Origin of the sequence: Citrobacter freundii complex sp. CFNIH4, from assembly GCF_002934505.1 — a bacterium.
Classification (GTDB): domain Bacteria; phylum Pseudomonadota; class Gammaproteobacteria; order Enterobacterales; family Enterobacteriaceae; genus Citrobacter; species Citrobacter freundii.
In genome coordinates this window covers 4,694,222-4,809,564 of sequence record NZ_CP026231.1, presented here as the reverse complement: position 1 = coordinate 4,809,564, position 115,343 = coordinate 4,694,222, and the positions used below count along the sequence as shown (strand labels likewise).

Sequence of the window (115,343 nt, the reverse complement as noted above, 5' to 3'; positions counted from 1 at the left end):
GCTGACCGGCAACCTCGGTAAGCCAAGCGTGGGCGTTAACCCGGTTCGTGGTCAGAACAACGTTCAGGGTGCATGCGATATGGGCGCGCTGCCGGATACCTATCCGGGCTATCAGTACGTTAAGTTCCCGGAAAACCGCGAGAAATTCGCTAAAGCCTGGGGCGTGGAAAGTCTTCCTGCACATACCGGTTATCGCATCAGCGAACTGCCGCACCGTGCAGCGCATGGCGAAGTCCGCGCGGCGTACATCATGGGTGAAGATCCATTACAGACCGATGCTGAACTCTCCGCAGTGCGCAAAGGCTTTGAGGATCTGGAACTGGTCATCGTGCAGGATATCTTCATGACCAAAACCGCCGCTGCCGCAGACGTTATTTTACCGTCTACGTCATGGGGTGAGCATGAAGGCGTATTCTCCGCGGCTGACCGTGGCTTCCAGCGCTTCTTTAAAGCCGTTGAGCCGAAGTGGGATCTGAAAACGGACTGGCAGATTATCAGTGAAATCGCCACCCGTATGGGCTATCCGATGCACTACAACAACACCCAGGAAATCTGGGACGAGTTGCGTCATCTGTGCCCGGATTTCTACGGTGCCACTTACGAGAAAATGGGCGAACTGGGTTATATCCAGTGGCCTTGCCGCGACACCTCAGAAGCCGATCAGGGGACGTCTTATCTCTTTAAAGAGAAGTTCGACACCCCGAACGGCCTGGCGCAGTTCTTCACCTGCGACTGGGTAGCGCCAATCGACAAACTCACCCCAGAGTACCCAATGGTACTGTCTACGGTGCGTGAAGTCGGCCACTACTCTTGCCGTTCGATGACCGGTAACTGTGCGGCGCTGGCCGCGCTGGCGGATGAACCGGGCTATGCCCAGATCAACACCGCCGACGCAGAACGCCTGGGCATCCAGGACGAAGAACTGGTGTGGGTTAACTCGCGTAAAGGTCGGGTCATTACCCGTGCGGCAGTCAGCGATCGTCCAAACAAAGGCGCGATTTACATGACCTACCAGTGGTGGATTGGCGCATGTAATGAGCTGGTAACCGAGAACTTAAGCCCGATTACCAAAACGCCAGAGTATAAGTACTGTGCCGTTAACGTTGAACGCATTGCCGATCAGCGCGCTGCCGAGCAGTATGTTATTGATGAGTACAACAAGCTGAAAGCCAGTCTGCGCGAAAGCGCGATGGGTTAGTCCGTTTACGTACCTGTTCTGCAACAGCCTCCGCCCGGAGGCTGTTTTTTTATCCATACGATCTCTTTATACTGTTCATTCCGTACCCTAAATAAAACTCAAAATGAAACAACTCATTGCATTGATGTTCTTTATGACATTCTTTGCCCATGCCAGTGATACTGAGCCAGGAAGCCAGTACTTACAGGCCGCTGAGGCAGGGGACCGTCGCGCACAGTACTTTCTTGCCGATACCTGGTTCAGTTCGGGCGATTTGAGCAAAGCCGAGTATTGGGCGCAAAAAGCCGCCGACAATGGCGATGCCGACGCCTGCGCGCTCCTGGCGCAAATCAAAATTACGAATCCGGTCAGTCTGGATTACCCCCAAGCCAAAACGCTGGCGGAAAAGGCAGCCAAAGCGGGCAGTAAAGCGGGAGAACTGACCCTGGCGCGGATTCTGGTCAACACCCAGGCAGGACACACAGATTACCCCAAAGCCATTACCTTGCTGCAAAACGCCTCTGAAGATCTGGAAAATGACTCCGCCGTCGACGCGCAAATGCTGCTCGGGCTGATTTACGCCAACGGCGTGGGGATCCCCGCAGACGATGAAAAAGCGACGTGGTATTTCAAACGCAGCTCCGCCATCTCCCGCACCGGTTATTCCGAGTACTGGGCCGGAATGATGTTCTTAAACGGCGAGCAGGGTTTTATCGTGAAGAATAAACAGAAGGCGCTGCACTGGCTGAATCTGAGCTGTATGGAAGGGTTCGATACCGGCTGTGAAGAGTTTGAAAAGTTAACAAACGGGTAATGGTTTGCATTGCCGGATGGCGGCATAAACGCCTTATCCGGCCTACAGTTCACCGTCTTCCGTAGGCCGGATAAGCGCAGCGCCATCCGGCAATCTTTCATTAATTAATGATTAGCGGTCTTATCAAATTTACCCAGCATCTCGCGCTCGTAAGCCAGCGCCTTCTTGCGGTCAAATTTGTGCTCCCACTTGGCGATAACCAGCACCGCCAGCGCATTCCCCACCACATTCAGCGCGGTACGCGCCATGTCGAGGATACGGTCAACACCGGCAATAAACGCCAGGCCTTCCAGCGGGATCCCCACGCTGCCAAGCGTAGCCAGCAGTACCACGAAGGAGACGCCCGGCACGCCCGCAATCCCTTTCGAGGTCACCATCAACGTCAACACCAGCACGATTTCCTGCCACAGCGACAGGTCGATACCATACAGCTGCGCAATAAAGATCGCGGCAATACTCTGGTACAGCGTTGAACCATCAAGGTTAAATGAGTAGCCGGTCGGCACCACAAAGCTGGTGATTGAAGCCGGTGCGCCATAGGCTTCCATCTTCTCGATAATACGCGGCAGTACGCTCTCGGAACTGGCGGTAGAGTAAGCCAGAATCAGCTCATCTTTCAAAATGCGGATCAGGATCCAGATGCTCAGACCGCAGATACGCGCCACAATCCCCAGCACCACCAGCGCGAAGAACAGGATGGCAAAATGTACCAACAGCACCAGTTTCGCCAGCGGCCACAGTGAGGCAAAACCGAAGTTCGCGACGGTCACAGCAATCAGCGCAAAAACACCGACTGGCGCATAACGCATCACCATGTGGGTCACTTTAAACATGGTTTCTGAAATCGAGCGGAACACAGTCACCAGCGGCTCGCGGTGGGTTGCTGGTAGTGAAGACAAGCCTAAACCAAACAGCACCGAGAAGAAGATAATCGGCAACATATCGCCTTTCGCCATCGACGCGACGATATTAGTCGGCACCAGCGACACAATCGTGCCCATCAGGCCATGCGCGTGGCTCTGCACTTCTGCGGTGGTATTTTGATATTTCGAAATATCCACGGTCGCCAGTTGCGACATATCAATCCCGGAACCCGGCTGGAACACATTCGCCAGCGTGATGCCAAGAATAATTGCTACGGTGGTGATCACTTCGAAATAGAGAATGGTTTTGGCGCCAATACGGCCCAGCTGTTTTGCATCACCCACCCCGGCAATACCAACCACCAGCGTGGAGATAACAATCGGCACGACGATCATTTTGATCAGATGGATAAAGATATCGCCCGCCGGAGACAGCAGGTTGACCACCAGCCATTCGCGGCTGTCGCTATGGTAATGCAGGTAACTCCCTAGCAGAATGCCCAGCACCATGGCGATTAGAATCTGCCATGCCAGGCTGACTTTCAAATTTTTCATAACAACGGACTTCCTCGATGGAGCGCTATTCCACATGCGGTGTGTGGGAATAGTACATACTGAAAGGGTATGAATTGTGTTGCGTTCGTTTATGGAGTTTTTTAACGCTTATTATCATTATCATCTGCATGGCATTCCGCGCAACCCTCTAAGAACAGGGCTTTTGGCTGAATTTATGCATAAAAATGCAATTTTATCGCGGTATTGATGAATAACTTTTTGTTATAAAAGAATTTTAATATGTTCAAAAATGAAGAAGTCATAGCGTGAGTTTTTTTCGCTCACCTGTTCGTTTGCCTGTTTTTTAAACAGGCAAAATGATACAAATCACAAATAAAACAAATTTATTTTTGCCGATTCTGCAACAACTTCGCCATATTAATAGAGTCAACGAGCTGTGCCCGGTTCACCCTCGGCGAGTTTAAATCCATAACTTTTTGCCAAACTGAAATAGCCTGGGCGTAGTCTGCCTGCATAAACGCATCTGAGGCTAACAACATCAGCGCGGTGACCTCTGCCGGGTCCAGCGCCAAGGCCTTATCAATCATCTCGCGAGTGGGCGGCGCCATATGTTGTCCGGCCTGGTAATACAATACCGTTGCCATCGCTGAATAGATCTCAGCATTTTCACCGCCGACACGCAGCGCCTGCTCGTAGGCCAGCAGCGCATTATGATACGCGTTTTGCCAAAGATAGTACTCCCCGAGTTGCGCCCATTTCACGCCGTCCCGTGGATTGGCTCGAATCTGCGATTGCAGAAAAAGCAACTGTTTTTCCTGAATATTTTCATCAGAGAAAGCATGTAAAGGGTCCGCCAGTCGCGTCTGCTCCTGACGAACCGCCTGCCATTTTGGCGTCAACAGGTAGCCTCCAATGCAGGCCACAACCATCAGTACCACCGCAGCGGTCAGCCGCTTCACGGGCATTGGGCGTAACAGCGGCTCGCACTGGCTCATTATTCACCTTCCTCCGTATGCTGACGTCTTCTCACTCGCCAGACCACTACACCTACCAGCAACAACAACAGGCACGGCAACGCCCACAGCAGCAGCGTTTGCTCATTCAGCGGCGGATTATAACGAACGAAGTCACCGTAACGCTCGGTCATCCAGGTGGTTATCTCAGCTTCACTTTTCCCTTCCGCCACCATGCTATAAACCTGATGGCGCATACTGACCGCTACCGGCGCATTGGATTCCAGCAAATTTTGGTTTTGGCACTGTGGACAACGCAGTTGGCTGGCAATAGACAGCGCTTGTTCCTGCTGCTGCGGGTTGGCAAACGTCCATGTGTCCACAACCTGGGCATGCGTAGCGAAAGTAATGAAAAACAGGACGAGCGTTAAGAGTAATAACTTTCTGCCGGATGGCGCTGCGCTTATCCGGCCTACGGTTTGCGCACCTTGTAGGCCGGATAAGGCGTTTACGCCGCCATCCGGCAACGCTGTGATTAATTTACGCATCGCGTTTCCTTCCTCGCCATCCGCTCAGCAGCGCGCCAAAGACCATTAATAGTCCCCCACCCCAAATCCAGCGCACGCCGGTCTGCACGTACAAGCGCATGGCATAACGGTCTGGTCCGGTTTTTTCACCCATTACCGCATACCAGTCATGCATCAGGTTCCAGCGGATCCCCGGCTCCATCATCTGTTGACGACGCGCGGCATAGAAGCGCCTTTCAGGTTGCAGGCTGCCAATGCGTTTCTCATTGTGCCACAGCGTGATCTGCGCTTTTTCACTGGTGTAGTTACCTTTGGCTTCCAGGTCGAGACGCTCAAAACGGAATCTATGGTCACTCCCGTTTTTGCAACACCGATTTTGACGACAAGTTGGCTTGCTTGAATCTATCCGGCGTCTGAATGGGATTTTATTCCCGCGCCTCGATGAGTTCCGCGCCTGATGAACCTCCAGAAAATATACGGCTTCAATGAGCCTTTCCGTTTTACAGGTTCCTCAACAGGCCGGTGGGCCGTTAGTATCATCAATATCAGTATTCGCAAAACCAGATGAATGATTGTTTAAACTGGTGTATTTCTGCCTTTATGCTTCGTAAGTTTGCTGTCGCGCCGTCAGTGCCCAGGCTATTCTGGCCAGCTTGTTTGCCAGAGCACAGGTGACGACAAAGTTGCTTTTCCGACACAACAACTCCCTGACCCAGTCGGCCAACTTGCCAGACTGGTGTTCCAGTTTTTGTATGAATACCCTGGCACACTGAACCAACAAAGTTCGGATCTTTTTGTTGCCCCGCTTGCTAATCCCTAACAATGTCGTCCGACCTCCCGTGCTGTACTGTCGGGGTACCAGCCCTGTTGCCGCCGCAAAGTCACGGCTGCTGGCGTACTGCTTCCCGTCGCCAATCTCAGTTGAAATAGTACTGGCAGTCAGCGTTCCAACGCAGGGAATACTCAGCAAGCGCTGTCCAACCTCATCTTCGTCCAACTTTCGTTTCAACTGAGATTCCAGATCTTTAATCTGCTCAACAAGATAGTGATAATGCTGTTGTAATTTCAGCAGTAACTGGCTGAGATAAAGAGGCAAACTACTGTCCTCAAGAAGGGTACTCAGTCGACTAATAACGGCAGCACCTCGCGGAACGCTGATACCAAATTCCAGCAGAAAAGCATGCATCTGATTAGTTGTTTTCACCTTATCCTGAACCAGGGATTCACGGACACGATGCAGAGCTCGCATTGCCTGCTGAGATTCGGTTCTGGGCTGCACGAAACGCATAGATGGACGTGATGCTGCTTCACAGATAGCTTCAGCATCAACGAAGTCATTTTTGTTGCTTTTAACGAATGGGCGGACAAATTGCGGTGATATCAGCTTTGGAAAATGCCCTAACTCTGCCAGCTTGCGTGCCATAAAGTGAGAACCGCCACAGGCTTCCATCGCGATGGTTGTTGCCGGGCATGTCGCCAGAAATTCGATTAGCTTTGGTCGGGTGAATTTTTTACGGTAAACGGCCTTCCCACGATGATCCTGACAATGAATATGGAAAGAGTTCTTACCCAGATCGATACCAATAAGCGCAATGTTTTCCATGATGGTTCTCCGAATGAAAGCCTGTCCTCAGCATAGTACTGGGAAGGAGGGAGTGACCATCTCATTAAATGTAACCCGCCAGTTCAACCTGCTGCCCAGGGCTCAGGTTCAGGCTTATCTCCTGACGACTCCCGCTGGAAAAGACGATCCCCGCCGCAAACACCAGCACTCCGGCATGCGCCAGCAGTGCCGGAAGTTGGATGCGGAAAGACACTTTGCGGCTTCTGACCATTGCCAGCACAATAACCAGCAGCATCAGTAGGCCAAAGGGCAGCGTAGCGCGGTTAAAGTACGGTGCACCCACGGAAAGCCGCCCCCAGCCGAACAGCCCGTAAATCATCGGGTAGAGCGTGCCAATCAGCACAATCAGCAGCACCGCACTAAAGAGCAGCAGCGCAACCAGAATCAGCATCTCGCGTGACCAACCGCCAAAACGAGCATTCTGCCGGACTTGCTGGCCCCGCCAGGCGTACAGCCCGAGCGACGCCAGACTCAACACGGTAAACTGTAATGGCTCAATAGTAATGTCCGCCTGTGGCTCAATTCAGATGTCCGCGCTATGGTAAGCTTCACTGGTCCGTTTAAACTACCGGGAGGCATATCATGAGCGCAGAAAGCTCAGGAGTGTTTACTTTGAAAGAGATCAACCGGATCAAGATTATACAGGACGTCATTGAACGTCGCATCACAACGCGCCGTGCGGCCGAGCACCTCGGTATCAGCGACAGGCAATGCCGCAGACTTCTTGCCCGTTACCGTGAAGGCGGACCGCTTGGTATGGCCAGCAGACGATGTGGCATGCGTGGTAACCGCCAGTTGCCACCCGGGCTCGCAGATCAGGCTCTGGAACTGATCAAGACGCGTTATGCTGATTTCGGTCCGACTCTGGCGCGTGAAAAGCTCGAAGAACTCCACGGACTGTTTCTTGGCAAAGAAACTGTCCGGCGCATCATGGTGCGGGCTGGCTTATGGGTTCCCCGTAAACAACGTGCCGCAAGGATCCCTCAACCACGGTACCGGCGTCCGTGTACTGGTGAGCTGATACAAATAGATGGCTGTGATCACGACTGGTTTGAAGGCCGTGGCCCGGCCTGCACCGCGCTGGTCTATGTTGATGATGCAACCAGCAAACTGATGGAACTGTTGTTTGTTAAATCGGAGTCCACGTTTTCTTACTTCGAAGCCACGCGGCGCTATATCGATAAGCATGGTAAACCGCTGGCACTGTACAGCGATAAAGCCGGTGTTTTTCGTGTTAACAATAAACACGCCACAGGCGGAGACGGGCATACTCAGTTTGGGCGAGCCATGCATGAACTGAACATCCAGACTATCTGTGCAGAAACCAGTCCCGCCAAAGGGCGTGTAGAACGAGCTCACCTCACTTTACAGGATCGTCTGGTCAAAGAGCTGCGGTTACAGGGCATTTGTTCAATGGAGGCTGCAAATGACTTCGCTGAGGCCTATATGGCTGACTATAACCGCCGTTTTGGCAAAGTACCGCGACATGATTTTGACGTACACCGTGCTGTAGAACATGATGAGGACCTGGGGCTTATTTTCACTGTTCGTGAAAAACGTAAAGTCTCAAAATCGTTGACGATACAATATGATAAAATGTTGTACCTGATTGAAGACAGCGAACTGAGTCGCCGTGCAATAGGTAAATATATCGATGTGTATCACTATCCTGATGGCAGAAAAGAGCTGCGCCTGAACGGTACGCTACTTCCCTACTCTACCTACGACCGACTGTCAGAAATCGACCAGGGCGCGATTGTCGATAACAAGCGTCTTGGCCGAACCCTGGAGTTTATCAGTCTGGTGCAGAGCAAGCGGGATAACACGCGCTCTCAGTCAATTCCCGCTGGAGATGGCCCTTCCCGACGACGGCCAAAGCAGGAAGGGAAGAAATCCCAGCGCTCACTGGATAATGATGACATGCTCGAAGCACTCAAACAGCTTCAGTCACGTTCAGAGGACATTTTTGGTAAAAGAGCCCGCTGATGGTACTCACTGGCCGGACAGTGGTTGCTCACCAGTTGATATTGTCCGGCCAGACCCATGATGTATTATTCATTTCGTTCAGCATCTTTATGTCCTGCTTTTCACGGGCATACTTACCCCATAATGAATGAAAAGAACGAACAATACTGATTAACTGCTTTTTTCTTTGCTCCGGAGATAGGCTGATAAAATAGCAGCACCTGCTGTCAATATTATCCTCAATGAAATTAAAATCAGAGTCTGATGCATATTTTACTGTTAGCATAATATCATTCGACGTTGTTCTCTCAGACTCTGTTAATGCTGATTCTATCAGGTATTCAAAGGCATACATGACAGACAGCTGGTTTTTGTCTGTCTGAATATAACCCATTGAGTTTCTGAGTATTGAGGACTGTACCAGGACCAGAGGCCATAAAAGCTCAACACCATAAAGCTTATATGTATCATGTTGATCATACTGATGTTGCTCAACACGACGATTACCTTCCCGTGCTTTACGAATATCATAGGCAAGGGATAACATAAATCCGTCTTTAACTTTAATCAGTGGGCTTTCATCCACGATGTAATGAATGAGTTCATGTAATTCATTCAGGGCTTCTGAATCTCCCCACAGTATAAAACCTGCATTGTTCGGCGTTAACTCGTATCGAAGCATGGGCTCAATCATCCTGTTGTTTCAGTCGGAGGAAAGTCTATCAGTAAAGAGAATGAGAGATCAAAGTGGTCATTTTAATTGAGCTGGATAACGGACATTTCAATTGAGCCTTGACACTGTCATGACATTGCTCCACCCTATTTGTAACAAGAAACCACACTGAAAATGTTGTCTTTAATCAATTGTAAGTGCATGTAAAATACCACTTTAGAGTTAGTAACACCCTTTGATTGCTCCCTCTTTTGTCTAATTCAGATACAGATCACCTTTTCAACAATCCTTTAGATAACTACATGTTATCGCGAGATTTAGTCAATTTTGCTAGCTCCCTTCAAAATTCAGTTTGTCGCTAATTTGCACAATTCGTTTATTGCGTGATCTGCCGCGCAAATACTAAACAAAACTCTCAAAGCCCCTACATTTAACGTTTATGAGACATATTATTAACATCCTACAAGGAGAACAAAAGCCATGAGCCAAATACATAAACACGCTATTCCCGCAAACATTGCGGATCGTTGCCTGATAAATCCGGAGCAGTACGCAGAGAAATACCAGCAATCCGTTAACGAACCCGACACATTTTGGGGCGAACAGGGAAAAATTCTTGATTGGATCAAGCCGTACAGCCAGGTGAAGAACACTTCCTTCGCCCCAGGCAACGTGTCGATTAAATGGTACGAAGACGGCACCCTGAATCTGGCCGCAAACTGTCTTGACCGCCACCTGCAGGCAAACGGCGATCGTACCGCCATCATCTGGGAAGGCGATGACGCAACCCAAAGCAAAAACATTACCTATCGCGAGTTGCATCGCGATGTCTGCCGTTTCGCCAATACGCTACTGGATTTAGGCATTAAAAAAGGTGACGTGGTGGCCATTTATATGCCGATGGTGCCGGAAGCTGCGGTCGCCATGCTGGCCTGCGCCCGTATTGGCGCGGTGCATTCGGTCATCTTCGGTGGTTTCTCACCGGAAGCCGTCGCCGGACGTATTATCGACTCCAATTCACGCCTGGTGATCACCGCCGACGAAGGCGTACGCGCCGGGCGCGCTATCCCACTGAAAAAGAACGTGGATGATGCGCTGAAAAATCCAAATGTGAAAACCGTTGAACATGTGGTCGTTCTCAAACGTACCGGTGGAAAAACGGAATGGCAGGAAGGTCGCGACCTGTGGTGGTCCGATCTTATCGAGAAGGCCAGCTCAGAACACCAGCCGGAAGAGATGAACGCGGAAGATCCGCTGTTTATCCTGTATACCTCCGGCTCAACCGGCAAGCCGAAAGGCGTGCTGCACACTACCGGCGGGTATCTGGTCTACGCTGCAACCACCTTTAAGTATGTGTTTGATTACCATCAGGGCGATATCTATTGGTGTACCGCTGACGTAGGCTGGGTAACCGGGCACAGCTACCTGCTGTACGGTCCGCTGGCCTGCGGCGCAACCACGCTGATGTTCGAAGGCGTGCCAAACTGGCCTACCCCGGCGCGTATGTCGCAGGTTGTGGACAAGCATCAGGTCAATATTCTGTATACCGCACCGACCGCCATTCGCGCCCTGATGGCGGAAGGCGATAAAGCGATTGAAGGCACTGACCGTTCGTCGCTGCGTATCCTGGGTTCAGTTGGCGAGCCGATCAACCCGGAAGCATGGGAGTGGTACTGGAAGAAGATCGGCAACGAAAAATGCCCGGTCGTCGATACCTGGTGGCAGACTGAAACCGGTGGATTCATGATTACCCCGCTGCCCGGCGCCACCGAACTGAAAGCCGGTTCTGCAACCCGTCCATTCTTTGGCGTACAGCCTGCGATTGTCGATAACGAAGGTACTCCGCTGGAAGGCGCGACCGAAGGCAATCTGGTGATTACCGACTCGTGGCCGGGCCAGGCGAGAACGCTGTTTGGCGATCACGAACGCTTTGAGCAAACCTACTTCTCTACCTTCAAGAATATGTACTTCAGCGGCGACGGCGCGCGCCGTGACGAAGATGGCTATTACTGGATCACCGGACGTGTGGACGATGTGCTGAACGTCTCCGGCCACCGTCTGGGAACAGCTGAAATCGAATCGGCGCTGGTGTCGCATCCGAAGATTGCCGAAGCCGCGGTGGTAGGGATTCCACATAATATTAAAGGCCAGGCGATCTACGCTTACGTCACGCTGAATCACGGTGAAGAGCCGTCACCTGAGTTGTACGCCGAGGTTCGCAACTGGGTGCGTAAAGAAATTGGCCCGCTGGCAACGCCAGACGTGCTGCACTGGACCGACTCACTGCCGAAAACCCGCTCCGGCAAAATCATGCGCCGTATTCTGCGTAAAATCGCGGCGGGCGATACCAGCAATCTGGGCGATACCTCGACCCTCGCCGATCCTGGCGTCGTGGAGAAACTGCTCGAAGAGAAGCAGGCCATCGCGATGCCATCATAACCATAACTGTGAAATGCCCGATGGCGCGCAGCTTATCGGGCCTACAAATCCTATCCCTACCCCTCCCCTGACCGGGAGGGAAATATAAAAACCCTCCCCCAAAGGATTTCGCGTTGCAGGAAGGCGGCAAGCGAGCACATCCCCAGTAGCATAGTTCACTATGTGACTGGGGTGGGCGAGTGCGGCCAACGCACCTGCGGCGTGAAAGACGAAGGGGGCCTCTGGAGAACTCTGTGATGAATGACCAAATTTATCAGCGGATAGAAGACAGTGCGCGTTTCAGGGAGTTAGTAGAAAAACGGCAACGGTTTGCCACCATTCTGTCCATCATCATGCTGGCAGTTTATATCAGCTTTATTTTATTGATTGCCTTTGCGCCAGGCTGGCTGGGTACTCCGCTACACGCAGGAACCAGCGTCACCCGCGGTATTCCGATTGGGGTCGGAGTGATCCTCATCTCCTTCATCCTGACCGGGATCTACATCTGGCGGGCAAACGGTGAATTCGATCGCCTGAACAATGCGGTTCTGCACGAGGTTAAAGCATCATGAAGAGAGTCCTGACGGCGCTTGCCGCCACGCTGCCCTTCGCCGCAAACGCGGCGGATGCTATTAGCGGTGCAGTTCAACGCCAGCCAACCAACTGGCAGGCGATTGTTATGTTCCTGATTTTCGTCATCTTTACGCTCGGCATTACCTACTGGGCGTCTAAACGCGTACGTTCGCGTAATGACTACTACACCGCCGGCGGTAACATCACCGGTTTCCAGAACGGGCTGGCGATTGCGGGCGACTATATGTCGGCGGCATCGTTCCTTGGAATTTCCGCGCTGGTATTTACCTCCGGTTATGACGGGCTGATTTACTCACTCGGCTTCCTGGTCGGCTGGCCAATTATCCTGTTCCTGATTGCTGAGCGTTTGCGTAACCTCGGTCGTTACACCTTTGCTGACGTTGCTTCTTATCGTCTGAAACAGGGTCCAATCCGTATTCTGTCGGCCTGTGGTTCCCTGGTGGTGGTCGCGCTGTATCTGATCGCCCAGATGGTCGGCGCAGGTAAACTGATTGAGCTGCTGTTTGGTCTGAACTATCACATCGCCGTCGTACTGGTTGGCGTACTGATGATGATGTACGTTCTGTTTGGCGGCATGCTGGCAACCACCTGGGTACAGATCATTAAAGCTGTTCTGCTGCTGTTCGGCGCCAGCTTTATGGCCTTCATGGTAATGAAGCATGTCGGCTTCAGCTTCAACAACCTGTTCACCGAAGCGATGGCAGTACACCCGAAAGGCTCCGCGATTATGAGCCCGGGCGGTCTGGTAAAAGATCCGATATCCGCCCTGTCGTTAGGTCTTGGATTGATGTTCGGTACAGCAGGTTTGCCGCATATTCTGATGCGTTTCTTCACTGTCAGCGATGCCCGCGAAGCGCGTAAGAGCGTATTCTATGCCACCGGTTTTATGGGTTATTTCTACATCCTGACCTTTATCATCGGCTTTGGCGCGATCATGCTGGTAGGCGCTAATCCAGAGTACAAAGATGCTGCAGGCGCACTGATCGGTGGTAACAACATGGCGGCGGTTCACCTGGCGAATGCGGTGGGCGGTAACCTGTTCCTCGGCTTCATCTCTGCAGTGGCGTTTGCCACCATCCTGGCGGTGGTTGCCGGGCTGACGCTGGCGGGCGCTTCGGCAGTTTCTCACGACCTGTACGCCAACGTATTCCGCAAAGGCGCAACCGAACGTGAAGAGCTGAAGGTGTCAAAAATCACCGTACTGGTACTGGGTGTGATAGCCATCCTGCTCGGCGTGCTGTTTGAGAACCAGAACATCGCCTTCATGGTGGGTCTGGCGTTCGCCATCGCGGCCAGCTGCAACTTCCCGATCATCCTGCTTTCCATGTACTGGTCGCGTCTGACCACCCGTGGCGCAATGCTGGGTGGCTGGTTAGGTCTGTTAACAGCGGTAGTATTGATGATTCTCGGCCCAACCATTTGGGTCCAGATCCTCGGTCACGAAAAAGCCATTTTCCCGTATGAATATCCAGCGCTGTTCTCCATCAGCATAGCGTTCCTCGGGATCTGGTTCTTCTCTGCTACCGACAACTCAGAAGAAGGCAACCGCGAACGCGAGCAGTTCCGTGCTCAGTTCATCCGCTCCCAGACCGGGTACGGCGTAGAACAAGGTCGCGCGCACTAACATCCCTTCTCCTCCGGCTTTCGGGCCGGAGGATTACATCCTTTCTTAGAACATCAGCCTCGCGACCAGTGGCGCAACCAATACCATCACCACACCGGAAAGCATCATTACCAGACTGGCAACCACGCCCTCTTGCTGACCAAGCTCATAAGAGCGCGCCGTGCCTGCCCCGTGCGATGCGGCGCCAAATCCTGCGCCTTTCGCCATTCCTTCACGAATGGAAAGGCGTAAAAACAGCACATCGCCGACCGCCATGCCGAATACGCCGGTCACCACCACGAACAAGGCCACCAGGTCCGGCTGCCCGCCCAATGGCTCTGCCGCTGCCAGCGCAAATGGCGTGGTGACGGAACGCACCGCCAGACTGCGTTGGATCTCATCAGGCAACATAAACAGACGCGCCAGCCACACGGAACTGGTGACGGCCACCAGCGTTGCCGTTATCACGCCCGCCGTCAGCGACATCCAGTGACGCTTAATCACCGCAAGGTTGTCATACACCGGAACGGCAAAGGCGATGGTCGCCGGTCCTAACAACCACAGCAACCAGTGCGATTCACCAATATAGTTTTGCCAGGAGATATGGCCGAAGACTAGCATCAGCACCAGCAGGGCCGGGGTGAGAACTAATGGCATCAGCGGTAATTTACGAAAACGGCGATACAAACGCTTATTAGCAAAGTAGATACCCAGCGTAATCACCAGACACAACATGCTTAGCTGGAAATTACTCACGGTTTAGCCTGCTCATTTCATAGCGATACACTTTATCCACCACCCACGCCGTTGCGCCGAGCACCATCAGCGTACTGATCGCAATGACGGCAAATATACGCCAGCCATCAACCAGCAACAGCTGCGTGTAGTTCACAACGGCGACCACCGCCGGGACAAAAAACAGCAGCATTTCAGCCAGTAACCAGCGAGCACCTGCGCGAATCCAGTTCAGCGGGATAACCCGGCAGACAATTAACGCCAGCATCAGCACCATCCCTACCAGGTTGGCAGGAAGCGGCAGATGCAGCCAGGAGACAAGATATTGAGCAAATACAAAGAGACCTGCGTACAACAGAACCTGAACGGGGATCTGGAGTCGATGAATAACAGCAGGCGTCACGCGGCTTATCGCCACAGCCATGAGGGTATGTCCTTAAAAAATAGAGAGCGCCAGTATAGAGAGCCCCCGTCCAGGACTGAAATGAATTAAACTCATTGCAGGCATAGTCTTAAGGAATAATCATGGATATCAGAACGCTGCGATATTTTGTTGAGGTGGTTCGTCAGCAGAGCTTTACTCGCGCAGCGGAGAAGCTTTTTGTCACCCAGCCCACCATCAGCAAGATGTTGAAGAACCTTGAAGACGAGCTTAATTGCACATTGCTCATCCGCGACGGGCGGCGATTGTTGTTAACCGACACCGGACAGGTCGTTTTCGAACGCGGCCTGGCGATCCTCGCTGAGTTTCGCCAGCTTGAAGCCGAACTTAGCGACATTAATCACCTCAACAGGGGTGTGCTGCGCCTCGGTATCCCGCCGATGGTCGGTATGTTGATGGCCGGGCCTATCAGCCTGTTTCGCCAGCGCTATCCCGGCGTTGAGCTGAAGGTCTCTGAATTTGGCGGCTTAACCGTCCAGCAGGCGGTGATGAACGGCGATCTGGATGTCGCGATGACCGCGCTGCCGGTTGAAGAAGAGAGTGGTCTGGCGACCTTACCGCTTTTCAGTCATCCGCTCTGTGTGCTGGTCCCCCGCTCCGGTCAGTGGACAACATGCGAATCCATTTCCCCCGAGGCACTGGCGGAACATCCGCTACTGATCTACAACGAAGATTTCGCGTTGAGCCGCCAATTGCTTGAGCTGTTTAGCCAACACAACGTCAAGCCCCGCATCGCGGTGCGCAGCGGGCAGTGGGATTTTCTGGCTGCGATGGTACAAGCCGGAGTCGGGATTGCCATTTTACCGGAGCCGATTTGCCAGCGCCTGGATAAGCAAACATTGCGCTGGATCCCTCTGGAGAGTGATTTACGCTGGCAATTGGGCATGATTTGGCGCGAAGGCGTGTATCTGTCGCACAGCGCCCAGGCGTGGCTCAAATGCTGTGAAGGGTTTTGGCTACCGCAAGCGTCGTAAAATGCCGGATGCGGCGCAAACGCCTTATCCGGCCTACATCGGTTTTGTAGGCCTGATAAGCGTAGCGCATCAGGCACTCTCGTTTATTGGTTCTCGATCAACAGCGCTTCCAGCAAGTCCAGATCGTGCAGCAGCTTTTGCAGCGTTTCATTGCTGATTTCCCGCGTCGCGCGCAGATGATAAAGCTCCGCGCGTTCTGAACGCAACGCTGCCAGGCGGAAACGTCGCTCGAGGTTTTCTTCCTGCATCGAGCTTTCCACATCGTTGCGTCCGTCGGCGCGACGACGCAGGTTACCAATCACGCGGGAACTCACCTCGGTGAGTAACTGGTTATCGATGTTCTCTTCGGTGTCCGCGGCCAGTCGCTCCTCCATTTTCTGGATCGCGACAATCGCCACTTCTGCCGTAGCAGCGCGAGCAATACGTTCCTCTTTCTGCTGCTGCGAGTGGTCTGCCACTTCCAGATGTTGTAGCAGAATCGGCAACATCACCACGCCAACAAACAGCGAGAACAGAATCACGCCTGCGGCAAGGAAGATCAGCTCATATCGCGCCGGGAATCCGCTACCGTCCGGTAACAACAGTGGAATGGAGAGCACACCGGCGAGGGTAATTGCCCCGCGCACGCCCGCAAAAGAGGCAATCAGGATTTCACGCGTTGTCCAGGAGCCGAATTCCATTGGTTTTTTCTTCAGGAAGCGCAGACTGAATTTTTTCATCGTCCACAGCCAGCCAAAACGTACCAACATCAGCGCCACGTAAATCAGCACGATATCGGTAAACAGCATCCAGATTTCAACGTTCGGATCGACCTCTGCCGCCGCTAAGGAAGACTCCAGAATCCCCGGTAACTGTAGCCCTAACAGCAAGAAGACCATGCCGTTAAACACAAACTCCAGCATTGCCCAGGTACTGTTAGCACGTAAACGCATCGCCAGCGGTGCGCGGCGCATCACCCCGGAACGGGTGATCGTCATCCCGGCAGCGACCGCCGCGAGGATACCGGAAACGCCGATGTGTTCCGCAATCAGGTAAGACGCAAACGGCAGCAGGAACAGCAGGACGATTTGCGTTGCCGGCTCGTCACCGCCCCAGCGGCTGAGGAAGCGCAGGGAGCGCCCGTACAGCCAACTGACGACAAAACCAGCCAGGATGCCGCCAATCGCCACTTTGAAGAACTCAAGCGTTGCGCCACCAACGGTAAATACCATCGTCCCCATCGCCACGGCGACGGCAAACTTCAGAGAAACCAGACCGGAGGCGTCGTTCATCAACGCTTCGCCCTGCAGGATGCCCATAATTTTCTTCGGTATGCGCCCCTCCCCCACAATGCCGGAAAGGGCAACAGCATCGGTTGGCGAAAGGACGGCGGCCAGCGCAAAGGCTGGGATAAGCGGTATCCCCGGCACCAGCCAGTAAATCATAAATCCAATGCCGACCACCGTGACCAGCACCAGCGCCAGCGCAAGGCCGAAGATCTCTCGCCCATGCTCGAGAAACTCACGCGTTGGCGTCTTCCAGCCATCGGCAAAGAGCAGCGGCGGGATGAACAGCACCAAAAACAGCTCAGGATCGAATTCCACATGCAAACCAAACGTCGGCCACGCCAGCAAGGCGCCGATGGCGATCTGCATTAGGGGTAAAGGGAGTTGAAAGGGCAATACGCGAGTAAATACCCCCGACAGCGAGACCACAAGGGTCATGATGAGTATGGTGAAAAAGATTTCCATGCGTTCCCTGTTTGCGATGTTTCTTATGATTGGTGATGAGAGGCGTCGTGCCTCAATTCTATCTAATTGAGAGTAACGCAAAAGACAACGAGTGTGTTCTGAAAATAAAAACGGGCGGCCAAAGCCACCCGTTTTGAGGATCTTTATCGAATAAAAATCAGATAGCCCAGCCGCCCGCGTAGAAGGCCACCAGCGCGATAGCGATAACCACCGTGCCGATGTTCAGCTTGCGCCATTCGCCAGAGACTAGACGGCCAATCACCAGGGTAGCAAAGCCAATCATAATGCCGGTAACGATGTTACAGGTCAGCACGATAAATACGGCCGTTACCAGACCCGCCATTGCGTCAACAAAGTCAGCAAAGTCGATTTTCGCAACGTTGCTCAGCATCAACAGGCCCACATACATCAGCGCAGGCGCCGTTGCGTATACCGGTACAAGATACGAGAGCGGAGAGAGGAACAGGATCAGCAGGAACAGGACACCAACGGTGATCGCCGTCAGGCCAGTTTTACCGCCTGCCGCCGTACCCGCTGCGGACTCAATGTATACCGCCGCAGGAGCAGCGCCCACCAGACCAGAGAACACGCTGCTCAGGGAGTCGGTGGTCAGCGCTTTGCCGCCGTCGATAATCTGTCCGTCTTTATCCAGCAAATTCGCCTGACCGGCTACGGCACGGATGGTGCCGGTCGCATCGAAGACGGCGGTCATGACCAGCGCCAGCACGCTCGGCAGAACGATAGGATTCAGTGCGCCCATTATATCCAGGCTGCCGATCAGCGAGTTGCCGTTTTCGTCGCTCAGAGACGGCATGGCAAAAATACCGGAGAAATGCACGGCCGGGTCGAAAATCAGGCCAACAATGGAAATACCGATAATAGTCAGCAGGATGCCGCCCGGTACTTTCAGTTTTTCGAGGCCAATAATCACCGCCAGACCAACCAGCGACATAATCACCGGGAAGGTATCGAAGTCGCCCAGCGCAACCGGCAGACCGTCCAGCGGATTCTTAATCACCAGACCAACGCCGTTTGCCGCAATCAGCAGCAGGAACAGGCCGATACCGATTCCCGTACCGTGCGCAACGCCCTGCGGCAGATTGCGCAGGATCCAGCTACGAATACCCGTCGCGGAAATGATGGTAAACAGGACGCCCATCAGGAACACCGCGCCCAGCGCAACGGGCACGCTGATATGTTGTCCCAATACCAGGCTGAATGCGGTAAACGCCGTCAGAGAAATGGCGCAACCAATCGCCAGCGGCAGATTTGCCCACAGGCCCATCACAATAGAACCGACGCCCGCGACCAGGCAGGTTGCCACAAATACAGCGGCAGGCGGGAATCCGGCTTTACCCAGCATCCCTGGAACCACAATAACGGAGTAAACCATGGCGAGGAACGTCGTTAATCCGGCAACGACTTCCTGACGAACGGTACTGCCGCGAAGCGAAATTTTAAACCAGGCGTCGAGTGAACCGCCGGTACGCGCTGAAGGCGTAGACATAGAAAACATCCCCTGAGAGTTTATTTTTTCGTCATTATGCGTGCTGGACAATCCACTGCCTGCTAAACGTTTTCTCCATGTGCCAGGTTTGCGTCATTAGGGGTGTCGCAAAAAAGCAAACGTTTAGCTCCGCGCATAAAAAACGAGTGGTAAAAAAAAGCAAACGATTATCCAGCGATCATACGCCGGTTTTCAACTGAACTTTGCCGCTTTTTACTCATTTCTTCTTATAACGCACAATAAACAACCAGTCGATGCGCAAACGTTATCGTCAATGCGCAATCTGGTAACAAATTTCGCCAGATTGTCGCAACAATCGTTCTTATTTTTCGCGCAAACTCGCGCAAGAAAACCGGTGAAGATGCGGTAAATTTTTTGGCTAAAAAATCATCGTTTCACTGGCAAATGGAGGGAGGTAGCTTACACTTACATTATCAACACAGGCCGGAACCTCCCCTAATGTGCTCGACTGAGGGGTGTTGATGTCGGGGGAAACCCTCCCGTGAACCAGCGGGATAGAGTGAAAGACAAAGACCGGAACCAAACTAAAGCGCCCTCTGTGGCGCTTTAGTTTTATACCCGTCATACTTCACGTTGCAGGTGTGTTGGCTGCGTTTACTCACCCGAATCACTTAGTTTACTAAGCTCATCGGGATTCGTGCTCTTGCCGCCTTCCCACAACGCGAATTATTTAGGGTATATATCCGTCATATATTTAAACCAATCAATCATCTTCCAGCAGACGCGCCCCGGTTCCTTGCTCGCCCAACTGATCGCCTGGGTTACGCAACGGGCAATCGCTGCGCGACAAGCAGCCGCAACCAATACATCCATCCAGCTCATCACGTAGCGACACCAAAGTATGAATGCGTCGGTCCAGCTCTTCACGCCATTGCGAAGAGAGCTGTTTCCACTCTTTAGCGCTAAGTGAATGTCCTTCAGGTAATACGCCCAGCGCGTCGCCAATCGTTGCCAGCGGGATCCCAATACGTTGAGCAATCTTGATAATCGCCACGTAACGCAACACATCACGTTTGTAGCGACGCTGATTACCGCTGTTGCGCATGCTGCTGATTAACCCTTTGCTTTCATAGAAATGCAGGGTCGAAACTGCCACGCCGCTACGCTTTGCAACTTCACCTGGCGTGAGCAGCGCTTTTATCCGGGGTAATTTCTTTTCCATAAATCGCTTTACCTCAAGTTAACTTGAGGAATTATACTCGCCCACAGACAAAACGACGAATCGAATACTGAGAAAGAGGCAGCCCTATGTCCCATCAGCAGATTATTCAGACCCTTATTGAATGGATTGATGAACATATCGATCAGCCGCTGAACATTGAGGCGGTTGCGAAAAAATCAGGTTACTCGAAGTGGTATTTACAGAGAATGTTCCGCACGGTGACGCGCCAGACGCTGGGTGACTACATCCGCCAGCGACGACTTCTGCTGGCGGCGGTTGAACTGAGGACGACTGAGCGACCTATTTTCGATATCGCGATGGATCTTGGTTATGTATCGCAACAAACCTTTTCGCGCGTGTTTCGCCGCGAGTTTGATCGTACCCCCAGCGATTACCGCCACCGCCTGTAAGCTTATTGCCCGCTCTGCGTCAGTATGGCGGGCGACCGTTGTATCCAGTGCATGAACTCCTGCGACGGCAGCGCCTTCGCAAAATACCAGCCCTGACAATACTGTACGCCGCGTTCAAGCAGCCATTCGATTTGTTCCTTCGTTTCCACCCCTTCCGCAATCGTCTTCAGGTGTAAGCTTTGCGCCATCTCAATAATATGTTCGGCAATCAAGTGACTGGTGCTGTTAGTGGACAACGTGCTAATAAACGATTTGTCGATCTTCAGGATATCGACATTCAGCGCTGACAAATTATGCAGATTGGAATATCCCGTGCCAAAATCATCAAATGCCACTTCATAACCCGCCTTGCGGAACGCCTGGATTACTGGGGTCATTTTATGTACATCTATGAACCCCCGCTCCGTCACTTCGACTTTAATTTGCTGGGCCGCCACGGAGTACTCACGATTTTTGTCGTTAATCAGAGCAATCAATCGGGATGAATGAAAGTCAGAAGCGGAAAGGTTAATCGAGATATAAAGCTGAGGATGCGCCGAAAGAAAATACCCCAAATCGTTGAATACCTCTTCAACGACATAATCCGTGATCCGCTCAATCATTCCCTCTTTTTCAGCCAACGGAATAAACTCCGTCGGGCTCATCACCTCACCTTTACAACCCGGCCAGCGCAGCAGAGCTTCAGCACCAACACATTGTCCATTCTTAATATCAATGATCGGCTGGTAATGCAGGCAAAGCTGACGTTTTTTGATCGCGCGTTTTAGTAAGCGCCGGGGAGATAAGTATTCCTGGCGCGTGCGCCACCACATTAGCAGTATCAGGATGCTGCAGATAATCCCGAAGGGAATGGTTAACGCCGCCTCGTGATAGAAAATCTGACTTACGCGGTTGTCTGAGGTCGACACAATGATCGCAATTGGGCGTTTTTCTGAATGCACGATGGTGTAAAAGCGATCGTCTTGTTGAAAGGTCGAGGCTTCACCGCGTACGAGAGGCGCGAATTGCGCAACATTTGCCGCTTCGCTGGCAGAGAAAAACGTATCTGTTACTGTGTCATATACGCCCCAGGACAGATCCGGATCATCTGACATGACTTCGCTGTAGGATAATGGATTTATGACTGCGACGTAGTTCCCACGTTGCATGTACGTCATTCTGTAGCCAGCGAAAAAAGGGGTATCGCGGTAGTAATAGATGGCGATATCCGGCGTACGTTTATAGTCTGCGGTCGGCATAATATAGGTAACGGGTGGCACCATCGACGTAGAGCACAAAAAATGATCGCCCTGCGCATAAATTAGCTCGCTGATATATAAACGACCGCGAATAATATTCAGCATACTTTTCTGATGTGCCGGGGTACACATCTTACCCTGATACAACTGGGCCATATCACGCGCCAAATCGGCTTGCAGGATTACCAATTCTGTTTTATTTAACACCAGTTGAGCAAATGAGCGGAGTTGATTACGGGTTTCGGACATAGCCCGAATTTGAGCAAACCATAATGCCAGCACCACGGGGAGCAATACCACCATGAATGTTCCCAGCAACTTCAGCAGCTTGCGTCGCGCACTGTGATTCATGTCAGCCTTATGTCCCTGTTTTGTCTATGCCAGTACCTGTCACGGCAGGATGCTATAAACACCAGCTAGTTAACTTGCATGAATCTATCAGTATTAGCAACAGACGTCTCTATGTAAAAGTCTGATAATAGTTGATGATGATATTATTTTTCCGTAAGGCAAACTTAAAGTTACGCTTATTTCACAACGTTATTATCCCTAAAACGTAAATTTTTTATGAGCACTATCCTGGTTGCATTTAAGAAATTCATTAAATTTTTTTAACACAAAATTTAGGATAAATTAAACCGGTGGTCTAAATGCACCTTTAAGATTGATTATTTAGTGTCAAAAGCCTTTTTGAATATAACCACACATTGAGAGTGGTTATGATCCTGTAAAAATAACGTCCAGCACTGGTGAACAAACGAGCACTTGTGATATAGTTCACAAAAATCATGTAACAGAAACAATGTTTCATTCATGTTATTGCCCGTCGATAGCCAGAGTACTACACCCTCGGTGAACACCCCCGCGCTGTCCTGGGCATCCAGACTTTCTGAGGACGTTTTTCATGGCAACGATAACAACTGGCGTGGTTCTTCTGCGGTGGCAATTACTCAGTGCAGTGCTGATGTTTTTAGCCAGTACGCTCAATATCCGTTTTCGTAAATCAGATTATATTGGCCTGGCCGTCATTAGCAGCGGTTTGGGGCTGGTTTTTGCCTGCTGGTTTGCGACTGGATTGCTCGGCATAACCCTGGTGGATATGTCTACTATCTGGAAGAACATTGAAACCGTGATGGTCGAAGTGATGAGCCACACACCGCCAGAATGGCCGATGGTGTTGAACTGATAACAACAGTGTGTCCGACCAGAATATACCCGGTCGGACACGGTTTTAAGCAATAACGATTCTACTGACGTTCCGGTAACCGTTTACCACTCCATACGGAACCCTGCGTTCACCTGCCAGTTCATATCAATGTCGCCTCCAGCCGATCTTTCCAGGTCAACATACAGTCGGGAGTTATTGTTCTGAGTGAGGTGGATATTGGTACCAATACCGTAGTTAATCCACGAGTCACTTCCTCCCTCGCGAACCGTCATGGACGCGTCTTTACCCCACACAGTGACATCACGATCGCCGGCAAACTCATGCAGCAGATCCAGCTTCACATAAATGTCGCTGTCCGGGCGTTCTTCAAATCGATAACCTCCTCGCAATCCGACACGACCGATCACGCTATCGATATCATTCTGACGAACCCGTAGTCCGCTGCTGGTGGTATAACGAGCCTCATCCAACCGGGTATACACGAGCTGCGCTTGCGGTTCGATGAAAGAGGATTCTCCCAGACTAAACTCACGACCGTATTCTGCGCTGGCGCTAATTGACCACGTACTGCTATCCGCCACCCCCATATTGCCGTACACATTTCGGTAGTTAAAATCACTCTCATGGCGGCTATATTTCAGCACCAGATCCAGGTAGTCCTGTTTCTCCGGACGGTTCCATGCAGCATAAAGTGAACCACCGTAGCTCTTGTTATCACCCGTGCCATAAGTAAAGTCAGCGTTACCTCTCATGTAATGCGCCGCAATGCCTCGCGTCCAGACTGATTGTTCACCTTCTTCTTTATTGTCATAACCAAGTTGCCAGAAGCTGTACAGGTTTTTGAAGTAGCTGCCATTATCGCTTTCCATTTCGCCGCCTTTATAGCGTATCCACAGACCATTTTGCTGTTGGTTCTGGCGTAATTCTCCTAAACGCTTATTCAGGCTGTCGATTTCGAGACGGGCGGTGGCCGCCGCGTAGTTTAACCCAGCATTGGCAATTGCGGTGTTGCTACCCGCACTGGCTTTCGTTGAAACCCCCGTGATATACCAGTTTGTGCCATACTGGCTTACCGGATCGCCTTCCCGAATATCAGAACGCAGTAGCGGTTTATAGTCGTATACATACTCGTTAGTGATATCGATTTTATCGTACGCTGCGAACGTCACATTGCTGGCGGCATCGGCAACCCAGATATCTTCTTGCAGATTGCTGAGCTTATTAATATTTAACGCCTCAATGGCATGAGTTCCCCCCGTGCTACTCTTAACGACCTCGATAAAGTCGCTCCCATTACGCCGCTGCTCATCGGTTTTATTTGTATTTACATCAATCAGGAAAATACCGTTGTTGCCTTTCAGATCGTGAATCTTCACGGTTTCGTTGATACTCTGATTGGTATGCAGGTTAAAACCATGCAGGTTTATCGTCCCGCCGTCTTGCAAGGTAATGGCGCTGATCTGAGCGTCTTTGCCATCCGGGATCCAGTAAGCATTATTCATCAGCGTCAGATTCAAATCTCCCGCCCATTTACCGCTGGCAGTTTCCAGGAAGTTCGCTTCATGCCCATGCCAGAATGACTCTGCACCATTGAGAGTAATATTCATCTGGCTGGTATTAGCATATATTTTATCGCCGAAGTCGATATTTCCTAACAAATTAACCTTGTGCTCACCTGACTGATTAATATTTACGACACCACCATCTTTAGCACTAACTGCATCACTTTTTGATGAGCCATCAGGATAACCACTATTGTTCTCCAGCAGTTCTTTGAAATTACTGGCGTATGTATTAATGTAAACATCGCCACCGTTAGCTATAATAGTTGAACCTGCACCGCGCGCATAGACTCCATTATTTGCCAGCGTGGCGTCTTTCCCCTCGTTGCTGTGTTCAACCTCTGAACGAATGTACACATTACCGTTTACAGTGATATCCGCACCGCTTCCCGCATACAACGCAGTATTGTTATGTGTATACTTAGAGCCAATTAAGAAAGTGTTTTTCAGGCTAAAGTTATCGACGGTGACGTTGGTGTCCTGACCTTCGGCGGATAAGCCAAAAAAGGCCAGACCGGCGCGGTGTTCCTGTTGCGTAGTTCCGCTAATATTCACGTTGTAATTGCCAATTTGATAATCTCCCGCCTGGGCTTTGGTGATACTGCCAATCTTCACCTCAAGGCCATTACCTTCACCTCGCACAGGGTTATCAATATTTACCGTGATATCATAGCTTTTATCATCTGCAATCGTATCCTGAATGATGATCCCTTCCTGACCACCATTAACATCTATATAATTTAGTTCATAGTTTTTTGCACTCGCAAATCCGGCGCAAACCAACTGCGCTGCGGTAAATGATAGTGTAAAAGGTATTATTGCTTTCGGGTTTATCTTCCTGTGATACATAGTAAGCTCCATAACAAATAGTTTACCAACGCACTTATTAACACCCCACCAATAAAAAGCAGCCAATAATAAATATATTTTCATTAATGAAGAATTGATAAGCTAAAAGCATTATTTAAAGCCATGAATTAATTTGTCAATATTTACCACGCAGCAAATTACATTTTTTTCTTTAAATTAATTTAATATTGCTCTCCAAAAACTATCTCAAACTGAAAAAATCAAAAGTGCAATATAAATCCATTAGTTATTATCGTCATTTTTAATGTTATCATTCGGTAATACCTACATTGATTTTCATTCCCTGTAACAATCAATAAATATTATCGAATATTAGCGTAAATCATTTCGTATTAAATGAATAATAAAGCTGCGATGATAAACCAGAAAATACCGAATAATTAATTCTGAATAAGAGATGTAAAAAAACCCCGTCGCAACGGGGTTTTTTTACATTAGAACGTTAATGCGTTCAGCTATCTTAGAATGGCAGTTCACATAAAGTTATGCCAAAAGCCATTCAAGCTATTAAAAGTATTGCCTTTTATTGTAAAAAAAGCCAACTTTGTTAAGTTAAACTCAAATATTGTCAACGATTTGAGCAAGAACTATGGAGTGTTCGCCGCTGAGTGTAAAGATAGCATCTTGACACTTTCGGCGACAGCACCTAATCAACAAAACGCCAACTGGATCTTGGAATATCGAGTGGGCCATAATTATCTCCTGTGATTATGGAGGAGTACCTTGAGAGATAGCCTCCCGAGGGTAAGGTATTGCTGTTTAGGGCCAGCTACCGCTATAGCCAGCGAGCGCTGACAGTGAGTAAAGAGTATGACAGGGACCAAAAAGGATAAAACTCTGTAATTGCCCTTTTAAGGTGCAAAAGACAAGTTTTCCTAAACAAAGGATAGGATGAGAAGTATGATGATTCACTTATGAGTGGGTTAAACTATCCAAACATAAAGATCTAGGAAAAACTTTCACATGTGAAAGTTTTGCGGCTCAACTCCAAAGGAGCAAAAATGGGCAGAACACTGGAAGATATTATTGCAGAGCAACCTCAAAATCTCGTTGATTCTGCTAAGGAAATAGCTTCAAAACAGCTAATCCATATCCATTTAATCGAGTTACTAGAACGTATCGAGACTGATGCAGGCTGCCACATTGATAACTGCACAATCGATAGCCTACAGAGACTGAAGCAGCTTGTTGCATCAGCAGGAGGAAAACTTCGCCTTCATGTCGATCTACCGGATGGTTCAAATCACGGTTTTAAGCTGTGACCCTAGAACTTTCACATGTGAAAGTTAATACTACATTTAGTTTAGCTACCAGTCACATATAAGTCTGACACGGAAAGCTAGCCCCTAAAAGGGTGCACTCTGATTTATGTGAACACCCAGAATTTCACACGTCGAGCTCTGTTTTGTGTTCATAGTGGCTTCTTTATGAGCACCAAATTACACGCAAAATACGTAAGTCCTTAATAAATCCAACTGTTGTGTGCTAAAGGCATTCGGTTTAACAAATCACGGCGCTCTCGCCAATCAGGCAGTAATCTATCCATGTGCGCCTTAAATTGCTCATTATGATTACGCTCTAGCAGATGCACCAATTCATGTACCAATATGTACTCTAGACATTCGGGAGGCTTTTTCGCGAGCTCTAAATTTAGCCAAATGCGCTTTGCCTTAATATTGCAGCTACCCCATTTGGTTTTCATCTTTTTGACTCCCCAATCGACAGCTGTAACGCCGATCTTGTCCTCCCAAACAGGCAATAACTCAGCGATTCGCGCTTTAAGTGCATCTCGATAATATGAGTTCATTACCAGCGCCTTGTTCTCAAGCGTTGTTGCGGGATTGACATATAAATGCAATCGACCACGACCTAGCTTGATTTCATGCTTTCCGGAACGCTCAATAAGATTCAGACGATAACGCCTGCCCCACAGGTAATGACATTCACCGCTAACCATTTCTCGATCAGATTGGCGAGGTTGTTTGGCAAAATCACTCTGCTGTTTCTTGATCCAAGGAATGCGACTGATCACTGCCATACGGATTGCGGTTTCTGTCATAGATTCCGGAGCAGAAACGCGCACACGCCCATCAGGTGGCAACACGCTGATATGGAGGTTTTTAATTGCCTTACGATTTAACTGGATCGTAATAGAACCAACTTCTATTTTAGGCATTAATGGTACTCTTTTTGCGCTTTTGCCAATTTCATTACACTCTGAATATCAACCTCATAACCATCCGTTTCTTCTCTCACAGCATTGGCAATTTCTCGCTCCTTGAAACGATCCCCTACCCAGTCCGCTTTTTTGGTATAACGAATGGCACTATCTATTTTGGTAGCCAGTAGTTCATCTTGACCAAAATTATCGTAAAACGCACGTTTGGGATTAGAGTCCATCGATGGCGGATAGTTAGCCGCTGTCTGCTCTGGACGTACAACCTTACGAGATAGCTCGAGGATTTTTTCCAGATACTCTTGATATTCAATGGCTTTTTGGCGACGAAGCTCAATCAGCTCATCCAGTAACACCGACATTTGCTCGTAATACTTAGGGTTAACCGGGTTTTCATCGACGATGGTTTTACGCACGTTATTCTCGATTGTTTCTGCCATGGCTTCTTGGTTCTTACGAATACTTTTGGGTAAAACCTCCAAGGCATCAGCACCTTTTTCAACGATAAGCTCAATAAGCCCAAGCTCTTCAAAATCCATCAGTACTTCGCTGTCATCCGCACGAATATACATATCTAACAAATGGCGCATCGCAGGCTCAAAGCGTTTCATTTCTACCAAATCGCCACTGGCCAGTTTTACTTCGTCACGGACTTTTTCAAAATGAGCAACTTCTGTTCTTATCAAGTCTACATCTTGCGCAGAATAGCCTGCATCAGGCATTTCATTGGCGACATTGGCAAACGCACGCAGTAGTTTGGCAACGTTCTGATAAAGCGTTAAACGCAGCGCTTCTTTTTCAGTCAATTTATCTTGATTAAATCCAGACTCACCACAAAAATAATGAATGTAGTCTTCCGTATTGCGTGGCGCTTTTACTGGCTCACACAAGGCGCGCACCATTTCCAGCGCATTATCCAAATCGAGCTTGGCTTGCTCTAAACGATCTTTCAGCAGCCCTGCAACATCTTCCTTGTCATAACCATCAAATGCGCCTTGAGTGTAATCAGAAATCGCTTTATCCAACGAGCGGAACAAATCCTTGTAGTCGATGATATACCCGTATTCTTTATCATCGCCATCCAAACGGTTCACGCGGCAAATGGCCTGAAACAGATTGTGATCAGCCATCTGTTTGTCGATATACAAATAGGTAGCCGAAGGGGCGTCAAAGCCAGTAAGCAGCTTATCGACAACGATCAGTAAGCGCATTTGACCTGGGTCATCAATAAATTGCTTTTTAACTTTTTTTTCAAACTCTTCAACCCGGTTTGCAGCCTTGTCTTCCGTTTGCTCGAAGTAATCCGCAAGCATTTTGCGGTAAATATCGTATTTAAAGAGCTTTTCCGTTAAACCCTCACCCGTTTCTTCCCCTTTAATGCTTGCAGCAGTCGGCTGAAAACTGGTGACAATAGCCACCTTACCGGCTAAATCTGTTTGGCTGAACATTTCATAAGCTTTACAAGCTTGATAAACACTAGAGCAGACCAACATGGCATTGCCGTAGCCATCCATCAGGCGTGGCTTAGTGTCCATATCCAGCAAGATATCGTTCACAATTTGCTGCAAACGCGATTTACTGGACAGCACCTTTTGCATGGTGCCCCATTTCTGTTTCAACTGGGTTTTCGCTAATCGTGATAAGCCGCGTGTTTTGGCCTCAAACCATTCATCAACCTTTTTCTGCGAAGTGACATTTTGGTCAATGTCTCGTGCTTCATAGCGCAAGTCGAGCACCACCCCATCGGCCACAGCTTCATCAAACTTATAGGTGTGAATGTAAGGGCCAAATACCTCAACCGATTTTTTCTTGTCTTTCTTCATCAAGGGCGTGCCAGTGAAGCCGACAAACATAGCTTCTGGCAGGATTGATTTCATCGCCTCGTGCAACTTGCCCGATTGAGTACGGTGACACTCATCCACAAAAACAAACACATCACCTTTGGCTTTAAAGTCCGATGGTAGGGATTTCTTTAACTCGGCAATAAACTCATCCGTCGCGGTATCGTTTTCCGAATCAGACCGCCGACCAAATTTATGGACTAAAGAGCAAACCAACCAGGGGTTGGGCTGATTGAGTGTCGCCACCAAATCGGCACCGCTTTTGGTGCGATAAATATCTTCCTCAACACCGGTGAATACTTTTTCAATCTGCTCATCCAGCTCTGTACGATCGGTCACAATCAATACACGTGCGTCTTTGACATTCTCACGTATCCATTTGGCCAGCCATACCATAGTGAGGCTTTTGCCAGAACCTTGCGTATGCCAAATAATGCCGCCTTCACGCCTTGTGATATGGCGTTTTGCCGCTTCAATACCAAAGAACTGATTGTGACGACAGGTCTTTTTAATACCCGCATCGAAAACAATAAAATCATGGATAATTTGTAGCAAGCGCGCTTTGTTACACACGCGGCTCAGGTGGAAATCGAGTTTGTGCTCATAAGGATTGGTAAGGTCTTCCTTCCACTCAAGGTAGTGCTTTTCAGGCGTTTCAATGGTGCCGTAACGCAAGCCTTGGGTGTCGTTACCCGCCATCACTAATTGCATGGTGGTAAAGAAGTTGCGGATGAAGTCTTTCTTTTGGTTATCGAGATTCTGCCGAATACCTTCTGAAACCGACACCGACGAGCGCTTTAATTCGATAACGCCCAGCGCAATGCCGTTCACATAGAGCACAATGTCTGGGCGTTTTTTGTTTTCGCCTTTAATCGAGACCTCTTCAGCAATGGCAAAATCGTTCGCCTGTGGATTCTTCCAGTCAATCAACCATACCGTCTCATTAAGATGGCCAGCGCCTTCTTTGTCTTTCACGCCGTAGCGCAGCAGGCGGTAAACCTCTTTGTTGGCGTAATAGAGCTTTTTACCTTCGCCCAGCGCTGCTGCCGTATCCAATTGGCGAATAGCACGATTGATCAACGCCTCGCTGACACCGCGTTTATTTAGCCAATCAACCAGGATATCCACTTCAATATTTTTATTATTAGCGCGATCCTGCCAATCGCCTAAATAGCGATAACCTAAGTCAGTTTGAAAAAACTGAACGATACGATTTTGGGTAGCGCGCTCACGCTGACCTACGTTACTCATCCTAACCTCTAATCAATTCGAAGCTTGTTCCTCTTGACAGCCAAGCAACGATCAAGCAAATTTTACCCTTTAAAATCAATATTTTATTACTAATTTAATTGACTTCAACACCACTCAATCAAGCAGCGGTCAAGCAAAAATTCATTTTCTTCGCCTAGCGATATAACACCGTTTTTAAATGATCATCGGTTAATTCAAACTCTGGCTCTTTACCCGTGAGCGCTTTGGTTAGCGGAACAATTTTTGTTCTCACACCCATTCCTCGATAATCGACATAGCCATAATCACGCAAAACTTCCATGACGATGGTATTCCTTGGTGACCGCTGACCTGCCTTCATTTTTTCAACTGTCATTGAATTTGGCAAAGCACCAGGGCTAATCACTTCAAGGCGATTCGAGTATCCTGACACTTCAATCTCAACAAACCGAGTCCAATCGCGGTGAGCCAGTGAGTTAATCAATGCCTCCCTTACGGCTTCAAGGGGATAAAACCACTTTGTTTCCCGTCTCAGCCCTGCATCTACCTCACCAGACTCCTCAGATATAAAGGGTGTCATCGCTTCCATAAAGCGCTCAATAACGCCGCCATCGACCAGGCGTTTATCACCATTATCGAGATCCCAGCGACCAACCATTGGGCCATCTATAATGTCATCCAGCGCTGCTTGGTATTCCTTATCATCGCCAGTAAATGCCATCACTCTTAATCCAGCTTGCTTTAAGTAACGGCGCGGGCTTTTGCCAAACAGCACCAGTCCTGCAATGGTGCAGCAAATGTTACCTGCCGCCTCCGTTAAAAACCCAAGCCCGAGAAGCCTTGCCTGCCATTCTTCAGGAGACTTCGGTACATCTGGATCACGCAAGATATCCCGAACATAATTCATCAGCCGCGCATCATCCAGACAACTGATATCTGTACGAGGAACGGGCATGACTTCAGTGTGTAACATGCCACCCAATTCAAACAGCCTCATTTGCTGCTCTCTGGTCGCCAGTCTGGACGTTGTGCCTACACGAATGTAGATTTCTTCTTTCCCGCTGTGACGAACGACATAAGGCTTTGAGATACCAATAGGGAAGCTCACAACTGCCACGGTTTTGTCATCGTCTAACTTTACCTCTTCATAAAAAGGCAAAATCATAGGATGGATTTTGTTCTGAAAAACATTCATCACCCATTCTTCGAGATCGCCCCTTTGAATACCGCTGATTACCCCATCGTCTTCTACGCCAAGCAGTATTCTTCCGCCTTGGAAGTTGGCCATAGCCACCACTTCTTTTGCCAGTTGTTCAGGGCGAATATCGTCCCGCTTAAACTCCACGCCTGAGTTTTCACCATTGGCAATAATTTCTAATAATTCTGTCTTTAACATGCGTTTCTCCCAAGGGGCACAAGTGCTCAATTAAAACCGTATTTCTCACGGCGCTGATTGAACGCACTTTTACCACCTTCCAAAATATCGGCTGCCAGCTCTTGAACTTTGGGTACATCAATAGCCCCTTGCTGCTCTGACAAAATCATCCCTTTACTATCTTCAACACTCAACACACCGATCCATTCTGCATCACCGAATACGGGGATATTGGCATTATGTGTGGCAAACAGAAATTGGCGGCTTAGTTTTGCTCTGCGAAGCTCTGCGACAATACGTTCGGCAATAAATGCGTTATCCAAATTGTCTTCCGGTTGATCCAAAATCAAAGGGTCTTGATTGTCCAAAAGCAACAAATGCAAAACAGCGGTACACTGCTGCCCCGTCGATAAGTCATCAATAGGGCGAAATACTGCCTCTCGCTCGCCATGGGTCACATTCAGTTCAATGGCCATCGTATCGGGCAGTTGCAACTCTTCCAGCTCTAAGAGCTTTACTTCTGGCAAACGGGTTAAGGCGGTAATAACCGTACCTGTGACGCCAAAGTTCTGGGCTAATTCTGTTTCTCCCTGGCGAATGGTGGCAGCGAGATTACTGGGTGAAAAGTCGCCATCCAGCACCCAAGCCAAGCGCTTAGGCCCTACGCCCTCTAAACTGCATTCGCTAAGAAAATCAACAAACGCTTGGCGGTTCCCTTCCGGCTGCAAGGTAAGCCGAACCTTTTGTTCCAGCTTGCGCGTTAAGCGTTTCACTGATTTCAAAATACTGGTCGCTCTGGCGCTCGTATACTGATCCAACTCCAACAACAGCTTTTTGCGCTGGCCGTACAACTCGTCAATTTGCGCTTGGCGATGTTGTAACGTGGTTTGCTTGGGTCTGATCTGCTCAATTTGCTTCAGCAGCGTCTGATACTCTGCGCCAATTTGCCGTCCCGTTTTACCTTGGCTTGCCGGAATATCTTTAAAGGCTTTTTCTAAATTCTGCTCTTCAGTCTGCTGTTTTTCCAACAACGCTTGCTTAAGCGGTGCCAGCTGTGTATCCGCATTCAAAGCAAGCTGTTCCAGTTGCACTAGCGTTTGCTGTACACCTGCTTTTAAGGCGTCCAACACCAAGCGCTGCTGCCTAAATGAATCAGCATGCGGCAAGCCATCCAATGCGCTATCACTTAAAAAAACCGTATCGGGCAAGCTGTCTTTAAGGGCTTCAATGGCGTCTTTTACGCGAGTCACATCTTCATCGACACGCGCTTTTAACTGCTTTTCTTTTTCCAGCTTAGGAATAATTTTCAGCTTTTCTTCAATCCCTAAGGCTTGATACTGCTTAGCCTGATCCAATAGCTTAGGCAGGCGCTCTACCTCGGCTTCAACATCGTCTTTCTGGCTCAGTGCACGCTTGATGGATTCTCGATTTTCTTTCAGTTTTGCCAGCACCTTGGCAATATCGGCATCAAATTGCTCGTGTTCCCCTTCCAAAAAGCGCTCTATGAGCTGATTACGACTATGTTCATCGCGGGTCATTTCATAGATTTCATTTTGCCCGTAAAGCTCAATGCCCGGCAGCAGATCAGTGGGGTGGTAAGGTGAAACATTGCCTTGTTCATCCACCACCACAGGTTGATTACCATATTTTCGACTCACCGTGAATTTACGACCATGCAGCACGGCTGAGCGCAGCGTAATTTCAACCATCCCCCGCTCTTTGCCAAGGTTAGTATCAATCACACTCTTATGCTGTTTTAACGCGTTTTGCGTTTTAGGCTCTAACGCGAATGCGTAGCGAATACACTCCAACAAGGTTGATTTTCCCGTACCACGTCCACCAATAACGGCGTTAAGATGGTCAGACAACTCAATATCAACGCCGTCCAGATAGCCGCCAACAAAGCGAATACGTTCGATGGCAGAGGCATAGTTTTCCGGCTTATCGGAATTTAAACGAACCCTTGAGCCAGCATCCAAAAAAGCCTGTTTAAACGAGGCAAAACAAGGTTTGGTCATCTTGATTAAACAGGAAGCACCTGCTTCTTTTATTTTTTCAGGTGCCTCAACATCAGCTGCGTTAATCGCGGCCATCTCCCGTTCACGTTTATAGTTAGCGTCTTTGTTCAGGAAAACTTTTCGGTAAAAATCATTTTCAACGCCACGCAAATCTTCTATCGAACCCGGTATCTGCGCCGCTAGAAGACCTTGGTGTTGCCATACATGATTCATCTGACCAATTTTGAGCAAACCATTGTCATTGGTACAGTGTGCCGCGAAGATAAAGCCACCTTGCTGATTCACTTCATCAATCAACTGCTCTGCACTTAACCTCGAAGGGCGAACACCGTCCTGAGGATCCAATAGCCGCAAACTACCCAGAATTCGCTCAAGCTCTTGCGCCGATTTGCTTTCATCAAACAAACAGACAAAATGTATTTTTTCGCTTGAAGCAATCTCAAAGCCGGGAAAAACCACGATACCATGTTGATTAAACAAGGTTCGAATCGAGTCAACACCATCTACCGAGCCATGGTCAGCCAAACCGATAATCTCAATGCCCGCCTCCAGTGCAGCATTTAACAACCGCTGGTTATAGTCAGATTCAGACAGACTCTGTTGTTGGCCACGGTATTGAATATAACCCGCTGGATTAACCTGCAACGCACATTTAAAAAAGCGAGCTTTTTTATAACTTTGCTGTTGGTCAGCCATGTTGTGACTCCTTATTTAGCGGTTGCAGCAAGCGTGTCTTACCCGTCAGCAGCTCCTGCATCATGCCTTGTTTGATTTGGCGGGTTTTGCCAAGGCGTTGTTCCAGCGCCTGAATCTCTTCGTCCATATCGGACAGAATGGTGGCGATGGCGGTTTGTTCTTCTATACAAGGTGCTGAAAATTCAAAATTAACAAAATCCTTTTGATACAAGTGGGTAATAGTCGAGCCTGCGGTAATTCTGTTAATGAAATCGTCAAAAACTCTGGATGTAAGTACGTAGAACAAAAAGCGTTGCATCAAATTATTGTTTTTAGGCCTAACAACGAAAACACCACTATTCAACGTGGCAGGCCGACTGAGTGCAGTGACATAACCAACTTTACCAATAGTTCCATCCTTGGTTATTAATACATCATCATTTCTAAGCTGAATATTTTGATCTTGTTTATAACGCCATTCGCTTACATAGAAACATCTTTCCCATTTCACGGCACCCGAATCAAAATCAGTACCAGTTACTAGATAGATATCTCCTGTTGTTTGGTATTCTTTGGTCGTTAACGCTTGCCAACCAATACGAGCTTTTAAAACCGTATCGCGACCAATTGATATACGTTCCCAATCCTCCGGGATTTCCCCTAACTCACTTGGTTTGGTGCCTTTTGGCTTGCCATCTTCACGCAAAGCAAACTGCGGCAGGCGGGTGCGGCCGGTGAGCAGTTGTTGCATGGTGGCGGTTTTGATGGCCTGTTTTTTGGCGATCAGTTCTTCCAGCTCGCTGACTATCGCATCAACATCGGATAGCGCATTGGCGATGGCGGTTTGTTCTTTTTCATTAGGGAATGGAACAGCGATATTCTTTATCAAATCTGTATTGAGGTTAGGCTGCCCATTTCCTGTTGCGACCTGATCGTGTAGCTTCTTGGTCTGCGTGTTGAAGTAATAGACAAGAAACTCTCGGACTCCCATCTTTTGGTTAATAATTGCCGCAACACCATCGTTTGCGCAACATTTAATGCCAAGAATTTTTGCAACACCAAGGGTAGCACCGCTATTTGAAATTATTAGCGTGCCTTTCTCTAAAGTTCTACTTTGTAATGAACCAAGCTCAGTTAATTTTGAAATTGTTTCTGTAACATAAATCTCAGATGCAGGGATATTTGTAAGCGATGCTACCGTCAACCAAGGAATAAAATCCCCATTGAAGAACCTAGAATCTCCTGCCGGCCTTGGAGAGCCACCTCGAACTATGTCACCTATTTCACCGAGAGTAACGCATTTCCAATCCTCTGGAATCAACCCTACATCTGTCTGTTTATATCCAATAGGTATTGGATTCGAAGCCGCTTCGGCTAGGTATTTTGCACTGACTTCCGCTACTCCGCTCATAACACCCACTCCAGCCCCATGGCTTTTAAGTGACCTGCCACTTTATCACTCAGGTTTTCTACTGATTGGGTAAGGGCAGGCAATGGCTCGCTATAACGCTCTTCCAACTCTTTCACACGATTGGCCAGCTGCTGGGTAATGCGCTCGATTTCGGCGACAATATGGCTTTCAAGCGTTGCCAACCATTTGTCGTCCACAATCAGGGATTTAATCTCATCAATGCTGAGTTTGGGGTATTGCTTAAATACCGCTAAATCGAGCGCATCTTGCGCTTCTTTTAGGGCTTTTTTGGCATCGGCCTCGGCATCAAACAGTTTTTTGGCTTGTTTGAGTGCGGCTTTTTCATCCGGGTCGATGGATAGTTTTAAACGCGCCGTAACCGTGGCTTTGGTGACTTTGTCTTTATCGTTTAGCGCATCGTTTAGTAAGCCGTCTTCACCGCTGTTTTCCTCAAGGAAAGTTTCAAGCGCTTGGCTGGCGCTATCCAGCGCACTTTGCAGGCGATCCACTTGCGCTTGTACTTCGGCAAAAAAGCGCGCGACAATTAACGCAGGTGGAATGAGTTCGGCTTTGTATTTGGCTTTGCCAATCACTAAATCGGGTGCCTCTTTGAGCTTTTCACCTTTTTTAACGGCTAGCTCGCGCAGCACTTTGCCTGCTTGCCAGCCGTCTTGCACTAGCACATATACATCGTCTTGCATTGACTCTGCCCAGTAATCCATCAGGATCTGGTAGATGTCGTATTTGCTGAGTAACGCCACGTTCGCGTAACTATGCAATAAACTTTCACTGATTTCAAAAATAAGCGATTTGGGTTGATCGCCGATAGCGATTTCCCCTAACGCGATAGCTTCACTCCATGCATGAAAATGCTGCAAGCTTTCCGTCGCGAAAGTTTTAAACTCCGCATGATTCAGAATGGTACCTTTTACCTCGGAGGCTTTGACCAAGGCCTCACTATAGCCCTCACGCGCGGGCTTGAACAAAGTCGCTCGAATACTCGGGAAGATTTGCCAGTATCTCTCTAAGGCATCGATGTCTCGGTTTGGAATACCGCCTTGCAGATGAGCGCTTAAATCGTGCAAATCCTCCGGATCACTGGAGTCGATATAACGCGGAATATTCAGGTTGTAGTCGTTACCGGCGATTTCACTGAGCGGCACCATGCGCGAGTAGCGCGGCAGTTCTAGCTGCTTGGTAAATACATCGACGATTTTATGAATATCTTGGCTGCGCAGGCGGTTTTTGTTGCCGTCTTTCATGAAGCCTTTGCTGGCATCGACCATAAAAATCCCCTTCCTTGCCTGCGCGTGCTCTTTATCAATCACGATAATGCAAGCAGGAATGCCGGTGCCGTAAAACAGGTTCGCAGGTAAGCCAATAATGCCTTTGATGTAACCTTGCTTGATGAGGTTTTCACGAATACGTGCTTCGGCATTACCACGGAACAAAACGCCGTGAGGCAGAATGACCGCGCCTTTACCCGTGCTTTTTAGGCTTTTAATGATGTGCAGTAAAAAGGTGTAGTCGCCATTTTTCTCAGGTGGAATGCCCCAACTGAATCGGCCAAATTCATCGTCATTAGGATTGATGCCACTGGTCCAGTTTTTGTTGGAAAACGGCGGATTGGCCACGGCGAAATCAAAAGTCTTAAGTTGGCCGTTTGCTTCTTTCCATTGCGGGTCAGCAATGGTGTTGCCTTTCCAGATTTTGGCGGTGGCGTTGTTGTGCAGGATCATGTTCATACGCGCCAAGGCACTGGTGGCGTTGTCCATCTCCTGGCCAAAAATACTCAACCCACGGGGCGCTTCATCACTGGCTTTTAGCAATAGCGAGCCCGAGCCGCAGGTTGGGTCGTAGACGGTGGCATCTTGCGGAGTATTGCTATCAATACCAATCACTTTAGAAAGGATACGTGACACTTCCGACGGTGTATAAAACTGGCCTTTGGATTTACCGGATTCGGTTGCAAAGTGGCGCATCAAGTATTCGTAAGCATCACCCAACAAGTCATCGCCATCTGCACGGTTGGCAGAGAGATCTAGCCCTTCAAAGATACCAATCAGCTTAGACAGGCGGTCAATCATCTCTTTGCCTTTGCCAAGCTTGTCTTCATCGTTGAAGTCGGCAACATCGATGACGCCTTTGAGGTCATTTTCTTCGGCCAGCGCGCTGATGATTTTATTGATTTTATCGCCGATCTCTTTGTCGCCTTTCAGGGCAACCATATCGTCAAAGCTGGCACCTTGTGGCACTACAATCATGCCGTAAGGGTCACCTTTGTATTTGTCAGAGACATACTTCATAAACAGCATGGTCAGCACATAATCTTTGTACTGGCTTGCATCCATACCTCCACGCAGCTCATCGCAGCTGGCCCAAAGGGAGGAGTAAAGTTCAGTTTTCTTAATGGCCATGGTTATTCCTTGCAGTGCCGAGCAACAGCCCAACATGATTAAATTTGAGTCGTTATAGTTTGGTGGTATCAAGCCCGGCCGCTTTTAATCGCTGTGTCAGGTTACGCATTTTGCTAAATTCGGTACCGAAGCTACTTCGCAAGCCGACTCCTTCACAGAACTCTTTCGCTGTAATGTTCTTCAACTCGTCAGCATACTTGATCATTTGCAAGTGGAGCTCAGCGGTGTACTGGTTACGAGGTGCATCTAACAAGGCTTGTTTGATGTGTACGTAAATTTCGCATTCGTTCATTTTTTAGCCTATGGAATTGTGACTGCTATATAATTTAGCTAAATTATATAGCAAGTCATAGAATTGCAATTCCTTTTTACATCATGCCTTTAGATCCTCCCGGATGGCGGTATCGCTTTATCAAACAGCCGGAGAATCTGCGCGGTTTCAGTATTCGAGGGCAGCTCCCCTCCTTGTGACGGGACCTTATCAACACTAGCCATCTGCATGCCCTTCTGCCGCACATGGAAGGCGATTTGCTGCCAGCGGCGTAACCATTGAGCTTCTTTTCTCTTGTAGGCTTCTAGTTCCGCTTTGAGGCGATCCACCTCTACCTGAAGCTCTTCCGCCTCTTTCGTTGCCTGCGCTTTGGTTTTCACTAAGCCACCCGACAATGCTTGTTTGGCATTGTCATAAGCGGCTTTAATTTCAGATTTGGCTTGGAGTGACTGACGACTAAAGCCAAAACGTTCTTCTAGAACAGCCCAGGTGAGTTTTGCTCCAAGCTCGCCAAGTGCCCAGCGATCCAAATCAGCTACGATTGTATTGATGTCACTATCGGACATGCGCCTGAAGCGCTTAACCATGCTCTACCTCGTTTAAATATTGTTCGGGATCAAATTGCTCCACCCCGTTATCAGCCAGTTGCACAGCCAGCGTTTTGAGTTTTTTATCGTTATGAGCTATCCAATCAGCGCTCTTTTTGGGCTTGTTACTACTTAACTGTTTCTCAGCATTTTTTCGGGCCAATGCGGTAAGGGCATATTGGCGCTTCTGCTCGTCCAGCCTACCCTTATCATCCTTGACCCACACGTAGTCTTTACAATCTGCCGAACATTGTAAATGGCGCTCGCAGGGTGTTTGAGAAAAGTTGTGGACGCAGATACCTGTCCCGACATCATGCACAGCCTGAATGCGTGCTTTAAGAATGGCATCCTGTACTTCTACCGGAACTACTTTGAGTTGCTCAGCCAATAGACCACCGACCAAGCCTTTTTTGATATCTTCGCGGAGCATCAGTGCACGTTTTTCGCGGGATGTATGCTGATAGGCTTTGGTGTCCCTGGGATTGGTTCGCCCAAACCATTCAGTTTGCAGAAGATCACTTAACCCACCTTCATCAAGTAAAGTATTGAGCGTGTGGCGGAAGTGGTGACTGGTAAAATCTACCTCGATACTATTGCAAGCGTATTCAGCAGCAAGAGCAGGAAAATAACGGAGAAATGTGGTGAACATAGACTGGCTACAGCTTGTAGCTAACCAGTGAGCATAGCTTCCAGTTGAAAGTCCCAATGAGCGAATAAATAAAAGATCTTTCAGATAGTATTCTTTACCAAATTGATCAATATGGAATGCTCGTAGTAGTTTTTCAGAAAAGTCTCTAAAACAATACGCTTTGACAGCGTCCTTATTTGTGTAGCAAATAGGGTTATTAGGCTTTTTCCCTTGTTTGGTCACTCGCTCATGGTCCTGCCAAACAAGACCAATCTTTCGAATCCATCCAGTAGAACAAATGGTATTGCTGCTTATCCCCATTTTTAACAGGTCATCAATGTATAACTTTCTTTTCTCTGGAATTTTATTCAAAAAACGAATATCGGGGCCGCGAGAACGATGCATTTCCTCTGCGGTAATTCTCACCGAATCTGTTGCCACGCGTACCTCATCAAGTACATCTTTAACTATTGTTACGACCTCTGACGGCAAGTAGAGTTTTCTTTTAGGTGTAAATAGATCACCGAGACTAGCCTTTCGAGGGAAATATTCTATGAAGGCTTTTTGGTCTTCGTCTAACGTAACTTCTTGAAGCGGAAGTAATGAAATCTCACTAAAGCGGCGGCCAGTACAAGCAAGCAGAGTCAATATCAGGACATACAATCTGTATTTATGTTCTTTTGGAACCGTCAAATAGAGCTCACCGATAACCCGAAACACGGTAGGATCAACAAACTTCTCGGATTTGGTCTCCAGAACGTCAGGATCATCCAGCCTTTTATGATTCAGGCCTCCAGTATTCACTGGGCGCACCATCTTCGAATATTTGTATTGTAACATCACCCTGCACAAACCATTAGCATCACAGTGTGCAGCGAACTCTGCAACATGCTTGTGAAGGTTGTAGGCAGTGGTGTCACTGTAGTGTTTTGAAATTAATCCACACGCATCGTCTAGCGCTTCTGGCGTGAGTTTGGCCAGTTCCTGCCCCAGTTGGTTAGCTGCAAATGAGATATACCCAACAGCGGTAATGAAGTTACGCTGATTGGGTGTTGATTGATGTTTTCTGTGGAATCGAAGAATCAGTAATGCCTTGGCAACCTCCTCCCAGTCATGACGTAGAGGTTCTGAGCCAAGTTTAGGGGGAAGCGTAAAAGCAAACGACGCAGTTTTAGCGTTTTTACCCGTAAGCTTGACTAGGCGGCCAGCATTCACTTGCCACACAGGATTACCCCAAAAAACCGACTCAAACCCTTCTAGCTTCATTAGCTTAGCTTTATCGACCAAAGCCTGGGTATTTGCCTTTCTATCGCGCTCAAGACGATCAATGAAGGGGATAACCTTGGCCTTCCGATTGGAGCGACCATCAGACATTCTGGCCCCCTTCTTCACAAAGCTGAGCTACCTGTGCGACCGCAGCGATTACCTCATCAAGCTGTATACCCAATCGCGCATTCTCGTATTTTTTTAAACGCTCTTCACGGCCTGCCAGCAAACATTCCAAGACATGCTCATGAGCAGCATGACGATAAGGCTGAAATTTAGGGCACAAATAACATGAATAAGGAGGATCAAGGTGGCAGACACTAGACTCCCCACACACACCAATATCAGACTGATCATCCGGATTTTCCTCATCGACAAACGTCAGGTACTTGTCATCTCGCTCACCATTGATAGCGTCTTCATTACTATCAATAAGCTTACCTTTGAAGAAATTGAGGTACTTCGAGAATCCTTTTGCCATAGACTTATCGAGATGCTCAACAACTGCTCCCGCAACATCAAAATATACCCCTACATGCTGGGTATCCGTATGATCTAATATCCTGGCTAGCTCACGCCTGCTGATACCCTCTGTCGCCAGGCCTGTTGCCAAGGTGTATCGTAACCTCCTTGGTGTGACATACATTAATTCACCAGTAAGAGGGGAAATTATGTTATGACGTTTTGTAAAGGCTGTAATTAAACGAGATATATCCGCGCTTGTCATATTGAAAATATTCTCTGAATCTAGAGAAAGCATGGCAACGCGGTTACCGTTTGTTTTTATTAGAAGAGGTCGATTCTCTGGGGTAGAGAAGTCTGTACCTTTAAAGCTAAGAAGCACGAAGTTATTTTGCTCGACAAGATTTTCTAGAATTCTTCCGAAATGGGGATCTAAATATTCATCCATCAGGTCATCGCGAGGATTAACAAACCTCTTCTTAATACGCGGCATCCGAATTATATAACAAGGGTCTTCGTTCGATGGATCAAGCTTAACGAGATCCCCCTCCCTCAGATATGTCAGGTTTGCGGGGTTTCGGCCGAAAGCTAATGACAAAGCCATCACAGCCTTTTGCTGGAGATGCTCAAACTCTAGGCTCTTGTCCTCTTTTAGCGCAGCAATCAAAAGAGGGAGCTCTAGGGATTTATGTAATGGCCCCATATCGGGGTCGGACATCCTAACGGCCTCACCCTTTGGACCTCCAGGTATAACCATTGCTTCAAGTTCAGCGGCATACGCATCTGAAAATGTACTATCTGAAATGTTGTCAGCACACCAAATATACCACCGAATTGGCATATACATTGTCCAAAGCTTGTGCCGAGAGCGTTGAATATTGATAGAGTTTTCAAATAAATCAATAAGATGCTCTTTAGCACTTTCCGGTTGATTATCTTTCCGCCAATCCCTAAGAACTAGCCTCCATACATCACGAAAAACTTTGTATCCAGCGGATGTTGAAGTACGTCTAACTTGGTCAGACACATAGTGCTTCAACGCATTTCTCAGCTGTAAATTTGAGACTTTGCCAAAATCGAGTGTTGAGTGTTCACGAATCACTATGGGGAGCAACCATTTATCGCCTGATATATCAATTGTTTTCCCCTCTCGAGTAACCAGGATCTGCATCTCAGACCAAGGCTGTTCTACAGCTTGTGTTTTCGATAATTTCGCGTTCACTTTGACTACCTCTCGGACATCATATCTGCCTGATACCGCCTCAATGACTTAACCGCTTGCTCCTCCACTTCTTGGGCAATATAAATGTCTTGTGAATCTAAACTACTATCGCCACGCAGAAAGGCCAGCGCTTCTCGTCTGCGCTGCTCATCCATTCCTGAAGCTCTAAGAACCCTCTCAAGCCGGGATGAGAATGTGTGTCTAAGAGACTTGGCCGTTAAGTTTTCAGGAAGACGGTCAGCATATTGTGTTCGCAATAACTGAAAAAACTGTGTAATTGAGGATTGTGACAAGGGCGCCCCCTCATCACTCAAGATTAAATAGTCTGACTCATGGTTACTTTTGCTTTCAAGCACGTCACGCCAGGTAACAATGTACTCATTTAATGCAAAAGCAAACTGCCGACTCTCAATCGGAATAAGTCTACCATTACGCTTGATTTGAGGCCTCGGCCGCCTCACATCCATTGAGTCTGCTGGTCTACGCTCAATCTTTATCGCCGAAATCGCACCAACTTGAACATCTTCTACCCTAAGGCTAAGCAGTTCACCTGGCCTTAGACCACAAAATAACATTAACCCTACAGACACATAGTTTCTAAACTTTACAGCAGGATCTCGTCCAAATCCTTGCTTAGCATCGGGATGCAACACGGCAAGCAGGAAGTCAACCTCTACCTCATTTAGCCCCTTACGAAGGCTTTTCTTCATTGGTGTGGCAGACATAAAGCTGCCTTCCAACATTTTTAGAAAGAATGACTTTCGCTCTCTCAAACGTTCATAGTCTAGGGAAGACAAAGGCAACTGGCTTATCAATACGTCCATACACCAACTGATAAATTGTCTAATAGTCGTTAACCGTTGATTAAAGGTATTAGGCGCTACTAAATTTATACGTCCATTGGCCTGATCAATTCTTAACGCTTCGACCAAGCCACCTTTTAATTCTGCTTCGTTGAATGAATTCTGAGCCAGCAATTTCGCAGATAGGTCATAATTCGATTTATCCAGCCAGCGATAGAGCACTGATAGCTCTCTCAAATTCCGAACCAATGTATTTGTACTGAGGGAGCGTCTGGCAAGAATAAACTCATTAGGTAAGACAACTGGCATACCAGAATCATCCAGCATCATTGGTATCTGTTCGCCCGTTTCGTGTGTGACTAACTCTATTTTCATTGCACCACCCTTGTTGACAAAATAAGAGTAGCTACAAACTTTTATCTTCACAACTTTTAAAGTTATACGATTTTATAAAAACACAAAGTCACATAAAACGAAAAAGCCCTTCAAATGCTTACACACTTAAAGGGCTTAATTTTTCATTTTTATTCTGTAAAACCAATTAGTTAATTAGACTAATTTAAGAATTAGTTTAACAGTAATTACTTTATGTCATTCAGAACGGAATATCGTCGTCGAAATCCATCGGCGGTTCGTTAGACGGCGCTGCCGGAGCGGACTGCTGCAGACGAGACTGCGCGCCGCCGCTGAACTGATTGCCGCCCTGCGGCTGCTGAGGCTGACCCCAACCACCCTGCTGCTGGCCGCCACCTGCCGGAGCACCACCGCCCTGACGACCGCCCAGCATTTGCATGGTGCCGCCAACGTTAACAACAACCTCAGTGGTGTACTTTTCTACGCCGGACTGATCGGTCCATTTGCGGGTACGCAGCTGACCTTCGATATAGACCTGGGAACCTTTACGCAGATATTCACTGGCCACTTCCGCCAGTTTGCCAAACAGCACAACGCGGTGCCATTCAGTCTGCTCTTTCATTTCACCGGTCGCTTTATCACGCCAGGATTCGGAAGTAGCCAGCGTAATGTTGGCAACTGCGCCACCATTCGGCATATAGCGTACTTCCGGGTCCTGGCCCAGATTACCGACGAGAATCACCTTGTTTACGCCTCTGCTGGCCATGATCGTGTCTCCTGAAAAACGTTACTGAATAAGTGTAAGCGCGGGATTGTAGCATTTCCAATAGCGCTTTTACTACGTTGCGAAGTTGATTCCAGTAAACAACCCCCGCCAGACATTGTTGCACAGGAACATGCGTTTTGCATTCCAATACTGTATATCCATTCAGGTCAGGTTGTGTCATAATTAACCGTTTGTGATCGCCGGTAGCACCATGCAGCCAGGCAAAAAAGCGTTTAATCCGGGAAAGATGAATGGATAAGATCGAAGTTCGGGGCGCCCGCACCCATAATCTCAAAAACATCAACCTCGTCATCCCGCGCGACAAGCTGATTGTCGTCACCGGGCTTTCGGGCTCAGGCAAATCTTCGCTCGCTTTCGACACCTTATATGCCGAAGGGCAGCGTCGTTACGTTGAATCCCTTTCCGCGTACGCGCGTCAATTTCTGTCGCTGATGGAAAAACCGGACGTCGACCACATTGAGGGGCTCTCTCCTGCCATCTCAATTGAACAAAAATCGACGTCCCATAACCCGCGATCCACGGTAGGTACAATTACCGAAATTCACGACTATCTGCGTCTGCTGTTTGCCCGCGTTGGCGAGCCGCGCTGTCCGGATCACGACGTTCCCCTGGCAGCGCAGACCGTTAGCCAGATGGTGGACAACGTCCTGTCCCAGCCGGAAGGCAAACGTCTGATGCTGCTGGCACCGGTAATTAAGGAGCGTAAAGGCGAGCACACCAAAACGCTGGAAAACCTGGCGGGCCAGGGCTATATCCGCGCCCGTATCGACGGCGAAGTGTGTGACCTTTCCGATCCGCCCAAGCTTGAGCTGCAAAAGAAACACACTATTGAAGTGGTGATTGACCGCTTTAAGGTACGCGACGACCTCACTCAGCGACTGGCTGAATCCTTTGAAACCGCGCTGGAACTGTCCGGTGGTACGGCGGTGGTCGCCGATATGGACGACCCGAAAGCGGAAGAGCTTCTGTTCTCCGCCAACTTCGCCTGCCCTATCTGCGGCTATAGCATGCGCGAACTGGAACCCCGCCTGTTCTCGTTTAACAACCCAGCGGGCGCGTGTCCAACCTGTGACGGTCTCGGCGTGCAGCAGTATTTCGATCCTGACCGGGTGATTCAAAACCCGGAACTGTCGCTGGCCGGTGGTGCTATTCGTGGTTGGGATCGCCGTAACTTCTATTATTTCCAGATGCTTAAATCCCTGGCTGAGCACTATAAATTCGACGTTGAAGCCCCATGGGCCAGCCTGAGCCCTACCGTGCATAAAGTGGTGCTGTACGGTTCGGGTAAAGAAAATATCGAATTCAAATACATGAACGATCGCGGCGATACGTCCGTACGTCGTCACCCGTTTGAAGGTGTGCTGCACAATATGGAGCGCCGTTATAAAGAGACGGAATCCAGTGCGGTACGTGAAGAATTAGCCAAATTCATCAGTAACCGACCGTGCGCCAGCTGTGAAGGGACGCGTTTACGTCGCGAGGCCCGCCACGTATTTGTTGAAAATACGCCGCTGCCCGCGATTTCCGACATGAGCATCGGTCATGCAATGGATTTCTTCAACAATCTGAAGCTTGCGGGTCAGCGGGCGAAGATTGCTGAGAAAATTCTTAAAGAGATTGGCGATCGTCTGAAGTTCCTGGTCAACGTCGGCCTCAACTACCTGACGCTATCGCGGTCGGCGGAAACGCTATCCGGCGGTGAGGCCCAGCGTATTCGTCTGGCAAGCCAGATCGGCGCGGGTCTGGTTGGTGTAATGTACGTGCTGGATGAACCGTCTATCGGTTTGCATCAGCGCGATAACGAGCGTCTGCTGGGTACGCTTATCCACCTGCGTAATCTGGGTAATACCGTCATTGTAGTCGAGCACGATGAAGATGCGATTCGCGCCGCTGACCACGTTATCGATATCGGCCCCGGCGCGGGTGTTCACGGTGGTCAGGTCGTCGCCGAAGGGACGCTCGACGACATCATGGCAGTGCCTGAGTCGCTGACCGGCCAGTACATGAGCGGTAAGCGCAAGATTGAAGTGCCTAAACAGCGCGTTGCGGCTGACCCAGAGAAAGTGCTGAAGCTCACCGGCGCACGCGGCAACAACCTGAAAGATGTCACCCTGACGCTGCCGGTAGGTTTATTTACCTGCATTACCGGGGTTTCCGGTTCGGGTAAATCGACGCTGATTAACGATACGCTGTTCCCGATTGCGCAGACGGCGCTGAACGGTGCGACGCTGGCTGAACCTGCGCCGTATCGCGACGTTCAGGGCCTGGAACATTTCGACAAAGTGATCGACATTGACCAAAGCCCGATTGGCCGTACGCCGCGTTCTAACCCGGCAACTTACACCGGCGTGTTTACGCCAGTGCGCGAACTGTTTGCCGGCGTGCCGGAGTCACGTGCACGCGGTTACACCCCGGGGCGTTTCAGCTTTAACGTCCGCGGCGGACGCTGTGAAGCCTGTCAGGGCGACGGCGTGATCAAAGTCGAAATGCACTTCCTGCCGGATATCTACGTGCCGTGCGATCAATGTAAAGGCAAACGCTATAACCGCGAAACGCTGGAAATTAAGTACAAAGGCAAGACTATCCACGAAGTGTTGGATATGACGATTGAAGAAGCACGCGAGTTCTTCGATGCCGTTCCGGCGCTGGCGCGTAAGCTGCAAACACTAATGGACGTTGGCCTGACGTACATCCGACTGGGTCAGTCCGCTACCACACTCTCGGGCGGCGAGGCGCAGCGCGTGAAGCTGGCGCGCGAACTGTCAAAACGCGGTACTGGGCAAACGCTGTATATTCTCGATGAGCCGACCACCGGTCTGCATTTTGCGGATATTCAGCAACTGTTGGACGTGCTGCATCAGCTCCGGGATCAGGGCAACACCATCGTGGTGATTGAGCACAATCTGGACGTGATTAAGACCGCTGACTGGATTGTCGATCTCGGTCCGGAAGGTGGCAGCGGCGGCGGCGAAATTCTTGTCTCCGGCACACCAGAAACAGTCGCTGAGTGTGAAGCCTCACACACGGCACGTTTCCTCAAACCACTGTTGTAATTACGCAACACTTATCAGGCCCACAGAACAGGCGTAAAGCTTGTAGGCCTGATAAGGCGCTTGCGCCGCATCAGGCAACGGTTGTACCTGATGGCGCTACGCTTAACAAGACCGTTCAGGGCTGCGTCAGTATCCGCCGTTTATCAGCAGGCAGCGTGTTCACAGCCTGCTGATAAGAGGCGTCAACCAGATAATAAATCTGTGAATCCGGTAGCGAGCCGTCCAGATACACCGTACTCCAGTGCGCCTTATTGAGATGCCTGCTTGGCCGAACATCGCTATGCTGCTGGCGCAACAACTCTGCCAGTTCTGGGCTGGTTTTCAGAGACACCGCCGGGCGTTCTTCCACCTCTTTTACCATGGCAAAAAGCACATCTTCGACTTTGATTTGCGTGGCCTTCCAGTCACTGTGAACGCTCTGCTCCGCGCCCATTTTTGCCATGCAGTATTGCAGCAACTCCGAATTCGTCATCTTTATTCCCCTTACCAGCATATTGCCTAATGAGAACATCATTTATTCAGTGTGCAGCAAGTCCGCAAAAGGTAAAAGCCAGCAATGTAAATTTGTTTAAAAAAACAGCAACCCGCAGCCAGTGTCCTCAATATTCCGAGTTGACGATCACCTCTTCACCAAACGCACCGGCCTGTGGCAGCGGCTTATAAGTGGAGTTAGAGGCGCGCAAAATGCGAATACCACGAATGCCCACGTCGCGAGCGGCAGTGATGTCATTATCGGAGTCACCGTAAAACATGCGGATATTTTTATCCTGTAACCACTGCGTTTTGGTGTTCTGGCCCGGCTTATCGCCGGCAAAAATGACCGGATTCATATTGCCTGCCGGGATGTGAAAGTTATCAGACAACGTTTTCGACACCGTTTCAGTCTTCGTCTGGCTACGCCCGGTCACGAAAAAGATGCTGTCACCACGACGCACATGCATATCAATTAGCTGGCGCGCGACTTCTTTTGGAATACTGAACTCGTCCCAGCCGTTATTCATTTTTTCCCAGAAGGCCGGATTCTTCAGGTAATCCTCACTGTCCGGAGAATACGTTTTTTTACCACGCCAGAAGCCTGGGCTGGAAAAGAGGACAGTGTCATCGATATCAAACCCGACCGCCATCGGCGGACGTCCGGTCAGGCTGTTTTCAATTTGTGCCACGGAGACCCAGTGAATGGGAGCCTGCTCAGCGAGCTTTGCAACATTGGTGCCTGGATTGAGCTGAGAGGGAGAAGAAACGAGTGCCTGGGCTGGCTGATTTAGCGTGAACAATAAACAAACGGCACTCAGTGCCAACGTAAACTTGCGCATATTTTTCCCTAAGTAGTCAGTTAGTTATCATTTTTTTATTAACAACTGGTCAAAAAACTATCTGACCTTACCCCTTAGGGGGAGGGAAAGGAAGGATTTTCTCTGGTTTTGCTCTGGAAAAGGAGCACGATCACACAGGAAAACGTGCCTGATGGCACGACGCTTATCAGGCCTCCAAACGAAAATCTATATACCTTTGTAGGCCGGATAAGGCATTTACGCCGCCATCCGGCAACATTCAAAGCCGGTTACATGACGGCGGCAAATGCCTTTGCCACGCGCTGCACGTTACCGTGATTCAACCCAGCTACGCACATGCGACCGCTGGCGATCAGGTACACACCGAACTCATCGCGCAGGCGATCAACCTGGGCTGCGCTAAGCCCGGTATAGCTGAACATACCGCGCTGTTGCAACAGGTAGTCAAAGTTACGGCCCGGGATCTCTGCATTCAATACGTTAACCAGCTCCTGACGCATCGCCAGAATGCGGGTACGCATCTCTTCGACTTCTGCCAGCCAACTGGCTTTCAGTGCGTCATCACCCAGTACCGCGGCAACTACCTGCGCACCAAAGTTTGGCGGGCTGGAGTAGTTACGACGCACCGTCGCTTTTAGCTGCCCCAGAACGCGGCTGGCGGTATCAGCATCTTCACATACTACAGACAGTCCGCCGACACGCTCGCCGTACAAGGAGAAAATTTTCGAGAATGAGTTACTGACCAGAGCGGGCAATCCGGCGCTGGCAATGGCGCGAATCGCATAGGCGTCGTCTTCTATTCCACCACCGAAACCCTGGTAAGCAATGTCCAGGAACGGAATCAAATCGCGTGCTTTCAGGATCTCAATAACGCTATCCCACTGCGCAGGCGTTAAATCCGCACCCGTCGGGTTATGGCAGCACGGATGCAGCAGCACGATGCTGCGCGCCGGTAAGGTATTCAGCGTTGCCAGCAGGTCGTTGAAACGCACGCCGTTAGTCGTGTCGTCATACCATGGGTAAGTGCTTACTTCGAATCCAGCCCCCTCAAAAATCGCGATATGGTTTTCCCAGGTCGGATCGCTGACCCATACGCCAGAATCAGGGAAATAGCGTTTCAGGAAGTCTGCGCCAACCTTTAACGCACCGGAGCCGCCCAGCGTCTGAATAGTTGCGACGCGCTGCTGCTGGAGAACCGGATGATCTGCGCCAAACAGCAGCGGCGCAATAGTATGACGATACGTGTTCAGACCTTCCATCGGCAGATACAGCGAAGCACCATGCGGTTTGGCATTAAGTCGAGCTTCCGCTTCCGCCACCGCTTTAAGCTGAGGAATAATTCCGTCTTCGTTGTAATACAGGCCGATGCTGAGGTTCACTTTGTCGCTACGTGAATCTTCTTTGAAGCGCTCCATGAGCGATAAAATCGGGTCGCCGGCGTAGGCGTCAACTTTTTGAAACACGTGTGGTTCTCCAGGTTTACAGGCAAGGGTTAAGAACACAATAAACCGGAAGCGGGAGAAGATCGAGAGGATGTTGAGGGTAATATTGCCGGAAGGCGGCGTAACCGCCTGTCCAGCACATCATTCTGCTAATCAATATACTTCATCGCCACCCTTGAGGTCAGGCGCGTAATAAGTTCGTAAGCACTTACTTTCGTCATTTCAGCAATGCGTTCAACGGGCAGTCCCTCACCCCACAGAATCACCGAATCGCCGGCTTTATCCTGCGCTTCGGGGCCTAAATCGACGCAGATCATATCCATCGCAACGCGACCGACGATCGGCACTTCACGGCCATTGACCAGTACCGGCGTCCCAGACGGCGCCGCGCGCGGATAACCATCACCATAGCCCATTGCCACCACGCCCAGACGCGTGTCGCGCTCACTCAACCAGGTACCACCATAACCAACCGGCTCGCCCGCTTTGTGCTCACGCACCGCAATCAGGCTGGAGGTCAGCGACATCACCGGCTGGCAGCCAAAATCAGCACCGATGGAGTGGTTTTCCAGTGGCGACACACCATACAGAATCAGTCCCGGACGCGCCCAGTCGAAGTGAGACTGTGGCCACAGCAGAATACCGCCCGATGCGGCAATCGAACGCTGCCCAGGTTTGCCCTCGCAAAAGCTGTTGAAGATATCGAGCTGTTTTTCGGTCGCGCCGCATTCAGGTTCGTCTGCGCGCGCAAAATGGCTGACGATATTGACCGGCTGGCGCACATTTTCACATTGCGTTAGGCGCTGATAAAACGCCTCGGCCTGCTCAGGGCGTACGCCCAGGCGGTGCATACCGGTGTCGAGCTTCATCCAGACGGTAACGGGTTCAACCAGATTAGCTGCTTCCAGGGCTTCGAGTTGCTCCTGGTTATGGACGGCTGTATGCAGACGCTGCGCGGAAATAGTCGGCAGATCGGAGGCATCAAAAAATCCCTCCAGCAGCAGGATGGGCTGCGTGATCCCTCCCGCTCGCAACCGCAGGGCTTCTTCAAGACGAGCGACACCAAAAGCGTCCGCATCAGGGAGCGTTCGCGCGGTCTCTAACAGACCATGGCCGTAGGCGTTCGCTTTCACGACCGCAACCAGTTTACTGGCAGGAGCCAGTTCACGCAGACGTTGCAGGTTGTGTCGCAGAGCGCGGCGGTTAATGACTACAGTTGCCGCTTGCATTTGTATTCCTTAGAAATTACTCATCATCATATTGAGGACCGGCATAGTTGTCGAAGCGGGACCACTGTCCGTTAAACGTCAGGCGCACCGTACCGATCGGACCGTTACGCTGCTTACCAATAATAATTTCGGCGATGCCTTTTAAGTCACTGTTTTCGTGATAAACCTCATCACGATAGATAAACATGATTAAGTCGGCATCCTGTTCGATGGAGCCGGATTCACGCAGATCCGAGTTAACCGGACGCTTGTCGGCGCGTTGTTCCAGAGAGCGGTTAAGCTGCGACAGCGCCACCACCGGCACATGCAATTCTTTCGCTAACGCTTTCAGCGAGCGGGAGATTTCTGCAATTTCCAGCGTACGGTTGTCGGAGAGCGACGGCACGCGCATCAGCTGCAGGTAGTCGATCATGATAAGTCCGATACCACCATGTTCACGGGCGATACGACGGGCACGCGAGCGCACTTCCGTTGGCGTCAGGCCGGAGGAGTCATCAATATAGATGTTTCGTTTCTCCAGCAAAATACCCATTGTTCCGGAAATTCGTGCCCAGTCCTCATCATCCAGTTGACCGGTACGGATTTTGGTTTGGTCTACGCGTGAGAGCGAGGCCAGGGAACGCATCATGATCTGTTCCGAGGGCATTTCAAGACTAAAGATAAGAACCGGCTTATCCTGCAACATCGCTGCATTTTCGACGAGGTTCATCGCAAATGTTGTTTTACCCATCGACGGACGCGCGGCGACGATAATTAAGTCTGACGGCTGCAAACCCGCCGTCTTTTTATTGAGGTCGTCATAACCGGTGTTCACCCCGGTGACGCCGTCGTGCGGCTGCTGGAACAGCTGCTCGATACGCGCGACGGTGGCGTCGAGCACATCAGTAATATTTTTCGGCCCTTCGTCTTTATTTGCGCGGCTTTCCGCGATTTTAAAGACACGGGATTCAGCAAGGTCCAACAGATCTTCACTGGAACGGCCTTGCGGATCAAACCCGGCTTCCGCGATTTCGTTCGCAACCGAAATCATGTCACGAACAACGGCACGTTCGCGGACGATATCCGCATAAGCGCTAATATTCGCCGCACTTGGCGTATTTTTAGATAACTCAGCCAGGTAAGCAAAACCGCCGACGCTATCCAGTTGTCCCTGAACCTCCAGCGACTCTGCCAGTGTGATCAGATCGATGGGTTTCCCCATCTCCTGCAGGCGATGCATTTCCGTAAAGATATGCCGGTGCGGCCGGGTATAAAAATCTTCCGCCACCACACGCTCGGCGACATCGTCCCAGCGTTCGTTATCCAGCATTAAACCGCCCAACACCGACTGTTCCGCTTCAATCGAGTGCGGCGGTACTTTCAGCCCGGCGACCTGGGGATCGCGCTCACGAGCATCAGTCTGTTGTTTGTTGAAGGGTTTATTTCCTGCCATAGTGAATGGAGTTACCGAGATAATGATTGGGTCGAAAGATTACCACATTTCTTTTGGAGGAAGCATGGCAACACGTATTGAATTTCACAAGCATGGTGGCCCTGATGTACTCAAGACGGTGGAGTTTACACCCGTAGACCCAGCGGAAAACGAAATCCAGGTCGAGAACAAAGCTATTGGGATCAACTATATCGACACCTACATCCGCAGTGGTCTTTATCCGCCGCCATCTCTGCCCAGCGGCCTGGGTACCGAAGCTGCCGGCGTAGTCAGCAGAGTCGGCAGCAAAGTGACACACATTAAAGCTGGCGATCGCGTGGTGTACGCCCAGTCTGCCCTTGGTGCCTACAGCTCAGTGCATAACGTTCCGGCCGATAAAGCCGCCATCCTACCCAACGCAATCTCATTTGAACAAGCCGCAGCCTCATTCCTGAAAGGGTTAACCGTTTTTTATCTGCTGCGTAAAACCTATGAAATTCAGCCTGATGAGCCGTTTTTGTTCCATGCGGCTGCGGGCGGCGTCGGGATGATTGCCTGCCAGTGGGCAAAAGCATTGGGCGCGAAGCTGATTGGTACCGTCGGCAGTGCGCAAAAAGCGCAAATTGCGCTGCAGGCCGGCGCATGGCAGGTCATTAACTATCGTGAAGAAAGCATAGTTGAGCGAGTGAAAGAGATAACCGGCGGAAAAAAAGTACGGGTGGTGTATGACTCGGTGGGGAAAGATACCTGGGAAGCCTCGCTGGATTGTTTACAGCGCCGGGGACTAATGGTCAGCTTTGGTAATGCTTCCGGGCCGGTGACTGGCGTGAACTTAGGTATTCTGAACCAGAAAGGTTCGCTGTACGTGACCCGTCCTTCACTCCAGGGGTATATCACCAATCACCGCGAATTAACCGAAGCCAGCAATGAGCTATTCTCGCTAATTGCCAGCGGAGTAATCAAAGTGGATGTCGCGCCTGGTCAGACGTTCGCAGTGCACGATGCACAGCGTGCTCATGAAGTACTGGAAAGCCGGGCAACGCAGGGATCGAGCTTGCTAATCCCATAATGCTTCGACTTCCCCTAAATAATTCAAATTGCAGGAAGGCGGCAATTGAATGAATCCCCAGGAGCTTACTGGAGTAAGTGACTGGGGTGAATGAAAGCAGCCAACACACCTGCGGTTTGAATTATGACGGGGAAGTAAAGAATTAGGGCTTCCCGTGGGAAGCCCTTTCTTTTTTTAGTTCGGCTGTATGTAGGGTACAGCTCGATGAATTCGTTAACCTGGCAATAGTGACAGATTTGATAATCAATTCCTATTTGGTTCTAAAGGCAATGTTGCAGGTTGTGACGCACCACTCAATACCTTAGTAAAATCGACGGTTATTGCGCTGATACTGTGGGACTTTTGGCGCTTTTATCGCCTTGATAACCCACACCACGGCAACAGCCAGTAGCAGCCAGGGCAACAGTTTAATCATCAAGGCAAATAGTCCGCCCAGAAACATCACTGCGGTGGCTACGACCAATACAGCCAGAACGCCCAGCAAAGATACGCCGGTGACCATCAGCATGATAAAAAATCCAATCACAAAAAGTAGTTCCAGCATGGCTCTCTCCCGAAATGAAATTCTCTCCATTGCTTTACAAGAAACATGCCAAAAATAATGTATTGATTTATAAAGAAAACGCCCCGCGACAAAGCGCAGGGCGTGGTGAAATTAACTAACTTTTGGCGAAAACTTAACGCTTGTCAGCGACCAGCTTCAGCGCATGCTCCAGTACGTTAATATCTGCCCCGGCTTTATGCGCATTTTCGCTCAGATAGCGACGCCACTGACGAGCCCCAGGGATCCCCTGAAACAGCCCCAACATATGGCGCGTCACATGTCCCAAATAGGTCCCCTTACTCAGTTCACGCTCAATGTACGGGTACATGGCGCGCACCACGGCAACTGGATCGGCATCTTCGGTGGCAGCAGCAAAAATCTCACGGTCAACGGACGCCAGAATACCTGGGTTTTGGTAAGCTTCACGCCCCACCATCACGCCATCCATATGTTGCAGATGAATTTTTGCTTCTTCCAGCGATTTAATGCCGCCGTTGATCGACATCGTCAGATGCGGGAAATCACGCTTTAGCTGATAAACACGGTCATAATCCAGCGGTGGAATTTCGCGGTTTTCTTTCGGGCTTAACCCGGACAGCCAGGCCTTGCGGGCGTGAATGATAAACATCTCACATTCGCCGTTGCCAGATACCGTGTTGATGAAATCGCACAGGAATTCGTAACTGTCCTGGTCATCAATGCCGATACGCGTTTTCACCGTTACCGGAATCGACACCACGTCGCGCATTGCTTTGACGCAATCGGCGACCAGTTGCGCATTCCCCATCAGGCAAGCGCCAAACATGCCATTCTGCACGCGGTCGGAAGGACAACCCACGTTGAGATTGATTTCGTCATAACCCCGCTGTTCAGCGAGCTTCGCGCACTGCGCCAGCGCCGCAGGATCGCTCCCGCCCAGTTGCAATGCGACCGGATGCTCTTCTTCGCTATACGCCAGATAATCGCCTTTACCATGAATGATCGCGCCGGTGGTTACCATCTCCGTATAGAGCAACGTCTGGCTGGACAGTAAGCGCAAAAAGTAGCGGCAGTGTCTGTCCGTCCAGTCGAGCATCGGCGCGATAGAAAAACGATGAGCGGGAAAAGCGGTAGACTGAGATTCAGGCAGCATGGCGAATATTCAAGCATCCGGTTAAAAAAGGGGCGCTACTATAGCATAGACCGTTACGATAGTGAGCCACATCCTCGCGGCTCACTCCCTCTGCCCCTCAACAAACGCTATTTACGCCCCGGTTTTCCGTCGTGTGATCCGAAAAACTGCGGCGGATGGTCGACCCAGCGATCCTCGCGTGTAGCGGCATAGACCGGGTTAAGCGGATAATAAATGCGGTTATATTTTTTGTTCGCCTCACCCACGACTAATAGACGCACCTCTTCGCTGGTGTTATTGATAAAGGTATGGCACACGCCTGTACCTGCCGGGAAACCGACGCTGTCGCCCGGTTCTAGCTTCCATAAATACCCGTTAATCCAGGCCTCAGGATAACCTTCCAGCACATAGATAAACTCTTCCTCATCGCTTTCAGCGTGCGGGTACGACGTGCGCCGACCCGGCGGCAGGCGTTCATGATGAATGCCGAGTCGTCCTAACCCCAATTTGCGGGCAAGCGGCGCGCCAATAGCAAATAGCTCATCGCTGTCGGGATAAGTGGAGTCATCAGCCCCCTCAACCTCACGCCAGTGGCGAATACAATCGGGTCTTTTCATGGTTATTTTCCAGTATTGCGATGCGTCAGGTATAGCACACCGCGGTGGATCTCGGCGTTTTAAGCAGAACATGTTAAAGTAAGGGATTAACCTTCCACGCAAATCGAGGCGCCAAATGGACAAAACCACTACGCAAGAGTTATTGGCTCAAGCTGAAAAACTCTGTGCGCAACGCAACGTGCGGCTTACGCCACAGCGTCTCGAAGTGTTGCGCCTGATGAGCCTGCAGGAAGGGGCTATCAGCGCCTATGACCTGCTCGACCTGTTGCGGGAAACTGAGCCGCAGGCCAAGCCGCCAACCGTGTATCGTGCGCTCGATTTTCTGCTGGAACAAGGGTTTGTGCATAAGGTGGAATCCACCAACAGCTATGTCCTTTGCCATCTGTTCGATCAGCCAACCCACAGTTCCGCGATGTTCATTTGTGACCGCTGTGGTGTGGTAAAAGAAGAGTGCGCAGAAGGTGTGGAAGACATCATGCATACGCTGGCGGCCAAAATGGGCTTTGCTCTGCGACATAATGTTATTGAAGCACACGGGCTGTGTCCGGCCTGTGTAGAAGTTGAGTCATGCCGCCATCCTGGCGAGTGCCAGCATGACCATACGATTCAGGTGAAGAAGAAAGTGGGGCGCTAGGTTAGCGGGAGAGCGTACATCCTTGTACTCTCAGGAGGGAGGGGTTAATTACCAGCGGTAATCATTACGTTTTTCCCAATCGTTAACTTCTTTCTCCGCCTGATCTTTCGCGTAACCGTAACGCTCCTGGACTTTACCGACCAGTTGGTCACGTTTACCTTCAATGACCGTCATATCATCATCGGTCAGTTTGCCCCATTGCTCTTTCACTTTACCTTTAAACTGCTTCCAGTTGCCGCCGACTTCGTCTTTATTCATCATCAAGTCCTCATCGTTAGGTTGTGAATAGCGAGAGTGCCATGTCCAGACACATGCTGTTTTTGCTGGACGTGAGAATAAGTGTAGTCACTGATTCTGGGTTTTATTTATTATTCGGAATTTTTAACCATCCAGATTAGGCAAACCAGGTTCCATTACGCCAGTGACGCCGCCAGATAAAGGCCAGCGACAGCCCGCGCAACGCGAGGAAAACGGTTAACGCCAGCCACAAACCATGATTTCCCAGCCACGGCAACGTCAGGAGCGTTAAGGCGAATCCCACTGCGGCAACGGCCATACTGTTGCGCATTTCTGCAGCCCGCGTCGCGCCAATAAACATTCCGTCGAGCAGATAACACCAGACACCCACCAGCGGTAACACCACCTGCCAGAAGAGATAGCGATCGGCCAGTAGTTGGATTTGCGGCAGCGAGGTCAGTAGCGCAACAATCTGCTCGCCAAACAGGGCATAAACCAGCGAAAACAGAATAGCCACAATACCGGACTGCCGACAGGCCGCCCGCCAGACGTCCAGTAACTGGCTACCATCTCGCGCCCCATAGGCCTGGCCCGAATGCGCTTCTACGGCATAGGCAAATCCATCCAGCGCGTAGGCGGTAAAGGTTAGCAGGGTCATCAGAACGGCATTAACCGCAATAATATCGCCTCCCAGACGCGCACCCAGCACCGTGATAGCGCCAAAACAGAGCTGCAGCAGCAGCGAGCGCAACATGATGTCACGATTAAGCGCCAGCAAACGACGGAAGTTGCCACGCCACGCCTGCTTCAGCATTGCCAGCGATATTCCGCGCATATGCAGGACTTTGCGCACCATCATCAGGCCGATCAGTAAGGTGGCATATTCAGCAATCACCGTCGCCAGTGCCGCACCTTGCACGTTCATATGCAGGCCCATCACCAGCCATAAATCGAGCACAATGTTAAGAATATTGCCAACAATCAACAGGATAACCGGCGCACGCGCATACTGAACGCCAAGCAGCCAGCCGAGCAGCACCAGATTAGCCAGCGAGGCGGGTGCGCTGAGCCAGCGGATTTCAAGGAAACGCCGGGATTGTTCCAGTACCGCTTCACTTCCCCCGACAATATGCAGCGCGACATCGATAATCGGCGTACGAAACAGTGCGATAAGCAACCCCGCGCCCAGCGCCAGCATTAGCGGCTGCACCAGTGCGCGCGCCAGCGCCTGTGGATTTTTCGCACCAAATGCCTGGGCAGTAAGACCCGTGGTGCTCATGCGCAGGAAAAGCAGCAGCATAAAGAGAAAACTGGTTGCCGTAGCACCAACCGCAACACCGCCAAGATAGACCGGACTATCCAGATGACCAATCACCGCGGTGTCCACCAGTCCCAGCAGGGGAACGGTGATATTGGAGAAGATCATCGGTAAGGCGAGGTGCCAGAGTGCTTTATCAGAAGAGGTAAAGAAAGGCATACAGGAAAGCCTGATGAAAAGAAGTGAAAACTAACTGTGGCGCAGAATGCGCCACAGTATTAATACATGATTACAGCCATTCACCGTTACGAATGACACCTACCGCCAGCCCTTCAATGGTGAAGCTTTGCTCACGCAGGTCGACAACGATAGGTTTAAATTCGCTATTTTCTGGCAGAAGTTCAACCTTGTTTCCCTGCTTTTTCAGGCGTTTAACCGTAACTTCGTCATCAATACGGGCAACAACAACCTGACCGTTACGCACGTCCTGAGTTTTATGCACAGCGAGTAAATCACCGTCCATAATACCAATATCTTTCATAGACATACCGCTGACGCGCAGCAGAAAATCGGCGTTCGGTTTGAACAGTGAAGGATCGACCTGATAATGGCCTTCGATGTGCTGCTGCGCCAGAAGTGGCTCGCCTGCCGCCACACGACCGACAAGCGGTAATCCCTCTTCTTCTTCCTGCAGCAGTCTAATACCGCGCGATGCGCCGGAGACAATTTCCAGCACACCTTTACGCGCCAGCGCTTTCAGATGTTCTTCAGCGGCATTTGGGGAACGGAACCCCAAACGCTGCGCGATCTCCGCACGCGTCGGTGGCATACCTGTCTGGCTGATGTGATCTCTAATGAGATCAAACACCTCTTGCTGCCTGGCCGTTAACGCTTTCATTCCGCCCCCTGGGTGTATATACAGTTATGCTGTGAGTATATACAGCTAAAGGTGATTTTGGAACCGCAAACTGCACAAAAAGCAGGAGATTTATGAAGATGTGGAATCCTTATCGCAAATGCGACCACAACAGGATGCCCCAGGTAATCAGAGCGACAAAAATAGACAACAATACCGCCGCCGACCCCATATCTTTCGCCCGGCCGGAAAGTTCGTGATACTCAGAGCCTATACGATCAACTACCGCCTCAATCGCACTGTTGAGGATTTCAACGATCATCACCAGCATCACGGAACCAATCAACAGCACGCGAGTAATCGCATCGACGTCCAGCCAGCAGGCGATAGCTACGCCCAGCAGTACGGCAACGCTTTCCTGGCGGAATGCCGCCTCATTGATCCATGCGGCGCGAAAACCTTTCCAGGAATAGCCTGCAGCTTTGATAATTCGGGTGAATCCAGTGGTATTATTGGCCATCAAAAAGAACCTTTTTACATTATTAGCGTCAATGTCATTGTAACGTTACCCCGTTTGTTTCAGGGTGTGGCAAAGCAGCGCGAAGTATGACGGGATACCACAGAAATTCACTAAACTTTCTGATATCCTTGCAGCGCATTTGCATTATTAACCAGAGGCTTTACATCGTTTATGTCCGGCTGGCCACGAATTTACTACAAATTACTGAATTTACCATTAAGCGTCCTGGTAAAAAGCAAGTCTATTCCGGCAGAACCTGCCCCGGAATTGGGGCTCGATACGTCTCGTCCCATTATGTACGTCCTACCGTACAATTCAAAAGCAGACTTGCTGACGCTGCGTGCCCAATGTCTGGTGCACGATCTCCCCGATCCCCTGGAACCGCTGGAGATAGACGGGACTTTACTGCCGCGCTACGTGTTTATTCACGGCGGCCCGCGTGTGTTCACCTATTACACGCCAAAAGAAGAGTCCATCAAGCTGTTCCATAACTATCTCGACTTACATCGCAGCAATCCAGACCTGGATGTGCAGATGGTGCCGGTTTCGGTGATGTTTGGCCGTGCGCCAGGGCGTGAAAAAGGTGAAGTTAATCCGCCGTTACGTATGCTAAACGGCGTACAGAAATTCTTTGCGGTTTCATGGCTGGGTCGCGACAGTTTTGTCCGCTTCTCCCCGTCGGTCTCTCTGCGTCGTATGGCGGATGAACACGGTACGGATAAGATCATTGCCCAGAAGCTGGCACGCGTGGCGCGTATGCACTTTGCTCGCCAGCGTCTGGCCGCTGTCGGCCCGCGCCTCCCTGCCCGCCAGGATCTGTTTAATAAACTGTTAGCTTCAAAAGCGATCGCTCGCGCGGTAGAAGATGAAGCGCGCAGTAAAAAAATCTCCCACGAAAAAGCGCAGCAAAATGCCATTGCGCTGATGGAAGAGATTGCCGCCAACTTCTCCTACGAAATGATCCGTTTGACGGACCGTATCCTGGGCTTTACCTGGAACCGTCTGTATCAGGGGATTAACGTTCATAATGCGGAGCGTGTACGCCAGTTGGCGCACGATGGGCATGAAATCGTGTACGTTCCGTGCCACCGCAGCCATATGGACTATATGCTGCTGTCGTACGTTCTGTACCACCAGGGTCTGGTTCCGCCGCACATCGCAGCCGGTATCAACCTGAATTTCTGGCCAGCGGGTCCGATTTTCCGTCGTCTGGGCGCATTCTTTATTCGTCGTACCTTCAAGGGCAACAAGCTCTACTCCACCGTATTCCGTGAATACCTGGGCGAATTGTTCAGCCGCGGCTACTCGGTTGAGTACTTTGTCGAGGGTGGACGTTCACGTACTGGTCGTTTGCTCGACCCGAAAACCGGCACCCTGTCGATGACTATTCAGGCGATGCTGCGCGGCGGTACGCGTCCTATTACTCTCGTACCGATCTACATCGGTTACGAGCACGTAATGGAAGTGGGCACCTACGCAAAAGAGCTGCGTGGCGCGACGAAAGAGAAAGAAAGTCTGCCACAAATGCTGCGTGGCTTAAGCAAGCTGCGTAACCTGGGTCAGGGCTACGTCAACTTTGGTGAACCAATGCCATTGATGACTTACCTCAACCAGCATGTGCCAGAATGGCGTGAATCTATCGATCCTATCGAGTCTATCCGTCCGGCCTGGCTGACGCCGACGGTGAATAACATTGCCGCCGATCTGATGGTGCGCATTAACAACGCAGGCGCGGCCAACGCCATGAACCTGTGTTGTACCGCGCTGTTGGCTTCCCGCCAGCGCTCTCTGACCCGTGAACAGTTAACCGAGCAGCTCGACTGCTACCTGAGCCTGCTGCGCAACGTGCCGTACGCGGCGGACTCAACCGTTCCTGCGCAAAGTGCCAGTGAACTGATCGACCACGCCTTGCAGATGAACAAGTTTGAGGTCGAGAAAGACACCATCGGTGACATCATTATTCTGCCGCGCGAGCAGGCGGTCTTGATGACGTACTACCGCAATAACATTGCGCATATGCTGGTTCTGCCTTCGTTGATGGCAGCCATTGTGACTCAGCATCGTCGTATTTCACGCGTCGCGCTACAGCAGCATATTGATGCGTTGTACCCGATGCTGAAAGCCGAGTTGTTCCTGCGCTGGGAGCGCGATGAGCTTGCCGAGGTGATTGACGAACTGGCCAGCGAAATGCAGCGCCAGGGGCTGATTACTCTACAGGATGGCGAGCTGCATATTAATCCTGCCCGCTCCCGTACGCTGCAGCTGTTGGCTGCGGGTGCTCGCGAGACGTTGCAACGCTACGCCATCACCTTCTGGCTACTGAGCGCTAACCCGTCGATCAACCGTGGCACGCTGGAGAAAGAGAGCCGCACCGTGGCACAACGCCTCTCAGTGCTGCACGGCATTAACGCGCCGGAATTCTTCGATAAAGCGGTGTTCAGCTCTCTGGTGCTGACGCTGCGTGACGAGGGATTCATCAGCGATACCGGGGATGCCGAGCCGGAAGAGACGATGAAGATCTATCAGATGCTGGCCGAACTGGTGACGTCGGATGTCCGTCTGACCATCGAGAGTGCCACACAGGGCGAGTAAGCATTAAAAAACCGGTCGAAATGACCGGTTTTTATTTTGCAGGCTAAGCCAAACTCAAAAGTGCCAGTAGCTCATCGCCAGTCCTAAGAACAGTACCAGGCCTACATAGTTATTGTTCATAAACGCTTTAAAACAGGCATCACGCTCACGATTAACGATCAGCTTCTGCTGATACACAAACAGCGCACCCGCCACCAGCAGAGACCAGTAATAGCCCGGTCCCAGCCCGTTTAGCCAACCCACCAGTGCCATCAGCGTCAGTACGCCCACCTGCAGAATACCAATGATCAGCTTGTCGTTTTGACCGAACAAAATCGCGGTCGATTTAATGCCAATCTTCAGGTCATCATCCCGATCAACCATCGCATACTGTGTGTCATAGGCCACCGCCCAGAGAATGTTGGCGAGGAACATCAGCCAGCAGCTCAGTGGTACAGACTCGCTCACGGCGGCAAACGCCATCGGTATAGACCAGCCAAACGCCGCGCCCAGCACCACCTGCGGCAGATGCGTGTAGCGTTTCATGAAGGGATAGACCCACGCCAGCGCTAGCGCCGCAACGGACAACAAAATGGTCATCGTGTTGAGTGTCAAAACCAGCAGGAAGGCCAGCAACACCAATACGACGAACAGCGTTCGGGCTTCTTTTTCGGTGACGGCACCGCTCGGCAGCGGTCGATTCGCGGTGCGTTTAACGTGTCCGTCAAATTTCCTGTCGGCATAATCATTTACCACGCATCCAGCGGCGCGCATTAACCAAACGCCGGCGACAAATACCGCCAGGATCCACAGTTGCGGCATGCCTGGGGTCGCCACCCACAATGCCCATAGCGTTGGCCAGAGCAGCAGTAAGGCGCCGATCGGCTTATCCGTACGCATCAAGCGGTGAAACGCCAGCAGCTTATTCTGCGTCAGACTCCACTCCATCTTTATCTTCCTCTCAGTACAACGGCGATGCAGGCAGAAAAAGCTCGGTAAGCATCAGCGGCTTACCGCTCAGCCGTAGGCGGGAACGACGCCCCCATAGCGCTGCATCGCGGCCAATCTCAATAAAATCTCGGGTCAATGTCGATGACGTAAACAGGTAGCGTCCGAGCGGGGTTTTCCCCAGGTTCTGTAAGGCCAGTTCAGGGCCGCACAAGGTTGATTCAGGCACCACGGTCCGTCCGGCAAGCCAGGGTTCACCATCCGCACATAACAGGATTTCACGTAACCAATAGCGAGACTCTTTAGGCAGCAGCGTCAGTTCTTCAGCCACCTCATTTTGCCCAACGAATTCTTCGCGAATCAACGTTACGGTGACCTTTTTCCCCTGCAGCTCAAAACGTTTGGTCATGGAATCTTCCAGTAACAACCAGTCGAGCAGTTGGGGGTCCAGCGCTGGGATCGCATCAAAATAACGCAGCGCACGCAGTTGCGTTAACGCAGGGTGTGGCATGCCTTACTCTCCGATTTATAACCTGAAGGCATTGTATCGCAGAAAATGCATTACGGGGTGAGCAAACACAATTAAGTGATCGTCAGAGCAACATAAGTGTAACAATTAGCACCGAAGGATAAAAAAAGGTGCGCCAGGAGACGCACCAGTTGTTGCAAAATCAGCACTGCGGGGAGACGTTTACCCCTTGCCTTTTACACTGCTGATAAAGGTGGATCGGGCAGATTTGGATCCCAGACGTTCAGCTTCATCAAGCAGCTTCAGCGCTTTATCGACATCGCCTTTCGCCACGGCATCCTTAATGCCCTGGTTAAAATAACTTTCCGTGTCATTTAACATCGGCTCACTTTTCTTCACCGGTTGTGGCGCTGGAGCAGCAACGGCTGCCGCCGGAGCCGCATAAGTAACTGCAGGCGCTGCGGTATTACCCACCGTGACAGGGCCAGGGCCGGATGAGCCAAACAGCGGCCCTACCAGCACGCTGGAGGAGGAACTGGTTTTGACTTTCAGCTTCAGCAGACCGTCGGTGGTATGACGGGCGATCGGGTCAGGAATATCCGGAACAGCGTTACCTACACCCTTGGCATAGGCTTTTGCCGGGTCAAGCAGGGTCGTGGTCTGCTGGAGATCTTTATCTGTGGTAAAGACCAGAACATAGAGCTTTTGCTGGCCCAGCGCTGGCGTCAGACGCATTACGCCTTCCAGACGATCGGCACTCATCACGCCGGGTTCCTGGTAGGTGAAATAGCTGCTGGGGAAGAACGCAGATGGCGTCATGTTCTGATCAAGAATTAAAACGTTTGGTGCAAATACACTGGTTTGTTTGTTGACTTCACTGGTCAGCGTCAGAGTTAACTCACCAATATTCGCGGGTACGCTGTACGCAGCGACTGGGCCAGTAATACCAGCAACATCCAGACGCTGACCCGCTGTCGCTAGCTGTGTCGACTGGGTTTTGGATTGATCAACCGGCGTCCAGGTTAACTGTTGTAGCGCAGCAGTGGGAATAGCTGGAGCCGCGGTGGTGTTCTGCGGAACAATATTTACATCGGCCAGGCTGATGCCAGGCGCGCTGGCAAATAACCCTGCAGATAAACAAAGGGCAACGAGACTTTTCTTCATTTTCATTGTTATCACCTCAGATAGCATGGGTTCAGCGGTGGCCAGGCAATAGCGCGCTAAACCGTAATCAAGAGGGGCTGGCGCCCCTCTTTCGGTCTTTACGTCAGGTTAGTGCTGAATTACCACCAGATTTCCATCTGGGCACCGAAGGACCACTCATCGCTGTCGCCACGGCTGGTTGTGCTGATACCAGAGTTGGTTGCAGCGGCGTATTTGGTTACGTCGTTACCATTTTTAACGTAGCCCCACTCTTCATCCCATTTGGCATAGGTTGCAAAGACACGAATTGCCGGGCGGGACCAGATACTGTCGCCAGCCTGCCACTGTTGCGCCAGGGTGATTTTGTACTGGCTGTTGCGATCGCCAGTTTGCTGAGATTTGACGTTGTCGTAACCGACTTCCAGCAGGGTGCTCATGATCGGTGTCCATTTGTACATCGGACGAATACCGACGGTGTACCATTCGGTCCCCAGGTCGTTATCCATATCGAGGTTCTGGTACATACCGACGTACATCAGATCCCATTTGTCGCCCAGGGAGATTGCACCGTGGTCAAGTACGCGGAACAGGCTACCGTTGTTATTAATAACGTTATTGGCGTAATTCGTTTTACTACCGTCTGGGTTAGTAACGGTGAAGGAGGATGAACCGTAAGACCCTTGGTTCAGACCTTTACCCTGAGTGGTCATAGAATCTGTCGCGTACTGAACAACAAACTTGTTGTAGCCCTTCAGCATGCTCTGGGTATGTTCAGCGGTGAACATCCAACCATCTTTAGATGCGCCGTCTGCCAGGTGGTAATCATCGGTGGTATTCGCACGGCCATAGTCAACGCCCAATTCCAACATCCCATCCGGGTTAGTTGCCAACTGTGCTAAACGAACGTCAAATACGTCGTTGGCGGTGTCTTTGGTACGATCATATATATTCTGGCTGCTGAAAGCATATGAACCACCCGCTTCCTGTGAACGGCTCGCGGCCAGAGACAGTTTACCGAAGCCCAGATCGATGTTTTCAATACCAGCACCAGGACCTGAAATATCCCAGTAGTAGAAGTCGATCATGTGAACATCATGACGCTGATAGAAGCGCTTACCTGCCCAGATAGTGGAGCCTGGCAGCCATTCAATCAGGTTTTTACCCTGCACGTTGGCTTCACGGAAGGCCGGGTCAGTCCCTTCCCAGTCATTCTGCTGTGCGACGGAATAGGCAACGTTAGTGTCGAAGTAGAAGCTCTTATCGCCCTCTTTCCACACTTCCTGACCTAATTTAATTTCCGCATAGGTTTCACATTCGTTACCAAGACGGTATTTACTTTGGGCGCCGGTTGCCTGGAAACACTGTTGTTCACCGCCGCTACCCGTCCAGCCAATACCGGAACGTGCATAGCCATGGAAATCCACAGCCATTGCCTGAACAGACATAATGCCTGCCGCCACAGCAACCGCCAGAGGGAGTTTGCGCAGAGTAATCATCGTTCTATCTCCTGAGATCATTGCTTTTCTTTAAACGCTTCACCTTGACGGTTTTGCGCTTTTTTTTAATGGGATACCTTAAACACCCGGCTCTTGATGCAACCGACGACATGCACTGCCATCCTCACGGAACAGATGGCAACGCTCTGGCGGCAGGCCGATAGCGAATGTGGCACCCTCTTCTACCAACACCACGTCGTTCTGGCGGTAAACCAGGTTTTGACGGATGGCGGGGATCTGGATATGAATTTGTGTTTCGTGACCAAGCTGCTCGACCACCTGCACTTCACCTTCGAGGGTGACATCGGCGATATCGCTGGGCAGCAGATGTTCCGGGCGGATACCTAAAGACATGTTGGCGCCAACCTGCACCGCATGGCTGTCTACCGGGAGCCATATTTGCTGGCGGTTAGGCAGTTCAACCTGCACCTGATCGATGGCCGTCCCGGTGACTTTCACCGGCAGGAAGTTCATCTTCGGCGAGCCAATAAACCCGGCAACAAAGCGGTCAGCCGGGTAGTGGTATAGCTCCAGCGGTTTACCGACCTGCGCTACGCGACCGGCATCCAGCACCACAATTTTGTCAGCCAGGGTCATCGCTTCGACCTGATCGTGGGTGACGTAAATCATCGTGCGACCAAGACGTTTATGCAGGCGGGAGATTTCAATACGCATCTGCACGCGCAGCGCGGCGTCGAGGTTTGACAGCGGTTCGTCCAGCAGGAATACACGCGGTTCGGCGACCAGCGTACGGCCAATCGCCACACGCTGACGTTGTCCGCCGGAAAGCGCTTTTGGTTTACGCTCCAGCAGGTGTGCCAGTTGCAGAACTTCCGCAACCTGGTTCACACGTTGGTTCATCACCTCTTTTTTCGCCCCGGCCAGTTTGAGGCCGAATGACATGTTTTCCGCGACAGATAAATGGGGGTATAACGCGTAGGACTGAAAGACCATACCCACACCGCGTTCGGCGGGCGGAATGTCGTTCATCCGGGTCTCCCCGATAAACAAGTCACCACTGGTGATGGTTTCAAGCCCGGCGATCATACGCAGCAAGGTCGACTTACCGCAGCCTGACGGTCCGACAAACACCACGAATTCCCCTTCGTGAATGTCGAGATTGATATCTTTCGATACCACCACGTCACCCCAGGCTTTTGTTACATTTCGCAGCTGTACGCTCGCCATGCCCTTCTCCCTTCGTTACAACCTGTCATCGACAGCAACATTCATGATGGGCTGACTATGCGCGATCACTTGACTGCGTGAATCCTCCACCCCCCGGCTTTTTTATGGGGGAGGAGGCGGGAGGATGAGAGAGCAGCGTCTGAGACCCGGGCTACCTGCCTCAGAGGAATTTCGTGATGCAGCCTGCAAAAATCGGTGGGTTTTTATGTGCGCCAGTACGCAATACTCACATTTATGTAACACAGATCACATAAAGAGCGGGTGGGGCGTAGGGGTAAGGAGGATGGAAAGAGGTTGTCGTATAAAGAAACTAGTAACCGTTAAGCCACCTCTGCAAAATCACCAAACAGGATGGGAACTATGAAAATCAAAACTGGCGCACGCATCCTCGCATTGTCTGCATTAACGACGATGATGTTTTCCGCCTCGGCTCTCGCCAAGATTGAAGAAGGTAAGCTGGTTATCTGGATTAACGGCGACAAAGGCTATAACGGCCTCGCTGAAGTGGGCAAAAAATTCGAGAAAGACACCGGGATCAAAGTCACTATTGAGCACCCGGACAAACTGGAAGAGAAATTCCCGCAGGTTGCCGCGACCGGCGACGGCCCGGACATCATCTTCTGGGCTCATGACCGTTTTGGCGGTTACGCTCAGTCTGGCCTGCTGGCTGAAATCACGCCTGACAAAGCGTTCCAGGACAAACTCTATCCGTTCACCTGGGATGCCGTACGCTATAACGGCAAACTGATTGCCTACCCGATCGCGGTTGAAGCGCTGTCGCTGATTTACAACAAAGACCTCGTGCCAAACCCACCGAAAACCTGGGAAGAAATTCCTGCACTGGATAAAGAACTGAAGGCGAAAGGTAAATCCGCGCTGATGTTCAACCTGCAAGAGCCGTACTTCACCTGGCCGCTGATTGCCGCCGACGGCGGTTACGCATTCAAGTTTGAAAACGGCAAGTACGATGTGAAAGACGTGGGCGTGGATAACGCCGGCGCGAAAGCGGGTCTGACCTTCCTGGTTGACCTGATCAAGAACAAACACATGAACGCGGATACCGATTACTCCATCGCCGAAGCGGCCTTTAACAAAGGTGATACCGCGATGACCATCAACGGTCCGTGGGCGTGGTCCAACATCGACAAGAGCAAAATCAACTACGGCGTCACGCTGCTGCCAACCTTCAAAGGCAAAGCGTCTAAACCGTTTGTTGGCGTTCTGAGCGCCGGTATCAACGCCGCCAGCCCGAACAAAGAACTGGCGAAAGAGTTCCTCGAAAACTACCTGCTGACCGATCAGGGTCTGGATGAAGTGAACAAGGACAAGCCGCTGGGCGCCGTTGCGCTGAAATCCTTCCAGGATCAGTTAGCAAAAGACCCACGCATCGCCGCCACCATGGATAACGCCCAGAAAGGCGAAATCATGCCGAACATCCCACAGATGTCCGCATTCTGGTATGCCGTTCGTACCGCAGTGATCAACGCAGCCAGCGGCCGTCAGACCGTCGATGCCGCGCTGAAAGATGCACAAGGTCGTATCACCAAGTAATGCTGTAGCACACGTGCCGGATGGCGGCATAAATGCCTTATCCGGCCTACGGTGTGTTGTAGGCCTGATAAGCGCAGCGCCATCAGGCACGCTGACCAACAGGTTTTCATTGTTGTTGAGGATTGAACCCCATGGATGTCATTAAAAAGAAACACTGGTGGCAAAGCGACACGCTGAAATGGTCAGTGATGGGTCTGCTTGGGCTGCTGGTCGGTTACCTTGTTGTTTTGATGTACGCTCAGGGGGAGTACCTGTTTGCCATCATGACGCTGATTTTAAGCTCTGCTGGCCTGTATATTTTCGCTAACCGTAAAGCCTATGCCTGGCGCTATGTTTACCCGGGCGTTGCCGGTATGGGGCTGTTTGTCCTGTTTCCGCTGATTTGTACGATCGCCATTGCCTTTACCAACTACAGCAGTACTAACCAACTGACCTTTGAACGTGCTCAGGAAGTCCTGATGGATCGTTCGTATCAGGCTGGGAAAACCTACAACTTTGGCCTGTATCCGGCGGGTGATGAGTGGCAATTGGCTCTCACCGACGGTGAAACCGGCAAGAATTATGTTTCCGACGCCTTCAAATTTGGCGGCGAACAGAAACTGCAACTGAAAGAAACGGATGCTTTGCCAGCGGGCGAGCGTGGGACGCTGCGCATCATCACGCAGAATCGCCAGGCGCTGAACCAACTGACCGCCATCCTGCCGGATGAAAGCAAAGTGATTATGAGCTCGTTGCGCCAGTTCTCCGGCACGCAGCCACTTTATACGCTTGCTGATGACGGTACGCTCACCAACAGCCAGAGCGGCGTAAAATACCGCGCCAATAACGATATTGGTTATTATCAGGCGATTAACGCTGACGGTAACTGGGGTAGCGAAAAACTCAGTCCAGGCTATACCGTTGCCATCGGCTGGGATAACTTCACTCGCGTGTTTACCGACGAAGGCATCCAGAAACCGTTCTTCGCCATCTTTGTCTGGACGGTGGTCTTCTCCGTTCTGACCGTGATCCTCACCGTTGCTGTGGGGATGGTGCTGGCCTGTCTCGTACAGTGGGAGTCTCTCAAAGGCAAAGCGATTTACCGTGTCCTGTTGATTCTTCCGTATGCCGTACCGTCGTTTATCTCGATTCTGATTTTCAAGGGCTTATTCAACCAGAGCTTTGGTGAAATCAACATGATGCTGAGCGCACTGTTTGGTATCAAACCGGCCTGGTTCAGCGACCCAACCACCGCGCGTTCGATGATTATTATCGTCAACACCTGGCTCGGTTATCCATACATGATGATCCTGTGCATGGGTCTGCTGAAAGCGATTCCTGACGATCTGTATGAAGCCTCGGCGATGGATGGTGCAGGTCCGTTCCAGAACTTCTTTAAGATAACGCTACCGCTGCTGATTAAGCCGCTGACACCGCTGATGATCGCCAGCTTCGCCTTTAACTTTAACAACTTCGTGCTGATTCAGCTGTTGACCAACGGTGGCCCGGACCGACTCGGCACCACCACGCCAGCCGGTTATACCGACCTGCTCGTGAGCTACACCTACCGTATCGCCTTTGAAGGCGGCGGTGGTCAGGACTTCGGTCTGGCGGCGGCGATTGCCACGCTGATCTTCCTGCTGGTGGGTGCGCTGGCGATTGTGAACCTGAAAGCCACACGTATGAAGTTTGATTAAGGGAGACAACGAACATGGCTATGGTACAACCCAAATCTCAGAAACTGCGTCTCTTAACAACGCACCTGCTGCTGCTGATTTTCATCGCGGCGATCATGTTCCCGTTGCTGATGGTTATCGCTATCTCGCTGCGCGAAGGTAACTTTGCCACCGGCAGTTTGATCCCGGAAAACATCTCCTGGGAACACTGGAAACTGGCACTGGGCTTTAGCGTTGAACACGCGGATGGCCGCGTGACGCCACCGCCATTCCCGGTATTGTTATGGCTGTGGAACTCGGTGAAAGTAGCCAGCATTACCGCGATCGGTATCGTGACGCTTTCCACCACCTGTGCTTACGCCTTTGCCCGTATGCGTTTCCCGGGCAAAGCAACCCTGCTGAAAGGGATGCTGATTTTCCAGATGTTCCCGGCGGTGCTGTCTCTGGTCGCGTTGTATGCTTTGTTTGACCGCCTGGGCCAGTACATCCCGTTTATCGGCCTGAACACGCACGGCGGCGTGATCTTCGCCTATCTTGGCGGTATTGCGTTGCATGTATGGACGATTAAAGGTTATTTCGAAACCATCGACGGTTCGCTGGAAGAAGCGGCCGCGCTGGATGGCGCAACGCCGTGGCAGGCATTCCGCCTGGTGCTGCTACCACTTTCCGTTCCGATTCTGGCGGTCGTGTTTATTTTGTCTTTCATTGCCGCTATTACCGAAGTACCGGTCGCGTCACTGCTGCTGCGTGATGTGAACAGCTATACCCTCGCGGTAGGTATGCAGCAGTACCTCAATCCACAGAACTATTTGTGGGGCGACTTTGCCGCCGCAGCTGTACTTTCAGCCATTCCGATCACTCTGGTGTTCTTGCTGGCGCAGCGCTGGCTGGTCAACGGACTGACGGCAGGTGGTGTGAAAGGTTAAGTTTTACCGAAGTAACTGCCCGGCAACGGGCAATGCCACTGCAACCCTCAACTTATGTTATCCCAACCTGTGACTGTTATTCGGCGCTCTACGGAGCGCCCTTTTTTTATGTAAATTACAGGCGGTTAAGCGATGTAAAACGTTTACACTCGCCGGATTATTTTTATTGACAGATAGTTAACATCTTTGTGATAAGCATCACATATGCAAATTTTCATAATGACGAAAACAAAATACAGAATAACACTTCCACCCTCGAAATATTACATTACTCTAAAGATGAAATCGGGCGAGTAACAAATATGAAAGTTTATAATTTTGATAAAGTTATTTCACGCGACGGAACCTATAGCGCTAAATATAATAACAAGGGGCGTGAAATCATCCCTCTATCTGTAGCTGATATGGATATCCCGGTAGCTGATTTTATGGTTTCTGAATTATCAGTCGCAAATCAGAAAGGTATCTACGGTTATACATTATTAAGTGATGACTGGCAGCAAGTGACAGCACAGTGGTATCAACGCCATTACTCGTGGAAGGTCAACCCTGAACACATTGTTTTTTGCCCACGAGTGGTACAAGCCGTTTCATTATATATCCAGAATTTTACCCAACCGGGAGATGCTATTGTCAGCCTGGCACCAGCCTATCATCCTATTAGCCATGCAGTTGAAGTCAACCATAGAGTATTGCTGGAAAGTGCGTTGCTTTATCGTGACCGCTCCTATGAAATAGACTTTGCGGATCTCGAAGATAAGTTTAAAACGGCTTGTTGTTTCATTCTAATATCGCCGCATAATCCAACAGGAACAATCTGGTCAGAAGATAATCTAAGAAAAATAGCTTCATTAGCAGAGAAATACAACGTTTTTATTATTTCTGATGATGTTCATGCAGACTTCAATTTCATCAAAAAACAACATCAAACAATTTCTTCGATAAGTTCATACGTTGCACAAAACTCGTTTATTTGTACATCTCCGGCAAAAACATTCAATATGGCCGGACTTGAAATCGCCAATATTGTTATTGCTAATGATAAGTGTCGAGAAAAGTTTAAATCAGCTCTTATTGCAGCAGGTATCCATAATCCTGGTTATTTCTCTGTTCCTGCATTTCTCTGTGCTTACCGCCATGGTGATTCTTGGTTAGCAGCATTAAAAGATTATTTAGCCGAAAACAGGAGTTGGGTTCAATCCTTTTGCCAGACTCATTTTCCAGACTGGGTTTTAGCCTCTGGTGGCGGAACTTACATGTTGTGGATTGACTACCGAGCGATGAACATCAGCGAAGAGCAGCTACGCCATTGGTTTGTTTCGCTCGCAGGTGTTGAGATGAGTTGGGGATCAGATTTTGGCGATGAAGGACTTGGTTTTTTCCGTGTGAACATTGCCACGCCGAGAACCATTCTTAAAGAAGCATTTGAACGGATTTATCAGAGCATACCCTACACTAAAGGAGTTTCCCTCCATGAATAATAACAATACTCCAAGAACACCAACTCTGGTGGAATCAATGTTACCGATACTGGCGATGGTCTTATTGCTGGGGGTTGGTTATGCGGCTTTCGATCTACCACCTGAGCCATTAATGGTCCTTTCGACCGTCATTGCGGCACTATTGGTTAAGCGTTTGGGGTACGGCTACAACGCAGTCCTTGAATCAATTTCGCAGAAAATCGCCAAAACGATGCCCGCTCTCTTAATTTTGATCAGCGTGGGCCTACTGATTGGGACATGGATGATAGGCGGTACTATTCCGCTGATGATTTATTACGGCCTTAATCTGATAAACCCTTCAATGATCTATGTGACAGCCCTGCTTGTCACTGCAGTCGTCTCTGTGTGCACAGGAACATCCTGGGGCTCAGCGGGCACAGTCGGTGTAGCGTTTATGGGCGTGGCCATCGGAATGGAGGCTAATCTGGCAGCAACTGCTGGGGCTATTGTGGCGGGAGCTTACTTCGGGGACAAACTGTCTCCCCTTTCTGGTGACACTAACCTGGCAGCGATGGCCGCCCAGATAGATCTCTATGAACATATCGCTCATTTACTTTACACAACCCTTCCTTCCTTGATCCTTTCTGCTGTTGTCATGACTCTCTATGGTATGAATGGCGATCTCGGCGGCTCAACCGTTCCCGATAAAGTTCAGTTAATTACAGAGGGATTAAAGGGTATTTACCATTTTAATTTGTTGTTACTGTTACCCATTGCTATTGTCCTGTACGGCTCGATTACCAAGAAACCAACCATTCCAATTATGTTAGTTTCGGCACTGGTTGCCATGATCAACGCCAGCGTCATTCAGGGTTTCACTCTGCACGATATTGTAAAAAGCGCCGTAGACGGATTTAACGTTTCAATGCTTGCCGATAAAGATGTTAATCCCCTACTGGGTAATTTGCTTAACCGTGGTGGCATGAACTCGATGATGAGTACGCTGCTGATTTGTTTCTGCGCCCTTTCATTTGCGGGAACATTGGCTCTGAGCGGTGCTTTAGAAGTCATTGTCCACAACCTACTTAAACTAGTTCATTCCACAGGAACCATGATTCTTGCGACTATTGCCTGTGGTTTAACAATGATTAGCGTGACCTGTAATGGTCAGATCTCAATCCTGATTCCGATTGAAATGCTACGAAGCGCTTATATTGAGCGTGGGCTACACCCAAAAAATCTGGCAAGGACAGTAGAAGACTCTGCCACCATATTCGAGCCGATTCTGCCCTGGACTGCGGCGGGAGCCTACATGGCAGGTACGCTTGGTGTTGCAACATTAAGCTATCTTCCGTGGGCGATTCTCTGCTGGAGTGGCATTTTCTTTGCGACGTTATGGGGTTTCACTGGTTTTGGCATTGCTCGCTTATCCAAAGAAAAGCAGCAACAGCTCATGATGGAAGCAGCAAATGAAAGCAAGTAGTACCAGCCTGATTAAGATATTTGCCAATAATTAACTACGTCTACACGCCGCAGCCCGATTGCGGCGTGTTGTCTTTTACTCTCGCTTCAGCCGTTTGGAATTACACAGCCACAGGGTGATCACCAGCAGCAGGATCGCTGCAGAATAGATCAGCACATCCATCGGCGCTTTATGATCGACGATGATCAACCGCACAATCGCGGTGATCCCGATATAGACAAAGTAGCGCAACGGAAAGTGAAACCCTGACTGAAAGTACTTCACAATCAACGCGATAAATTCAAAGTAGAGGAAGTAAACCACCAGCCCTTCCACCAACTCATACTTGCTGGTTTGTTCCGGGGCGAACAGCACGTCCGCCAGATGCAGCGTTTCTTTCCCGAGGAATACAACCAGGATCAGGCCCAGACTCAGCAGTCCCAGATTCAACACGGTCTGTAAAATAGTGGAGATAAACTCCACGCGCGGACGAGATAGCGACGTCATAGCAGCACCTCTTACTCAGTGGCGAGGTTCCTGTATAACGCAAAAATGTGACAGAGATCTACATTTTTTGTTTATATTTTGTGCAAGAAAGGTCAACGGAGAATGATGAATGCCACGATACATTTCACAGGATGAATTATGCAGCTAAGACAATCCGCTGTCCGCAACGTTACCTGCGGTGAGAACGTGGTGATTTATGAACCTGCCAATCTCTACGATTGCACATTGGGAGACAACGTTTTTGTCGGACCATTTGTTGAAATCCAGGGCAGCACGCAGATTGGCGCAGACAGCAAAATTCAGTCGCACACCTTCATCTGCGAATATGTCACCATCGGTTCCCGCTGTTTTATCGGGCATGGCGTGATGTTCGCCAACGATATGTTCCGCGAAGGAAAACCCAACGCCGACCGCAACAGCTGGGGACGCATTACGATTGGCGACGATGTTTCGATCGGCAGCGGGGCGACCATTCTGGCGGTCACTGTCTGCGATGGCGCGGTCATCGGCGCAGGAAGCGTAGTGACCAAATCGATCACCGAGAAAGGCGTGTACGCGGGAAACCCGGCAAAATTATTGCGTCGCCTGTAACTTCCCTGATGACGGCTTAAATACCTTATCCGGCCTGCAATACAGGCACTTTGTAGGCCGGATAAGCGTAGCGCCATCCGGCTGGCAAACGGCTCGATTACCGAAAATTCACGCTGCGATCGCTGGTCATATCGTACAGACCAAACTTACGCCCAAGCTGCTGACCGCCATCACGTGTTAACGGCGTCCAGCCAATCGCCGCACGGCTGCGGGTCGGACCAGACGAGAACAGATCCAGCGGCACGGAAACGTACACCCCTTTAGTAAAATCACCCTCGCCATACTCATCCGGCGAGGCGTTAGTGATAGTCGCATAACCACCCACCACGACACCGCTGTCGAAGCGTTTGGCGATCTCCAACGTTCCGCCCTTATCCCCGGCCAGATACTGACCCACGCTGGCTTTCACCAGCACATCCTGGGCGAAAGAAGGATTCCAGTACGCGGTCAAATGCCCGGTCTTCACGCTGTAGTCGGTGAATTTCATCATGTCCTGCGCGCTACGCCAGTCACGCTGTTTCACGTAGTTGGCATCAACACCAAACGCCCAGTTGCTGTCCAGCGGACGATACAGCACTTCTGCCCCCGCGCCGCCGTACATGGTCTCCAGATAGCCGCCGTACACCTGTCCGTAAAAGCCGTTGCCGAGTGACTGGAAGTAGTTGGCCTGCAGGTTATTCACGTAAACATCGTTTTGCACGTAATCACGTACATGGGTACGCACACGCGGCAAATGCGAATCCTGCGGCGGGTTGGTGTAGTTAAACTTGTCATAGTTATTGGCGAGATTGGCGAACAAACTCCCGGTGGTCAGCAGATGATTGGTCACCCACCAATCCGCCGTACCCATCACGCCCAACTGATACATATAGAAGTTTTCCGGGCCGCCCACCGACTGGTTAAGCACCGGATCGATGTGGAAATCGAAGCGCGACTTATCGATATACCAGCCCTGCTCGGTCGTTTTCGGCACCACCGGCTCCACGCGTTTTTGCGCCAGCTGAGTCTCATGGCCCAACGGCTCGCCTTCCAGATGGCGCTTGAGGCTGGAAACCTCTGTTTCGGTCGTCACCTGCGGCAAGTTAAGGCGATTTTCCGTAATACGGATCGTGCGGATCCCGTCAGGAAGATCGTTCATCACGATCCGGTTGGCACGCTCGATCCCCTCGCGCGAATCACGGTATTTCACCTGTTCGCCTGTTACATACAGCGTATCGCCCTGCACCTGGATTTTAGGATCAGCCAGCCCGGCATTGTATTTCAGCAGCGTTAGCTGATTCGCCACCACCGAATGTTGCAGGATGGCATCCTGCGGCTGCGGCTGATATTTCGGGCGGGCGTTGTCGTTATAGTTTGGTCGCAAGTCGTTGAAGTTAGTCCGCAGCGTGACCCCAAACATAAAGGTGTTGCCGCGCTCATAGCTGAGGTTAACGTCGGCCCAATCGGTGACGCGATAAATAGCGCCGACGTTAAACTTGCTCTTCTGATCCAGCTTGCCCGCAAAATCCTGCTGGTAATTATTACCCTCATACTCCAGTTTCAGACGCAGCGGCTGCCAGGGTGTCTGATATTCCACGCCGCCAAACAGCGACGCCGGGCCGTGGAACATCTGGCTGCCGTCAATGGAACCCGCCTGCTTGTAACTGTTATCGCGATGACAGAATTTATCGCTGTATGAGCAAAACGGATTGCTGACGTTGCCGCTGGTCCCGAGGTATCCCCAGCCAAGACCGAGTGAGAAATCAAACGGTCCCCAGGCTTTGTTCGCCACAATATACTCCGCATCGAACAGGCCCGTTCCGCCAATATCTCGCGCGCCAACTGCCACCTGCGGCATCCAGTAGCTCTCTTCCCACAGACGTAGTTTGAGATCAAAAGCTTTATCCTTGTAAGTCTGATCGCCAGAAAACGACTCCACGCTACTGTATTGTTTGGTACGCACATCGGTATAGCGCAGCGTGGTTTCCAGCCACGGGAAGAGCTGCACCGACGCAGAGTAATAGCGGTACTGATCGTTATCGCGGTAGTTAAGGCTCATTTCGCCCTCACGCGCCATGCGTGCGGTTGGGGTTTGCAGCAGCCCCACGCCGCCAAAATCGGACTGGGAAGGACCAATCGGCGCAGGATACGTTTCACCGTGACAGGCCGCACTGATACCCAGCGCCAACAGGCTGAGCAGATAAGTTTTTCTCATTATTCGGGTATCCGCTGGGTCAGGGTGCGAAGAATGTCGGCATTGATTTCATCCGGGGTGCTGCTCCAGACAGAGTCCGACAACCCGACAAAAATGATGCTGCCGGGCATCGGCTCAATGTGACGTTTGTTCCAGTAGGCGATCGGTACTTTTTGTGTGCGTCCGTTGGGATAGACAACCCAGGCGTAGCTACGATCCGCACCGCTGAGCCGATGCTGCCCATCGAGATAGCTGGCAACATCACGTCCGGGTATAAAAGGCTGTTTACCCGGGTGGCTTAGCAGGCCAAACAGCGTGATATACGTGAGCTGCGGTCCGACCCACAGTGTGTAATTGCCCTGCAACGGCGGGTTGCCTAGCTCACTGGTACGTACTACATCCGGGTCGAGATTAATCGTCTGTCTACCGGTCACCTTCAGCGCCTGAATTTGCTGGCGTAATGCGTTGATAGCGCCAGCATCATCACCGCTTGCTTCAGCGCTCAACGCCGCCAGACGAGCCAGTAATGCCTGCTGCTGACGTTGTGCCTCAGTTGTTGCCCGCTCTTCGCTGATAACCGCACCTGGCCACCAGCTATTGCTCAACCGCGGCTGTCCAACCAGGTCGAGCAGATGTTCAGCCCCGGTCAGCGTTTTTGCTTCTGTGCTACCTGTCGTAATCACTTTTACGCTGCCCGCAGCAAAAACAGATGCCGCGCACAGGCTGAATGTCAGCGCAGTAATCATTTGTTTCATCATGGTTTTGCCGCCTTAATCAGCGTGGTTTTCACCGGGAAGAAACCTGCGCCAAGATACTGTTCCGACTGGCGAATCATGCCGTCACTGTCTACCCAGTAGCGGTTATGCCAGAGCGTTTGATCGGTGGTGATCTCTTCATCAAGGATCCGTACCGGCGTGTTATCGCTGCCGACTTTGATGGTGTCGGCGCCATCCCATGTGAAAACCGAGCGCGCGGTGGCATAGCGTACCTGCTGATGTTCAGTCCAGCCCATCGTGCGGGTCCACGTTGCGCCGTCGACTATCTGATTTGGCTTGATGAGCGGGTCTGTCGCCAGATTATTCACCTCGATTAGGTTGTCCCCGCCAAGGTGCGTTTTCACAATGCGCCCATGCTGCGTGACGAGAATAGCCCGATCCTGAGTCACCCATTTCTGCTGTCCGTTTTCTGCAAACGCGAGTACCACAAACAGTTGGGGACCGCCGTTGAGCTGCATGTACTGGCTGGCGTAAGGCATGTTTTGAATTTCATCGTCTGTCATCTGTACGCCGGGAGTACCAAACACGCTATCCCACAGCGAATGACCCAGCCCTTCGGTAGTGGCTGAGCACGCCTGCAGTAGCAGGCAAACCATTATGATCGCTGGTCGCTTCACGACGTTTCTCCGCATTATTGCCGGGTGGCGCGACGCTTACCCGGCCTACAAATCCCACAGACTTTTGGCAATTCCAAAATAACCACACCGAAGTGTGGTTAGAATTAAACGTACCGGTATTACTGGGTACTGGTGGTTGTGGTGGTTGTGGTTCCGGTATTAGAACCATCGCCGCCGCCGGTCGCCGCCAGGGCAACCCCCACCGCAGAACTTACGGTGCTCACGCTGGTTGCGGAGGAACTTCCTGCCGAAACCGACGCGGCAGCCGACCCTGCAGCCTCACCCACCTGAACGGGGGCGGCATAGACAGAGGTCGCCGCAAGCGCAGATATAGCCCAAAGGCCATACAGAACTTTTTTCATCACAAATTCCCTTCATTGTATGAATGGAGATTTACCCAAAAGAATTTCGGGCGAGATCGAGTATACACAAGCGAAGTATGCAAATTAGGTCGAGAGGGAATTTAGGACAATTAGATAACGAGAGAAAAAATGATTAACAGCAAATAATAAAAAACAAATTAATTCAAATAGTTAAAATATAATAGTAAAAACATAATATCCGGTAAATCTGAAAATATCAGAAACAGGATAACGTTGAATAAATTATTTTAGGATTAAGCTCAATTAAAGAGTGAAGTAAAAACGTAGATATCCTGGAGTAATCTTATAAAAAAGCCGATATTAATATCGGCTTTTTTATTTCATTAATGCCGGATGGCGGCGAAACGCCTTATCCGGCCTACAGGATATGTGCCTGTAGGCCGGATAAGCGCAGCGCCATCAGGCGCGCCAGGCTTTGTAACGGTTAATCAACCCATTAGTAGAAACATCATGGGAAGAAACAGTTTTATCATCGTTCAGCTCTGGCAGAATGCGGTTCGCCAGCTGTTTGCCCAGCTCAACGCCCCACTGGTCAAAGGTGAAGATGTTCAGGATCGCGCCCTGAGTGAAGATTTTGTGTTCGTACAGCGCAATCAGCGCACCCAGGCTGAACGGCGTGATTTCGCGCAGCAGGATGGAGTTCGTTGGACGGTTACCTTCGAACACTTTGAACGGCACAACGTGCTCAAGCGTAGCCGGATCTTTACCCTGGTCGCGATATTCCTGCTCAACCACTTCGCGAGATTTACCAAAAGCCAGCGCTTCGGTTTGCGCGAAGAAGTTAGACAGCAGTTTCGGATGGTGATCCGACAGCGGGTTGTGGGTGATTGCCGGCGCGATGAAATCGCACGGCACCATTTTGGTACCCTGGTGGATCAGCTGGTAGAACGCATGCTGGCCGTTAGTACCCGGCTCACCCCAGATGATTGGGCCAGTCTGGTAATCCACCGCATTGCCGTTACGGTCAACGTATTTACCGTTGGATTCCATGTTGCCCTGCTGGAAGTAGGCCGCGAAACGGTGCATATACTGGTCATACGGCAGAATCGCTTCGGTTTCGGCACCGAAGAAGTTGTTGTACCAGATACCGATCAGCGCCAGCAGCACCGGCAGGTTTTTCTCAGCCGGGGTGGTGGAGAAGTGTTTGTCCATCGCATGCGCGCCGGAGAGCAGCTCAACAAAGTTGTCGAAGCCTACGGACAGGATGATGGACAGACCGATTGCAGACCACAGGGAGTAACGACCGCCAACCCAGTCCCAGAACTCGAACATATTGGCTGTATCAATACCAAACTCGCCAACCGCTTTACCGTTAGTGGAAAGCGCTGCGAAGTGTTTGGCTACGTGCTTGTTGTCGCCAGCGGTCGCCAGGAACCAGTCGCGCGCGCTGTGGGCGTTGGTCATGGTTTCCTGGGTGGTGAAGGTTTTGGAAGCGACCAGGAACAGCGTGGTTTCCGGATTCACTTTCTTCAGCACTTCGGCAATGTGCGTCCCATCGACGTTCGACACAAAGTGCATGTTCAGGTGATTTTTATACGGACGCAGCGCTTCGGTCACCATGAACGGGCCAAGGTCAGAACCGCCGATACCGATGTTTACTACATCAGTGATGGCTTTGCCGGTATAGCCTTTCCAGCTTCCGGAGATGATCGCTTCAGAGAAAGATTTCATCTTCTCCAGTACCGCATTCACTTCCGGCATCACATCTTTGCCGTCAACGATGATCGGCGTATTGCTACGGTTACGCAGCGCCACGTGCAGCACGGCACGGTCTTCAGTACGGTTGATTTTCTCACCGGAGAACATGGACTTGATGGCACCCGCCAAATCGGTTTCTTTCGCCAGATCCTGCAGTTTAGCCAGCGTCTCTTCAGTGATGCGGTTTTTGGAGAAATCCACCAGCATCAGATCGTCAAACGTCGCGGAAAACTTAGTGAAACGATCGCTATCTTTCGCGAAAAGATCCGCGATAGTAACGTCTTTCATTTCTTCAAAGTGTTTTTGTAGTGCCTGCCAGGCTGAGGTCTGCGTTGGATTGATGTTTTTCATTAGCAATACTCTTCTGATTTTGAGAATTGTGACTGAGATCGATTGTAACGCCAGTCACAGAAAAGTGTGATTGTTTTAATGCCATTGCCAGGGCATCCGCCAAACGTGGCTAAAAAGTATAGCGGTTATCAGCGTTGTTATTAGTACCGTTACTCAACGCAGTTGCAGCATGAAAAATCCGCATAATCCCAGCGTTGACAGTGCAAGCTACAAATTTTATTTATAAATACGGTATTTGCATTTGCGCCTGCACCGGTTTTCGTTCTGCCTTATGTGCCATGGTCGCTCTATTCATTCCCTGACACGAGGTAGTTATGACTGATGTAGTTGTCTCCAAGTTTGGTGGTACCAGCGTGGCGGATTTTGATGCCATGAATCGCAGCGCTGATGTAGTGCTTTCTGATGCTAACGTCCGTGTGGTGGTACTTTCCGCTTCTGCGGGAATCACCAACCTGCTGGTCGCACTGGCTGAAGGGCTGGAGCCAACCGCGCGCTTCGAAAAACTCGATGCCATTCGTCAAATTCAGTTCAATATTCTGGAACGCCTGCGTTATCCAAACGTGATCCGTGAAGAGATCGAACGTCTGCTGGAAAACATCACCACACTGGCAGAAGCGGCGTCACTGGCGACCTCAACCGCGCTGACCGACGAACTGGTCAGCCACGGTGAACTGATGTCTACTCTGCTGTTCGTCGAGATCCTGCGTGAACGCAACGTGCAAGCGCAGTGGTTTGACGTGCGTAAAGTGATGCGCACCAACGATCGTTTTGGTCGTGCAGAACCCGACGTCACGGCGCTGGCTGAACTGGCAACGCTCCAGTTGGCCCCGCGTCTGAGCGAAGGTCTGGTGATTACTCAGGGCTTTATCGGCAGTGAAGGCAAGGGCCGCACCACCACGCTGGGACGCGGCGGCAGCGATTATACCGCCGCCTTACTGGCAGAAGCCCTACACGCAACGCGCGTTGATATCTGGACCGACGTTCCCGGCATCTACACGACCGATCCGCGCGTGGTTCCGGCTGCGCAGCGTATTGATGAAATCGCCTTTGAAGAAGCCGCGGAAATGGCGACCTTTGGCGCGAAAGTACTGCATCCGGCAACCCTGTTGCCAGCCGTACGTAGCGATATTCCGGTGTTTGTGGGCTCCAGTAAGGATCCAAAAGCAGGCGGTACGCTGGTCTGCAATAAAACCGCGAATCCACCGCTGTTCCGGGCGCTGGCATTACGCCGTAAGCAGACGCTGCTGACGCTGCATAGCCTGAATATGCTGCACTCTCGCGGCTTTTTGGCGGAAGTGTTCGGCATCCTGGCACGCCACAATATCTCGGTCGATTTAATCACCACATCCGAAGTCAGCGTCGCGCTGACTCTGGATACCACCGGTTCAACGTCCACCGGCGATACACTGTTAACACAGTCTCTGCTGATGGAACTGTCTGCCCTGTGTCGGGTTGAAGTGGAAGAAGGCCTGGCGCTGGTGGCGTTGATTGGCAACGACCTGTCCAAAGCCTGCGGCGTGGGTAAAGAGGTGTTCGGCGTACTGGAGCCGTTCAATATTCGGATGATTTGCTATGGCGCGTCCAGCCATAACCTGTGCTTCCTGGTACCCGGTGCTGAAGCCGAGCAGGTGGTACAGAAGCTACACCATAATTTGTTTGAATAAGTAGACGTCAACGCCCGATGGTTCTTAGGCCATCGGGCATTTTCACCGCATCACCGTGCCATATAGCAGCCTGTCCAATTCCCTCACATCCCCTTCCCGGCTGTCTGGTAAGGTTGGCGGGATTTCTCCTCTCTCCAGTTCGGCGCGGATAAACGCATGTAACAATGGACGACGCGGACCATACTCAGCCTCACCTGACCGCTGTTTGCGCGCCAGCAATTCGTCGATTTCCTGACGCAATGGCGCATCCAGTTCACTTCCCGCCAGCAGGTCGGCAAAACGCATCGGCGGTACGCCCTTGCCCGCTTCCACCCAACGTACCGCCAACAGGGGTCGCAGAACGTAGAAGTACTTCTTCAATCGCACGTCGTCACCTTGCAGATAGCCACGGAAGTTTTTCCGCGCCATCGAGTAGTAGTGCCAGCGGGCACGTAGCGGAGAAAACCATTTGGGCACCAACGCTTTCAGCGCCGAAACGGTCACTTCATCCTGCTGATAGACAACTGGCGAATCCAGCCACTCGATAAGCGTCGGGTTTGCGCCTTTGAGTAACCCCAGCGCCTTGCGCCATTCCCAGCCGCACACGTCCAGCTCATCATCTATCGGCAGCTCGATAACATCGCGAGGCGCTTCGACCCGCAGATACCATTCAGGGGGATGAACATAGAGAAATCGCACGTCGTAGTCGCTGTCCGGCGAGGCAAATCCCCAGCCACGGCTGCCGGATTCACAGGCATACAGCACCCTGACGCCATAGCGCTGCTCAACCTCTTTTAGCTGGCGCAATACCCTTTCACGCATTGCGCCGTCCACTGTGTTGTAGCTCATTATTCTTATCCTTTTATGTTCACAAGACCGTGCAGCACCTGATCCAGGCCCCCGAACACCGAGATTTTATCGATACGCTCAGCAACTCTTTCGAGGGTTTCCAGTTCTTTTAAGCGCAGCGCTACCGGGTTGTTTTCCATCACTTTTGCCGTATTTAACAGCGATCGCGTGGCGGCAGTCTCTTCACGACGTCGGATCACGTTGGCCTGGGCGGATTTTTCCGCTTCAACCAGTTGCGATAAAATAGCCTTCATATCGCCGGGCAGGACAATATCCTTCACCCCCAGTGAAGCCACCTCAATACCAAACGGCGTCATACGGGCTTTCACCTGCGCGCTCACCACTTCATCGATCACCTGCTTATCTTCCAGCAATTCGTCCAGCGTGCGCGTTCCCACCGCTTCACGCAGCGCAAACTGCAATTCACGGTAAAGGTGATCCAGCGGTTTAGTCAGTTGACCAAATGCCAGCAACACATCGCTATAACGCCAGTTCGCCGCCAGGTTTAAACGCAGGTTGGCCTTATCTTTGGTCAGTATCTCCTGGCCGCCAACCTCCAGCACCTGCAAACGGGTATCCACCACTTCCGCTTCAATCAGATGGTTTACCTTCCAATATGCGGTTAACCCCGGCAGCAACAGCGCCTGAGTTTCACCATCAATTTTCAGTACACCGACGTGCCACGCCGGGACCTGCACCGTTAAGATAGCTTCACGACCTTTCACCGCACCGCTGCGACGTGGCTGTAATACTGCGTTCATCACGTCAACAGGAACCAAAACCTGACGTGTATCCATCCGTACCAGCTTCAGCGCTTCATCGGCCTGCCAGTACAGACGGCGCGTTGCCGGTGGCAAAATTTCCTGCAAGACGCCGTTCACATACAGCGCACCTGCTTCAGTATCGGTTAAATCAGCCACCACACAGTACTGCTCCACCCATGCAGGCTGGAAGCGACGTAAATACTCCGCGAGCGCTTCCGGAATTTCGCTGCCATCGGTATTGATTACCAGAACGTCCGGAGTGTTAAACCATGGCAAACGGTGCTCACCTGCATCCAGTACCTGATAGTAATCACCCTGTCGGGATAACAGGCCAAGCTGGCCTTTACGAATAGTGATTTTTTTCATCATTTTTTATTCCTTATTGTGAGTCAGGTGCGGGTGCAGGGGCGAAGCGACAGGGGAATTCCTTTTTGCCTGTCACACGGCATCATTACCGGCAGCCTGTTCTGGAGCGTGCTAACTGCGCATCACTCCGCTTTATTTCTATGATTAACAACCAGTTTTCATTCGGGGATGAAATTGGGAATCGAACCCACTGTGTGTCATCGGCTGACGGAACACTCCCGGAAAACAGCCTGTGCCGTTCCTGACGTGCCGGCGGGGTTTAACCCCCTGCGCTTTCAGCGTGATTGACGAAAGTGTTATTGCCAGAAGCGTGCCAGGAATTAAAACAGGCATATTTAATTTTTAATTAATTGATTTTTATTATTTTAATTATTAACACCAATAATGGCGGTTGTCTCGACGGGTTAATTTTTTTATCTTTTATTCTCTTATTTATCTTTTTGGATAAACCATGAAAAAGCGACGGGTAGTGATTGGCGTACTGGGTACGGTGCTCGATAAGCGCGGCAAGCGGGCCAATCGGTTTAAGAAGTGGCGACCCACGGTTGGGCTATGCCAACAACCCGATTTCCCTGTCTACAGGCTGGAACTCCTCCACCAACCACGCGATGAGAGCATGGCGCAAAGGTTGATTGAAGACGTCGCGCTGCTTTCGCCGCACACCCAGGTTCGCCCGCATGCCGTCACCATTAACGATCCGTGGGACTTTGAAGAGGTCTACGCCGCGTTTCTCGACTTTGCCACGCATTATGAATTTGATACGGAAAACGAAGAGTATCTGGTGCACATCACCACCGGCACTCACGTGGCACAAATCTGCTGGTTTTTGCTGACAGAAGCGCGCTACCTGCCCGCCAGCCTGCTGCAAACCGGCCCCGCGCCACGCGGTTCATCAGATGAGGCCATCGCCGCTGGCGTCTGCTCGGTTATCGATCTCGATTTAAGCCGCTACGCCACGCTCACCAGTCGTTTTCAGCGCGAACAGCAGCAGTCGGTCTCTTTTCTGAAAGCCGGGATTGATACGCACAACGCCACCTTCAATAAACTGATCGATCGCATTGAGCGGGTCGCTCTGCGTTCGACCGACCCGATCCTGCTCACCGGCCCTACCGGCGCGGGTAAATCCTTCCTGGCGAAACGTATTTTTCAGCTACGCCAGTCGCGGCATCTGGTGGCGGGAAAACTGGTGGCGGTTAACTGCGCGACCTTGCGCGGCGATAATGCAATGTCCACGCTGTTCGGTCATGTGAAAGGGGCGTTTACCGGTGCGCTCACGGCGCGTAGCGGATTACTGCGAGAGGCCGATGGCGGCGTGCTGTTTCTCGATGAGATAGCCGAATTAGGGCTGGACGAGCAGGCCATGCTACTCAAAGCAATTGAAGAAAAAACCTTTTTCCCGTTTGGGTCAGACAAAGAAGTACGCAGCGATTTTCAGCTGATTGCCGGCACCCATCGCGACATGCGGCAATGGGTCGCTGAAGGCCGTTTTCGCGAGGATCTCTACGCGCGTATCAACATGTGGTGCTTCGCCCTGCCCGGTCTGGCGCAGCGGCGGGAAGATATCGCGCCGAACGTCGAGTATGAGCTGCAACGTTTCTCCAACAGCAAACAGACGCAAATCCGTTTCGATAAAGAAGCCCGCGCTTCCTATCTGGCATTTGCCTGCTCCCCACAGGCGCAATGGCGCGGCAACTTTCGCGAACTCAGTTCATCCATCGCGCGCATGGCGACGCTTGCCGAACAAGGTCGCATCACCTTATCCCTTGTCGAAGAAGAGATTGCGCTGCTAAAGGAGAGTTGGCAGATAGCAACTCCGCAGCCTGAACTGAATATGGACATTGACCTGTTCGATCGCCGCCAGTTAGAAACGGTACTGGAAGTGTGCCGCCGCTGCGCGTCGCTGTCGGAAGCCGGACGCGAACTGTTTGCCGTCTCACGGCAGAAAAAAGCCAATCCTAACGATGCAGACCGCCTGCGCAAATATCTCGCTCGTTTCGGGCTAAGCTGGGAAAGCGCTCGCAGCGATCAGATACAATGAAACAATATCTAGATCTAATATTACCCAATCTGAACTGTTACTGGTTTTCCTAACTTCACCAGCATCATGACCAGCGCATCAAGGGTAAATTTGTTGGTTTTCTGATTAACAACATCTGAAACACGGGGCCGGGAAATATTCAGTTTCACAGCAGCTTCCGCTTGTTTCAGATGGTTTTCATGAATCCATCCGGAAATTTCTTGCATCAACTGCTGCTTCAGGAGAATGAGTTGTTCTACCTCACATTCAGCATCATGCTTTAGGCTCTTCGCTTCCGCTTCTGCAAATCCCAGTTCGGCAAAAATATTGACATCCGGAGAGGTTACATGGCGAACCTTATTATCAACGGTATTGTTCATTTCTGATTCCTGTCTTCTTACAAAGCCGTTCGATATCTAACTTTAGCAATGTGGTTATCGTGCTCAGAAGTACGTTTTGTCTTTTTATTGAAGCAATGCAATACATAGACCGCGTTAGCATAGCGAGCAATGTAGATGATTCGGTATGCGCCAGATTCATACCTGAGCCTTACCTCCTCAACACCGCGACCTATCTCTGGCATCGGCTTCCAGTCAGCAGCTTCTAATCCCGCCTGTAAACGATGTGAAAACCAGCGGTTTTACGTATATCTTCAGGAAAGCTTCGTAAATCATCAAATGAACTGCCAATCCAGACAATGGGCTTTAAGGCTCGCCTTATTGAAAGCATAACACATCCTTGTATAAAATTTTATACAAACAATAAAATGTGTAACCCACACGTTTTCCTGTCATTACGCTAAATCAGAATAGAAATTCCGTCACTTCAACAAGCTATATTTTGCGAGGCTCTTTCAGGATTAGTTTTATTCTGCACGAATTACCGTACACTGAGGATATCGGCTAACAGAGGGCACCCGTATGGCACTCCCCCGCATTACCCAAAAAGAGATGACCGAGCGCGAACAGCGTGAACTGAAAACGCTGCTTGACCGCGCGCGCATTGCACATGGTCGCCTGCTGACCAACGCTGAAACAAACAGCATCAAGAAAGAGTACATCGATAAACTGATGGCCTTGCGCGAAGCAGAAGCTAAAAAAGCCCGCCAATTGAAGAAAAAGCAGGCTTATAAACCGGATTCAGAGGCGTCATTTTCCTGGTCGGCGAATACACCAACGCGCGGCAGACGTTAACGTCCTTTCTTCTTACGCCCCGGTGAGATAAAACGCTTGCCGTTTGCCGCCGGGCGCGATTTCTCTTTCTCCGCCGATTTTTCAATTTTCACTACCGGGCGCTTAATGCCTGCGGTTTTTGGCTTCGCTTTCGCCTTCGGTTTGGCCTCTGAGGACGAGTTCTCAATCAACTTGAACAGATCGATCAGTTCGTCATCCGTCAGGTCGCGCCATTCACCAAGCGGCAGGCCGGACAAGCCAACGTTCATGATACGCGTACGCTCAAGTTTGGTAACTTCATAGCCAAAGTGTTCGCACATACGACGGATCTGACGGTTCAGCCCCTGAATCAGCGTGATGCGAAACACAAACGGCGCTTCTTTCTTCACCTTACATTTCTTGGTGACGGTACCGAGGATTGGCACACCAGCCCCCATACCACGGATAAAGTCATCAGTGACCGGCTTATCTACCGTCACCAGATACTCTTTTTCGTGATCGTTACCGGCACGCAGGATTTTATTCACCAGGTCGCCGTGGTTGGTCAGAAAGATTAGCCCCTGGGAATCTTTATCCAGACGGCCAATGGGGAACACGCGCTTGCTGTGATTCACGAAATCAACAATGTTGTCGCGTTCGCTGTCTTCGGTGGTGCTGACAATTCCTACCGGCTTGTTCAGCGCGATAAAAACCAGATCTTCCGCTTCACGCGGCTCAATCAACCGACCATTCACTTTTACGACGTCGCCAGGCATCACCTGATCGCCGATGGTGGCGCGTTTACCATTCAGGAAGACATTCCCTTGTTCGATAAAGCGATCCGCCTCGCGACGCGAGCAGATTCCGCTTTCACTGATGTATTTATTTAATCGGATGGATGAGTCGGGCAGCATAATTTCTCCTGTATACACTTCATCCTTCAAGCCGTCTCTGCGTTGGCTGCCCTCACTTACCCTGGTCACATAGTTATCTATGCTCCCAGGAATTCGTTCCCTTGCCGCCTTGATACAACTTGAATACTTTTGTGTATTAAAAGCGAAATATACCCTACCTTGCGGACGATAAAAAATAATCGTGTTCGACTGCCCACGCGCTATTTGTGATCCGTCACACCTTTTGACACAAAAGTGTCAGCGATCCATCCCTGCAATTTTGTTGGGTGAAAACAAGCAGAATCAATACATTAGAGAGACAAGCACATATGTGCCGACAGCACGCCATCACCACATCAAATGTGCAACACAATCGGTCATTACAGGGCACTGAAATAAGTGAAAATAGCTTTGAGATGGAGAACAGTTGGGGTTATATCAGATCAAGAAGACAATTTCGTGATTTGCACAAATGTGCAGGAGTCCAAAAATGGCGACGGAAAACAGCGATGATATCCGCCTAATCGTAAAGATAGCGCAGCTGTATTACGAACAGGATATGACACAAGCGCAAATCGCCCGCGAGCTGGGTATTTACCGCACCACGATCAGCCGTTTGCTAAAACGTGGACGCGAGCAGGGTATCGTCACCATCGCCATTAATTACGACTACAACGAAAATCTGTGGCTGGAACAGCAGCTAAAACAGAAATTTGGCCTGAAAGAAGCGGTGGTGGTCTCCTGCGACAGTGAACAGGAAGACGAACAACTCACCATGATGGGTGTGCACGGTGCACAGTTGCTGGAACGCTTACTGGAACCTGGGGACATTATCGGGTTCTCATGGGGCCGCGCGGTGCGGGGACTGGTGGAAGGGTTATCCCCTGCCAGCCAGTCGCGCCAGCTGATCTGCGTGCCGATTATCGGCGGACCGTCCGGCAAGCTTGAAAGCCGTTACCACGTCAATACGTTGACCTACGGCGCTGCGGCAAAGCTTAAAGGGGAATCACACCTGGCAGATTTCCCGGCACTGCTGGAAAACCCGCTGATCCGTAACGGGATCATGCAGTCACGACATTTTAAATCGATTTCCGCTTATTGGGATAATCTGGACATCGCGCTGGTTGGGATTGGATCTCCGGCAATACGTGATGGCGCCAACTGGCACGCTTTTTACGGCAGTGAAGAGAGTGATGACCTGCATGCTCGCCAGGTCGCCGGAGACATTTGCTCGCGCTTTTACGATATCAACGGTGCAACCGTAGAAACCAATATGAGTGAAAAGACGCTCTCCATCGAAACCAATAAATTAAAACAGACGCGTTACTCCATTGGCATTGCAATGGGTGAAGAAAAATACAGTGGGATATTAGGCGCATTACGTGGGAATTATATTAACTGTTTAGTCACCAACAGCCATACCGCTGAATTATTGTTGAAGTAAATAAATTCTAATTGGTCCTGCCATAATTAATTTTATGTGGGATCCCCTTATCTGAAATCGGGAGTTAATTATGCAAACGTGGTTAAACTTGCAGGGCAAAGTCATTATTGTTACCGGTGGTGCATCCGGAATTGGGCTGGCGATTGTTGAAGAGTTATTAGCGCAGGGCGCTAATGTGCAAATGGCGGATATTCACGGTGGTGACGGTAAATATGAAGGCCACAATGGATATCATTTCTGGCCGACAGATATTTCCAGCGCCAAAGAAGTTAATCATACCGTTACCGAAATTATCCACCGCTATGGGCGTATCGATGGTTTGGTGAATAACGCAGGCGTTAATTTTCCGCGGCTGCTGGTCGATGAAAAAGCACCCGCCGGGCAATATGAACTCAACGAAGCCGCTTTTGAAAAAATGGTGAATATCAACCAAAAAGGTGTGTTCTTAATGTCGCAAGCAGCGGCACGCCAAATGGTAAAACAGCGTAACGGCGTGATTGTGAATGTCTCTTCAGAAAGCGGGCTGGAAGGTTCAGAGGGCCAAAGTTGCTATGCCGCCACCAAAGCCGCATTGAATAGCTTTACCCGTTCCTGGTCGAAAGAGTTGGGCAAACACGGCATTCGTGTGGTGGGCATTGCACCTGGCATTCTGGAAAAAACCGGACTGCGGACCCCCGAATATGAAGAAGCGCTGGCCTGGACTCGCAACATTACCGTCGAACAGCTGCGCGAGGGCTACACCAAGAACGCGATCCCAATTGGTCGCTCAGGGCGCTTAAGCGAAGTCGCTGATTTTGTTTGTTATCTTTTGTCTGAGCGCGCCAGTTACATAACCGGAGTAACCACTAACATTGCGGGCGGAAAAACCCGCGGCTAAGGAGGTTTTATGGTCAATGCAATCTTCTGTGCTCACGGCAAACTGGCCTGCGCCATGCTGGAATCGGTACAGATGGTCTACAGTGATGCCAACGTTGAAGCCGTGGCATTTGTCCCCGGAGAGAACGCCAGCGACATCGTGGAAAAGCTGAAAAAGTTAGTAAGTATTCACACTGGCGATGAATGGCTGATTGCCGTCGATTTGCAGTGTGGCAGTCCCTGGAATGCTGCCGCGACGCTGGCGTTGCACAATCCGGCGATACGGGTCATTAGCGGGTTATCACTGCCGTTGGCGCTGGAGCTGGTAGACAACCAAAGCAGTATGAATGTGGATGAACTGTGCGAACACCTGACGACCATTGCTCAACAAACCTGTGTCGTCTGGAAACATCTGGAAACGGCCGAAGAGGATTTCTGATGAACATTACCCTTGCTCGTATTGATGACCGCCTGATCCACGGTCAGGTCACCACCGTCTGGTCGAAGGTGGCAAATGCCCAACGGATTATTATCTGTAATGACGACGTTTATAACGATGAAGTACGTCGTACATTATTACGTCAGGCCGCCCCGCCGGGAATGAAAGTGAACGTTGTTAATATCGAAAAGGCGGTCGCAGTTTACCATAATCCGCAATACCAGAACGAAACCGTTTTTTATCTATTTACCCGCCCGCAGGATGCATTAGCAATGGTAAAACAAGGGGTAAAAATTACCACATTAAATATTGGCGGCATGGCCTGGCGACCAGGTAAAAAACAATTAACCAAAGCCGTTTCTTTAGATAACGACGATATTCATGCGTTTCGTGAGTTAGATAAACTGGGTGTCACGCTGGATTTACGCGTCGTCGCATCCGATCCATCTATTAATATTCTCGAAAAAATAGAAGAACAATCGTTCGCTGAATAAATAAAAATGCCTGTGTACTTATGCTTTAACAGGCAGGGATGATCACATTCACAAGGTGACATATTATGGAAATAAGTACCCTACAAATTATCGCCATATTTCTATTTTCCTGTATTGCAGGAATGGGCAGCGTGCTGGATGAGTTCCAGACCCACCGTCCGCTAATTGCTTGTACCGTTATCGGCCTGATCCTCGGTGATTTAAAAACCGGGATTATGCTCGGCGGCACGCTGGAGTTAATCGCTCTTGGCTGGATGAACGTCGGCGCAGCCCAGTCTCCCGATTCGGCGCTCGCCAGTATTATCTCCGCCATTCTGGTTATCGTCGGTCAGCAAAGCATTGCTACCGGTATCGCCATCGCCCTGCCGGTGGCGGCGGCAGGCCAGGTACTGACGGTATTCGCCCGTACTATCACCGTGGTGTTCCAGCACGCGGCGGATAAAGCCGCCGAAGACGCCCGCTTTCGTACCATCGACATGCTGCACGTTTCCGCTCTCGGTGTACAGGCGCTGCGCGTTGCCATTCCTGCATTAATCGTCTCGCTGTTTGTCAGCGCCGATATGGTCAGCAATATGCTCAACGCCATTCCGGAATTCGTCACCCGCGGATTGCAGATTGCCGGTGGCTTTATCGTGGTGGTCGGCTACGCCATGGTGCTGCGCATGATGGGGGTGAAATACCTGATGCCCTTCTTCTTCCTCGGGTTTATCGCTGGGGGTTATCTCGATTTGAGCCTGCTGGCTTTCGGCGGGGTTGGCGTGATTATCGCGCTGGTCTACATCCAGTTGAACCCACAGTGGCGTAAAGCCGAACCGCAGGCGCAACCCGCCTCTTCTCAAGCTATCGATCAGCTTGATGACTAATGGAGCCAGCCATGGAACAGAAAAAACTGACCAAATCCGACCTGTTTAGCATGTTCGTTCGCTCCAACCTGCAACAGGCGTCATTCAACTTTGAACGCATTCATGGGCTGGGCTTTTGCTACGACATGATCCCTGCCATCAAGCGCCTGTATCCGCTGAAAGAAGACCAGGTTGCAGCACTCAAACGGCACCTGGTGTTCTTCAATACCACACCTGCCGTTTGCGGCCCGGTGATTGGCGTGACAGCCGCGATGGAAGAAGCTCGCGCCAACGGTGCGGAAATTGACGACGGTGCCATCAACGGTATCAAAGTTGGGCTGATGGGTCCGCTGGCCGGCGTCGGCGATCCGCTGGTATGGGGAACGCTGCGCCCGATTACCGCCGCGCTCGGCGCATCGCTGGCGCTGTCCGGTAACATTCTCGGCCCACTATTGTTCTTCTTTATTTTCAATGCAGTACGTCTGGCAATGAAGTGGTACGGCTTACAGCTTGGCTTTCGTAAAGGGGTCAACATCGTCAGCGACATGGGCGGCAACCTGCTGCAGAAACTGACCGAAGGCGCATCGATTCTCGGCCTGTTTGTGATGGGAGTATTGGTCACCAAATGGACCAGCATCAACGTGCCGCTGGTGGTATCGCAAACGCCTGGCGCAGACGGCGCCACCGTCACCATGACCGTGCAGAACATTCTCGACCAACTCTGCCCCGGCCTGCTGGCGTTGGGTCTGACGCTGCTGATGGTGCGTCTGCTCAACAAGAAAATTAATCCGGTATGGCTAATCTTCGCCCTGTTTGCGCTGGGAATTATCGGTAACGCACTGGGCTTCCTGTCCTGATTTTTCGCTCCGGCAATGCCGGGGCAACTTCAACAAATAGTCCTCGAAAGAGGAAGAGGTGGTAACAATGCAAACAACAACAGCTTTACGTCTTTATGGTAAACGCGATCTGCGCCTGGAAACTTTCGACCTTCCTGAAATGCGGGATGACGAAATTCTGGCCTCAGTCGTAACCGACAGCCTGTGCCTTTCTTCCTGGAAAGAGGCTAACCAGGGCGAGAACCACAAAAAGGTGCCGGACGATGTGGCCACCAACCCGATCATCATCGGTCATGAGTTTTGCGGCGACATTATTGCCGTAGGCAAAAAATGGCAGCATAAGTTTCAGCCCGGCCAGCGCTATGTCATTCAGGCTAACCTGCAACTGCCGGATCGCCCGGACTGTCCCGGCTACTCCTTCCCGTGGGTGGGCGGTGAAGCCACGCACGTCATCATTCCTGATGAAGTCATGGAGCAGGACTGCCTGTTGGCCTACGAAGGTGAAACCTATTTTGAAGGTTCGCTGGTTGAGCCGCTATCCTGCGTGATTGGCGCATTCAACGCCAACTATCACCTGCAGGAAGGCTCTTATAACCATAAGATGGGCATTCGTCCGCAGGGACATACACTGATACTCGGCGGCACCGGTCCGATGGGACTACTGGCGATCGACTATGCACTGCATGGCCCGGTTAACCCGGCGCTGCTGGTGGTAACCGACACCAATAACGACAAGTTGAGCTACGCCCGCAAGCACTATCCATCAGAACCACAAACGTTGATCCATTATCTCCACGCCCAGGATGCGAGTTATGACACCTTGATGGCGCTGAGCGGCGGGCACGGGTTTGATGACATCTTTGTGTTTGTGCCCAACGAACAACTGGTTACGCTGGCCTCTTCCCTGCTGGCTGCCGATGGTTGCATGAACTTCTTTGCTGGTCCGCAGGATAAGCAGTTTAGCGCGCCGATTAACTTCTACGACGTACACTACGCCTTCACCCATTATGTTGGGACGTCTGGCGGCAATACCGACGACATGCGCGCGGCGGTAAAACTGATCGAAGAGAAGAAAGTCCAGGCGGCAAAAGTGGTGACGCACATTCTGGGGTTAAATGCGGCAGGTGAAACAACGCTGGAACTGCCAAAAATCGGCGGCGGGAAAAAACTGGTTTATACCGGCAAAGCCTTACCATTAACCGCGCTCACGCAGATTGATGATCCAGCCTTGCGCGATATCCTGGAGCGTCATCAGGGGGTCTGGTCGCAGGAAGCCGAACAGTACATATTGTCTCACGCCGAGGAAATTTAACATGATTAACCGCGACACCCAGTTGTGCATGTCGCTTGCCGGTCGCCCCGGCAACTTTGGCACTCGCTTTCACAACTATCTGTATGAAAAATTAGGGTTAAATTTTATCTACAAAGCCTTTACCACGCAGGATATTGAGGCCGCAGTGAAAGGCGTTCGCGCGCTGGGTATCCGCGGTTGCGCGGTATCAATGCCGTTTAAAGAGAGCTGCATGCCGTTTCTGGATGCCATCGATCCTTCCGCAAGCGTCATTGATTCCGTCAATACCATCGTCAATGACAACGGTACGCTGACAGGATTTAACACCGACTATATTGCGGTAAAAAGCCTGATTGCCAGCCACCAGCTCGATAGCAGAGCTCGCGTCATGATTCGCGGCAGCGGCGGCATGGGCAAAGCCGTCATCGCCGCGTTTCGCGATGCCTGTTTTCGCAATGTGATTATTGCCGCACGTAATCGCGAGAGCGGCCCGACGCTGGCAAAACAGTACGGTTTCCAGTGGCAGCCGCAGCCGGATGGAATTGCCTGCGATATTCTGGTCAACGTGACGCCCGTCGGCATGGCGGGTGGTAAAGAAAGCCATGAGCTGGCCTACAGCGAAGCGATGGTCGCTGCCGCCAGCGTAGTGTTTGACGTCGTCGCCCTGCCGCCAGAAACATCGGTGATTAAGCTGGCACAGCAGTTGGGTAAAAAGACCATCAGCGGTGCAGAGGTGATTGCCTTACAGGCTGTAGAGCAATTCGCCATGTACACCGGCATGCGCCCGGATGACGCGCTGATTGCCGAAGCCGCAGAATTTGCGCGGGCGGGGTAACGAAGCAGGAACAGAGCGCCAGGGATGGGCGCTCTGTTTATTTTAGGTACTATGCAACAGCAAACAATTGCTGGTCAGCTTTCGCTTCCAACTGCGCCAAAGCGGGAATCAACTGGCTGATGTTTACCAGACTGTGTCCTAACTGGCATACGCTCTCATAGGCAAAATGTTCCTGACCTTCACCTGACATAGTCAGCAGGCTCTCGCCCATAAAATTCAGCGTATGGTACAACCCTGCCAGCGCCTCTTCACAACCAAACGATAGCGCCAGATTTTCTTCGGTGGTGAGATGGCGACAATCAAGATGGCGGAACGCCTCGGCGAGTGGAAAATAAAGCAAGTCAGCTTGCGGTATGAGAGAAGAAGACGCAAAACAGGCGTTAGTGGTACTATTAGCATCAGCCATAGCATTACCTCGTATAATGTTGTGGTTAGAAGCTCGGTATGTGTTCGCGCACTGCCGGGCTTCGTTGTTTCTGTAAGACAATTGACTTACACTTGTCTTACGATCATCAATGTAAATCAGGTGTCAGACACATGTCAACGGTAGAATTCAAAAAGAAAGGTAACAAACAAATCGCGTTACGTGTCGAGCCGGAACTGGAAGCAGGGATCCAGAAAGCGCTTTCAATGGATGGTGACGCGTCAATATCCGCATGGATTAAGCGAATTATTAGGAAAGAACTGAAGCAGAAAGGGATTGAAGTATAGAAGTTGGTATTTCTGGCTTGTAAGAGTAGTGTGTCATCACACATCTCGTATAATCAAGGTGCCAACACACATGAACGAAAGAAGAGGCAATCCCCCGTTTCAATTCCGTCTGGATCCGGAACTGCGCAAAGCGATGGAAGAAGCACAGCGGCAGGATGGCGATGAATCGTTGGCAGCCTGGATTAAACGTGTGATTAGAAAAGAGCTGAAGCAGAAAGGGATCGAAGTCTAGCGATCAGAATTATGTATCGTTTTCTGAAGAACACCTCTACCGCTCGTTTAGTGAGAAAGGAAACCCGACGCTGAAAACCACGCTGGCAGTGATGAAGGCGCTCGGTATTGGATTGACGGTTAAGGTTTAAAGTTGGATATCAGCCAAATTTCACTTTCAGCTTTCCTGACATATTGCCCTCTTCCCCGACAACAATCTCTACATCACGGCCCAGTCTCACCAGGCATTCGAGCATCTTTGCTTCACTGATACCACGAAACTGACCACGTAGCAGGTTGGAAAGTTTAGGCTGCGTCATTCCCAGTAGCTGCGCAGCCTGCTGCTGCGTTAACCCTTTGCGTTGCAAAATCTCACCAATCACCATTGCCAGTTGCGCTTTCAACTGCATCTGTTCTGCGTCATACGCGCCTAAATCGGCGTAAACATTACCGCTACTGGCTTCCACTTCATGTGACATATCCACTCTCCTGCGCATGGCGCTGTGCAGCCTTGAGCCGCTGATAAATCAGGTCAATTTCAGGTTTCGGGGTTGCCTTCCCGGAAACGGACTTCTTCTGAAAAACATGGAGAACATAAACCGCATTTTTCAACTGGATGGTGTAAACCGCTCGCCAGGCGTTGCCGTGATGATCCTCAACGACTTCCAGAACCCCCGCGCCACCAAATCCTTTTAATGATTTAGTCTGCGAATGCTGTTTACCCTGCTGCGCAAGCCAAAGAGCAAACCCAAACGTATCCCGAACATGTTCCGGCATCCCCTGCAGATCTTTCCTGGCGTGTCCAACCCAGTATAGTGGTTTCGTCATCCCGACCCCTTAATTATATCCATATAGGTATAAAACACCATCATCCGCCAGAAGAATAAATCAACAATCTCGCTTTCAGCCAAAATAAAACGCCGGTCTGCGAGGCACTTTCCAGAACCCCCCTTCCAACATCGTGAGCCATATCAGTAAGGCGTCAGGCTGATAGTGGTAGCATTAGCGCGGTTTGTAATTTTCTGATTACATGGAGAAATGATGGAACTGCTTTTATTGAGTAACTCGACGCTGCCGGGCAAAGGCTGGATGGAACATGCGCTGCCGCTGATCGCAGAGCAACTGAATGGTCGCCGCACGGCGGTGTTTATTCCGTTCGCTGGCGTGACGCAAACCTGGGATGAGTACACGGCGAAAACGGCAGCCATCTTTGCGCCAATGGGCGTCAACGTTACGGGTATTCATACCGTTGCCGATCCGATTGCCGCCATTGAAAACGCCGAGCTGGTGATTGTCGGCGGCGGGAATACCTTCCAGTTGCTGAAAGAGAGTCGTGAGCGCGGGTTGCTGGCGCCGATCGTGGATGTCGTCAAACGCGGTGCGCTGTACATCGGCTGGAGCGCGGGTTCCAACCTTGCCTGCCAGACCATCCGCACCACCAACGACATGCCGATTGTCGATCCCAAAGGTTTTGATGCGCTGGGTCTGTTCCCGCTGCAGATTAACCCACATTTCACCAACGCGCTGCCGGAAGGCCACAAAGGCGAAACGCGTGAACAGCGTATCCGCGAACTGCTGGTTGTGGCACCGGAGCTGACGGTGATTGGCTTGCCGGAAGGTAACTGGATCAAGGTGAGTAACGGTAAGTCCGTGCTCGGCGGCCCGAACACCACGTATATCTTTAAAGCGGGTGAAGAGGCGGTTGCTGTTGAAGCAGGCCACTGCTTTTAGTTGATTTGTTGTCTGATGCCGGATGGCGGCATAAATGCCTTATCCGGCCTACCGCTTCACCTCACTCAATAATCATCCCGCTCATCGTCTTCATCCGGCTGTTCCAGCACGCTGTAGGCCACGGAGCAAAACAGCGAGTTCAGACGCTGCATGTCGCCCAACAGTGCCAGGTGCAAGGAGCTGGTTTCAATGCTCTGCACGTTCTGCTGATGCAGTCGGTCAACGTGCGCATGCGAATAACGACGGTTAAGAATACGAAAACGGTGCTTGCTGCGGCGCAGACGGCGGGCGCTGGTCACATCGCCTGAGAAGAACACCGACATCGCCAGTTGCAGATTGCTGAGCAACTGATCGTAAAGCGCATCCAGCTCTTTCAGCCCTTCCACAGAGAATGCCCGACGGGCGGCCAGCGACTTATCGGCAATCTCGCTGCCCATACGTTCAACGATATCGGAAGCCTGTTCGAGGTTGAGCGACATTTCGATAATCTCCGCCCAACGGCGTGATTCCTCTTCCGCTAGTTCATCCTTTGGCATCCGCGCCAGATAGAGCTTAATCGCTGTGTACAACACGTTGATGTCATCCGCCATCCTGCGCAACTCTTTCTCTTCGCGCGGCTCGCCGTGCATCACCTTCTTCAACCCGTCCATCATCTGCTCCATCGCGTCGCCGATACGCAGCGCTTCGCGGGCGGCATTGGCGAGAGCGAGCGTTGGCGTATCCAGCGCGCTGACGTCCAGATGCTTGGGCTTCAGATGCGCGTCCAGCTCCGGTTCATCGCGGATGATGCGCTTACAAAAACGCGCCATCGGTTCAGCGAACGGCACCATCACTACGCAGCGCACCAGGTTGTAGAAGACGTGGAAGTAAATAACCAGTTCCGATTTCGGCAGCGGCAGTTCATCCATCAGATTAGCCAGCGGATGAACAAACGGCAGGATAATCAGGCTGCCCACCAGCTTAAACAGCAGGCTGCCGAGCGCCACACGACGGGCAGCAGCATTCGCAGCACTGTTGTTGAGCATCGCCAACAGACCAGAGCCGAGGTTGGCGCCAATCACCAGACACAACGCTACCGGGAACGAGATAATGCCCGCCGCGGTCAGCGTTGCCGTCAGCAGTACCGCCGCCAGGCTGGAGTAACTGATAATCGCAAACATGGCGCCAATCAGCGCATCCAGCATGATATCGCCGGTAAGTGAGGCGAAAATAACCTGTACGCCATTAGCCTGAGTGATCGGCGTTACTGCCTGCACAATCAGCTCCAGCGCCAGTAAAATCAGCCCCAGTCCAATACCGACCCGCCCCAGTTGCCCCACACGGGACTGCTTACGGCCGAGAAAGAAGATCACGCCGATAAAAATCAGCAGTGGCGACAGCCAGGAGAGATCGAAGGTCAGGATACGCGCCATCAGCGCGGTCCCCACATCGGCACCGAGCACAATCACCAGCGCAGGAGTCAGCGCCACGAGATCTTGTGCAACAAACGAGGTCACCAGCATGGTGGTGGCGTTGCTGCTTTGCACCAGCGCCGTCACGCCGATACCCGCACAAAAGGCGAGCGGCTTCTTTTCAACGCTACGGCTGAGCACGGTACGCAAGCGGGCGCCGAAGACGCGCATCACGCCGGTACGCACAATATGCGTACCCCAAACCAGCATCGCGACGGCAGAAAGCAGGTGTAACAGAGTTAACACGGAATCAGGTACTCCTTATCGTTATATGTTCCTGGGCTCGGCGCAGATAGCGTGCCTGATGGCGCTGCGCTTATCAGGCCTACAGAATGTCCCTCGTAGGCCGGATAAGGCGTTTACGCCGCCATCCGGCAAACAGCGCTCGCGAACCTTCTTTCAGTATAAGGGTTTAAACGTAATAAAGAGACAGGGCACTCATTGAGCGCCCTGTTTGTTGTAAAGAAAGATGACAGTTTGTGAATCAGTCGGCGTCGTAGCCGAGGTTCGGCGCTAACCAGCGCTCCACTTCTGCCACGCTCATCCCTTTACGAAAGGCATAATCTTCAACCTGATCGCGCTGGATTTGCGCCACAGCGTAGTACTTGCTGTCCGGATGACTGAAATACCAGCCGGAAACCGACGCACCTGGCCACATGGCGAAGGATTCGGTGAGCTTCATCCCGGTATGCGCCTCCACGTCCAGCAGTTCCCAAATGGTGGCTTTTTCGGTGTGTTCCGGACACGCCGGATAGCCCGGTGCCGGGCGAATCCCCTGGTAGTTTTCGCGGATCAGCTCCTCGTTACTGAGATTCTCATTCGCCGCATAGCCCCAGTAGACTTTACGTACGCGCTCATGCAGATATTCTGCGAACGCTTCCGCCAGACGGTCAGCGATCGCTTTCACCATGATCTTGTTGTAGTCGTCATGCTGGGCTTCGAAAGCATCTGCCAGCGCGTCTTCTTCCAGACCACCAGTGACCGCAAAAGCACCGATGTAATCCGCTTTACCGCTCAGTTTCGGCGCAACAAAGTCAGACAAGCAGTAGTTGGCGAAACCGACTTTTTCCGTCTGCTGGCGCAGGTGATGACTCACGTTGATGACGTGCGTACGCGTCTCGTCACGGTAAATCTCGATGTCGTCACCCACGCGGTTGGCCGGGAATAAACCCACCACGCCACGCGGATTCAGCGTCTTCTCAGCGCTGAGTTTATCCAGCATGTCGTTGGCATCTTTGAACAGGCGCTTCGCCTCTTCGCCCACTACTTCATCTTCGAGGATTCGCGGATATTTCCCGGCCAACGACCAGGTCATAAAGAACGGCGTCCAGTCGATGTAGTTGCGCAGGGTTTCGATGCTGGCTTCCACTTCCTGTACGCCCAGACGGTGCGCCACCGGCGGGGTGTAGTTTTCCCAGTCAAAGGCCAGATCGTTGTCGCGGGCAGCCTGTAACGTTACGGGCGGAGTACGCGGTTTCTTACGCGCATGCTGGATACGCACGGTTTCATACTCTTTACGCGTACGGGCGACAAAGTCATCACGCTGGGTGTCAGAGAGCAGCGCAGCGACGACGCCAACGGTACGCGAGGCGTTCTGCACGTACACCGTCGGGCCGCTGTAGTTCTGCTCAATTTTCACTGCGGTGTGCGCTTTCGAGGTGGTCGCGCCGCCAATCAGCAGCGGAATAGTGAAGCCCTGACGCTCCATCTCTTTCGCCACGTTGACCATTTCGTCCAGCGATGGGGTAATCAGCCCGGAAAGGCCAATCAGATCGGCATTCACTTCACGCGCCGTTCTGAGGATTTTCTCCGCGGGCACCATCACGCCAAGATCGACGATTTCGTAATTGTTACATTGCAGCACCACGCCGACGATATTTTTACCGATATCGTGCACATCGCCCTTCACGGTTGCGATGACCATTTTGCCGTTGCTGGAACCTTTCTCTTTGCTGGCCTCAATGTACGGTTCAAGGTATGCCACCGCCTGCTTCATCACGCGAGCGGATTTCACCACCTGCGGCAGGAACATTTTGCCCTCACCGAACAGGTCGCCAACCACGTTCATGCCGTCCATCAGCGGCCCTTCAATAACCTCGATCGGGCGCGCGGCCTGCTGGCGAGCTTCTTCGGTATCCAGCTCAATAAACTCGGTTATGCCTTTCACCAGCGAGTATTCGAGGCGCTTTTTCACGTCCCAACTGCGCCACTCCGCCATCTGGGCATTCGCCGTGTCGTCGGTTTTACTGCCGCGATACTTCTCAGCAAGCTCCAGCAGTCGTTCGGTGCCATCGTCACGGCGGTTGAGGATCACATCTTCAACCGCATCGCGCAGCTCGGTGGGCAGGTCGTCGTAAATTGCCAGTTGTCCGGCGTTGACGATCCCCATGTCCATGCCGTTGCGAATGGCGTAGTAGAGGAATACCGCGTGAATGGCTTCACGTACTGGGTCGTTGCCACGGAACGAGAATGAAACGTTAGAAACGCCGCCGGAGATCAGCGCATGCGGCAGTTCGCGTTTGATGTCTTCACAGGCCCCGATAAAGTCCTGCGCGTAGTTGTTGTGTTCATCAATCCCGGTCGCCACCGCAAAGATGTTCGGGTCAAAGATAATATCTTCCGGCGGGAAGCCCACCTCTTTGGTAAGAATCTTGTACGCCCGACGGCAGATCTCAATTTTGCGCGCGCGGGTGTCGGCCTGGCCCTGCTCGTCAAAGGCCATCACCACCACTGCAGCACCGTAGCGACGCAGCAGCTTCGCGTGATGGATAAAGGTCTCAACCCCCTCTTTCATCGAGATGGAGTTAACGATGCCTTTACCCTGAATGCACTTCAACCCTTTTTCGATTACTTCCCATTTCGAGGAGTCGATCATAATCGGCACGCGGGCGATATCCGGTTCACCGGCAATCAGGTTGAGGAAACGAACCATCGCCGCTTCGGCGTCGAGCATCCCCTCATCCATGTTGATATCGATGATCTGCGCGCCGCTTTCTACCTGCTGGCGGGCGACGTCCAGCGCCTCGCTGTATTTCTCTTCTTTGATCAGGCGCTTAAACTTCGCCGAACCGGTAACGTTGGTACGCTCGCCGACGTTCACAAACAGGCTGTCGTCGCCGATGTTCAGCGGCTCAAGGCCAGACAGACGGCAGGCAACCGGGATTTTCGGCAAGCGGCGTGGCGGCAGTCCGTCCACCGCGCGGCTCATGGCAGCGATGTGTTCCGGCGTGGTGCCACAGCAGCCGCCAACAATATTCAGGAAGCCCGCCTCGGCCCATTCGCGGATTTGCGCCGCCATGGTGTCGGCATCGAGATCGTACTCACCAAAGGCGTTCGGCAGCCCGGCGTTCGGGTGTGCGGTAACGTAGCATTCGGCAATACGCGACAGTTCCTGCACGTACTGGCGCAGCTCGTCCGGACCTAAGGCACAGTTCAGACCAAAAGTCAGCGCATCGGCGTGGCGCAGGGAGTTGTAGAATGCTTCAGTGGTCTGGCCGGAGAGCGTACGCCCGGAAGCGTCGGTGATGGTGCCGGAGAGCATAATTGGCAGCTCAACGCCCAGCGCTTCGAATTCAGTTTTAACCGCGAAAATAGCGGCTTTGGCGTTGAGGGTATCGAAAACGGTTTCAATCAGGATTAGGTCGCTACCGCCTTCCACCAGCGCTTTGGTGGATTCGCGGTAGGCGGCCACCAGCTGATCAAAGGTAATATTACGATAAGCCGGGTCGTTGACGTCGGGCGAGATAGACGCCGTACGGTTGGTTGGGCCAAGCACGCCCGCGACGTAGCGCGGTTTGTCTGGCGTGCGCGCCGTCCATTCGTCTGCCGCCGCGCGCGCCAGTTTGGCTGCCGCAAAGTTGATTTCCGCCGACAGGGATTCCATCTGGTAATCCGCCATGGCGATAGTCGTGGAGTTAAAGGTGTTGGTTTCGATGATGTCCGCGCCCGCCTCGAAGTAGGCGTTGTGAATCGCGGCGATCACCTCCGGTTTGCTGAGCACCAACAGGTCGTTGTTGCCTTTCAGATCGCACGGCCATTCGGCAAAGCGTTCGCCGCGGAAATCCTCTTCGCTCAGACGATATCCCTGGATCATGGTGCCCATACCGCCGTCCAGCACCAGAATACGTTCATTTAACTGCTGACGTAATTGTTCTACTTTGCTGCTCACACTCGCTCCCGACAACGCTCAACCAGACCGAAAAAAACTCAACAGGTCATACTGGCACAAACCTGAAAGGCGGAAAAGAGAACAACGGCCAACATGAGACATGTTCAGCTTCACTCATCCGATCAGTACAGGAATTCTTGCATTATAATTGAATAAAACGAAAATGATTTCCACGATACAGAAAAGGAGTCTGCCATGGTTGCCCCCGTTCCCGCGAAACGCGGTAGAAAACCCGCCGCTACTACTGCGCCCGCAACCGGGCAGGTTCAGTCCCTGACACGCGGCCTGAAGCTACTGGAGTGGATTGCGGAATCCAACGGCAGCGTGGCGCTGACCGAGCTGGCGCAGCAGGCCGGCCTGCCAAACTCCACGACTCACCGATTATTGACCACCATGCAGCAGCAGGGATTTGTTCGTCAGGTCGGTGAATTAGGGCACTGGGCCGTGGGTGCACATGCGTTTATCGTCGGCAGCAGCTTTTTGCAAAGCCGTAATCTGCTGGCGATTGTGCATCCGATCCTGCGCAAGCTGATGGAAGACTCCGGTGAGACGGTAAACCTCGCCGTGCTGGATCAAAGCGATCATCAGGCCATTATTATCGACCAGGTGCAGTGCACCCAACTGATGCGCATGTCCGCGCCTATCGGCGGCAAACTGCCGATGCATGCTTCCGGCGCGGGCAAAGCGTTTTTATCCCAACTGAGCGAAGAACAGGTGACAGGGTTGCTGCACCGCAAAGGACTACACGCTTATACCCACGCCACGCTGGTGTCGCCAGTGCATCTGAAAGAGGATTTGGCTCAGACGCGCAAGCGCGGCTATTCCTTTGATGATGAGGAACATGCGCTGGGTCTGCGCTGCGTGGCGTCGTGCATTTATGACGAGCACCGCGAGCCGTTCGCCGCGATTTCCATCTCCGGACCCATTTCGCGCATTACCGACGATCGCGTGACCGAGTTCGGCGCCATGGCGATCAAAGCGGCGAAAGAAGTGACGCTGGCGTACGGCGGATTTCGCTAAGATGGGGTTGCCGGGTGGCGGTTACGCCTTACCCGGCCTACGGTCGGTTTCATAACGCACGCTGAAACGCTGTTTGCGTCGGTAGGCGTAAACATCTTCCACATGCCCGTTTTTAATCCGCGTTTGCAGACCACGCCAGTAGTCGGCGCTGAACAAGTCAGCGTGCATCTCTTCAAATAGCGGCCCGATACGCGGGTCGGCACATAGCCAGTGGCGAAACTCTTCCGGGAAGACATCTCCAGGCGATACGCTGTACCACGGCTCAGCGCTCATCTCATCTTCCGGGTAGCGTGGCGGCGGGATATGACGGAAATTAACCTCCGTCATGTAGCAGATTTCATCGTAATCGTAGAACACCACGCGCCCGTGACGGGTGACGCCGAAGTTCTTAAACAGCATATCGCCGGGGAAAATATTGGCGGCGGCCAGCTGACGAATCGCGTTGCCGTACTCTTCAATGGCATCGCGCAGTTGTTGACCTTCGACCTGCTCCAGCCAGATATTCAGCGGCACCATCCGTCGTTCGATATACAGATGGCGAATGACAATCTGATCGCCAAGATCGGTAATTTTTTCCGGGGCTTCCTGCAATAACAGCGCCATCAGCGCCGGATCGATTTGCCGTTTATCCAGCACAAAATTCTCGAACTCCTGGGTGTCAGCCATCCGCCCCACACGATCGTGCTCTTTGACCAGTTGATAACAGGCGCGGACGTGGGCGGCAGACATCTCTTTTTGCGGCGCAAATTTGTCTTTAATGATTTTAAACACCCGGTCAAAGCCCGGCAGGGTAAACACCAGCATCACCATACCGCGGATCCCCGGCGCTTCAATAAACTGCTCATCACAGTTGGCCAGGTAGAGCAGATACTCCCGATAACTTTCCGTTTTTGCATGCTTCTGACAGCCAATCGCCATATACAATTCAGCGGTGGTTTTACCGGGCAGGATCTCGCGCAACCACTCCACCAGTGCCGCGGGCAGCGGGGCATACACCATAAAGTAGGAGCGGGCGAAGCCAAACACAATGCTCGCCTCCGCCGTCGTGGTCAGGCAGGTATCGACAAACAACTCACCTTCGTCTGTCCGGTGGATTGGCAGTAAAAACGGCAGCGTCCCGGAAGGGGTAATCAGCTTCCCGACCAGCCAGGCGGCCTTGTTACGATAAAACAGTTCATTCGCCACCTGTAAATGGCAGCCTGCCAACACATCCGCTCCCAAGGTTTCGGTCAGGTGCTCGATGATGTAGTGGATATCACGATGTTTATTCTGCCATGGAAGACGTAGAGGAAGATCGCTAAGGACGCGAGTTAGCAGCCACTCCCAGCCGGTATCAGGAAAAAAGTCTTTCGCCAACGGGCGTGGGATCGTGCGGAAACGACGCTCTGGCTGAGAACTGAAAATAAACAGCCGCTCGGGAGTCAGCGAGCGGTGGTCAAATAACCGACAGTAAACGGAGTTAAAAAAGCTCTCCGCAATCTCGAAGCGCGGGTAATCCGGCAGTAGCCGGGTGTAATGCTCTTTCACGCGAAGTAAAAAATCCGCGTCGGTACTTTTGCCGTCTGTAATGCAGCGCAACTGCTCCACCACCAGACCTACGTGATGATCGTAAAGGTGAATACGGCTTTTCATCGCCTGCTGAACCGCATGCCAGTCGGCATGTTCAAAACGCTGCTGCGCGCCGGAGGTGACTTCCAGAAAACGCCCGTACTGGGCGTCGAAACCTTGCAAAATCGTCTGAGCAATCAGTAATTCCAGGCCACGCGTCATCGACTTCTCCCATCCGGCACAACGTCATGCCGGATGGCGCGTTCGCTTATCCGGCCTACATCCCTTCGTAGGCCCGGTAAGCACAGCGCCACCGGGCATTAATCAAAACTGCGATTCTTCGGTCGAGCCGGTCAGCGCGGTCACCGAGGAAGCGCCGCCCTGAATGATAGTAGTTACTTTGTCGAAGTAGCCTGTACCCACTTCCTGCTGATGGGACACGAAGGTGTAACCGTCTTTAGCCGCCGCAAATTCTGGCTGCTGAACCTTCTCAACATAGTGGCGCATGCCTTCACCCTGCGCATAGGAGTGTGCGAGGTCGAACATGTTGAACCACATGCTGTGGATGCCCGCCAGGGTAATGAACTGGTATTTGTAACCCATATCCGACAGTTGCTGCTGGAAGCTGGCAATAGTTTTGTCGTCCAGGTTTTTCTGCCAGTTAAATGACGGCGAACAGTTGTAGGCCAGCAGTTTGCCGGGGAATTTCGCGTGAATCGCATCGGCAAAGCGCTTCGCCAGTTCGAGATCCGGCGTGGAGGTTTCACACCACACCAGATCCGCATAAGGTGCATAGGCCAGACCACGGCTGATCGCCTGCTCAATACCCGCATGCGTACGGTAGAACCCTTCGCTGGTACGTTCGCCGGTGATGAACTCGCTGTCGTATGGGTCGCAGTCAGACGTTATCAGATCGGCTGCGTCAGCATCAGTACGCGCAATAACCAGCGTCGGAACACCCATGACGTCGGCTGCCAGACGGGCGGCCACCAGTTTCTGGATAGCTTCCTGAGTCGGCACCAGAACTTTGCCGCCCATGTGACCACATTTTTTTACCGATGCGAGCTGATCTTCGAAGTGAACGGCCGCTGCACCAGCCTCAATCATCGATTTCATCAGTTCAAACGCGTTCAGTACGCCGCCAAAACCCGCTTCCGCATCGGCAACGATCGGCAGGAAGTAATCCACATAGCGCGGATCGTTCGGTTCAATACCGGTTGACCATTGGATCTGATCGGCGCGACGGAATGTGTTGTTGATCCGATCCACCACTGCCGGGACGGAGTTCGCCGGATACAGCGATTGGTCCGGGTACATGCTGGATGCCAGGTTGGCATCTGCCGCCACCTGCCAGCCTGAAAGGTAGACCGCTTCAATACCGGCTTTCGCCTGCTGCAGCGCCTGACCGCCAGTCAGCGCGCCGAGGCTGTTGATATAACCTTTCTTCGATTCGCCGTGCAGCAGACGCCACATTTTCGCCGCGCCAAGCTGAGCCAGCGTGCATTCCGGGTTGACCGAGCCACGTAATTTCACCACTTCCTCCGCGCTATATGGACGGGTGATGCCTTCCCAGCGCGGTTGAGTCCATTCTTTCTGTAATTCTTCGATTTGTTGAGTACGGGTTTTCATGTGCAGATGCTCCATATTGTTATGTGGTGGATTACGCCAGCAGGCGGTAGCCTGGCAGGGTCAAGAAATCGATCAATTCATCAGAGGTAGTGATTTGCTCCATCAGGCGCGCGGCATCGTCAAAACGTCCGCTGCTGTAGCGGTGTTCGCCCAGCTCGTCCTGAATCACCAGCATCTCTTCGGCCAGCATCTGACGGAACAGCGGTTTGGTAACCGGCTTGCCGTTGCTGAGCGTCTTCTGGTGGTGGATCCACTGCCAGATGGAGGTACGGGAGATTTCGGCAGTGGCCGCATCTTCCATCAGACCGTAAATCGGTACGCAGCCGTTACCGGAGATCCACGCTTCGATGTACTGCACCGCAACACGAATGTTGGCGCGCATGCCTTCTTCAGTACGCTCACCTTCACAAGGCGCCAGCAGTTGTTCTGCGGTAATCGGCGCATCTTCTTCACGGGTCACGAACAGCTGATTTTTGTTTTCACCGAGCACGTCGTTGAACACCGCCATTGCGGTATCTGCCAGTCCCGGATGGGCAATCCATGTGCCGTCATGACCGTTATTGGCTTCCAGCGCTTTGTCCGCTTTTACCTTGGTCAGAACCTGGTTGTTACGTTCCGCATCTTTGCTGGGAATGAAAGCTGCCATGCCGCCCATCGCGAATGCGCCACGTTTATGACAGGTTTTAATCAGCAGACGCGAATAGGCGCTGAGGAATGGCTTATCCATCGTCACCACCTGACGGTCCGGCAGCACGCGATCCGGATGGTTCTTCAGCGTTTTGATATAGCTGAATATGTAGTCCCAGCGACCGCAGTTCAGACCGACAATATGGTCACGCAGGGCGTGCAGAATTTCGTCCATCTGGAAGACGGCCGGCAGCGTTTCAATCAGCAGAGTCGCTTTGATGGTGCCGCGTGGCAGATTAAAGCGATCTTCTGCATAGCTGAACACTTCGCTCCACCATGCTGCTTCTTGCCAGGCCTGCGTTTTTGGCAGGTAGAAGTAAGGGCCGCTGCCTTTTGCCAGCAACGTTTTGTAATTGTGGAAGAAATAGAGGGTAAAATCGAACAGGCTGCCCGGGATGGATTCGCCACGCCAGGTGACGTGTTTTTCCGGCAGATGCAGACCACGAACGCGGCATACCAACAGAGCCGGATTAGGTTTGAGCTGGTAAATTTTACCCGCTTCATTGGTATAGCTAATGGTGCCATTGACCGCATCGCGCAGGTTTATCTGCCCGTCGATAACTTTGTTCCACTCAGGAGCCAGCGAATCTTCAAAATCAGCCATAAAGACTTTGACGTTCGCGTTCAGCGCGTTGATAACCATCTTGCGCTCAACAGGCCCGGTTATCTCTACGCGGCGATCCAGTAAATCATCAGGAATTCCGCGAATTTTCCAGTCACCTTCTCGAATGGAAGCCGTTTCCGAAATAAAATCAGGCAACTTACCGTCATCAATATCCTGCTGCTGCTGGATTCGTGCAGCCAGAAGTTTATTGCGTTTTGGCGTAAATCTTGTCACCAGTTCAGTCAGAAACTCTACTGCTTCAGCGGTCAGAATTTGTTGCTCCTGTTCGCCACGCGGCCTGGTGAAGACCAGTTCATCGGTTGTCGTTGCCTGTTGATTCATTGCGTAGTTCCTCGTCATTGATCCAAACACATCCCCAATGCGAACGAAGGATCGTTGTGCGCTTTTCGTTCAGCACAACTAAGACTACTCATTTAAATTTCAAAATCAAAAACAATTTCCATTTTTAATTTAATTATCAATTAACCTATTGATAACAATATAAATAAAATTTAATTACACGGTGAGGTGCGTTTCGGAAATAAAAAAGGCACCCGAAGGTGCCTGATTCAATATGCTGAAACGCTTAAGGATCGTCTGCTACAGAAGATTAATCCAGCGTTGGATTCATGTGACGCAGATCATATGGCGTGATCTGGTAGACGTAATAGTTGAGCCAGTTGGTAAACAACAGATTACCGTGGCTACGCCAGGTTGCCCGCGGTTTGTTTTGCGGGTCATCTTTCGGGAAGTAGTTATAGGGCACTTCCGGCGTTAGGCCCGCTTCGACGTCACGAAAATACTCACTGCCGAGCGTATGGGCATCATATTCCGGATGGCCCGTCACAAAGGCAATTCGTTTATCTTTGCTGGCAAACAGGTAGGCATCTCCCTCTTCGGTTTCAGCAAAAATCTCGAGATCGGTGTAGTCGCGAATAAGCGCAGCAGGAAAATCGGCATAGCGCGAATGCGGAGCCAGGAACGCATCATCGAATCCACGCGTCAGCAGCGCATGAGGATGCAGAATATGGTGCTCATAGACGCCTGAGAGTTTGTCCGTACGGGTTTGCTTAGGAATTCCGTACAGGATATTCAGCGCGGCCTGCACCGCCCAACAAACAAATAGCGTTGAGGTAACGTGATCTTTCGCCCATTCAAGCACTTGTTGAATCTGCGGCCAGTAAGCCACGTCATCAAATTCGACCAGACCCAACGGCGCGCCGGTCACGATCAGTCCGTCAAAGTTCTGATCGCAGATATCCTCGAAATTACAGTAAAAGTTATTCAGATGCTCCGTAGGGGTGTTACGTGACTCGCGAGCATCGATGCGCAATAGCTGAACATCTACCTGTAGCGGTGAGTTAGACAGTAAGCGCAGGAACTGGTTTTCCGTTTCAATCTTCTTGGGCATCAGGTTGAGGATGAGCACCTTCAGTGGTCGAATTTCCTGACCGGAAGCGCGGGATGTCGTCATCACAAAGACGTTTTCCTCACGCAAGAAATTGACGGCGGGTAGCTCGTCCTGCACGCGAATTGGCATAACCTGATAACCTCACTACATACGTTTAAACGTTTAGACATCCAGATAGCTGAAGATACCCAGGAATCATGCGAATGTCGAGCCTGCATCCTCAAGTTGAGAAAGTTTCACGGCCCTTGCTGTAGAATAGTGCAGTAAAGATAAAAGGAGAATGCCATGCCCTTTACCATTCGTCGTTCGCGTAAGGACGAAGGCGATAAGCTCATATCTATCTGGTGTCGTTCTGTCGATGCGACGCACCATTTCCTCTCTGCGGATTATCGGATTGAGCTGGAAGAGCTGGTAAGTTCATTTTTACCAGAAGCTCCGCTATGGGTTGCAGTGACAGAACAAGATGAGCCTGTCGCCTTTATGCTTTTGACCGATCAGCATATGGATGCGTTGTTTGTCGATCCGGATGTGCGTGGTAGTGGCGTTGGTAAACTGCTGATTGAACATGCTTTATCAATGGTTTCAACGCTAACGACCAACGTTAATGAACAGAATGAGCAGGCAGTTGGATTCTATAAGAAGATGGGATTTACTGTGACGGGACGGACGGAAGTGGACGATCTCGGACGAGCGTACCCGTTACTCAACCTCGTACACGGGTAGCCGTATCCGGATAACTGCTGGCGCACACCGCATCCGGCGTTTTTTTACCCCGCACACACGCAAAAAAGCCCATCCGTCAGGATGGGCTTTTTCACTTTATTTGATGCCTGGCAGTTCCCTACTCTCGCATGGGGAGACCCCACACTACCATCGGCGCTACGGCGTTTCACTTCTGAGTTCGGCATGGGGTCAGGTGGGACCACCGCGCTACAGCCGCCAGGCAAATTCTGTTTATCAACACGCTTTTGCATGTCGATATAATCTGTAATCAAGCTGAATGTCGTCTCTTCGCCAAAACATCTTCGGCGTTGTAAGGTTAAGCCTCACGGTTCATTAGTATCGGTTAGCTCAATGTATCGCTACACTTACACACCCGACCTATCAACGTCGTCGTCTTCAACGTTCCTTCAGGAGACTTATAGTCTCAGGGAGAACTCATCTCGGGGCAAGTTTCGTGCTTAGATGCTTTCAGCACTTATCTCTTCCGCATTTAGCTACCGGGCAATGCCATTGGCATGACAACCCGAACACCAGTGATGCGTCCACTCCGGTCCTCTCGTACTAGGAGCAGCCCCCCTCAATTCTCCAGCGCCCACGGCAGATAGGGACCGAACTGTCTCACGACGTTCTAAACCCAGCTCGCGTACCACTTTAAATGGCGAACAGCCATACCCTTGGGACCTACTTCAGCCCCAGGATGTGATGAGCCGACATCGAGGTGCCAAACACCGCCGTCGATATGAACTCTTGGGCGGTATCAGCCTGTTATCCCCGGAGTACCTTTTATCCGTTGAGCGATGGCCCTTCCATTCAGAACCACCGGATCACTAAGACCTGCTTTCGCACCTGCTCGAGCCGTCACTCTCGCAGTCAAGCTAGCTTATGCCTTTGCACTAACCTCCTGATGTCCGACCAGGATTAGCTAACCTTCGTGCTCCTCCGTTACTCTTTAGGAGGAGACCGCCCCAGTCAAACTACCCACCAGACACTGTCCGCAACCCGGATTACGGGTCCACGTTAGAACACCAGCCATTAAAGGGTGGTATTTCAAGGATGGCTCCATGCAGACTGGCGTCCACACTTCAAAGCCTCCCACCTATCCTACACATCAAGGACCAGTGTTCAGTGTCAAGCTATAGTAAAGGTTCACGGGGTCTTTCCGTCTTGCCGCGGGTACACTGCATCTTCACAGCGAGTTCAATTTCACTGAGTCTCGGGTGGAGACAGCCTGGCCATCATTACGCCATTCGTGCAGGTCGGAACTTACCCGACAAGGAATTTCGCTACCTTAGGACCGTTATAGTTACGGCCGCCGTTTACCGGGGCTTCGATCAAGAGCTTCTCCTTACGGATAACCCCATCAATTAACCTTCCGGCACCGGGCAGGCGTCACACCGTATACGTCCACTTTCGTGTTTGCACAGTGCTGTGTTTTTAATAAACAGTTGCAGCCAGCTGGTATCTTCGACTGATTTCAGCTCCATGAGTAAATCACTTCACCTACATATCAGCGTGCCTTCTCCCGAAGTTACGGCACCATTTTGCCTAGTTCCTTCACCCGAGTTCTCTCAAGCGCCTTGGTATTCTCTACCTGACCACCTGTGTCGGTTTGGGGTACGATTTCGTGTTACCTGATGCTTAGAGGCTTTTCCTGGAAGCAGGGCATTTGTTACTTCAGCACCGTAGTGCCTCGTCATCACACCTCAGCGTTAAAAAGGTACCGGATTTACCTGGAACCTCCGCCTACATGCTTAAACCGGGACAACCGTCGCCCGGCTAACATAGCCTTCTCCGTCCCCCCTTCGCAGTAACACCAAGTACAGGAATATTAACCTGTTTCCCATCGACTATGCCTTTCGGCCTCGCCTTAGGGGTCGACTCACCCTGCCCCGATTAACGTTGGACAGGAACCCTTGGTCTTCCGGCGTGCGGGTTTTTCACCCGCATTATCGTTACTTATGTCAGCATTCGCACTTCTGATACCTCCAGCATACCTCACGATACACCTTCAACGGCTTACAGAACGCTCCCCTACCCAACAACACATAGTGTCGCTGCCGCAGCTTCGGTGCATGGTTTAGCCCCGTTACATCTTCCGCGCAGGCCGACTCGACCAGTGAGCTATTACGCTTTCTTTAAATGATGGCTGCTTCTAAGCCAACATCCTGGCTGTCTGTGCCTTCCCACATCGTTTCCCACTTAACCATGACTTTGGGACCTTAGCTGGCGGTCTGGGTTGTTTCCCTCTTCACGACGGACGTTAGCACCCGCCGTGTGTCTCCCGTGATAACATTCTTCGGTATTCGCAGTTTGCATCGGGTTGGTAAGTCGGGATGACCCCCTAGCCGAAACAGTGCTCTACCCCCGAAGATGAATTCACGAGGCGCTACCTAAATAGCTTTCGGGGAGAACCAGCTATCTCCCGGTTTGATTGGCCTTTCA

The 115,343-nt window shown here is 51.2% G+C and carries 95 protein-coding genes, 2 rRNA genes and 5 pseudogenes (2 of these 102 running past the window's edge); 37 read left to right on the top strand and 65 right to left on the bottom strand.

The window, feature by feature from the left end; translation table 11 throughout:
• Both fdhF and yjcO read left to right on the top strand, forming a co-directional pair.
• On the top strand, positions 1–1,198 hold the 3' portion of the coding sequence (fdhF, locus tag C2U41_RS24555) for a formate dehydrogenase subunit alpha (RefSeq protein WP_080602221.1). 950 nt of this gene lie to the left of the window's left edge; 1,198 of the gene's 2,148 nt are visible here — the last part of the coding sequence; the start codon falls outside the window, past its left edge; the stop codon is at positions 1,196–1,198.
• A 103-nt stretch (positions 1,199–1,301) separates the two neighbouring features.
• On the top strand, positions 1,302–1,991 hold the full coding sequence (gene yjcO, locus C2U41_RS24550; protein WP_003031775.1) for a Sel1 family TPR-like repeat protein YjcO: 690 nt from the start codon (positions 1,302–1,304) through the stop codon (positions 1,989–1,991).
• A 104-nt stretch (positions 1,992–2,095) separates the two neighbouring features.
• On the opposite strand, the gene gltP is transcribed toward yjcO, so the two are convergent.
• From gltP to C2U41_RS24520, 5 genes and pseudogenes are all read right to left on the bottom strand, one after another.
• A complete protein-coding gene (gene gltP / locus C2U41_RS24545) occupies positions 2,096–3,409 on the bottom strand; it encodes a glutamate/aspartate:proton symporter GltP (protein WP_003031773.1) in 1,314 nt (437 codons plus the stop codon).
• Between the two features lie 344 nt (positions 3,410–3,753).
• Complete coding sequence (gene nrfG, locus C2U41_RS24540; RefSeq protein WP_016149410.1) at positions 3,754–4,365, bottom strand: heme lyase NrfEFG subunit NrfG; 612 nt, start codon at positions 4,363–4,365, stop codon at positions 3,754–3,756.
• Positions 4,365–5,199: pseudogene (gene nrfF / locus C2U41_RS29825) on the bottom strand (heme lyase NrfEFG subunit NrfF); the annotation flags it as partial. The gene nrfG and the pseudogene nrfF, both read right to left, overlap by 1 nt.
• A 249-nt stretch (positions 5,200–5,448) precedes the next feature.
• On the bottom strand, positions 5,449–6,453 hold the full coding sequence (locus C2U41_RS24525) for an IS110-like element IS5075 family transposase (protein ID WP_000427614.1): 1,005 nt from the start codon (positions 6,451–6,453) through the stop codon (positions 5,449–5,451).
• A gap of 70 nt (positions 6,454–6,523) precedes the next feature.
• Positions 6,524–6,958, bottom strand: a pseudogene (locus tag C2U41_RS24520) (cytochrome c-type biogenesis CcmF C-terminal domain-containing protein); the annotation flags it as partial.
• 98 nt (positions 6,959–7,056) lie between these two features.
• Here C2U41_RS24520 and C2U41_RS24515 point away from each other — a divergent pair.
• Positions 7,057–8,460 (top strand): ISNCY-like element ISKpn21 family transposase, encoded by a 1,404-nt coding sequence (locus tag C2U41_RS24515; protein ID WP_001567368.1) that lies wholly within the window; start codon positions 7,057–7,059, stop codon positions 8,458–8,460.
• Positions 8,461–8,488: 28 nt separating this feature from the next.
• On the opposite strand, the gene C2U41_RS24510 is transcribed toward C2U41_RS24515, so the two are convergent.
• Entirely contained in the window at positions 8,489–9,121 is a 633-nt protein-coding gene (locus C2U41_RS24510) for a DUF6904 family protein (RefSeq protein ID WP_001567369.1), read from the bottom strand.
• Between the two features lie 471 nt (positions 9,122–9,592).
• Here C2U41_RS24510 and acs point away from each other — a divergent pair, with 471 nt between their 5' ends.
• From acs to actP, 3 genes are all read left to right on the top strand, one after another.
• A complete protein-coding gene (acs, locus tag C2U41_RS24500; protein WP_103849235.1) occupies positions 9,593–11,551 on the top strand; it encodes an acetate--CoA ligase in 1,959 nt (652 codons plus the stop codon).
• A 236-nt stretch (positions 11,552–11,787) separates the two neighbouring features.
• A complete protein-coding gene (locus C2U41_RS24490) occupies positions 11,788–12,102 on the top strand; it encodes a DUF485 domain-containing protein (protein WP_003031750.1) in 315 nt (104 codons plus the stop codon).
• Complete coding sequence (gene actP, locus C2U41_RS24485) at positions 12,099–13,748, top strand: cation/acetate symporter ActP (protein ID WP_003031747.1); 1,650 nt, start codon at positions 12,099–12,101, stop codon at positions 13,746–13,748. Before C2U41_RS24490 ends, actP begins: the two co-directional genes overlap by 4 nt.
• 45 nt (positions 13,749–13,793) lie before the next feature.
• Here actP and C2U41_RS24480 read toward each other — a convergent pair whose 3' ends face one another.
• Both C2U41_RS24480 and C2U41_RS24475 read right to left on the bottom strand, forming a co-directional pair.
• The gene (locus C2U41_RS24480; protein ID WP_086504808.1) at positions 13,794–14,483 is read right to left on the bottom strand and encodes an LrgB family protein; all 690 of its coding nucleotides are present in this window, start codon (positions 14,481–14,483) and stop codon (positions 13,794–13,796) included.
• A complete protein-coding gene (locus C2U41_RS24475) occupies positions 14,476–14,886 on the bottom strand; it encodes a CidA/LrgA family protein (protein WP_003031742.1) in 411 nt (136 codons plus the stop codon). Before C2U41_RS24475 ends, C2U41_RS24480 begins: the two co-directional genes overlap by 8 nt.
• A 101-nt stretch (positions 14,887–14,987) precedes the next feature.
• Here C2U41_RS24475 and C2U41_RS24470 point away from each other — a divergent pair, with 101 nt between their 5' ends.
• Positions 14,988–15,878 (top strand): LysR family transcriptional regulator, encoded by an 891-nt coding sequence (locus C2U41_RS24470; protein WP_003844732.1) that lies wholly within the window; start codon positions 14,988–14,990, stop codon positions 15,876–15,878.
• An 83-nt stretch (positions 15,879–15,961) separates the two neighbouring features.
• Here the strand turns inward: C2U41_RS24470 and C2U41_RS24465 are convergent, their stop codons facing one another.
• The 3 genes from C2U41_RS24465 to soxR all read right to left on the bottom strand — a co-directional run bounded on the left by C2U41_RS24465 (position 15,962) and on the right by soxR (position 20,298).
• Positions 15,962–17,608 (bottom strand): Na+/H+ antiporter, encoded by a 1,647-nt coding sequence (locus C2U41_RS24465; protein ID WP_003031737.1) that lies wholly within the window; start codon positions 17,606–17,608, stop codon positions 15,962–15,964.
• A gap of 157 nt (positions 17,609–17,765) precedes the next feature.
• Positions 17,766–19,115: a guanine/hypoxanthine transporter GhxP gene (ghxP, locus tag C2U41_RS24455; RefSeq protein WP_003031735.1), complete on the bottom strand. Its 1,350-nt coding sequence runs from the start codon at positions 19,113–19,115 to the stop codon at positions 17,766–17,768.
• 724 nt (positions 19,116–19,839) lie between these two features.
• Entirely contained in the window at positions 19,840–20,298 is a 459-nt protein-coding gene (soxR, locus tag C2U41_RS24445) for a redox-sensitive transcriptional activator SoxR (RefSeq protein ID WP_003031733.1), read from the bottom strand.
• Positions 20,299–20,384: 86 nt separating this feature from the next.
• Here soxR and soxS point away from each other — a divergent pair, with 86 nt between their 5' ends.
• On the top strand, positions 20,385–20,708 hold the full coding sequence (soxS, locus tag C2U41_RS24440) for a superoxide response transcriptional regulator SoxS (RefSeq protein ID WP_003031731.1): 324 nt from the start codon (positions 20,385–20,387) through the stop codon (positions 20,706–20,708).
• A gap of 2 nt (positions 20,709–20,710) precedes the next feature.
• Here soxS and C2U41_RS24435 read toward each other — a convergent pair whose 3' ends face one another.
• Positions 20,711–22,297: an EAL domain-containing protein gene (locus C2U41_RS24435; RefSeq protein ID WP_071701139.1), complete on the bottom strand. Its 1,587-nt coding sequence runs from the start codon at positions 22,295–22,297 to the stop codon at positions 20,711–20,713.
• Positions 22,298–22,850: 553 nt separating this feature from the next.
• Here C2U41_RS24435 and C2U41_RS24430 point away from each other — a divergent pair.
• Complete coding sequence (locus tag C2U41_RS24430) at positions 22,851–23,132, top strand: YjcB family protein (protein ID WP_003844730.1); 282 nt, start codon at positions 22,851–22,853, stop codon at positions 23,130–23,132.
• Between the two features lie 83 nt (positions 23,133–23,215).
• On the opposite strand, the gene C2U41_RS24425 is transcribed toward C2U41_RS24430, so the two are convergent.
• Positions 23,216–25,525: an autotransporter family protein gene (locus C2U41_RS24425; protein WP_048241788.1), complete on the bottom strand. Its 2,310-nt coding sequence runs from the start codon at positions 25,523–25,525 to the stop codon at positions 23,216–23,218.
• 1,022 nt (positions 25,526–26,547) lie between these two features.
• Here C2U41_RS24425 and C2U41_RS24415 point away from each other — a divergent pair.
• Positions 26,548–26,808: a hypothetical protein gene (locus tag C2U41_RS24415; protein WP_053034685.1), complete on the top strand. Its 261-nt coding sequence runs from the start codon at positions 26,548–26,550 to the stop codon at positions 26,806–26,808.
• Positions 26,809–27,008: 200 nt separating this feature from the next.
• Here the strand turns inward: C2U41_RS24415 and C2U41_RS24410 are convergent, their stop codons facing one another.
• The 12 genes from C2U41_RS24410 to ssb1 form a co-directional block, all read right to left on the bottom strand.
• Positions 27,009–27,722 carry a M48 family metallopeptidase gene (locus tag C2U41_RS24410; RefSeq protein ID WP_103848868.1) on the bottom strand — a complete coding sequence of 238 codons (714 nt, stop codon included), beginning with the start codon at positions 27,720–27,722 and terminating at the stop codon, positions 27,009–27,011.
• Positions 27,722–30,814: a type I restriction endonuclease subunit R gene (locus C2U41_RS24405; protein ID WP_053034687.1), complete on the bottom strand. Its 3,093-nt coding sequence runs from the start codon at positions 30,812–30,814 to the stop codon at positions 27,722–27,724. The genes C2U41_RS24410 and C2U41_RS24405 overlap by 1 nt, the downstream gene beginning before the upstream one ends.
• 154 nt (positions 30,815–30,968) lie before the next feature.
• Positions 30,969–32,189, bottom strand: coding sequence for an RNA-binding domain-containing protein (locus tag C2U41_RS24400; protein ID WP_053034688.1), 1,221 nt, complete (start codon positions 32,187–32,189; stop codon positions 30,969–30,971).
• 26 nt (positions 32,190–32,215) lie between these two features.
• Positions 32,216–34,882, bottom strand: a complete 2,667-nt coding sequence (locus C2U41_RS24395; RefSeq protein WP_053034689.1) for a TrlF family AAA-like ATPase — start codon at positions 34,880–34,882, stop codon at positions 32,216–32,218.
• Positions 34,875–36,272, bottom strand: a complete 1,398-nt coding sequence (locus C2U41_RS24390; protein ID WP_103848869.1) for a restriction endonuclease subunit S — start codon at positions 36,270–36,272, stop codon at positions 34,875–34,877. Before C2U41_RS24390 ends, C2U41_RS24395 begins: the two co-directional genes overlap by 8 nt.
• A complete protein-coding gene (locus C2U41_RS24385) occupies positions 36,269–38,689 on the bottom strand; it encodes a type I restriction-modification system subunit M (RefSeq protein WP_053034691.1) in 2,421 nt (806 codons plus the stop codon). Before C2U41_RS24385 ends, C2U41_RS24390 begins: the two co-directional genes overlap by 4 nt.
• 52 nt (positions 38,690–38,741) lie before the next feature.
• Positions 38,742–38,981, bottom strand: a complete 240-nt coding sequence (locus C2U41_RS24380; protein WP_053034692.1) for an HTH-like domain-containing protein — start codon at positions 38,979–38,981, stop codon at positions 38,742–38,744.
• An 89-nt stretch (positions 38,982–39,070) separates the two neighbouring features.
• Complete coding sequence (locus C2U41_RS24375; protein WP_103848870.1) at positions 39,071–39,547, bottom strand: protein kinase; 477 nt, start codon at positions 39,545–39,547, stop codon at positions 39,071–39,073.
• Positions 39,540–41,549 (bottom strand): integrase, encoded by a 2,010-nt coding sequence (locus C2U41_RS24370; protein WP_103848871.1) that lies wholly within the window; start codon positions 41,547–41,549, stop codon positions 39,540–39,542. Before C2U41_RS24370 ends, C2U41_RS24375 begins: the two co-directional genes overlap by 8 nt.
• Complete coding sequence (locus C2U41_RS24365) at positions 41,542–43,125, bottom strand: tyrosine-type recombinase/integrase (protein ID WP_053034695.1); 1,584 nt, start codon at positions 43,123–43,125, stop codon at positions 41,542–41,544. The genes C2U41_RS24370 and C2U41_RS24365 overlap by 8 nt, the downstream gene beginning before the upstream one ends.
• Positions 43,126–43,130: 5 nt before the next feature.
• The gene (locus C2U41_RS24360; protein WP_053034696.1) at positions 43,131–44,303 is read right to left on the bottom strand and encodes a tyrosine-type recombinase/integrase; all 1,173 of its coding nucleotides are present in this window, start codon (positions 44,301–44,303) and stop codon (positions 43,131–43,133) included.
• A gap of 220 nt (positions 44,304–44,523) precedes the next feature.
• The gene (gene ssb1, locus C2U41_RS24355; RefSeq protein WP_048241790.1) at positions 44,524–45,048 is read right to left on the bottom strand and encodes a single-stranded DNA-binding protein SSB1; all 525 of its coding nucleotides are present in this window, start codon (positions 45,046–45,048) and stop codon (positions 44,524–44,526) included.
• Positions 45,049–45,299: 251 nt separating this feature from the next.
• Between ssb1 and uvrA the strand changes: the two genes are divergently transcribed.
• Positions 45,300–48,122 (top strand): excinuclease ABC subunit UvrA, encoded by a 2,823-nt coding sequence (gene uvrA, locus C2U41_RS24350; protein WP_003031720.1) that lies wholly within the window; start codon positions 45,300–45,302, stop codon positions 48,120–48,122.
• A 115-nt stretch (positions 48,123–48,237) separates the two neighbouring features.
• On the opposite strand, the gene C2U41_RS24345 is transcribed toward uvrA, so the two are convergent.
• The 5 genes from C2U41_RS24345 to dnaB form a co-directional block, all read right to left on the bottom strand.
• The gene (locus C2U41_RS24345; RefSeq protein WP_003031719.1) at positions 48,238–48,594 is read right to left on the bottom strand and encodes an MmcQ/YjbR family DNA-binding protein; all 357 of its coding nucleotides are present in this window, start codon (positions 48,592–48,594) and stop codon (positions 48,238–48,240) included.
• 127 nt (positions 48,595–48,721) lie between these two features.
• Entirely contained in the window at positions 48,722–49,435 is a 714-nt protein-coding gene (aphA, locus tag C2U41_RS24340) for an acid phosphatase AphA (protein ID WP_003826615.1), read from the bottom strand.
• Between the two features lie 248 nt (positions 49,436–49,683).
• Positions 49,684–50,877, bottom strand: a complete 1,194-nt coding sequence (gene tyrB / locus C2U41_RS24335; RefSeq protein WP_032938184.1) for an aromatic amino acid transaminase — start codon at positions 50,875–50,877, stop codon at positions 49,684–49,686.
• 128 nt (positions 50,878–51,005) lie between these two features.
• The gene (gene alr, locus C2U41_RS24330; protein ID WP_003844721.1) at positions 51,006–52,085 is read right to left on the bottom strand and encodes an alanine racemase; all 1,080 of its coding nucleotides are present in this window, start codon (positions 52,083–52,085) and stop codon (positions 51,006–51,008) included.
• A gap of 16 nt (positions 52,086–52,101) precedes the next feature.
• Entirely contained in the window at positions 52,102–53,517 is a 1,416-nt protein-coding gene (dnaB, locus tag C2U41_RS24325; protein WP_003826610.1) for a replicative DNA helicase, read from the bottom strand.
• A 64-nt stretch (positions 53,518–53,581) separates the two neighbouring features.
• Between dnaB and C2U41_RS24320 the strand changes: the two genes are divergently transcribed.
• On the top strand, positions 53,582–54,565 hold the full coding sequence (locus C2U41_RS24320; protein ID WP_103849048.1) for a quinone oxidoreductase: 984 nt from the start codon (positions 53,582–53,584) through the stop codon (positions 54,563–54,565).
• A gap of 301 nt (positions 54,566–54,866) precedes the next feature.
• Here the strand turns inward: C2U41_RS24320 and pspG are convergent, their stop codons facing one another.
• The 3 genes from pspG to C2U41_RS24305 all read right to left on the bottom strand — a co-directional run bounded on the left by pspG (position 54,867) and on the right by C2U41_RS24305 (position 56,837).
• Positions 54,867–55,109 (bottom strand): envelope stress response protein PspG, encoded by a 243-nt coding sequence (pspG, locus tag C2U41_RS24315; protein WP_103849039.1) that lies wholly within the window; start codon positions 55,107–55,109, stop codon positions 54,867–54,869.
• A 133-nt stretch (positions 55,110–55,242) separates the two neighbouring features.
• Positions 55,243–56,241 carry a tRNA dihydrouridine(20/20a) synthase DusA gene (gene dusA, locus C2U41_RS24310; RefSeq protein ID WP_003841361.1) on the bottom strand — a complete coding sequence of 333 codons (999 nt, stop codon included), beginning with the start codon at positions 56,239–56,241 and terminating at the stop codon, positions 55,243–55,245.
• Positions 56,242–56,348: 107 nt separating this feature from the next.
• Positions 56,349–56,837, bottom strand: a complete 489-nt coding sequence (locus tag C2U41_RS24305; protein ID WP_003031710.1) for a cupin domain-containing protein — start codon at positions 56,835–56,837, stop codon at positions 56,349–56,351.
• A 115-nt stretch (positions 56,838–56,952) separates the two neighbouring features.
• On the opposite strand from C2U41_RS24305, the gene zur reads away from it, so the two are divergent.
• Entirely contained in the window at positions 56,953–57,471 is a 519-nt protein-coding gene (gene zur / locus C2U41_RS24300) for a zinc uptake transcriptional repressor Zur (RefSeq protein ID WP_003031709.1), read from the top strand.
• A 48-nt stretch (positions 57,472–57,519) separates the two neighbouring features.
• Here zur and C2U41_RS24295 read toward each other — a convergent pair whose 3' ends face one another.
• The 4 genes from C2U41_RS24295 to C2U41_RS24280 form a co-directional block, all read right to left on the bottom strand.
• Entirely contained in the window at positions 57,520–57,729 is a 210-nt protein-coding gene (locus C2U41_RS24295; protein ID WP_003031706.1) for a CsbD family protein, read from the bottom strand.
• Positions 57,730–57,865: 136 nt separating this feature from the next.
• The gene (gene dinF / locus C2U41_RS24290; protein ID WP_103849040.1) at positions 57,866–59,185 is read right to left on the bottom strand and encodes an MATE family efflux transporter DinF; all 1,320 of its coding nucleotides are present in this window, start codon (positions 59,183–59,185) and stop codon (positions 57,866–57,868) included.
• A 70-nt stretch (positions 59,186–59,255) separates the two neighbouring features.
• Entirely contained in the window at positions 59,256–59,864 is a 609-nt protein-coding gene (gene lexA / locus C2U41_RS24285) for a transcriptional repressor LexA (protein WP_003031703.1), read from the bottom strand.
• Between the two features lie 109 nt (positions 59,865–59,973).
• On the bottom strand, positions 59,974–60,342 hold the full coding sequence (locus C2U41_RS24280; protein WP_003826594.1) for a diacylglycerol kinase: 369 nt from the start codon (positions 60,340–60,342) through the stop codon (positions 59,974–59,976).
• Between the two features lie 171 nt (positions 60,343–60,513).
• Between C2U41_RS24280 and plsB the strand changes: the two genes are divergently transcribed.
• Positions 60,514–62,934 carry a glycerol-3-phosphate 1-O-acyltransferase PlsB gene (gene plsB / locus C2U41_RS24275; protein WP_046671362.1) on the top strand — a complete coding sequence of 807 codons (2,421 nt, stop codon included), beginning with the start codon at positions 60,514–60,516 and terminating at the stop codon, positions 62,932–62,934.
• A gap of 54 nt (positions 62,935–62,988) precedes the next feature.
• On the opposite strand, the gene ubiA is transcribed toward plsB, so the two are convergent.
• From ubiA to malK, 5 genes are all read right to left on the bottom strand, one after another.
• Positions 62,989–63,861 carry a 4-hydroxybenzoate octaprenyltransferase gene (gene ubiA / locus C2U41_RS24270; protein ID WP_003844715.1) on the bottom strand — a complete coding sequence of 291 codons (873 nt, stop codon included), beginning with the start codon at positions 63,859–63,861 and terminating at the stop codon, positions 62,989–62,991.
• Between the two features lie 13 nt (positions 63,862–63,874).
• Positions 63,875–64,372, bottom strand: a complete 498-nt coding sequence (gene ubiC / locus C2U41_RS24265) for a chorismate lyase (protein WP_003844713.1) — start codon at positions 64,370–64,372, stop codon at positions 63,875–63,877.
• Positions 64,373–64,552: 180 nt separating this feature from the next.
• On the bottom strand, positions 64,553–65,500 hold the full coding sequence (gene malM, locus C2U41_RS24260) for a maltose operon protein MalM (protein ID WP_003841372.1): 948 nt from the start codon (positions 65,498–65,500) through the stop codon (positions 64,553–64,555).
• Positions 65,501–65,613: 113 nt separating this feature from the next.
• Complete coding sequence (locus C2U41_RS24255) at positions 65,614–66,969, bottom strand: maltoporin (protein WP_003031683.1); 1,356 nt, start codon at positions 66,967–66,969, stop codon at positions 65,614–65,616.
• Positions 66,970–67,047: 78 nt separating this feature from the next.
• Positions 67,048–68,157, bottom strand: coding sequence for a maltose/maltodextrin ABC transporter ATP-binding protein MalK (gene malK / locus C2U41_RS24250; RefSeq protein ID WP_003031682.1), 1,110 nt, complete (start codon positions 68,155–68,157; stop codon positions 67,048–67,050).
• A gap of 360 nt (positions 68,158–68,517) precedes the next feature.
• Here malK and malE point away from each other — a divergent pair, with 360 nt between their 5' ends.
• Positions 68,518–69,708, top strand: coding sequence for a maltose/maltodextrin ABC transporter substrate-binding protein MalE (malE, locus tag C2U41_RS24245; RefSeq protein ID WP_003031680.1), 1,191 nt, complete (start codon positions 68,518–68,520; stop codon positions 69,706–69,708).
• Between the two features lie 15 nt (positions 69,709–69,723).
• Here malE and C2U41_RS30225 read toward each other — a convergent pair.
• A pseudogene (locus C2U41_RS30225) lies at positions 69,724–69,798 on the bottom strand (hypothetical protein); the annotation flags it as partial.
• Positions 69,799–69,839: 41 nt separating this feature from the next.
• Between C2U41_RS30225 and malF the strand changes: the two are divergent.
• From malF to nhaC, 4 genes are all read left to right on the top strand, one after another.
• Positions 69,840–71,384 (top strand): maltose ABC transporter permease MalF, encoded by a 1,545-nt coding sequence (gene malF, locus C2U41_RS24240; protein WP_071687404.1) that lies wholly within the window; start codon positions 69,840–69,842, stop codon positions 71,382–71,384.
• A 14-nt stretch (positions 71,385–71,398) separates the two neighbouring features.
• A complete protein-coding gene (malG, locus tag C2U41_RS24235) occupies positions 71,399–72,289 on the top strand; it encodes a maltose ABC transporter permease MalG (protein ID WP_003031677.1) in 891 nt (296 codons plus the stop codon).
• A gap of 302 nt (positions 72,290–72,591) precedes the next feature.
• Positions 72,592–73,770, top strand: coding sequence for a MalY/PatB family protein (locus C2U41_RS24230; RefSeq protein ID WP_032948311.1), 1,179 nt, complete (start codon positions 72,592–72,594; stop codon positions 73,768–73,770).
• Positions 73,763–75,214 (top strand): Na+/H+ antiporter NhaC, encoded by a 1,452-nt coding sequence (gene nhaC, locus C2U41_RS24225; RefSeq protein ID WP_103849041.1) that lies wholly within the window; start codon positions 73,763–73,765, stop codon positions 75,212–75,214. The genes C2U41_RS24230 and nhaC overlap by 8 nt, the downstream gene beginning before the upstream one ends.
• A gap of 75 nt (positions 75,215–75,289) precedes the next feature.
• On the opposite strand, the gene psiE is transcribed toward nhaC, so the two are convergent.
• Positions 75,290–75,700, bottom strand: a complete 411-nt coding sequence (psiE, locus tag C2U41_RS24220) for a phosphate-starvation-inducible protein PsiE (protein ID WP_003031674.1) — start codon at positions 75,698–75,700, stop codon at positions 75,290–75,292.
• A 138-nt stretch (positions 75,701–75,838) separates the two neighbouring features.
• Here psiE and C2U41_RS24215 point away from each other — a divergent pair, with 138 nt between their 5' ends.
• A complete protein-coding gene (locus C2U41_RS24215) occupies positions 75,839–76,291 on the top strand; it encodes an acyltransferase (protein WP_032938205.1) in 453 nt (150 codons plus the stop codon).
• Positions 76,292–76,388: 97 nt separating this feature from the next.
• On the opposite strand, the gene C2U41_RS24210 is transcribed toward C2U41_RS24215, so the two are convergent.
• From C2U41_RS24210 to pgi, 5 genes are all read right to left on the bottom strand, one after another.
• The gene (locus C2U41_RS24210; protein WP_103849042.1) at positions 76,389–78,485 is read right to left on the bottom strand and encodes a YjbH domain-containing protein; all 2,097 of its coding nucleotides are present in this window, start codon (positions 78,483–78,485) and stop codon (positions 76,389–76,391) included.
• The gene (locus C2U41_RS24205) at positions 78,485–79,222 is read right to left on the bottom strand and encodes a capsule biosynthesis GfcC family protein (protein ID WP_103849043.1); all 738 of its coding nucleotides are present in this window, start codon (positions 79,220–79,222) and stop codon (positions 78,485–78,487) included. Before C2U41_RS24205 ends, C2U41_RS24210 begins: the two co-directional genes overlap by 1 nt.
• Positions 79,219–79,857, bottom strand: a complete 639-nt coding sequence (locus C2U41_RS24200; RefSeq protein ID WP_003841387.1) for a YjbF family lipoprotein — start codon at positions 79,855–79,857, stop codon at positions 79,219–79,221. The genes C2U41_RS24205 and C2U41_RS24200 overlap by 4 nt, the downstream gene beginning before the upstream one ends.
• 119 nt (positions 79,858–79,976) lie before the next feature.
• Complete coding sequence (yjbE, locus tag C2U41_RS24195) at positions 79,977–80,219, bottom strand: exopolysaccharide production protein YjbE (RefSeq protein ID WP_003826562.1); 243 nt, start codon at positions 80,217–80,219, stop codon at positions 79,977–79,979.
• A 420-nt stretch (positions 80,220–80,639) separates the two neighbouring features.
• Complete coding sequence (pgi, locus tag C2U41_RS24190; protein ID WP_003031668.1) at positions 80,640–82,289, bottom strand: glucose-6-phosphate isomerase; 1,650 nt, start codon at positions 82,287–82,289, stop codon at positions 80,640–80,642.
• Positions 82,290–82,603: 314 nt separating this feature from the next.
• On the opposite strand from pgi, the gene lysC reads away from it, so the two are divergent.
• Complete coding sequence (lysC, locus tag C2U41_RS24180) at positions 82,604–83,953, top strand: lysine-sensitive aspartokinase 3 (protein ID WP_003844704.1); 1,350 nt, start codon at positions 82,604–82,606, stop codon at positions 83,951–83,953.
• Positions 83,954–83,995: 42 nt separating this feature from the next.
• Here lysC and C2U41_RS24175 read toward each other — a convergent pair whose 3' ends face one another.
• On the bottom strand, positions 83,996–84,781 hold the full coding sequence (locus tag C2U41_RS24175; RefSeq protein ID WP_032938213.1) for a nucleotidyltransferase domain-containing protein: 786 nt from the start codon (positions 84,779–84,781) through the stop codon (positions 83,996–83,998).
• A 5-nt stretch (positions 84,782–84,786) separates the two neighbouring features.
• Positions 84,787–85,914, bottom strand: a complete 1,128-nt coding sequence (locus C2U41_RS24170; RefSeq protein WP_032938214.1) for a slipin family protein — start codon at positions 85,912–85,914, stop codon at positions 84,787–84,789.
• 448 nt (positions 85,915–86,362) lie between these two features.
• Here C2U41_RS24170 and rtcR point away from each other — a divergent pair, with 448 nt between their 5' ends.
• A complete protein-coding gene (gene rtcR, locus C2U41_RS24165; protein WP_048216969.1) occupies positions 86,363–87,949 on the top strand; it encodes an RNA repair transcriptional activator RtcR in 1,587 nt (528 codons plus the stop codon).
• A 20-nt stretch (positions 87,950–87,969) separates the two neighbouring features.
• Here the strand turns inward: rtcR and C2U41_RS24160 are convergent, their stop codons facing one another.
• Both C2U41_RS24160 and C2U41_RS24155 read right to left on the bottom strand, forming a co-directional pair.
• Positions 87,970–88,308 carry a helix-turn-helix domain-containing protein gene (locus C2U41_RS24160; RefSeq protein ID WP_003841397.1) on the bottom strand — a complete coding sequence of 113 codons (339 nt, stop codon included), beginning with the start codon at positions 88,306–88,308 and terminating at the stop codon, positions 87,970–87,972.
• A gap of 17 nt (positions 88,309–88,325) precedes the next feature.
• A pseudogene (locus C2U41_RS24155) lies at positions 88,326–88,657 on the bottom strand (type II toxin-antitoxin system RelE/ParE family toxin).
• 191 nt (positions 88,658–88,848) lie between these two features.
• Here C2U41_RS24155 and C2U41_RS24150 point away from each other — a divergent pair.
• A complete protein-coding gene (locus tag C2U41_RS24150) occupies positions 88,849–89,121 on the top strand; it encodes a DUF3811 domain-containing protein (protein WP_003031655.1) in 273 nt (90 codons plus the stop codon).
• Here the strand turns inward: C2U41_RS24150 and rluF are convergent.
• On the bottom strand, positions 89,118–89,993 hold the full coding sequence (gene rluF, locus C2U41_RS24145) for a 23S rRNA pseudouridine(2604) synthase RluF (protein WP_003841400.1): 876 nt from the start codon (positions 89,991–89,993) through the stop codon (positions 89,118–89,120). The genes C2U41_RS24150 and rluF overlap by 4 nt on opposite strands.
• 469 nt (positions 89,994–90,462) lie before the next feature.
• Between rluF and C2U41_RS24140 the strand changes: the two genes are divergently transcribed.
• From C2U41_RS24140 to C2U41_RS24105, 8 genes are all read left to right on the top strand, one after another.
• Positions 90,463–91,416: a sugar-binding transcriptional regulator gene (locus C2U41_RS24140; RefSeq protein ID WP_003844696.1), complete on the top strand. Its 954-nt coding sequence runs from the start codon at positions 90,463–90,465 to the stop codon at positions 91,414–91,416.
• Positions 91,417–91,486: 70 nt separating this feature from the next.
• A complete protein-coding gene (locus C2U41_RS24135; protein ID WP_003031649.1) occupies positions 91,487–92,293 on the top strand; it encodes an SDR family oxidoreductase in 807 nt (268 codons plus the stop codon).
• A gap of 9 nt (positions 92,294–92,302) precedes the next feature.
• The gene (locus C2U41_RS24130; protein WP_103849044.1) at positions 92,303–92,710 is read left to right on the top strand and encodes a mannose/fructose/sorbose PTS transporter subunit IIA; all 408 of its coding nucleotides are present in this window, start codon (positions 92,303–92,305) and stop codon (positions 92,708–92,710) included.
• Positions 92,710–93,204, top strand: a complete 495-nt coding sequence (locus C2U41_RS24125) for a PTS system mannose/fructose/N-acetylgalactosamine-transporter subunit IIB (RefSeq protein WP_003031646.1) — start codon at positions 92,710–92,712, stop codon at positions 93,202–93,204. Before C2U41_RS24130 ends, C2U41_RS24125 begins: the two co-directional genes overlap by 1 nt.
• Before the next feature lie 65 nt (positions 93,205–93,269).
• Positions 93,270–94,067 (top strand): PTS mannose/fructose/sorbose transporter subunit IIC, encoded by a 798-nt coding sequence (locus tag C2U41_RS24120; RefSeq protein WP_003841402.1) that lies wholly within the window; start codon positions 93,270–93,272, stop codon positions 94,065–94,067.
• A gap of 11 nt (positions 94,068–94,078) precedes the next feature.
• Positions 94,079–94,903 carry a PTS system mannose/fructose/sorbose family transporter subunit IID gene (locus C2U41_RS24115; protein WP_048216971.1) on the top strand — a complete coding sequence of 275 codons (825 nt, stop codon included), beginning with the start codon at positions 94,079–94,081 and terminating at the stop codon, positions 94,901–94,903.
• A gap of 67 nt (positions 94,904–94,970) precedes the next feature.
• Positions 94,971–96,194 carry an L-sorbose 1-phosphate reductase gene (sorE, locus tag C2U41_RS24110; protein ID WP_003031639.1) on the top strand — a complete coding sequence of 408 codons (1,224 nt, stop codon included), beginning with the start codon at positions 94,971–94,973 and terminating at the stop codon, positions 96,192–96,194.
• Position 96,195: 1 nt separating this feature from the next.
• Positions 96,196–97,008 carry a shikimate 5-dehydrogenase gene (locus C2U41_RS24105; RefSeq protein WP_103849045.1) on the top strand — a complete coding sequence of 271 codons (813 nt, stop codon included), beginning with the start codon at positions 96,196–96,198 and terminating at the stop codon, positions 97,006–97,008.
• Between the two features lie 49 nt (positions 97,009–97,057).
• Here the strand turns inward: C2U41_RS24105 and C2U41_RS24100 are convergent, their stop codons facing one another.
• On the bottom strand, positions 97,058–97,414 hold the full coding sequence (locus C2U41_RS24100) for a hypothetical protein (protein ID WP_032938220.1): 357 nt from the start codon (positions 97,412–97,414) through the stop codon (positions 97,058–97,060).
• A 131-nt stretch (positions 97,415–97,545) separates the two neighbouring features.
• On the opposite strand from C2U41_RS24100, the gene C2U41_RS29545 reads away from it, so the two are divergent.
• The 3 genes and pseudogenes from C2U41_RS29545 to C2U41_RS30220 all read left to right on the top strand — a co-directional run.
• Positions 97,546–97,719 (top strand): hypothetical protein, encoded by a 174-nt coding sequence (locus tag C2U41_RS29545; protein ID WP_032938222.1) that lies wholly within the window; start codon positions 97,546–97,548, stop codon positions 97,717–97,719.
• Between the two features lie 70 nt (positions 97,720–97,789).
• Positions 97,790–97,951, top strand: coding sequence for a phage protein (locus C2U41_RS24095; RefSeq protein WP_003841416.1), 162 nt, complete (start codon positions 97,790–97,792; stop codon positions 97,949–97,951).
• Between the two features lie 22 nt (positions 97,952–97,973).
• Positions 97,974–98,081, top strand: a pseudogene (locus C2U41_RS30220) (helix-turn-helix domain-containing transcriptional regulator); the annotation flags it as partial.
• 9 nt (positions 98,082–98,090) lie between these two features.
• Here the strand turns inward: C2U41_RS30220 and C2U41_RS24090 are convergent.
• Together C2U41_RS24090 and C2U41_RS24085 are read right to left on the bottom strand one after the other, a co-directional pair.
• Entirely contained in the window at positions 98,091–98,408 is a 318-nt protein-coding gene (locus C2U41_RS24090; RefSeq protein WP_032938223.1) for a helix-turn-helix domain-containing protein, read from the bottom strand.
• Positions 98,398–98,757 carry a type II toxin-antitoxin system RelE/ParE family toxin gene (locus C2U41_RS24085; protein WP_032938228.1) on the bottom strand — a complete coding sequence of 120 codons (360 nt, stop codon included), beginning with the start codon at positions 98,755–98,757 and terminating at the stop codon, positions 98,398–98,400. The genes C2U41_RS24090 and C2U41_RS24085 overlap by 11 nt, the downstream gene beginning before the upstream one ends.
• Positions 98,758–98,970: 213 nt before the next feature.
• Between C2U41_RS24085 and pepE the strand changes: the two genes are divergently transcribed.
• Positions 98,971–99,660, top strand: a complete 690-nt coding sequence (gene pepE, locus C2U41_RS24080; protein WP_003841421.1) for a dipeptidase PepE — start codon at positions 98,971–98,973, stop codon at positions 99,658–99,660.
• A 65-nt stretch (positions 99,661–99,725) separates the two neighbouring features.
• Here the strand turns inward: pepE and C2U41_RS24075 are convergent, their stop codons facing one another.
• Both C2U41_RS24075 and metH read right to left on the bottom strand, forming a co-directional pair.
• Positions 99,726–101,357: a Na/Pi cotransporter family protein gene (locus tag C2U41_RS24075; protein ID WP_032938230.1), complete on the bottom strand. Its 1,632-nt coding sequence runs from the start codon at positions 101,355–101,357 to the stop codon at positions 99,726–99,728.
• Between the two features lie 238 nt (positions 101,358–101,595).
• Positions 101,596–105,279, bottom strand: coding sequence for a methionine synthase (metH, locus tag C2U41_RS24070; RefSeq protein ID WP_032938232.1), 3,684 nt, complete (start codon positions 105,277–105,279; stop codon positions 101,596–101,598).
• Between the two features lie 195 nt (positions 105,280–105,474).
• Between metH and iclR the strand changes: the two genes are divergently transcribed.
• Complete coding sequence (gene iclR / locus C2U41_RS24065) at positions 105,475–106,299, top strand: glyoxylate bypass operon transcriptional repressor IclR (RefSeq protein ID WP_003844677.1); 825 nt, start codon at positions 105,475–105,477, stop codon at positions 106,297–106,299.
• A gap of 21 nt (positions 106,300–106,320) precedes the next feature.
• On the opposite strand, the gene aceK is transcribed toward iclR, so the two are convergent.
• The 4 genes from aceK to metA form a co-directional block, all read right to left on the bottom strand.
• Positions 106,321–108,069, bottom strand: a complete 1,749-nt coding sequence (gene aceK, locus C2U41_RS24060; RefSeq protein WP_032938236.1) for a bifunctional isocitrate dehydrogenase kinase/phosphatase — start codon at positions 108,067–108,069, stop codon at positions 106,321–106,323.
• A gap of 102 nt (positions 108,070–108,171) precedes the next feature.
• A complete protein-coding gene (gene aceA, locus C2U41_RS24055) occupies positions 108,172–109,476 on the bottom strand; it encodes an isocitrate lyase (protein ID WP_003031609.1) in 1,305 nt (434 codons plus the stop codon).
• A 31-nt stretch (positions 109,477–109,507) separates the two neighbouring features.
• Positions 109,508–111,109 carry a malate synthase A gene (gene aceB / locus C2U41_RS24050; RefSeq protein ID WP_103849046.1) on the bottom strand — a complete coding sequence of 534 codons (1,602 nt, stop codon included), beginning with the start codon at positions 111,107–111,109 and terminating at the stop codon, positions 109,508–109,510.
• 268 nt (positions 111,110–111,377) lie between these two features.
• Positions 111,378–112,307: a homoserine O-acetyltransferase MetA gene (metA, locus tag C2U41_RS24045; protein WP_103849047.1), complete on the bottom strand. Its 930-nt coding sequence runs from the start codon at positions 112,305–112,307 to the stop codon at positions 111,378–111,380.
• 156 nt (positions 112,308–112,463) lie between these two features.
• Between metA and C2U41_RS24040 the strand changes: the two genes are divergently transcribed.
• Positions 112,464–112,901, top strand: a complete 438-nt coding sequence (locus C2U41_RS24040; RefSeq protein WP_003841433.1) for an acetyltransferase — start codon at positions 112,464–112,466, stop codon at positions 112,899–112,901.
• Positions 112,902–113,006: 105 nt separating this feature from the next.
• On the opposite strand, the gene rrf is transcribed toward C2U41_RS24040, so the two are convergent.
• Together rrf and C2U41_RS24030 are read right to left on the bottom strand one after the other, a co-directional pair.
• Positions 113,007–113,122 (bottom strand): 5S ribosomal RNA (gene rrf / locus C2U41_RS24035).
• Positions 113,123–113,213: 91 nt separating this feature from the next.
• Positions 113,214–115,343 (bottom strand): 23S ribosomal RNA (locus C2U41_RS24030); it runs 777 nt beyond the window's last position.

Coding starts and splice junctions, on each gene's coding strand:
- C2U41_RS24385 (WP_053034691.1), bottom strand. CDS start 38,689: ATGGCCATTAAGAAAACTGAACTTTACTCCTCCCTTTGGGCCAGCTGC.
- C2U41_RS24105 (WP_103849045.1), top strand. CDS start 96,196: ATGATTAACCGCGACACCCAGTTGTGCATGTCGCTTGCCGGTCGCCCC.
- C2U41_RS24100 (WP_032938220.1), bottom strand. CDS start 97,414: ATGGCTGATGCTAATAGTACCACTAACGCCTGTTTTGCGTCTTCTTCT.
- C2U41_RS24095 (WP_003841416.1), top strand. CDS start 97,790: ATGAACGAAAGAAGAGGCAATCCCCCGTTTCAATTCCGTCTGGATCCG.
- malE (WP_003031680.1), top strand. CDS start 68,518: ATGAAAATCAAAACTGGCGCACGCATCCTCGCATTGTCTGCATTAACG.
- C2U41_RS24395 (WP_053034689.1), bottom strand. CDS start 34,882: ATGGCTGACCAACAGCAAAGTTATAAAAAAGCTCGCTTTTTTAAATGT.
- C2U41_RS24115 (WP_048216971.1), top strand. CDS start 94,079: ATGGAACAGAAAAAACTGACCAAATCCGACCTGTTTAGCATGTTCGTT.
- dinF (WP_103849040.1), bottom strand. CDS start 59,185: ATGCCTTTCTTTACCTCTTCTGATAAAGCACTCTGGCACCTCGCCTTA.
- yjcO (WP_003031775.1), top strand. CDS start 1,302: ATGAAACAACTCATTGCATTGATGTTCTTTATGACATTCTTTGCCCAT.
- C2U41_RS24175 (WP_032938213.1), bottom strand. CDS start 84,781: ATGAGCTACAACACAGTGGACGGCGCAATGCGTGAAAGGGTATTGCGC.
- C2U41_RS24380 (WP_053034692.1), bottom strand. CDS start 38,981: ATGAACGAATGCGAAATTTACGTACACATCAAACAAGCCTTGTTAGAT.
- ghxP (WP_003031735.1), bottom strand. CDS start 19,115: ATGTCTACGCCTTCAGCGCGTACCGGCGGTTCACTCGACGCCTGGTTT.
- malK (WP_003031682.1), bottom strand. CDS start 68,157: ATGGCGAGCGTACAGCTGCGAAATGTAACAAAAGCCTGGGGTGACGTG.
- alr (WP_003844721.1), bottom strand. CDS start 52,085: ATGCAAGCGGCAACTGTAGTCATTAACCGCCGCGCTCTGCGACACAAC.
- pspG (WP_103849039.1), bottom strand. CDS start 55,109: ATGCTGGAACTACTTTTTGTGATTGGATTTTTTATCATGCTGATGGTC.
- C2U41_RS24090 (WP_032938223.1), bottom strand. CDS start 98,408: ATGTCACATGAAGTGGAAGCCAGTAGCGGTAATGTTTACGCCGATTTA.
- C2U41_RS24125 (WP_003031646.1), top strand. CDS start 92,710: ATGAACATTACCCTTGCTCGTATTGATGACCGCCTGATCCACGGTCAG.
- C2U41_RS24215 (WP_032938205.1), top strand. CDS start 75,839: ATGCAGCTAAGACAATCCGCTGTCCGCAACGTTACCTGCGGTGAGAAC.
- C2U41_RS24375 (WP_103848870.1), bottom strand. CDS start 39,547: ATGGTTAAGCGCTTCAGGCGCATGTCCGATAGTGACATCAATACAATC.
- C2U41_RS24120 (WP_003841402.1), top strand. CDS start 93,270: ATGGAAATAAGTACCCTACAAATTATCGCCATATTTCTATTTTCCTGT.
- C2U41_RS24345 (WP_003031719.1), bottom strand. CDS start 48,594: ATGACGAATTCGGAGTTGCTGCAATACTGCATGGCAAAAATGGGCGCG.
- C2U41_RS24515 (WP_001567368.1), top strand. CDS start 7,057: ATGAGCGCAGAAAGCTCAGGAGTGTTTACTTTGAAAGAGATCAACCGG.
- aceA (WP_003031609.1), bottom strand. CDS start 109,476: ATGAAAACCCGTACTCAACAAATCGAAGAATTACAGAAAGAATGGACT.
- C2U41_RS24205 (WP_103849043.1), bottom strand. CDS start 79,222: ATGATGAAACAAATGATTACTGCGCTGACATTCAGCCTGTGCGCGGCA.
- C2U41_RS24160 (WP_003841397.1), bottom strand. CDS start 88,308: ATGAACAATACCGTTGATAATAAGGTTCGCCATGTAACCTCTCCGGAT.
- ubiC (WP_003844713.1), bottom strand. CDS start 64,372: ATGCCACACCCTGCGTTAACGCAACTGCGTGCGCTGCGTTATTTTGAT.
- C2U41_RS24255 (WP_003031683.1), bottom strand. CDS start 66,969: ATGATTACTCTGCGCAAACTCCCTCTGGCGGTTGCTGTGGCGGCAGGC.
- sorE (WP_003031639.1), top strand. CDS start 94,971: ATGCAAACAACAACAGCTTTACGTCTTTATGGTAAACGCGATCTGCGC.
- C2U41_RS24405 (WP_053034687.1), bottom strand. CDS start 30,814: ATGAGTAACGTAGGTCAGCGTGAGCGCGCTACCCAAAATCGTATCGTT.
- C2U41_RS24280 (WP_003826594.1), bottom strand. CDS start 60,342: ATGGCCAATAATACCACTGGATTCACCCGAATTATCAAAGCTGCAGGC.
- pepE (WP_003841421.1), top strand. CDS start 98,971: ATGGAACTGCTTTTATTGAGTAACTCGACGCTGCCGGGCAAAGGCTGG.
- C2U41_RS24135 (WP_003031649.1), top strand. CDS start 91,487: ATGCAAACGTGGTTAAACTTGCAGGGCAAAGTCATTATTGTTACCGGT.
- C2U41_RS24410 (WP_103848868.1), bottom strand. CDS start 27,722: ATGCCTAAAATAGAAGTTGGTTCTATTACGATCCAGTTAAATCGTAAG.
- gltP (WP_003031773.1), bottom strand. CDS start 3,409: ATGAAAAATTTGAAAGTCAGCCTGGCATGGCAGATTCTAATCGCCATG.
- C2U41_RS24360 (WP_053034696.1), bottom strand. CDS start 44,303: ATGAAAATAGAGTTAGTCACACACGAAACGGGCGAACAGATACCAATG.
- C2U41_RS24510 (WP_001567369.1), bottom strand. CDS start 9,121: ATGCTTCGATACGAGTTAACGCCGAACAATGCAGGTTTTATACTGTGG.
- C2U41_RS24040 (WP_003841433.1), top strand. CDS start 112,464: ATGCCCTTTACCATTCGTCGTTCGCGTAAGGACGAAGGCGATAAGCTC.
- C2U41_RS24230 (WP_032948311.1), top strand. CDS start 72,592: ATGAAAGTTTATAATTTTGATAAAGTTATTTCACGCGACGGAACCTAT.
- C2U41_RS24430 (WP_003844730.1), top strand. CDS start 22,851: ATGGCAACGATAACAACTGGCGTGGTTCTTCTGCGGTGGCAATTACTC.
- C2U41_RS24170 (WP_032938214.1), bottom strand. CDS start 85,914: ATGATGAAAAAAATCACTATTCGTAAAGGCCAGCTTGGCCTGTTATCC.
- nrfG (WP_016149410.1), bottom strand. CDS start 4,365: ATGAGCCAGTGCGAGCCGCTGTTACGCCCAATGCCCGTGAAGCGGCTG.
- C2U41_RS24320 (WP_103849048.1), top strand. CDS start 53,582: ATGGCAACACGTATTGAATTTCACAAGCATGGTGGCCCTGATGTACTC.
- acs (WP_103849235.1), top strand. CDS start 9,593: ATGAGCCAAATACATAAACACGCTATTCCCGCAAACATTGCGGATCGT.
- C2U41_RS24085 (WP_032938228.1), bottom strand. CDS start 98,757: ATGACGAAACCACTATACTGGGTTGGACACGCCAGGAAAGATCTGCAG.
- plsB (WP_046671362.1), top strand. CDS start 60,514: ATGTCCGGCTGGCCACGAATTTACTACAAATTACTGAATTTACCATTA.
- C2U41_RS24295 (WP_003031706.1), bottom strand. CDS start 57,729: ATGAATAAAGACGAAGTCGGCGGCAACTGGAAGCAGTTTAAAGGTAAA.
- actP (WP_003031747.1), top strand. CDS start 12,099: ATGAAGAGAGTCCTGACGGCGCTTGCCGCCACGCTGCCCTTCGCCGCA.
- C2U41_RS29545 (WP_032938222.1), top strand. CDS start 97,546: ATGTCAACGGTAGAATTCAAAAAGAAAGGTAACAAACAAATCGCGTTA.
- soxR (WP_003031733.1), bottom strand. CDS start 20,298: ATGGAAAAGAAATTACCCCGGATAAAAGCGCTGCTCACGCCAGGTGAA.
- lysC (WP_003844704.1), top strand. CDS start 82,604: ATGACTGATGTAGTTGTCTCCAAGTTTGGTGGTACCAGCGTGGCGGAT.
- psiE (WP_003031674.1), bottom strand. CDS start 75,700: ATGACGTCGCTATCTCGTCCGCGCGTGGAGTTTATCTCCACTATTTTA.
- ssb1 (WP_048241790.1), bottom strand. CDS start 45,048: ATGGCCAGCAGAGGCGTAAACAAGGTGATTCTCGTCGGTAATCTGGGC.
- C2U41_RS24130 (WP_103849044.1), top strand. CDS start 92,303: ATGGTCAATGCAATCTTCTGTGCTCACGGCAAACTGGCCTGCGCCATG.
- lexA (WP_003031703.1), bottom strand. CDS start 59,864: ATGAAAGCGTTAACGGCCAGGCAGCAAGAGGTGTTTGATCTCATTAGA.
- yjbE (WP_003826562.1), bottom strand. CDS start 80,219: ATGAAAAAAGTTCTGTATGGCCTTTGGGCTATATCTGCGCTTGCGGCG.
- soxS (WP_003031731.1), top strand. CDS start 20,385: ATGTCCCATCAGCAGATTATTCAGACCCTTATTGAATGGATTGATGAA.
- dusA (WP_003841361.1), bottom strand. CDS start 56,241: ATGCTGCCTGAATCTCAGTCTACCGCTTTTCCCGCTCATCGTTTTTCT.
- C2U41_RS24210 (WP_103849042.1), bottom strand. CDS start 78,485: ATGAGAAAAACTTATCTGCTCAGCCTGTTGGCGCTGGGTATCAGTGCG.
- C2U41_RS24415 (WP_053034685.1), top strand. CDS start 26,548: ATGGGCAGAACACTGGAAGATATTATTGCAGAGCAACCTCAAAATCTC.
- C2U41_RS24390 (WP_103848869.1), bottom strand. CDS start 36,272: ATGAGCGGAGTAGCGGAAGTCAGTGCAAAATACCTAGCCGAAGCGGCT.
- uvrA (WP_003031720.1), top strand. CDS start 45,300: ATGGATAAGATCGAAGTTCGGGGCGCCCGCACCCATAATCTCAAAAAC.
- aceK (WP_032938236.1), bottom strand. CDS start 108,069: ATGACGCGTGGCCTGGAATTACTGATTGCTCAGACGATTTTGCAAGGT.
- dnaB (WP_003826610.1), bottom strand. CDS start 53,517: ATGGCAGGAAATAAACCCTTCAACAAACAACAGACTGATGCTCGTGAG.
- rluF (WP_003841400.1), bottom strand. CDS start 89,993: ATGCTGCCCGACTCATCCATCCGATTAAATAAATACATCAGTGAAAGC.
- C2U41_RS24465 (WP_003031737.1), bottom strand. CDS start 17,608: ATGGAAATCTTTTTCACCATACTCATCATGACCCTTGTGGTCTCGCTG.
- C2U41_RS24475 (WP_003031742.1), bottom strand. CDS start 14,886: ATGGCTGTGGCGATAAGCCGCGTGACGCCTGCTGTTATTCATCGACTC.
- C2U41_RS24305 (WP_003031710.1), bottom strand. CDS start 56,837: ATGAAAAGACCCGATTGTATTCGCCACTGGCGTGAGGTTGAGGGGGCT.
- C2U41_RS24490 (WP_003031750.1), top strand. CDS start 11,788: ATGAATGACCAAATTTATCAGCGGATAGAAGACAGTGCGCGTTTCAGG.
- aphA (WP_003826615.1), bottom strand. CDS start 49,435: ATGCGCAAGTTTACGTTGGCACTGAGTGCCGTTTGTTTATTGTTCACG.
- C2U41_RS24140 (WP_003844696.1), top strand. CDS start 90,463: ATGGCGACGGAAAACAGCGATGATATCCGCCTAATCGTAAAGATAGCG.
- malF (WP_071687404.1), top strand. CDS start 69,840: ATGGATGTCATTAAAAAGAAACACTGGTGGCAAAGCGACACGCTGAAA.
- malG (WP_003031677.1), top strand. CDS start 71,399: ATGGCTATGGTACAACCCAAATCTCAGAAACTGCGTCTCTTAACAACG.
- C2U41_RS24470 (WP_003844732.1), top strand. CDS start 14,988: ATGGATATCAGAACGCTGCGATATTTTGTTGAGGTGGTTCGTCAGCAG.
- malM (WP_003841372.1), bottom strand. CDS start 65,500: ATGAAAATGAAGAAAAGTCTCGTTGCCCTTTGTTTATCTGCAGGGTTA.
- C2U41_RS24400 (WP_053034688.1), bottom strand. CDS start 32,189: ATGTTAAAGACAGAATTATTAGAAATTATTGCCAATGGTGAAAACTCA.
- zur (WP_003031709.1), top strand. CDS start 56,953: ATGGACAAAACCACTACGCAAGAGTTATTGGCTCAAGCTGAAAAACTC.
- C2U41_RS24525 (WP_000427614.1), bottom strand. CDS start 6,453: ATGGAAAACATTGCGCTTATTGGTATCGATCTGGGTAAGAACTCTTTC.
- pgi (WP_003031668.1), bottom strand. CDS start 82,289: ATGAAAAACATCAATCCAACGCAGACCTCAGCCTGGCAGGCACTACAA.
- C2U41_RS24150 (WP_003031655.1), top strand. CDS start 88,849: ATGGCACTCCCCCGCATTACCCAAAAAGAGATGACCGAGCGCGAACAG.
- C2U41_RS24370 (WP_103848871.1), bottom strand. CDS start 41,549: ATGTCTGATGGTCGCTCCAATCGGAAGGCCAAGGTTATCCCCTTCATT.
- C2U41_RS24425 (WP_048241788.1), bottom strand. CDS start 25,525: ATGTATCACAGGAAGATAAACCCGAAAGCAATAATACCTTTTACACTA.
- ubiA (WP_003844715.1), bottom strand. CDS start 63,861: ATGGAGTGGAGTCTGACGCAGAATAAGCTGCTGGCGTTTCACCGCTTG.
- metA (WP_103849047.1), bottom strand. CDS start 112,307: ATGCCAATTCGCGTGCAGGACGAGCTACCCGCCGTCAATTTCTTGCGT.
- nhaC (WP_103849041.1), top strand. CDS start 73,763: ATGAATAATAACAATACTCCAAGAACACCAACTCTGGTGGAATCAATG.
- C2U41_RS24435 (WP_071701139.1), bottom strand. CDS start 22,297: ATGAATCACAGTGCGCGACGCAAGCTGCTGAAGTTGCTGGGAACATTC.
- aceB (WP_103849046.1), bottom strand. CDS start 111,109: ATGAATCAACAGGCAACGACAACCGATGAACTGGTCTTCACCAGGCCG.
- rtcR (WP_048216969.1), top strand. CDS start 86,363: ATGAAAAAGCGACGGGTAGTGATTGGCGTACTGGGTACGGTGCTCGAT.
- iclR (WP_003844677.1), top strand. CDS start 105,475: ATGGTTGCCCCCGTTCCCGCGAAACGCGGTAGAAAACCCGCCGCTACT.